Annotated in this window: 79 protein-coding genes, 3 tRNA genes and 1 pseudogene (1 of these 83 cut by a window edge); 35 read left to right on the top strand and 48 right to left on the bottom strand. The window is 32.3% G+C overall.

Features of this window, described 5'->3' with window-relative positions; translation table 11 throughout:
- Positions 1 to 426, top strand: the 3' portion of a protein-coding gene (locus BM024_RS01305; protein ID WP_177190137.1) for a lipase family protein. The gene continues 675 nt to the left of window position 1, outside the view; 426 of the gene's 1,101 nt are visible here — the last part of the coding sequence; its start codon lies beyond the left edge, outside the window; it ends in the stop codon at positions 424 to 426.
- Positions 427 to 495: 69 nt separating this feature from the next.
- Here BM024_RS01305 and BM024_RS01300 read toward each other — a convergent pair whose 3' ends face one another.
- The 5 genes from BM024_RS01300 to lpxD all read right to left on the bottom strand — a co-directional run bounded on the left by BM024_RS01300 (position 496) and on the right by lpxD (position 10,188).
- Positions 496 to 3,930 carry a methylmalonyl-CoA mutase family protein gene (locus tag BM024_RS01300; protein WP_090677644.1) on the bottom strand — a complete coding sequence of 1,145 codons (3,435 nt, stop codon included), beginning with the start codon at positions 3,928 to 3,930 and terminating at the stop codon, positions 496 to 498.
- A 221-nt stretch (positions 3,931 to 4,151) separates the two neighbouring features.
- Positions 4,152 to 4,781: a response regulator gene (locus BM024_RS01295; RefSeq protein WP_090677643.1), complete on the bottom strand. Its 630-nt coding sequence runs from the start codon at positions 4,779 to 4,781 to the stop codon at positions 4,152 to 4,154.
- 53 nt (positions 4,782 to 4,834) lie between these two features.
- Positions 4,835 to 6,778, bottom strand: coding sequence for a tetratricopeptide repeat-containing sensor histidine kinase (locus tag BM024_RS01290; protein WP_090677642.1), 1,944 nt, complete (start codon positions 6,776 to 6,778; stop codon positions 4,835 to 4,837).
- Positions 6,779 to 6,921: 143 nt separating this feature from the next.
- Positions 6,922 to 8,955, bottom strand: a complete 2,034-nt coding sequence (locus BM024_RS01285) for a S8 family serine peptidase (protein ID WP_090677641.1) — start codon at positions 8,953 to 8,955, stop codon at positions 6,922 to 6,924.
- A gap of 228 nt (positions 8,956 to 9,183) precedes the next feature.
- Positions 9,184 to 10,188, bottom strand: coding sequence for a UDP-3-O-(3-hydroxymyristoyl)glucosamine N-acyltransferase (lpxD, locus tag BM024_RS01280; protein ID WP_090677640.1), 1,005 nt, complete (start codon positions 10,186 to 10,188; stop codon positions 9,184 to 9,186).
- A gap of 326 nt (positions 10,189 to 10,514) precedes the next feature.
- Between lpxD and BM024_RS01275 the strand changes: the two genes are divergently transcribed.
- The 5 genes from BM024_RS01275 to BM024_RS01255 all read left to right on the top strand — a co-directional run bounded on the left by BM024_RS01275 (position 10,515) and on the right by BM024_RS01255 (position 14,775).
- A complete protein-coding gene (locus tag BM024_RS01275; protein ID WP_090677639.1) occupies positions 10,515 to 11,099 on the top strand; it encodes a hypothetical protein in 585 nt (194 codons plus the stop codon).
- 286 nt (positions 11,100 to 11,385) lie between these two features.
- A complete protein-coding gene (locus tag BM024_RS01270; protein ID WP_090677638.1) occupies positions 11,386 to 11,982 on the top strand; it encodes a glutathione peroxidase in 597 nt (198 codons plus the stop codon).
- A 70-nt stretch (positions 11,983 to 12,052) separates the two neighbouring features.
- Entirely contained in the window at positions 12,053 to 13,708 is a 1,656-nt protein-coding gene (gene menD, locus BM024_RS01265; protein WP_090677637.1) for a 2-succinyl-5-enolpyruvyl-6-hydroxy-3-cyclohexene-1-carboxylic-acid synthase, read from the top strand.
- Between the two features lie 66 nt (positions 13,709 to 13,774).
- Positions 13,775 to 14,119: a DUF2853 family protein gene (locus BM024_RS01260; protein ID WP_090677636.1), complete on the top strand. Its 345-nt coding sequence runs from the start codon at positions 13,775 to 13,777 to the stop codon at positions 14,117 to 14,119.
- A gap of 245 nt (positions 14,120 to 14,364) precedes the next feature.
- Positions 14,365 to 14,775, top strand: a complete 411-nt coding sequence (locus BM024_RS01255) for an NADPH-dependent FMN reductase (RefSeq protein WP_245753842.1) — start codon at positions 14,365 to 14,367, stop codon at positions 14,773 to 14,775.
- Between the two features lie 106 nt (positions 14,776 to 14,881).
- Here BM024_RS01255 and BM024_RS01250 read toward each other — a convergent pair whose 3' ends face one another.
- From BM024_RS01250 to bcp, 3 genes are all read right to left on the bottom strand, one after another.
- Positions 14,882 to 15,265: a hypothetical protein gene (locus tag BM024_RS01250; RefSeq protein ID WP_090677635.1), complete on the bottom strand. Its 384-nt coding sequence runs from the start codon at positions 15,263 to 15,265 to the stop codon at positions 14,882 to 14,884.
- Positions 15,266 to 15,848: 583 nt separating this feature from the next.
- Positions 15,849 to 16,397 (bottom strand): hypothetical protein, encoded by a 549-nt coding sequence (locus BM024_RS01245; protein WP_090677634.1) that lies wholly within the window; start codon positions 16,395 to 16,397, stop codon positions 15,849 to 15,851.
- A 199-nt stretch (positions 16,398 to 16,596) separates the two neighbouring features.
- Positions 16,597 to 17,049, bottom strand: a complete 453-nt coding sequence (gene bcp, locus BM024_RS01240; protein ID WP_090677633.1) for a thioredoxin-dependent thiol peroxidase — start codon at positions 17,047 to 17,049, stop codon at positions 16,597 to 16,599.
- Positions 17,050 to 17,197: 148 nt separating this feature from the next.
- Between bcp and BM024_RS01235 the strand changes: the two genes are divergently transcribed.
- Positions 17,198 to 17,857 (top strand): endonuclease III domain-containing protein, encoded by a 660-nt coding sequence (locus tag BM024_RS01235; RefSeq protein ID WP_090677632.1) that lies wholly within the window; start codon positions 17,198 to 17,200, stop codon positions 17,855 to 17,857.
- Between the two features lie 21 nt (positions 17,858 to 17,878).
- Here BM024_RS01235 and BM024_RS13835 read toward each other — a convergent pair whose 3' ends face one another.
- Both BM024_RS13835 and BM024_RS01230 read right to left on the bottom strand, forming a co-directional pair.
- Positions 17,879 to 18,004, bottom strand: coding sequence for a hypothetical protein (locus BM024_RS13835; RefSeq protein ID WP_262492997.1), 126 nt, complete (start codon positions 18,002 to 18,004; stop codon positions 17,879 to 17,881).
- A gap of 59 nt (positions 18,005 to 18,063) precedes the next feature.
- Positions 18,064 to 18,648, bottom strand: coding sequence for a sigma-70 family RNA polymerase sigma factor (locus BM024_RS01230; protein ID WP_090677631.1), 585 nt, complete (start codon positions 18,646 to 18,648; stop codon positions 18,064 to 18,066).
- 328 nt (positions 18,649 to 18,976) lie between these two features.
- Here BM024_RS01230 and uvrA (BM024_RS01225) point away from each other — a divergent pair, with 328 nt between their 5' ends.
- Positions 18,977 to 21,790: an excinuclease ABC subunit UvrA gene (uvrA, locus tag BM024_RS01225; protein ID WP_090677630.1), complete on the top strand. Its 2,814-nt coding sequence runs from the start codon at positions 18,977 to 18,979 to the stop codon at positions 21,788 to 21,790.
- Positions 21,791 to 21,816: 26 nt separating this feature from the next.
- Here uvrA (BM024_RS01225) and BM024_RS01220 read toward each other — a convergent pair whose 3' ends face one another.
- From BM024_RS01220 to BM024_RS01205, 4 genes are all read right to left on the bottom strand, one after another.
- Positions 21,817 to 23,124 (bottom strand): glycosyltransferase family 4 protein, encoded by a 1,308-nt coding sequence (locus BM024_RS01220; RefSeq protein ID WP_090677629.1) that lies wholly within the window; start codon positions 23,122 to 23,124, stop codon positions 21,817 to 21,819.
- An 11-nt stretch (positions 23,125 to 23,135) separates the two neighbouring features.
- On the bottom strand, positions 23,136 to 25,565 hold the full coding sequence (locus tag BM024_RS01215) for a YfhO family protein (RefSeq protein ID WP_090677628.1): 2,430 nt from the start codon (positions 25,563 to 25,565) through the stop codon (positions 23,136 to 23,138).
- A 127-nt stretch (positions 25,566 to 25,692) separates the two neighbouring features.
- On the bottom strand, positions 25,693 to 25,965 hold the full coding sequence (locus tag BM024_RS01210; RefSeq protein ID WP_090677627.1) for a DUF4834 domain-containing protein: 273 nt from the start codon (positions 25,963 to 25,965) through the stop codon (positions 25,693 to 25,695).
- 106 nt (positions 25,966 to 26,071) lie between these two features.
- Positions 26,072 to 26,446: a rhodanese-like domain-containing protein gene (locus BM024_RS01205; RefSeq protein WP_090677626.1), complete on the bottom strand. Its 375-nt coding sequence runs from the start codon at positions 26,444 to 26,446 to the stop codon at positions 26,072 to 26,074.
- 95 nt (positions 26,447 to 26,541) lie between these two features.
- On the opposite strand from BM024_RS01205, the gene hemN reads away from it, so the two are divergent.
- Together hemN and BM024_RS01195 are read left to right on the top strand one after the other, a co-directional pair.
- On the top strand, positions 26,542 to 27,903 hold the full coding sequence (gene hemN, locus BM024_RS01200) for an oxygen-independent coproporphyrinogen III oxidase (RefSeq protein WP_090677625.1): 1,362 nt from the start codon (positions 26,542 to 26,544) through the stop codon (positions 27,901 to 27,903).
- Between the two features lie 11 nt (positions 27,904 to 27,914).
- Positions 27,915 to 28,100, top strand: coding sequence for a hypothetical protein (locus BM024_RS01195; protein WP_090677624.1), 186 nt, complete (start codon positions 27,915 to 27,917; stop codon positions 28,098 to 28,100).
- A gap of 67 nt (positions 28,101 to 28,167) precedes the next feature.
- Here the strand turns inward: BM024_RS01195 and corA are convergent, their stop codons facing one another.
- Positions 28,168 to 29,247, bottom strand: a complete 1,080-nt coding sequence (gene corA, locus BM024_RS01190; protein WP_090677623.1) for a magnesium/cobalt transporter CorA — start codon at positions 29,245 to 29,247, stop codon at positions 28,168 to 28,170.
- A gap of 80 nt (positions 29,248 to 29,327) precedes the next feature.
- Here corA and hutI point away from each other — a divergent pair, with 80 nt between their 5' ends.
- The 6 genes from hutI to BM024_RS01160 all read left to right on the top strand — a co-directional run bounded on the left by hutI (position 29,328) and on the right by BM024_RS01160 (position 38,436).
- Entirely contained in the window at positions 29,328 to 30,563 is a 1,236-nt protein-coding gene (gene hutI / locus BM024_RS01185; protein WP_090677622.1) for an imidazolonepropionase, read from the top strand.
- Positions 30,564 to 30,692: 129 nt separating this feature from the next.
- Positions 30,693 to 31,733, top strand: a complete 1,041-nt coding sequence (locus tag BM024_RS01180) for a formimidoylglutamase (RefSeq protein WP_090677621.1) — start codon at positions 30,693 to 30,695, stop codon at positions 31,731 to 31,733.
- Between the two features lie 416 nt (positions 31,734 to 32,149).
- Positions 32,150 to 34,996, top strand: a complete 2,847-nt coding sequence (gene uvrA, locus BM024_RS01175; protein WP_090677620.1) for an excinuclease ABC subunit UvrA — start codon at positions 32,150 to 32,152, stop codon at positions 34,994 to 34,996.
- The gene (locus BM024_RS01170; protein WP_090677619.1) at positions 34,993 to 35,712 is read left to right on the top strand and encodes an LOG family protein; all 720 of its coding nucleotides are present in this window, start codon (positions 34,993 to 34,995) and stop codon (positions 35,710 to 35,712) included. Before uvrA (BM024_RS01175) ends, BM024_RS01170 begins: the two co-directional genes overlap by 4 nt.
- A gap of 326 nt (positions 35,713 to 36,038) precedes the next feature.
- Positions 36,039 to 37,976: a polysaccharide biosynthesis protein gene (locus BM024_RS01165; protein ID WP_245753841.1), complete on the top strand. Its 1,938-nt coding sequence runs from the start codon at positions 36,039 to 36,041 to the stop codon at positions 37,974 to 37,976.
- 10 nt (positions 37,977 to 37,986) lie between these two features.
- On the top strand, positions 37,987 to 38,436 hold the full coding sequence (locus BM024_RS01160) for a GyrI-like domain-containing protein (protein ID WP_090677618.1): 450 nt from the start codon (positions 37,987 to 37,989) through the stop codon (positions 38,434 to 38,436).
- A 29-nt stretch (positions 38,437 to 38,465) separates the two neighbouring features.
- Here BM024_RS01160 and BM024_RS01155 read toward each other — a convergent pair whose 3' ends face one another.
- Together BM024_RS01155 and metK are read right to left on the bottom strand one after the other, a co-directional pair.
- Positions 38,466 to 40,118: a MutS-related protein gene (locus tag BM024_RS01155; RefSeq protein ID WP_090677617.1), complete on the bottom strand. Its 1,653-nt coding sequence runs from the start codon at positions 40,116 to 40,118 to the stop codon at positions 38,466 to 38,468.
- A 125-nt stretch (positions 40,119 to 40,243) separates the two neighbouring features.
- Complete coding sequence (gene metK / locus BM024_RS01150) at positions 40,244 to 41,533, bottom strand: methionine adenosyltransferase (protein WP_090677616.1); 1,290 nt, start codon at positions 41,531 to 41,533, stop codon at positions 40,244 to 40,246.
- Positions 41,534 to 41,920: 387 nt separating this feature from the next.
- Between metK and BM024_RS01145 the strand changes: the two genes are divergently transcribed.
- Positions 41,921 to 42,565: a carbonic anhydrase family protein gene (locus tag BM024_RS01145; protein ID WP_090677615.1), complete on the top strand. Its 645-nt coding sequence runs from the start codon at positions 41,921 to 41,923 to the stop codon at positions 42,563 to 42,565.
- A gap of 5 nt (positions 42,566 to 42,570) precedes the next feature.
- A complete protein-coding gene (gene can / locus BM024_RS01140; protein WP_090677614.1) occupies positions 42,571 to 43,224 on the top strand; it encodes a carbonate dehydratase in 654 nt (217 codons plus the stop codon).
- 81 nt (positions 43,225 to 43,305) lie between these two features.
- Here can and rimK read toward each other — a convergent pair whose 3' ends face one another.
- Both rimK and BM024_RS01130 read right to left on the bottom strand, forming a co-directional pair.
- Entirely contained in the window at positions 43,306 to 44,673 is a 1,368-nt protein-coding gene (gene rimK / locus BM024_RS01135) for a 30S ribosomal protein S6--L-glutamate ligase (protein ID WP_090677613.1), read from the bottom strand.
- Between the two features lie 97 nt (positions 44,674 to 44,770).
- Positions 44,771 to 47,323 carry an ATP-dependent Clp protease ATP-binding subunit gene (locus tag BM024_RS01130; protein WP_090677773.1) on the bottom strand — a complete coding sequence of 851 codons (2,553 nt, stop codon included), beginning with the start codon at positions 47,321 to 47,323 and terminating at the stop codon, positions 44,771 to 44,773.
- Positions 47,324 to 47,580: 257 nt separating this feature from the next.
- Between BM024_RS01130 and gyrA the strand changes: the two genes are divergently transcribed.
- A complete protein-coding gene (gene gyrA / locus BM024_RS01125) occupies positions 47,581 to 50,136 on the top strand; it encodes a DNA gyrase subunit A (protein ID WP_090677612.1) in 2,556 nt (851 codons plus the stop codon).
- 29 nt (positions 50,137 to 50,165) lie between these two features.
- The gene (locus BM024_RS01120; protein WP_090677611.1) at positions 50,166 to 51,431 is read left to right on the top strand and encodes a tetratricopeptide repeat protein; all 1,266 of its coding nucleotides are present in this window, start codon (positions 50,166 to 50,168) and stop codon (positions 51,429 to 51,431) included.
- 187 nt (positions 51,432 to 51,618) lie between these two features.
- Here the strand turns inward: BM024_RS01120 and BM024_RS01115 are convergent, their stop codons facing one another.
- Positions 51,619 to 53,157, bottom strand: a complete 1,539-nt coding sequence (locus BM024_RS01115) for a YifB family Mg chelatase-like AAA ATPase (RefSeq protein WP_090677610.1) — start codon at positions 53,155 to 53,157, stop codon at positions 51,619 to 51,621.
- 302 nt (positions 53,158 to 53,459) lie between these two features.
- Here BM024_RS01115 and BM024_RS01110 point away from each other — a divergent pair, with 302 nt between their 5' ends.
- The 5 genes from BM024_RS01110 (at position 53,460) to BM024_RS01090 (ending at position 61,023) form a co-directional block, all read left to right on the top strand.
- On the top strand, positions 53,460 to 54,611 hold the full coding sequence (locus tag BM024_RS01110) for an efflux RND transporter periplasmic adaptor subunit (RefSeq protein ID WP_090677609.1): 1,152 nt from the start codon (positions 53,460 to 53,462) through the stop codon (positions 54,609 to 54,611).
- 22 nt (positions 54,612 to 54,633) lie between these two features.
- A complete protein-coding gene (locus BM024_RS01105; RefSeq protein WP_090677608.1) occupies positions 54,634 to 57,783 on the top strand; it encodes an efflux RND transporter permease subunit in 3,150 nt (1,049 codons plus the stop codon).
- Between the two features lie 9 nt (positions 57,784 to 57,792).
- Positions 57,793 to 59,259 carry an efflux transporter outer membrane subunit gene (locus BM024_RS01100; protein ID WP_090677607.1) on the top strand — a complete coding sequence of 489 codons (1,467 nt, stop codon included), beginning with the start codon at positions 57,793 to 57,795 and terminating at the stop codon, positions 59,257 to 59,259.
- A gap of 363 nt (positions 59,260 to 59,622) precedes the next feature.
- Positions 59,623 to 60,030 carry a hypothetical protein gene (locus BM024_RS01095; protein ID WP_090677606.1) on the top strand — a complete coding sequence of 136 codons (408 nt, stop codon included), beginning with the start codon at positions 59,623 to 59,625 and terminating at the stop codon, positions 60,028 to 60,030.
- A 285-nt stretch (positions 60,031 to 60,315) separates the two neighbouring features.
- On the top strand, positions 60,316 to 61,023 hold the full coding sequence (locus BM024_RS01090) for a transporter (protein WP_090677605.1): 708 nt from the start codon (positions 60,316 to 60,318) through the stop codon (positions 61,021 to 61,023).
- A 102-nt stretch (positions 61,024 to 61,125) separates the two neighbouring features.
- Here BM024_RS01090 and BM024_RS01085 read toward each other — a convergent pair whose 3' ends face one another.
- The 3 genes from BM024_RS01085 to BM024_RS01075 form a co-directional block, all read right to left on the bottom strand.
- Positions 61,126 to 62,583: an FAD-dependent oxidoreductase gene (locus BM024_RS01085; RefSeq protein WP_090677604.1), complete on the bottom strand. Its 1,458-nt coding sequence runs from the start codon at positions 62,581 to 62,583 to the stop codon at positions 61,126 to 61,128.
- Between the two features lie 719 nt (positions 62,584 to 63,302).
- Positions 63,303 to 69,419: a choice-of-anchor J domain-containing protein gene (locus BM024_RS01080; protein WP_090677603.1), complete on the bottom strand. Its 6,117-nt coding sequence runs from the start codon at positions 69,417 to 69,419 to the stop codon at positions 63,303 to 63,305.
- 277 nt (positions 69,420 to 69,696) lie between these two features.
- On the bottom strand, positions 69,697 to 71,589 hold the full coding sequence (locus BM024_RS01075) for a tetratricopeptide repeat protein (RefSeq protein WP_177190136.1): 1,893 nt from the start codon (positions 71,587 to 71,589) through the stop codon (positions 69,697 to 69,699).
- A gap of 550 nt (positions 71,590 to 72,139) precedes the next feature.
- On the opposite strand from BM024_RS01075, the gene BM024_RS01070 reads away from it, so the two are divergent.
- From BM024_RS01070 to BM024_RS01060, 3 genes are all read left to right on the top strand, one after another.
- Positions 72,140 to 72,212 (top strand) — tRNA-Met (locus BM024_RS01070).
- Positions 72,213 to 72,558: 346 nt separating this feature from the next.
- Positions 72,559 to 72,631: transfer RNA gene (locus tag BM024_RS01065), tRNA-Met, on the top strand.
- A 388-nt stretch (positions 72,632 to 73,019) separates the two neighbouring features.
- Positions 73,020 to 73,093: transfer RNA gene (locus tag BM024_RS01060), tRNA-Met, on the top strand.
- Between the two features lie 75 nt (positions 73,094 to 73,168).
- Here the strand turns inward: BM024_RS01060 and BM024_RS01055 are convergent.
- Positions 73,169 to 73,612: a VOC family protein gene (locus BM024_RS01055; RefSeq protein ID WP_090677601.1), complete on the bottom strand. Its 444-nt coding sequence runs from the start codon at positions 73,610 to 73,612 to the stop codon at positions 73,169 to 73,171.
- A gap of 576 nt (positions 73,613 to 74,188) precedes the next feature.
- Between BM024_RS01055 and BM024_RS01050 the strand changes: the two genes are divergently transcribed.
- Positions 74,189 to 74,758 (top strand): hypothetical protein, encoded by a 570-nt coding sequence (locus BM024_RS01050; RefSeq protein WP_143077696.1) that lies wholly within the window; start codon positions 74,189 to 74,191, stop codon positions 74,756 to 74,758.
- Between the two features lie 189 nt (positions 74,759 to 74,947).
- Positions 74,948 to 75,595 carry a T9SS type B sorting domain-containing protein gene (locus tag BM024_RS01045; protein ID WP_245753840.1) on the top strand — a complete coding sequence of 216 codons (648 nt, stop codon included), beginning with the start codon at positions 74,948 to 74,950 and terminating at the stop codon, positions 75,593 to 75,595.
- A gap of 137 nt (positions 75,596 to 75,732) precedes the next feature.
- Here BM024_RS01045 and BM024_RS01040 read toward each other — a convergent pair whose 3' ends face one another.
- From BM024_RS01040 to BM024_RS01025, 4 genes are all read right to left on the bottom strand, one after another.
- Positions 75,733 to 76,203, bottom strand: a complete 471-nt coding sequence (locus tag BM024_RS01040; protein WP_177190135.1) for an OsmC family protein — start codon at positions 76,201 to 76,203, stop codon at positions 75,733 to 75,735.
- A gap of 92 nt (positions 76,204 to 76,295) precedes the next feature.
- Positions 76,296 to 77,498 (bottom strand): PepSY-associated TM helix domain-containing protein, encoded by a 1,203-nt coding sequence (locus BM024_RS01035; RefSeq protein WP_090677598.1) that lies wholly within the window; start codon positions 77,496 to 77,498, stop codon positions 76,296 to 76,298.
- 40 nt (positions 77,499 to 77,538) lie between these two features.
- Complete coding sequence (locus BM024_RS01030; protein WP_090677597.1) at positions 77,539 to 79,752, bottom strand: TonB-dependent siderophore receptor; 2,214 nt, start codon at positions 79,750 to 79,752, stop codon at positions 77,539 to 77,541.
- Between the two features lie 390 nt (positions 79,753 to 80,142).
- The gene (locus tag BM024_RS01025; RefSeq protein ID WP_090677596.1) at positions 80,143 to 86,721 is read right to left on the bottom strand and encodes a choice-of-anchor J domain-containing protein; all 6,579 of its coding nucleotides are present in this window, start codon (positions 86,719 to 86,721) and stop codon (positions 80,143 to 80,145) included.
- 324 nt (positions 86,722 to 87,045) lie between these two features.
- Here BM024_RS01025 and BM024_RS01020 point away from each other — a divergent pair, with 324 nt between their 5' ends.
- A complete protein-coding gene (locus BM024_RS01020) occupies positions 87,046 to 87,552 on the top strand; it encodes a GNAT family N-acetyltransferase (protein ID WP_090677595.1) in 507 nt (168 codons plus the stop codon).
- Between the two features lie 133 nt (positions 87,553 to 87,685).
- Here BM024_RS01020 and BM024_RS01015 read toward each other — a convergent pair whose 3' ends face one another.
- The 7 genes from BM024_RS01015 to BM024_RS00985 form a co-directional block, all read right to left on the bottom strand.
- Positions 87,686 to 89,215, bottom strand: a complete 1,530-nt coding sequence (locus BM024_RS01015) for a SulP family inorganic anion transporter (protein WP_090677594.1) — start codon at positions 89,213 to 89,215, stop codon at positions 87,686 to 87,688.
- 283 nt (positions 89,216 to 89,498) lie between these two features.
- Positions 89,499 to 90,062, bottom strand: coding sequence for a hypothetical protein (locus BM024_RS01010; RefSeq protein WP_090677593.1), 564 nt, complete (start codon positions 90,060 to 90,062; stop codon positions 89,499 to 89,501).
- A gap of 4 nt (positions 90,063 to 90,066) precedes the next feature.
- Positions 90,067 to 90,612: a hypothetical protein gene (locus BM024_RS01005; protein WP_090677592.1), complete on the bottom strand. Its 546-nt coding sequence runs from the start codon at positions 90,610 to 90,612 to the stop codon at positions 90,067 to 90,069.
- Entirely contained in the window at positions 90,609 to 93,287 is a 2,679-nt protein-coding gene (locus BM024_RS01000; protein ID WP_090677591.1) for a TonB-dependent receptor, read from the bottom strand. Before BM024_RS01000 ends, BM024_RS01005 begins: the two co-directional genes overlap by 4 nt.
- Positions 93,280 to 94,077, bottom strand: coding sequence for a DUF3324 domain-containing protein (locus BM024_RS00995; RefSeq protein ID WP_090677590.1), 798 nt, complete (start codon positions 94,075 to 94,077; stop codon positions 93,280 to 93,282). Before BM024_RS00995 ends, BM024_RS01000 begins: the two co-directional genes overlap by 8 nt.
- A gap of 98 nt (positions 94,078 to 94,175) precedes the next feature.
- Positions 94,176 to 94,745, bottom strand: coding sequence for a hypothetical protein (locus BM024_RS00990; RefSeq protein ID WP_090677589.1), 570 nt, complete (start codon positions 94,743 to 94,745; stop codon positions 94,176 to 94,178).
- Positions 94,746 to 95,277: 532 nt separating this feature from the next.
- Positions 95,278 to 96,147: a hypothetical protein gene (locus tag BM024_RS00985; protein WP_090677588.1), complete on the bottom strand. Its 870-nt coding sequence runs from the start codon at positions 96,145 to 96,147 to the stop codon at positions 95,278 to 95,280.
- Positions 96,148 to 96,497: 350 nt separating this feature from the next.
- On the opposite strand from BM024_RS00985, the gene BM024_RS00980 reads away from it, so the two are divergent.
- On the top strand, positions 96,498 to 96,860 hold the full coding sequence (locus BM024_RS00980; RefSeq protein WP_090677587.1) for a hypothetical protein: 363 nt from the start codon (positions 96,498 to 96,500) through the stop codon (positions 96,858 to 96,860).
- A 44-nt stretch (positions 96,861 to 96,904) separates the two neighbouring features.
- Here the strand turns inward: BM024_RS00980 and galE are convergent, their stop codons facing one another.
- The 3 genes from galE to BM024_RS13685 all read right to left on the bottom strand — a co-directional run bounded on the left by galE (position 96,905) and on the right by BM024_RS13685 (position 98,922).
- Entirely contained in the window at positions 96,905 to 97,930 is a 1,026-nt protein-coding gene (gene galE, locus BM024_RS00975) for a UDP-glucose 4-epimerase GalE (protein ID WP_090677586.1), read from the bottom strand.
- A gap of 223 nt (positions 97,931 to 98,153) precedes the next feature.
- Positions 98,154 to 98,690 (bottom strand): DUF4142 domain-containing protein, encoded by a 537-nt coding sequence (locus BM024_RS00970; protein ID WP_090677585.1) that lies wholly within the window; start codon positions 98,688 to 98,690, stop codon positions 98,154 to 98,156.
- 67 nt (positions 98,691 to 98,757) lie between these two features.
- Positions 98,758 to 98,922 (bottom strand): hypothetical protein, encoded by a 165-nt coding sequence (locus BM024_RS13685; RefSeq protein WP_177190134.1) that lies wholly within the window; start codon positions 98,920 to 98,922, stop codon positions 98,758 to 98,760.
- A gap of 834 nt (positions 98,923 to 99,756) precedes the next feature.
- Here BM024_RS13685 and BM024_RS00965 point away from each other — a divergent pair.
- From BM024_RS00965 to BM024_RS00955, 3 genes are all read left to right on the top strand, one after another.
- A complete protein-coding gene (locus tag BM024_RS00965) occupies positions 99,757 to 100,338 on the top strand; it encodes a hypothetical protein (protein ID WP_090677584.1) in 582 nt (193 codons plus the stop codon).
- Positions 100,339 to 100,464: 126 nt separating this feature from the next.
- Positions 100,465 to 100,659 carry a DUF6496 domain-containing protein gene (locus BM024_RS00960; protein ID WP_090677583.1) on the top strand — a complete coding sequence of 65 codons (195 nt, stop codon included), beginning with the start codon at positions 100,465 to 100,467 and terminating at the stop codon, positions 100,657 to 100,659.
- A 20-nt stretch (positions 100,660 to 100,679) separates the two neighbouring features.
- On the top strand, positions 100,680 to 101,459 hold the full coding sequence (locus BM024_RS00955; RefSeq protein WP_090677582.1) for a DUF4382 domain-containing protein: 780 nt from the start codon (positions 100,680 to 100,682) through the stop codon (positions 101,457 to 101,459).
- A 642-nt stretch (positions 101,460 to 102,101) separates the two neighbouring features.
- Here the strand turns inward: BM024_RS00955 and BM024_RS00950 are convergent.
- From BM024_RS00950 to BM024_RS13680, 10 genes and pseudogenes are all read right to left on the bottom strand, one after another.
- Positions 102,102 to 102,695 (bottom strand): S24/S26 family peptidase, encoded by a 594-nt coding sequence (locus BM024_RS00950; RefSeq protein ID WP_090677581.1) that lies wholly within the window; start codon positions 102,693 to 102,695, stop codon positions 102,102 to 102,104.
- A 13-nt stretch (positions 102,696 to 102,708) separates the two neighbouring features.
- Positions 102,709 to 103,410 carry an OmpA family protein gene (locus BM024_RS00945; protein WP_177190133.1) on the bottom strand — a complete coding sequence of 234 codons (702 nt, stop codon included), beginning with the start codon at positions 103,408 to 103,410 and terminating at the stop codon, positions 102,709 to 102,711.
- A gap of 11 nt (positions 103,411 to 103,421) precedes the next feature.
- Positions 103,422 to 105,407, bottom strand: coding sequence for an OmpA family protein (locus BM024_RS00940; RefSeq protein ID WP_090677579.1), 1,986 nt, complete (start codon positions 105,405 to 105,407; stop codon positions 103,422 to 103,424).
- 11 nt (positions 105,408 to 105,418) lie between these two features.
- Entirely contained in the window at positions 105,419 to 106,351 is a 933-nt protein-coding gene (locus BM024_RS00935; RefSeq protein ID WP_090677578.1) for a PorP/SprF family type IX secretion system membrane protein, read from the bottom strand.
- A 112-nt stretch (positions 106,352 to 106,463) separates the two neighbouring features.
- Entirely contained in the window at positions 106,464 to 107,720 is a 1,257-nt protein-coding gene (locus BM024_RS00930) for a T9SS type B sorting domain-containing protein (protein WP_090677771.1), read from the bottom strand.
- 67 nt (positions 107,721 to 107,787) lie between these two features.
- The gene (locus tag BM024_RS00925) at positions 107,788 to 109,512 is read right to left on the bottom strand and encodes an RCC1 domain-containing protein (RefSeq protein ID WP_090677577.1); all 1,725 of its coding nucleotides are present in this window, start codon (positions 109,510 to 109,512) and stop codon (positions 107,788 to 107,790) included.
- Positions 109,512 to 110,198: a hypothetical protein gene (locus tag BM024_RS00920; RefSeq protein ID WP_090677576.1), complete on the bottom strand. Its 687-nt coding sequence runs from the start codon at positions 110,196 to 110,198 to the stop codon at positions 109,512 to 109,514. The genes BM024_RS00925 and BM024_RS00920 overlap by 1 nt, the downstream gene beginning before the upstream one ends.
- 91 nt (positions 110,199 to 110,289) lie before the next feature.
- A complete protein-coding gene (locus tag BM024_RS00915) occupies positions 110,290 to 112,119 on the bottom strand; it encodes an autotransporter outer membrane beta-barrel domain-containing protein (RefSeq protein WP_090677575.1) in 1,830 nt (609 codons plus the stop codon).
- A 16-nt stretch (positions 112,120 to 112,135) separates the two neighbouring features.
- Positions 112,136 to 114,100 (bottom strand): autotransporter outer membrane beta-barrel domain-containing protein, encoded by a 1,965-nt coding sequence (locus BM024_RS00910; RefSeq protein WP_090677574.1) that lies wholly within the window; start codon positions 114,098 to 114,100, stop codon positions 112,136 to 112,138.
- Positions 114,101 to 114,149: 49 nt separating this feature from the next.
- Positions 114,150 to 115,343 (bottom strand): annotated as a pseudogene (locus BM024_RS13680) (hypothetical protein); the annotation flags it as partial.

Genomic DNA, 115,343 nt, shown 5'->3' with positions numbered 1-115,343 from the left:
GATTGGGCATTTCATGCCATCAATACACAAGATTGGGTTCCAGAAGTTCCGTTGAGTGTTCAGACAATGGACAACTTTAATGAAATTAATATTTTTACTAGTTTAGATCAAATGCTTCAGAAGCAATCTTTCTTCAAACGAATCTTTGGAAGAATATTATATAATAAGATTAAGAATCCTCCAATGAAATCTCAAAAACGTTACGAAAAGTATTTAGGAAAAATCATGTTTAAACAAATTAGAAACTATCTGCCACAACTTGTTGAACCTATATATGCGTCAGATAACAATTATATGAGATGTGGCCATAGCATTATTTTACAAGGAGATAAGGAGTACAACAATAAATTCACAGATCCTAAAAATACCATGTCTCATCATAGACATCAAGCTTATATCTATCTAGCAGAAAAATTAATTGAATAAATCAAATTTCAGGCATAAAAAAAGAGACATCTAACGATGTCTCTTTTTATTATCAAAATAATCTAATCTTTACATATTTCTTCTGTACTGACCTCCTACTTCAAACAATGCAGAAGTAATTTGTCCTAAAGTACAAACTTTTGAAGCTTCCATCATTGCTTCAAAAATATTTCCATTTTGAACGGCTACATCTTGAAGTTTAGATAGGTGATTTTCAATCAAGTCTTTATTTGCTTTGTTTAAATTTTCTTTAGTAACAATTTGAAATTGTTTTTCTTCTTCCGTGGCACGAATAACCTCAGCTGGCACTACTGTTGGAGATCCTTTTGAACTTAAGAATGTATTCACTCCAATTATTGGAAATTCTCCTGTGTGTTTTAAAGTTTCATAGTACAGAGATTCTTCTTGAATTTTTGAACGTTGATACATAGTTTCCATAGCTCCTAATACACCTCCACGCTCTGTAATTCTATCAAACTCCAATAAAACAGCTTCTTCAACTAAATCAGTTAACTCCTCAATTATAAATGAACCTTGAATTGGATTCTCATTTTTAGCTAATCCTAACTCTTTGTTTATAATCAATTGAATTGCCATTGCTCTACGAACTGACTCTTCTGTAGGAGTTGTAATCGCTTCATCATACGCATTGGTATGAAGTGAATTACAGTTGTCATAAATAGCATATAAAGCTTGCAATGTAGTTCTAATATCATTAAAATCAATTTCCTGTGCATGTAATGATCTACCAGAAGTTTGAATATGATATTTCAGCATTTGAGCTCTAGGGTTTGCTCCATATTTATCTCTTAAAGCTTTAGCCCAAATCTTACGAGCTACACGTCCAATTACAGAATACTCTGGATCTATACCATTAGAGAAAAAGAAAGAAAGATTTGGTCCGAAAGCATTAATATCCATTCCTCTACTCAAATAGTATTCTACATAAGTAAATCCATTAGCTAGCGTGAATGCTAACTGCGTAACTGGATTCGCACCTGCCTCAGCAATGTGATATCCAGAAATAGAAACTGAATAGAAGTTACGTACGTTTTTTTCGATGAAATACTCTTGAACATCTCCCATTAATCTCAAAGCAAATTCAGTAGAGAAAATACAAGTATTTTGAGCTTGATCTTCTTTTAAAATATCTGCTTGAACAGTACCACGAACTTGTGCTAATGTTTCCTCTTTAATTTTTGCGTAAACATCCGCAGAAAGTACTTGATCCCCTGTTACACCTAACAGCATTAAGCCTAAACCATCATTTCCTTCTGGTAATTCTCCATTGTAAATAGGTCTATCAACTTCCTTGTTTTTATAAATAGCTTTGATCTTCTCTTCAACCTCAGCTTCCAATTCATTTTCTTTAATATATAATTCACATTGTTGGTCAATAGCTGCATTCATAAAGAATCCTAATAACATAGGAGCAGGACCATTAATAGTCATAGATACAGAAGTCAATGCATGTGCAAGATTAAATCCAGAATATAACTTCTTAGCATCGTCTAAACAACAAATTGACACACCAGCATTTCCGATTTTCCCGTAAATATCAGGGCGATGACCAGGGTCATTTCCATATAAAGTTACAGAGTCAAATGCAGTTGAAAGTCGTTTAGCAGGCATCCCTAATGAAACATAGTGAAAACGTCTATTTGTACGTTCTGGACCACCTTCCCCAGCAAACATACGGGTTGGATCTTCACCTTCTCTTTTGAAAGGGTATAATCCAGATGTAAAAGGAAATTCACCTGGAACGTTTTCTTGTAGCACCCAGCGTAATATATCTCCCCAAGCTTCGTACTTAGGCAATGCAATCTTAGGGATTTGCAAATGAGATAAGCTTTCAGAATGCGTATCAATTTTAATTTCTTTATCCCTTACTTTAAAAGAGTAAACAGGATTTTTATATTTGTTTACTTTTTCATCCCAAGTTAGAATTACTTCCCAATTATAAGGGTCGAAATTCATCTTTACTCGGTCGAATTCTTTAATCAATAAATCTAAAAAAGCAGCAGTGGTTTCATCAGCTTTCTCAAACTGTCCATCTTTAATACCTGCTTTGTCTAAAATAGGTTCTTGACCTGATACTGAAGAAATCGTTTTATAAATTCCAAAAAGCTTTTGTGCAACTTCTTTTTGTGTAATTACCTTAGCGTCATAAGATCTATTATTCTCAGCAATCTCCGATAAATAACGAGTCCTATTTGGCGGAATGACATAGATCTTCTCACTCATTTCTTTAGTAATTTCAAACGTCGACTTTAAGTTAGCCCCTGTTTTTTCAACTACTTTATCCATGATAGCTCTATACAAATCATTTGTTCCAGGATCATTAAATTGTGAAGCAATTGTTCCAAAAACAGGCATATCATTTGGATTAGCATCCCATAAATTATGGTTGCGTTGATATTGTTTTTTAACATCTCGCATCGCATCTAAAGCTCCACGTTTGTCAAACTTATTGATAGCAACAATATCAGCGAAATCAAGCATATCGATTTTCTCTAATTGCGTAGCAGCACCAAACTCTGGAGTCATTATATATAGAGAAGCATCTGAGTGGTCTAAAATTTCAGTGTCTGATTGACCAATACCCGATGTTTCTAAAATAATTAAATCATAATTAGCTGCTTGAAGAACCTGAACTGCTTCTTCTACATAGCGAGAAAGTGCAAGATTAGATTGACGTGTAGCTAAAGAACGCATAAACACTCTAGGATTATTAATAGAGTTCATACGAATACGATCTCCTAGTAACGCACCACCTGTCTTACGCTTAGAAGGGTCAACAGAAATTAATGCTATTGTTTTCTCTGGAAAATCAATTAAGAAACGACGTACTAATTCATCTACCATAGAAGATTTACCTGCACCACCTGTTCCAGTAATACCTAATACAGGTGTACCTTTGTGCTTCTCTGGATCAAACTGGAAAATCTTTAAGAAATCCTCTTCTCTATTTTCTGCTAATGAAATTAAACGAGCGATAGTTGTTATATCTTTATCTGCTAAAGATTGATATGCATCCTTCCCTTCTGGCAATTGTAAATCCATTGTTGGGAAATCAGCTCTTTTAATCATATCATTAATCATCCCCTGAAGACCCATTTCACGACCATCATCTGGTGCGTAAATACGAGTAATTCCATAATCCATCAAATCCTTAATCTCTGATGGAAGGATAACACCACCTCCTCCTCCTACAATGCGGATATGTCCTGCTCCCTTTTCTTGAAGCAAATCATACATATATTTAAAATATTCATTGTGTCCACCTTGATAAGAGGTCATTGCGATTGCATTAGCATCTTCTTGAATTGCTGTATTCACAACTTCTTCAACACTTTTATCATGACCTAAATGAATCACTTCACAGCCAGTTGCTTGAATAATTCTACGCATGATATTTATCGCTGCATCATGTCCGTCAAATAAAGCCGCTGCTGTTACAATGCGCACTTTATTTTGGGGTACATAGGGTATATTGTCTTGCATAATTTAAATTGATTCTTTCTTAATAGTTTGCTTGGCAATTTACGTAAAAAAAAAGATTAAAAAAATGAAAGCGAATACCTTGCAAAGTAGCAATTAAATGCTCAAATATTTTAATAATTATAAAAAAGCAAACACCATTTCCATCGATTAAGCAATATTTTATCTTATTAAAGAATAAAATCAGAATCTAAATAAAACGGTATAACTAAAGTTGCTAAAATCTACTTCTCAAAATACTTATTAATTGCTTCTACTTTATTGGTAACTTGTAATTTAGTATATATATTTCTAATATGCTTCTTAACTGTTTCAGGACTTATGTATAAATTAATTGCTATGTTTTTATATAAAAGTCCTTTTGAAAGAAATCCAAGAATCTCCTTTTCCCTAAGGGTAAGATCAAATTCTTCTCCAGAAATGCAAACAGGTTTAAAAGTGGCTAATATTTTACGAGCAATGCTTGGACTCATTGGAGCACCACCACTAATTAATTCAGAAATAGATTTTAAGATTGTTTCTATATTCTCTCCTTTTAATAGATAACCATCTGCACCCCCTCTAAGAGCCGTGAAGACCTTTTCATCACTGTCAAAAAAACTACAAACTAAACATAAAGCTTCCTCTCTTTCCTTTTTAATATATTTGATAACATCTATGCCAGATCCATCAGGTAAGTGTAAATCGACCCAAAAAATATCAGGATGTATGTCCTTAAAATTTGCATAGAAAGATGTCACATTATCAAATGTCGCAATACATTTCATGTCGTCTGTAGAATTGATTAGTTCTACTACAGAATCCCTGAAATTCTTTTCATCTTCTAAAACGGCTATAGTTATTAAATTACTCATTATTGCTTGTTTAATAATTCAAATTAATAACTTATTTAAAACTAACACAATACCTATTTTGGGTACTTTTTTGAAAAACACACTTTAGTTCCAGTTAGATTTGTTTCTAAATTGAAAACACCATTTATTAAGTCCATCCTCTTCTTCATATTCTTCAATCCAAAACCTTGCTCAGTTCTCAAAGATTTTTCCATTCCTTTTCCATTGTCTTGTATGCAGATTTTAAATTCATTTTCAATAAAGCTTATTGATAAAAACACATTATCTCCTTTAGAATGTTTCAGTATATTATTGATAGCTTCTTTTACACATAAAAAAAAACTTTTTCTACTTTCGTTATCAATATTAATTGGAGGCATATCTTCATCTACATAACTATCTAGATTAATACTAAAACTCTTTAACATGCTTTCTGCATAATTATGACAATACCATGCTAAACTTTCTATCGAATTGTTATCGTTGTTTAAAACCCAAATTATATCTCTTATCTTTTGCGAAGTTTCTAATTGCATACTCAATAATCTTTCATGTTCCTTTTTAAGTTCCTCATCTTTAGTCTTTTTATAGATAATTTCACTTAGTAATTTAATTCCTGAAATACTAGAACCTAAATCATCATGAACATCTCTAGAAATTCGCCTTCTCTCTTCATCTAATTGCAACAAAATTTGTTTCTCAACTTCTAGTTCTTTTTGGCGAATTTTATATTCATATTTTCTCTTTGTTCCTTTTCTTAATTTAATTAAATAACCAGTACCACCAATTGCAGAGCAACTCACAAACAATAGTAATGACAAATAAATTTGTCTCTGCTGTTTTTGTTTAAAAACAACTTCTTGAGTATGCTTTTCAATTTGCAAACGAGTATAAGCATTTTCAATTTCTGAATTATTTTTATTAAACTTCAGACTATCTCCAATTACACTAAACTCTTTATGGTATTTTAAAGCATCTAGATAGTTACCTTCCTTTTCATTTAATTCTGACAAAAGTTCATTCGCCATATACTCTCCCTTTAAAAATGGTGTTGACTTCGAATCTTTCAATACTTCTAATAAAAGTCTTTCTGCCTTATTTAATTCACCTATTTTGACATATAATTTAGCCAGTTCAACCTTAGTAAATATAATTTCAATTGGATATTGTAAACGATTTCTAATTTCAAGTCCTTGTAATAGATATTTCTCTGCACTGCTATAATTTCCCTTCATAACTTCTAATGTTCCCATACGAGTTACACAATAGGATTGTAAATACTCATCCTTCTGCATTAAAGCAATTTCATTTGCCATTTCGAAATATATTTTTGCAGAATCCATCTCTCTAACTAAATACTTGATCTCTCCTATATCATAGTAACTGCGACTTATATTAACAGAGTCTTTAATCTTCTTGTCATTAGACAAAGATTCTTTAAAGAAATTTAAAGCTTCTTGTCTTTTACCTTGGTCCGAAAGAACTACTCCAATACCAGATAAACTTGAGCCGATATTGGATATATCTCGATACTTCTTTGATAATTGCAAACCTTTCTCATACTCTTGAATCGATCTTACGTAATCACCAATATCATAATAAGATTTACCTAAATTCAAATATGTAATAACAACCTCTTTATCCTTAATGTTATTCCTAATTTCAACTGCCTTTTCATACATTGCTATTGCATTAAATAAATCTCCTTTTCTGTGATATACATAACCTTTAAGATGATACAACTTCGCCAATTGTTTTGAGGAGTTATCATTCAAAGATTCAAATATTGAATCACTTAAAACAATAGCCTTTTCATATTGCAAGTCGTCAGCATAGTTTCCAATTACTTCTGTAATACTATCAAACTTCTTATCTGGTATCTTCTTGAATGAAAAATCAATTGTTTTAGATATTAATAATTGTTGTGCTGTACTCGGGTAAAGTTCAATTGAGAACAAAAACCCTAAGAAGACAAATAAAAAACGCACTAAATCGTTAGTAGAGCAAATTATATTCATAAATATCAAATTCGGTGTTATCAATACAAATAAACTTAGTTAATATAATGATAATATTAACAATAAGAAACGAAAACAAAAAAACCTTTGACATAAGTCAAAGGTTTTTTTGTTTTTTAATTAAAAGTATATTTCGTCTCTAACTATTTCTTAATTATTTTCTCAATAACTGTTTTAAGTCCTTCTTTTTTAATTTCAATAATATATACACCTTTAGACAAATCACCTACGTAAACTTGAAATGAATTAGCGGAAGATTCTGTGCCCTTTATAATCATTTTTCCTGTTATATCATATATCCTATAATCTAAGTTGCTGTTCAAATAATTTGCTGGTATTTCTACATTTAAAACATCATTCATAGGATTAGGCCAAATTTTGATAGGTAAAGTGTCTTCAATCTTTGTTTCCTCAATGTCTAAATTATTTGATTTCTCACTACTTACTACCAATGTAAATTCTTGAGACATATTTACCAAACTTCCTTTATGAGAAACTGTAATTGTATATTCTCCACTATCTGCATTTTCTATTTCGACTTTCTCAATATTATCAACGTCATTAACTCCTTTTTCCGCACGTATATCATTAAAATCTGGATTTAATCTCCAAGGAAAAAATTCAGTTCCATCTCCTTTGGTAATCACAATATCTAAATCATTTATAAGCGTAGGAAACACTTGACTATCATCGAAAAAATTATTATTATATTTCGCTTCAACATCTGTCCATGCAATCGTAGCAATTAACTTATCACCTGATTCATTCAATATGAATTTTTTGGTATAAACTACACCATTACTGAGTGTATTCTCTTCAAGAAGGACCGAATTTTCTTTAGATGCTATCATTGTTTCAACTCCTTTCTTTGCATTAATTAAGCCCCATCCAAAACGATGATCGGGGCCAGGTGCATTTCCTACTTCATCAGCTGTATGTGACATAATTGCTCTTATTGTTGCTGACTTGAAAGGTAAACCATCTGTATTATTTTCAACACCCCACTGTTGCCATAAAGCTACGACACCTGAAACTGCTGGAGAAGCCATTGAAGTGCCACTAACACTGTTATAGGAGTTGTTTTTAGGCTCAGACGATATTGTATTAGGGAGCACAGGGTTACTATATGAAGTAGAATAAACGTTAACCCCTTTTGCAGATATATCCGGTTTAATTCTAAAATCATTGGTAGGCCCATAACTACTAAACGATGACATAGTAACACTTGAAGCATCTACATAATTATTTACTTCAGAAACTGCAGCTACCACTATACTATTTTTAGACAAACTACTACCTAACAATAAATCATTTCCTTTTTTTGAAGGATTAATTAAAGAGTAATAAGACCTATCATTTCCTGCCGCTATAACTGGCTGATAATATTTGTATTTATTGGTAATGCTATCAATACTAATTGCATCTCCAAAATAAGTACCAAAATAATAATCAGGTACTAATGGTTGACCTTGGTTATCTATTGCTGCAATACCATACGAATGATTAGAAACTAATAAACCTTCTTGAGCTGCAACGCTCATCTCAGAAATATCATTTCTCCAATCATAGGCCCAAATCTCAGCTTTTGGTGCTATTCCTTTTGCTTTTAATGTGGTACCTTGAGCCGCAATGGTTCCAGTAACATGTGTACCATGAAATCTACTTTCCTCAAATTCAGCTAACCAATTACTGTTTTTATTTTCTAAAGAAGGAATAGCATTTTTTAATATTACCCTAGAATTCCCCTGATTATCGATAAACTCAATGTGTGTATCTAATGCTGGTCTACCATCCCATACTCCAACAACCATGTTATCTCCGTCCAGTTTTAAACCTAAAATCCCTCCAGTTGAAATATCATTTACACGGGCTGTAGCTCTAGAACCACTATTACGAGTGGTATAATAAATTAAAGTTCCTCTGTTATCAATACCTTGTAACTCGAAATAATTTCCGCCTTCAGTTATTCCACTGGTAGGTATATTTTGTGATTCCGCAGTTCTAAATGCTTTTAATCTAGAAGTTTCCTCTCTTTTTTGAAATTCTATAATAGATTTTTTTGAATTTACGAGATTGTATGTTTTAGTTATTTTTTCTCGAATTACTACATTTTGAGCTATCATAGTTGAATAGGCACTAAAACATAGAGTAATTAAAATTTTTGTTTGAGTTTTCATTTTTATTTTTTTTCAAAAATCTAAATTAGTGCTTTAGACTTTAATACAACATTAATTATATAAAATTAACGATATAAAATTAGTTGTCTATCAAGTTATAAAAAACAACCAACACTAACAATACATTAAACCTAACGAATCAAACGAAAAAATATCAAATAAATAAGGCTGATTAATATTTTTAATCAGCCTTATAAAATTCTCTAAAAATTATTTATTTCATAAAAATTATTGTGGTTTTACACCATAATCTTTTACCAACCTCTTTAAAATAGCCCATTGTTTTAAAGCGTTTTTTGCTTCCACGGCTGGATACCCCAATACAGTCTTACCTGCTTCAATATTACCAGTAACTCCAGAACCAGCTCCTACTACAGCTCCACTTCCGATTGTCACATGATCCTTTATAGATGCACTACCACCAATAACTACAAAATCCCCCAAGGTTACAGAGCCTGCTAAACCACTACTACCAGCCATAATACAAAATTGTCCTAAAACACAATTATGACCTATTTGAACAAGATTATCTATTTTACAGCCATTACCAATAATTGTAGCGCTAAACTTACCTCTATCAACACATGAGTTTGCACCAATTTCAACTTGGTTTCCTATAACTACATTTCCTATTTGAGGAATTTTAACCAAACCTGTTTCAGAAGGTGTAAATCCAAATCCATCTGCTCCAATAACTGCATTTGGATGGATAATACATTCACTTCCTAACTGCGAACGTTCTCTTATAACAGCTCCTGACCATATAGTAGTCTTATCTCCAATAATTGAATCTTCTAAAATAGTAGCGTTTGGAAAAATCATTACTCCTTTACCTAACTTAACTCGCGCTCCAATATAAGCACCAGCACCAACACAAGTATCTTCACTTAATTCTGCTGTACTATCTATATAAGCAGTTGGATGAATTCTAGGTTCAAAAACCGGTAATTTAGGAGCAAAAAACTCTAATAACTGAGCTAATGCAATATCAACGTTTTTAACCTTAATAAAAGCCCTATTATCACCTGGTTCTATGGAAATATCTTGCCCAACTATTGCAACACTTGCTTTAGAATTATCCCAAAGATTTTCATAACGCTTATTTCCTATAAAAGAAATTTGTCCTGCAACAGCTTTATCGAGTTGTTCAGCAGATTTTATTTTCTCAATAGTATTACCTATTATAATTCCATTTAATAACTCATTAATTTCTTCGATAGAATACGATTTCATATTTATTTTTTAATTAAAAAACTTTGATATTGTTTATTCAGCAATTATACATAATTAAAACAAATCTAATATTAGAATTTAAACAATATCTTTATTTCACTCACAATATAGTTATAATACACTAATATTCAAACACATTGAAACAAAACAAAGTTTCAAAAAAACCAATTAAACCCTATTTTAAACTCCAAGTTTAGTTACTGTTTACTCAATAGTCTTGTCATCACACAATATTTAATCTATTTTTGCGTCTTATAGTAAATCGCAAATTGTATCACCTACAAACGAAAACTCATGTAAAAAGTAATACTATTAAAAAGAATTAAATGAAAAAAAGAATTGTTTTAGCTATTAGCCTAATAACTTTCACATCAGCAGTAAATGCACAAACTTCTAAGAAAAGTATTGATGACCAATTTACGTCACTTATAAATGAATCCAGCAATTGGCAAAGTTATAAAGTTGTTGAAAAAGGTAAATTAAATCAATTACAACGCAATGTTTTAGAAGCGACTAACCAACTACAAAATGAAATAGATAGTAGTAAAGCCGCTCATACAGAACAAAAGGCGTCGTTGAATGCAATTACATCAAAACTATCGACTACTGAAGAGGCACTCAACGAAGCCTTGAGTAGAGAAGACAACCTCGATATCATTGGCATTCCAACTTCAAAATCCACTTTCAAAATATTGGTTTGTATAGTAATTGCTATCTTACTATTAGCTTTAGCAGGGTTATTTGTACAGTTTAAAAAGAGTTATACTGACACAAAAGAAGCTAGAAAGAAGCTCATTGAAACAGAAGAAGAACTTGAAGAGTTGAAAAAACGTTCGCTAGAACGTGAACAGAAAATACGCCGTCAACTTCAGGACGAAATTAATAAAAACAGAAGAACAGAATCTAATTAACAAGAAATCAAACTGAAAATATAAAATATAGATAAAACAGTATATGAATTGGTTATTTAAATAATATTAAATACTAATTCCCTGTTTTATCTATATTCAATAAATTATAATCTACTTTTCGTTTTTCCAAATTTTTATTTTCAAAATTTTTAGGCATTATATATAAAAAACCTCCTAAAAGGATGTCATATATATCAAAAGTTAAAAATAAAGAACTCTAAAAGTTAAAAATCGAATAGTAAGTCTATTCTCGTAAATAAATCCGAACTTTATAATAAAATAAATCATGAAAAATTATATCATCTTAGCTGCATTTCTAAGTTGCCTCACATCTTCGATTGCTCAGGAAAACAATACAATAACCAACAATATTATTATGAAAAACACAAAAGAACAAAGTCAATCCATTTACCAATTCAAAGTAAAGGACATACATGGGAAAGACTTTGACTTCGCTACATTAGCAGGCAAGAAAGTAATAATTGTAAATACAGCGTCTGAATGTGGTTTAACACCTCAATACAAACAACTACAATCATTATATAAAGAGTTTCAAGACAAAAACCTTGTCATAATAGGTTTTCCTGCAAATAATTTTGGAAATCAAGAGCCAGGTTCAGATTCTGATATTTCTACTTTTTGTGAAGCAAACTATGGAGTAAGCTTTCCAATGATGAGTAAAATCTCAGTTAAGGGCAATGATATACATCCTATCTATCAGTTTCTAACTCAGAAAGATAAAAATGGAGTTACTGATAGTGAAGTCGAATGGAACTTTCAAAAATATTTAATTGATGAAAATGGTCATTTAGCTAAAGTTATAAGTCCTAGAACGCTACCAACAGACGATGAAATTAAAAATTGGATTAAAGGAATTGAATAACCCAATATTCTTAAAGGAGGTACAGTAGGTTTAAAGGTTTGTATGTATCTTTGATTCTTAAACCTACTTTATGATTTATCCTGAAATACCTTTAGCTCAAAGTATAATTGAAATTTGTAAAGGACATCATCTAAAACATATAGTCATTTCTCCTGGATCGAGAAATGCTCCTTTAACGATCGGATTTGTAAATAATCCTAATTTTAAATGTTACAGCATTGCAGATGAACGCAGTGCTGCTTTTTTTGCATTAGGCATCGCTCAACAACTCAAAGAACCTGTAGCATTACTTTGTACTTCTGGATCCGCACTTTTAAACTATTACCCTGCCGTCGCAGAAGCTTTTTACAGCCAAATACCTATAGTAATTATATCAGCCGATAGACCTTTATCGAAAGTTGATATTGGAGATGGGCAAACTATTCGTCAGCAAAACGTTTATCAAAATCACATTATATTCAATGCAAATTTGACTGAAATTGCCTCTTCTTTTAATGATATGCTTATAAACAAAGCACTTCAAGAAGCTGTATTAAAAAAAGGACCTGTACACATAAACGCTCCTTTTGAAGAACCTCTTTACAATATTGTAGAGCAAAAAAGTGTATCTCCCGTAATTATTTCTCCTCATATCCCTGCTGCAAAAGTGGAAATACATCCTTTTGTCAAGACTTGGAACAATGCAAACAAAAAACTTGTACTGATTGGTGTTTGTGAACCACATATGTTAAATCAAGCAATTATTGATTATTTAGCAAACGATACAACTGTAGTTGTAATGACAGAGGTTACCTCTAATATTCATCATCCGAATTTTATTCAACATATAGATCGATTTATAACCCCTTTCGATGAAGTAGATTTCAATGATTTTCAACCAGAACTCCTCATTACTTTTGGAGGTATGGTAGTATCTAAAAGAATTAAAGCATTTTTAAGAAAATACAAACCATTAAAACAATGGCATATAGACATACATCGCCATTACGATACTTATGATAGTCTAACGGATAAAATCATTACAACACCTAATGATTTCTTTTCTGAACTCTTTAAATATACGGACAATTCAAAAATTGGTAACTATCGGCATTGGGCTTTAAATCTAGCAAAAAAACGTCAGATTGCTCATCAAAAATACGTTTCGAAAATTCCATTTTCTGATATGGAAGTTTTTCAATTCATATTCAATAATATCCCAAATCACATTCAATTACAAATCAGTAATAGTGCTTCAATAAGATATGCTCAATTGTTTGATTTAGATCCAACTATTGAAGTATTTTGCAATCGAGGAACCAGTGGTATCGACGGAAGTACTTCTACAGCAATAGGAGCAGCTGTAGCTTCTAAAAAACAAAATATTTTAATTACGGGTGATATTAGTTTTTTCTATGATAACAACGCTTTATGGAACATGTACATTCCTCCTAACTTTAAAATAATTCTTTTAAATAATCAAGGTGGTGGTATATTTAGAATATTACCTGGCCATCAAGAATCTCCTACTTTCAACACTTATTTCGAAACAGAGCATAATTTAAATGCAGAGCATTTGGCCAAAATGCACCAGTTTGATTATTATAATGTTAAAGATATAAATTCTCTAAAGACTACTTTTAGTTCTTTTATTTCAAGAAATGAAAAACCTGCAATATTTGAGATAAATACTCCTACGAAAATAAATGACACTATTTTAAAAGAATATTTCAAAAACCTGGTTTAACAGATTTATTTACATTGTTTCGTAATAATTAATTAATTATATTCGTATACAACTAATTTATAAATTATGAGCAAAAGAACTGAATTAATAGAAAAGTATGCCGCGGATTTAAAAGAAAAATGCGGAGTCACTCCTAACATGGAGTTATTAGAGAAAGTTACAATCGGATGTGGTCCTTCTATTTACAATAAGGATTCTTCTACTGTAGCCTCTTCTTCTGAAACTGAATTAGCAACTGTAAAAAACAATTTCCTTATAAAAAAACTAGGGTTATCAGACAGTCCAAAACTTGATGAAGGTATTTCTAAAGTAATGGAGCAATATGGTGCTTCTAATAGAAATAAATATAGGGCAGTTGTATACTACTTATTGACAGTACACTTCAAAAAGGAAAGTGTTTATAATAAGTAATCTTCTCAAGGAGCATCATAAATGATGCTCCTCTTTTTATTACCTTCTTAGGTTTTCGACTTTAAAAACACATTTCCAAAGATGTAAAACACGATGCAAAATCCGATCTTGTTATATATTAAGTGTAATAAAAAATACTAAAACCTGCCTTTGTTATTATAAAACTAAAACAATAACAAATCAAAACTTTCTCTACTTCAAATAGTAATACTTCCATAAATCTTGAATTAACAACTGTCCTGTTTTTGGGGAAGCCTACAATACTATCAAAACTTCCTGGTTATGACATTCAAATCTTTGATATTTATGATTTTGAAATACCTTCCGAAGAAAAAAACAGAAAAGGTATTCCACAAAAAACTTTATACTTTAACACGCATTTGATTAATTCTGATGCTATAATAATTGGGTTAGCAGAATACAATGGAACTTTTACTATAACCATTAAGAACATATTCGATTGTGGCTCCAGAGCAAACAAGAACCTATTTGCAGAAAAGCCAATGCTACTGTTATCGTTTTCACCAAGAACAAGAGCTGGAATTGGAATTAGAATCATAGAAAATATAAAGATAAAGAGAATATTTCCTTATTTTGATGCTAGGATTATATTTCACTTCCCAATTTCTCAGAGAATCATAGAAATGAAGAAATAATTAACACTGACTACCAAAAAGAAATAGAAAAAGCTTTTGAACTTTTTAAAGCTAATTCGGTATAATACATCTTGTAAGTACAGTTCTGGCAAGCATACCACCATTTTCAATTTACAAATCTCTTATTAGATAATAATCTAGAGATAAGTTGATAATTGGTTTTGTTGAAATGATTAAACTTTTTTATTTTTTTTAAATCATTATAAATCAACATCTTATATCTCGTATCTAAATTTGATAAATCTACCTCAATTTGTTCACTAACATACCGACTATCTATATCATTATTATTTCTCAATATTGCTAGCAAAACATTCCATTTTTCATTCTTAAACCGTAAGTAATCTAACAACATACGTCGATTCTTTACACTCCTATAACGCTTAATAATACAATTAAAACCCAAATAAATTAACCAAAACGATACTAAGATTAAAGTAAACTTTTCGAAATTAGTTAGAGGTTCAGTCATTCCAATAAACTTTTCCATATAGATATTTGATTAAAACATGAAGACTCAACTAACGAATAAACAAACCAAGACCTTATAAACAACAGATAACAACAAAGTATGATGTCAAAAAATACATATTTAATAAAAAAAATATTAAATATATATAAATATAATCATTCTAATTTTATATAACAAAAATCATGAGTTGTTTTTACTCTGAACGTTATAAATAATAGTTATAAAACAAAAGTACTTTTATTACAATCTTAAATAAAGAAGAGGTCGATATTACATATCGACCTCTTCATAAAAAAAATAAACAACTTATAGTTTAAATCAATAGTTTAATCGAAATTTTTTACAACAATAGAAGTAAACTTCTACTTTATGATTAAAAAATTGTTAAAACAAATATAGTTGTCATGCTCTAAAATATCGAAAAAAACGTATTAAGTATATCTTATAAAGGTGTTAGTATATTGTAAAATTCTATACATTTTATCTATATTGACTGTGTAATATGTTTTAATTGTGAATAATAAAGTTACCAATCATCTACTTAAGAAGTATAAAGAAGAAAAATAATCTCTATTTGTATAATTATAAATTATTCATTTCATTATAGTTTTATTACACTATGAATCCAACATAACTTAGCATTGTTCTTTCTCCAAGAGACATTTACCAACTCACCTATTGAAACATTAATAGAACTGCTATAAGACATTAATAGATAAACCTCATTGTTATATACTAAAGACACTAAAGCCCTTTTTAAAATAGTTTCATCAGATACTTTGTTAATACTATCCAATGCAATCACACAGCCAACTCCTACTTGCTCACTTGACCTAACGCACATCTTGTATAAATGATGATATGCAATCGCACTTAGCATAATAAAGGGGCCTAGCATCAATATTAATGAAATACTATACAGATGAACATTATTACTAGTTAAATTACTAGTCAAGAAGTAGTAAAAAATCACTATAAAAACACTAACTCCACATCCAATAAAAGAAATCAATAATATAAAGTAATAATAATTTTTGATTGCGCTATTCAGAAGATTAGAGGCATCCATTCTTAAATTAAAAGGGACAGGAATCCCTTTAACAATTTTAAAAGCCGAGTAATTAGATGATTGTTTCCCTAGATTTATCATGTTTTCTGCCGTTTCTTATTTTAAAGTTACAAAAGACAACTACACCTTGATAAGTGGTATTTCAATATTGACAATTAAATAACAGCTATTTTACACTAGAAAAACTTACCCATTTTTAAAAATAAAAAAAGCATCACTAAAGAAAGTAATGCCTTTTTATCTTCATTTTGATACAATACAAATCAATCTGGAATTGATCTTAATCTAATATTTGCTCAGCATGCGCTTTAGTTTTAACCTTTGTAATTATATCGCTAATTACTCCAGTTTCATCAATCACAAAAGTAGTTCTATGTATTCCATCATACGTTCTTCCCATAAATTTCTTAGGTCCCCAGACTCCAAATGCATTTATGACAGATTTATCTTCATCAGCTAATAACGGAAAAGGCAAATTATTCTTTTCCTTAAATTTACTTTGTCTTAGAGCTGAATCGGCACTGACACCCAATAAGGTATAATTTTGATTTTGAAAACGCTCGTAATTATCTCTTAAATCACATGCTTCCCAAGTACATCCCGGTGTACTTGCTTTGGGATAGAAAAACATAACTAGTTTTCTTCCTTTATAATCCATTAATTCATGGATATTGCCATCTTGATCAACTCCGCTAAAATTTGGAGCTAAATCGCCTATTTTTAATGTTAACATGATCAATCTCATTTTATTTCCAAATTTAAATAATTAGAACCTCAATCGCGAACTTATGTGTTATAAACATTTACTTCAAAAATCTGATCCAATCAGTTCCCTTTTAGATATCCTGAGAACTTAGTATCTTAGCACAAAACATTCCAACATGAACAAAGCAGAAAAAGTACAATTTGTGATAGACACATTAGAAGCACTTTATCCTGAAATTCCAACACCATTAGACCATAAAGATCCCTATACTTTATTGATAGCTGTTTTACTTTCAGCTCAATGTACTGATGTTCGTGTAAACTTAACGACTCCATATTTATTTGCAAAAGCTGATAACCCCTATGATATGGTTAAGCTATCTATTCAAGAAATACAAGATATTATTAGACCTTGTGGTCTTTCACCTATGAAGTCTAAAGGTATTCACGGTCTTTCTAAAATATTGATTGAAAAGCACAATGGCGAGGTACCGCAAAACTTTGATGATCTTGAAGAATTACCTGCTGTAGGTCATAAAACAGCGAGTGTCGTATTGGCACAAGCGTTTGATATACCAACTTTTCCAGTTGATACTCATATTCATAGATTAATGTATCGATGGAATTTATCTAATGGCAAAAATGTACAGCAAACCGAAAAAGACGCCAAAAGACTCTTTCCTATCGAAACATGGAATCGATTACATTTACAAATGATTTGGTATGGTAGAGAGTATTCTCCAGCTAGAGGCTGGAATTTGGATTTGGATATAATAACTCGTGTAATAGGACGAAAAAGTGTTCTAAATGAATATAATAAAAAAGTCCTTAAGTAAAACATAAGGACTCTTGAGTTATTAATGTATTAAATCAGTTTTCTTATTTCTATTAGTATACTCCTTAGAGTATTTTAATATAAAATCTATAGTCTTTTTATCAGGATTCAAAGACTCTTTTTTTTCTTTAGAGTAAAGTTTTATCATGCGCTTAATTTTAAATTACTATAGTTTAAGAACGCTTAATAAAACATTTTAGTATTGCATTAATCGAATAAAATTACATTCCTCTGTTCAATAATTTTTCTTAAATTAATCAAGGCATATCTCATTCGGCCCAAAGCAGTATTGATACTAACATCTGTTTGTTCTGCAATCTCTTTAAAACTTAAATCTTGATAGATACGCATACACAATACTTCCTTTTGATCTTCAGGTAATCCATCAATTAGAAACTGCATGCTTTCATCAATTTGACTTTTAATTAGCGCTTTTTCAATAATTGGAGAATCATCCATTAAAAAATCAAAAACCGAGAAATCATTTGTATCTCGTTGCATTCTCATTCTTTTCTCACGTCTAAAATGATCAATTACGAGATTATGTGAAATTCGAATTACCCAGGGTAAAAACTTACCTTCCTCATTATAACGATTTGCTCTAAAGGTATGTATAACTTTAATAAAGGTGTCTTGAAAGATATCGTTAGCTAAATCACGGTCACCAACTTTAGAATAGATGAATCCGAAAATCTTAGACTGGTGTTTTTGAATAAGCACTTCTAATGCTTGTTCTTTCCCTGCTATGTAAAGTTGGATCAACGAAGAATCCGACATAGTTGCATGTACCATAATATACTTAATTAGCGTGAATATGTAATTTCTAAAAAAGTATTTTTATGCTATAAGCTTCTATGTTTTTGAGTTTATGAATCACAAATATAATAAAATATTCTATTTAAGATACTCTTAACAGATAAAAATAGATTTTAATTTAGTGACATGATAAAACGTTACCAATGATCTTTATTTACTACTAAGTAAAAAAACAGATTTAAAAGAAGTAGTCAAAAATAAATATATTTTGTAAACTAAGAAATGTAATTAGCTATATCTCAAATCAATTCATTTCTGTAGAAAAAATAAAACCGCTACCTTTGTAAATTACCTATAAATGAATATGAAGAAAATAGATTACTCCAAGATAGACCCTAAAAAAAACATCATTATAAAAGGAGCACAAATCCATAATTTAAAAAATATAGATGTTGTAATACCTAGAAACAATTTCGTGGTTGTTACTGGCTTATCAGGTTCAGGAAAGTCAAGTTTAGCTTTTGATACGTTATATGCTGAAGGCCAACGTAGATATGTTGAAAGTTTATCTTCATACGCCCGTCAATTTTTAGGAAGGATTGACAAACCGAAGGTAGAATATATCAAAGGTATTGCCCCAGCTATTGCTATCGAACAAAAAGTAAATACAACAAATGCACGTTCTACAGTTGGAACCTCTACGGAGATTTATGATTATATTAAACTGTTATTTGCTCGTATCGGTAAAACATATTCTCCCATATCGGGTAAGGAAGTAAAAAAAGATACTGTAAGTGATGTAATAGATACTGTTAAAGGATTTGAAATAAAATCCAAATGGCTTCTATTATCACCTATTCATTTAGAAAATGATCGCACTTTAAGTGAGAAACTACAAATACTTTCACAACAGGGTTTTGCTAGAATACTTGTTTCAAACGAAGTAGTTCGTTTAGATGATTATTTGGAAAGTGCAACTGACTTAGATAAACAAAATGCAGCTAACTACTTTTTAATAGTAGACCGCATAGTCATTTCAGATTCAGAAGAATTCTTTAACCGTTTGGCAGACTCCATTCAAACAGCTTTTTTTGAAGGTAAAGGATATTGTTGTATTCAAAGTATGAATTCACAAGAACGATTTGAATTCAGTGCAAATTTTGAATTAGATGGATTGACTTTTTTAGAACCTAATGTACATCTATTCAGTTTTAATAACCCCTATGGTGCTTGTCCTTCTTGTGACGGGTATGGAAATATTATTGGTATAGATGAAGATTTGGTTTTCCCAAATACAGCACTTTCAGTATATGAAAATGCTGTTTTTCCTTGGAGAGGAGAAAGTATGGGGTGGTACAGAGATCAACTAGTAAATAATGCCTATAAATTTGATTTTCCGATTCACAAGCCGATCTATCAACTAAGTGAGGAAGAAAAAACTTTATTATGGGAAGGTAACACCTATTTTGAAGGACTAAATACTTTCTTCGACCAGTTAGAAGAAAAAAGTTACAAAATTCAAAACAGAGTAATGCTTTCTCGATACAGAGGAAAAACAAAATGCCCTACTTGTAAAGGAAAAAGACTTAGAAAAGAAGCTAATTATGTTACCATATACGGAAAGACAATTTCTGATTTAGTTGATTTACCAATCGTAAAATTGACAAACTTTTTTGACAACCTAGTCTTAAATGATTTTGAAGCTAAGGTTGCAAAAAGATTATTGATTGAAATCGAAAATCGTTTAGGTTTTTTATCTGAAGTTGGTTTAGATTATTTAACTCTTAACAGAAATTCCGCAACCCTTTCTGGAGGGGAATCGCAGCGTATAAACTTAGCAACATCATTAGGAAGTAGTCTAGTTGGTTCAATGTATATATTAGATGAACCAAGTATTGGATTGCACCCAAAAGATACTGAAAAACTAATAAAAGTTTTAGAAGATTTAAAAGCATTAGGCAATACCGTAATCGTTGTAGAACACGATGAAGACATTATGAAGGCCGCAGATCAAATTATTGATATAGGCCCTGAGGCAGGTACATTCGGTGGAGAATTAGTAGCTCAAGGCGATTATGAGACTATCTTGAAGTCAGACTCACTAACTGCTCAGTATTTAAACGGTAAGATGCAAATCGAAATCCCTAGAAAAAGAAGAACATATAAAAATTTTATAGAGATAATTGGTGCTAGAGAAAACAATCTTAAAAATATAGATGTACTATTTCCTTTGGAATGTTTGACCGTGATTACAGGAGTTTCAGGAAGTGGAAAAAGCACTTTAGTGAAAAAAATATTATTTCCTGCTGTTCAAAAAAAACTAACTGGTTTAAGCGATAAACCAGGACAATTTACAGAGCTAAAAGGTGAGTTTTCTGTTTTAAAGCATATCGAATACGTAGATCAAAACCCAATAGGAAGAAGTTCTCGTTCCAATCCAGTAACTTATATCAAGGCATACGACGACATTCGCGACTTATACTCTAAACAACAACTTTCAAAATTACGTGGATATCAGCCGAAGCACTTTTCTTTCAATGTAGATGGTGGTCGTTGTGAAACATGTAAGGGAGAGGGAACAGTGACTGTAGAAATGCAATTTATGGCAGACGTTCATTTGGAATGTGAAACTTGTCGAGGAAAACGTTTCAAAAAAGAAGTATTAGAAGTTAACTTCGAAGGTAAGAATATCCATGACATATTAACCTTGACTATTGATGATGCTATCGCATTTTTCGACAAACATCAACAAAGTAAAATAATTCAAAAATTAAAACCCTTACAAGACGTTGGTTTAGGGTATGTTCAACTTGGACAGTCCTCTTCAACATTATCTGGAGGAGAAGCACAACGTATAAAGTTAGCATCTTTCTTAGTTTCTGGAGTAACTAAAGAGAAGGCATTATTCGTATTTGATGAACCAACAACGGGGTTGCATTTTCACGATATAAAGAAGCTACTAACCTCTTTTGAAGCTTTAATAGAAAGAGGACATTCTATTATCGTAATCGAACATAATCTCGATCTAATAAAATGTGCAGATTATATAATTGATATTGGTCCTGAAGGAGGTGAACACGGAGGTGAACTGATTGCATTTGGAACTCCCGAACAAGTTGCTGAAAACAAAAAATCAAGTACAGGATACTATTTAAAGGAGAAGTTAGCAACTAAATAACAATACTATTGAAAGCTTGGAAGATTTTAAACATTTTTTGTTTCTAAAAGTTTCGCCAAGCTTTCGGTTAGTTTTTTTCTACTATAATATTGTAGTCCCATTCCATAAACCTTAAGTGTTCCTTCTTGATAACTTTTAAAAAAGTTCAATAGAATTTCCTTAATCTCTTCTTTTTGATCATAAAGTGCAACCTTGCCAGTATTAGTTTCTTTAATAATTTCAAAAAAATCAGCTTGCTCAGGTCCAATTGCTAATATTGGTCTTTCTGCCGCCATATATTCAAACAATTTACCTGGAATTATAGCTCTAGTTTCTTCTGAGTCAATTTCAATCAAAAGTAATACTTGAGCCTTTCGTTGCTCTATTAATGCCTGTTTATGATCAACATAACCAACATTTATTGTACAAGAATCTAGATCAAATTCACGGATAGCATCTAAAATCTCATTACTAACTCTCCCAACGAGCTTTAATTGAAAAGCTGCTTTAAATGCTTTGTTCTCTTTACGTAATTCAGCCAATGCTTTCCAAAATACACGAGGGTTTCTATTTGACAGAAATGATCCGATATGAGATATTGTAAAAGCATCATCTAATTCAACCTTTCCAACATATTCTACATCATAACCATTTGTTATAACCTTAATTGGCTTTTGAGTTATTTTTTGAAAATCAGATTTCGTAGTCTTACTAGTGACAATAATTTGATCCGCTTTGTTCAGAACTGTTCTTTCTAATTCGAGATGCTTTTTAATTGCAAAAGCTGTCAATTTCAACTCTTTATGATACCCAATGGTTGTCCAAGGATCTCTAAAGTCAGCAATCCAATGTAAATTACACAACTCTTGAAGCTTCATTCCAATCAAATGCATACTGTGAGGTGGACCAGTTGTAATAACAGTATCTATATTGTGCTTTTGAACATAATTGACTAAAAAGTTAACAGATGGTTTTACCCAACCAACACGAGCATCGGGAATAAAGAAATTTCCTCTTATCCATAACATCAACTTCTCTGCAAAGTTTTGTTTTCGTGAAAGTTTTATAATTCCAGAACTCATTGTTTTTGCTTTTTTTGCACCCAACAAATTTGCCAGCCTATAAGGTTCCCTAATAGGTGTTTTAACAATAATACAGTGTTCAGAAACCTCATCAATCAATTGCTTATCCAGTATTGGATAATTAGCATTCTCCGGTGTATAAATCACTGGCTGGTAACCAAAAGAGGGTAAGTATTTCGCAAACTTTAACCATCGCTGTACACCTGGACCTCCTGCAGGTGGCCAGTAATAAGTAATTATTAATACTTTCTTCAAATCCTTAATGGCTTGCATACAATATCTGTTTACTGAGTTTTTGACTTTTTTAATTGATAACCAGTAACTCCAATAACCATCAAAATCATCAGGATAAAACTAATTAAAGCAATGGTGCTTCCTTTCTTTACAACTTCTGGTTCAAATTTAAATTCAACAACATGTTTTCCGACAGGGACCTCCAAACCTCTTAAAACGTAATCAACTCTAAAATGAGGTACTTCTACTCCATCTATGTAAGCAAACCATCCATGTGGGTAATAAACTTCTGAAAACACTGCTAAACCACTTTCTTTATTTTCAGCTTCATACTTTAAATAATTTGGTTTATACTCAACTAATTTTATCTTAGCTAAGCTATCTACTATATAATTTTCTTTCAGAGAAATAGTTCCAAAATCAGAACTATTAAAAATTACTTGTTTCTTAGAATCAAATCCACCCAACATCTTCATTTCATCATCTGTAGTGTTTACATTTATAACCTTAGATATAAACCATGCATTTCCATTTGCTTCTTCATTTATTAATGAGATATCTCGTTGTTGTTCGTCTTTTTGGATAATGTATTTAACATTCATCATATTAAATATTTCCATGTTGTTTTTTGACAACTGATAGTCGAAAAGCTCTTGTATCCGCTTTGGTTTTGCTGCATGATAACCGCCTAATGAATTGTGAAAAAACGAAGACCTAGCACTATTTAATGAACCTTGTACTTCAAAAACCCTGAAATGTGTTGGATCATTCAATATCTGTTTATCAGCTTCCGTTGGTTGGAAAGGATTTTTTACTTGAGCTGCATTTACAAATTGATCTTTATTCACGTAGTTTAAGTCAATCAAAACCAAATCTCCAATCATTAATACTCCTACTATCACAACAGATACAGTAGCTTGTAATTTTCCCTTTAAATACATCCACAATACCCCAATTACCAATGCAACTAAAGCAAATGAACGAATAATATCAGAAGTATACATTGATTTACGGTCTTCAATTAAAGCCTCGATAAATTTAGGTCCGATTTCCCCATACATATTTTGATAATATCCGTCATTTAATCCAGAAAAACTCAACATTGACTTTCCTAAAAACAATAAAACCAAAGTTCCTAAAGTAGTATAAGCAGCGTATTTTAAAGCTTGTAATTTCTTTTCATTTTCAATATTTACAAAGGAATGAAGACCAAGTATTCCTAAAGCTGGTATACATAATTCCAGTATAACTTGAATTGAAGAAACTGCTCTAAATTTGTTATACATTGGAAAGTATTCGATGAAAAAATCTGTCAATACCGGAAAGTTTTTTCCCCATGAAAGCAATAGTGAAAGTATTGCTCCACTTAAAAATATGTATTTTATTTTTCTCTTTTCTACAAAGCATGCTAATACAAATAAAAATAAAATGACTGCACCAATATATGCTGGTGCTGCTACTATTGGTTGATCTCCCCAATAAGTAGGGGCATTTGAAGTAAATCTCAGTGCCTCTTCAGGAGAAGCTCCTAAAGCCGTTACAAATTTATATAAATTAGAATTTTTACCAACAGATTCATTATTTGCTCCTCCAGTAAGACGAGGTACAAATAAATTTAAACTCTCAAAAATACCATAACTATATTCTGTAATGTAATCATAACTCATAGCATTAGAAGTAACCTTTGACTCACCATTTGGTTCAAAAGTCAATTGACTAGTACTTCTTGTGCTAAATTCAGTATATTCAGAAGTAGCCATCAGGTTAGTTGCATTTACACCTAAAGCTAAAACTGCACACCCAATTAGAATTAAAGAAGCAATCCCTAATCCTTTAAAATCTTTCTGTTTAATATATGAAACCACATAATATATTCCAACAATAATTAAGAGCAGCAACAAATAGAATGTCATTTGAAAGTGGTTGGCATTTATTTCTAATGCAGCAGCGAATAGAGTTAACAGTCCCCCCACTGCGTATTTTTTTCTAAAAACTAAAAGTACCCCTGCTAATACCATAGGCATGTAAGCAATTGCATGCGCTTTGGCATTATGTCCTACTCCTAAAATTATTATTAAATAGGTGGAAAAACCAAAAGCTAATGCTCCAAAAAATGCATATAAAGCACGTATCCTAAAAGAAATCATAAGAATATAAAAACCTATAAAATAAATAAATAAATAATCCGCTGGACGCGGAAGAAAGCGGATTGCTTGATCTATTTTTTTTATATAACTATGCGGATATTGTGCTCCAAGTTGATAGGTAGGCATTCCTCCAAAAGCACTATTAGTCCAATAAGATTCTTCTTTAAAATTCTCCCTAAAATCTATTTGCTCTTTCGCCATTCCTGTATATTGAACAATATCTGATTGCAACATAGCCTTCCCTGATAAAACTGGAGAAAAATAAGCTAATGCTATACAAATAAAGCCTACTATTACTAGCACATGCGGAAGAATTTTTTTAAAGTCTTTCATAATATCAATTGCTGATTCTAAATTTCAAACAAGATGCTAAAATAAGAATATAAACTAGGAAACAGCAAAGCTTTAACTAGAAAATGGAGTATAAAAAAAAGCCTTATGCAATGCATAAGGCTTTTTTTTAATCCAATTCCTCAAACTCGATATACTCACCTACTTTTTTCTTCTCTCTCATCCCTCCACTTTCAAAATGGTTAGAGGATTTTGTTTCTTGAGCAGTATTTTGTTGTTCTCGATAATTCTGTTGTTTCTGTTGAAAATTTTGTTCGGCTTTTTTAGCAACTTTATAAATAAACAATGGAAATAAATAACGCATTGCAAACTTAAAAGCATAATAACACAATACAATTATTAGTAGTGTCCTTAAAAAACCTCCGAAAGATGCTGTGTCCATACTATATTTTTTTTCAAAAATAACAATTAATTCAAATATCTATAAATGTGAATTCATAAATATTATATAAAATCCCCTTACATTTAAAGCTGATTAGGCAAACTAATTAATTTGCTTGAACCTCTTTCCATGCATTAAATCCTCCTTCTAACTCATATACATTTTCAAACCCTTCCTCCTTCAATAATTCATATGCTTTTGCACTACGTCCACCCGATTTGCAAAAAATATACAAAGGTTTATTTTTATCAAGTTTTGAAATCTCCTTTACAAAATTTGATTCCATGAAATCAATGTTTTTTGCTCCACTTATAGTTCCTTGATTAAATTCTCCAATTGTTCTTACATCAATCAATTGCCCATGAATAGTATCTAATTGTTTTCCAAAAGATATTGCATTCAACAAATGGTCTTTCTTATCTTGACAATAAGATGTCAAGGTTAATAAACTTATAACCCCACTTAGAACATATTTTATCATTTCTCTTATTTTTTCGAAATATACAAATTATCACATGATATTTATCATCTCACAAGTCATAATCAATTTATAATTTTGTAAAAAACCATTCAATAATGAGTATTTCAAAGATTCAAAAATACAATGTTCCTGGGCCTCGTTATACTAGCTATCCAACAGTTCCATATTGGGATATTGGTAGCTTCAACAAAGATCTTTGGTTAAAAAATTGCAAGAAAACATTTTTAGAGTCCAACGAAAGTGAAGGTATTAGTTTATATATACATTTACCATTTTGCGAAAATTTATGTACTTTTTGTGGTTGTCATAAACGAATTACAAAAAGGCATTCTGTTGAATCGCCTTACGTAGATGCAGTTTTAAAAGAATGGAGTTTATATTGTGAATTATTTCAAAAGAAACCAAAAATAAAAGAGCTTCACCTTGGAGGAGGAACACCCACCTTTTTTTCTACTGAAAGCTTGGAAAGATTAATTAATGGTATACTCAGTACTTCTGAAAAAGTTGAACCTTGTGAATTTAGTTTTGAAGGGCATCCAAACAATACGACTAAAGCCCACTTAAAATGTTTATTTGATTTAGGTTTTAGACGCGTTAGTTTTGGAGTTCAAGACTATAGTCCAAAAATTCAAATTGCGATTAATCGTATTCAAAGTTTTCACAATGTTGCTAAAGTAACTCTTTGGGCCAAAGAAATTGGTTATACATCTATATCACATGATCTTATTTTCGGTCTTCCTTTTCAAAAATCACAACATATAATTGATACTATTGAGAAAACAAAATCCTTATCACCTGACCGATTAGCATTTTATAGTTATGCACATGTTCCTTGGATTAAAGGTGTTGGTCAAAGAGGATTCAAAGATTCGGACTTACCTAAAGATGAGGAAAAAAGATCTCTTTATGAATTAGGTAAAAATTTGCTCGAAAAATATGGCTACCTAGAAATTGGTATGGACCATTTTTCCTTAAAGACTGATATGTTGTATAAGTCTCTGTTACAAAAAAAACTTCACAGAAACTTTATGGGATATACAGCTTCAAAGACACAATTATTGGTTGGTTTAGGAGTTTCCTCTATTAGTGATAGTTGGACCTCATTTGCACAAAACGAAAAAAAAATAGAGACCTATTATGAACTTTTAAACAAAAACCAAATACCAATAATAAAAGGACATATTTTAACAAATGAAGACCTTTTAATCAGAAAACATATTTTAAATTTGATGTGTACAGGAATCACTAAGATTGATTTCTCTTCTGAAATTTTAGATATAAAGAATATTCTTGAGAATCTTAAAGAATTTGAGAAAGATGAACTTATTTACATTGATAAAGATACAATTCATATTCGTACTAAAGGTCATCCTTTTTTAAGAAATATATGCATGGCTTTTGACTTAAGATTACAAAGAGAAAAACCTGATAGACAATTATTTTCAATGACAATTTAATCTAATGAAAAATGAAAGAAAAAATTATTACCTACATAGTTTTATTAGGTCTAGTTTATGGTATTTTTAATTTCAATACCGATTATATCTGGTCTTTGAGTATCAATGGTTTCTCTTATATTACATTTGTAATTTTTATTGCTTACTTAATTTATTCTCTTAGAAAAGCTGCTAAAGAACAACAAAGCAATAAGTGATCATTCAAACATTATTATCTATCATCAAAATGAATGAAACAGATTCAATTTTTAAATCTTTATAAAATTAAAACCACTTCTTCCATTTGAAATAAACAACCATCAATAAAACCAAGAAAAACATTGCACTTAAAGTGATGAAATATCCGTTTTCCGAACGCAGTTCTGGCATATTTTCAAAATTCATTCCATAAACACCTACAATAAATGTTAGAGGCATAAAGATTACGGAAACTATTGTAAGAACTTTCATAATCTGATTCATTCGATGATTTTGCGCTGAAAAGTAATAATTTGTAGCACTATCGAGTTTAGTAAGATTATACTCAACTTGGTCTAATACTTCCAAAGCGCGATAATGAAGTCTAGAGTAATAAAGAATATTATTTTTGCCAATTAGAGAAATAGTTCTTACATCTTCTTGATTTTTTAAATTATGTAAAACATCTCTCAAAGGGAGTATAGCTCGTTTTATTGCATTGAGTTGTTCGGAGTCTCGCTCAATAATCACTAATGTATTTGGCCTATACGTTATTCTTGACTCTATAAGTACCATTTCAATTTCATCTTCGAGACTATCCATATTAATAAAAAAGTTTTCCATTACTGATTCAAGCAACGCAAATAGTAAGTAACCACTATTTTTCCTTCTAAGATTCCCAACTTTAGTCCTAATACGCTCACGAACAATCGTAAATAAATTTCCTTTTTTCTCTTGAAAAGATAGCAAAACATTATCTTTTAGAATGAAACTTAATTGCTCAATATCTATACTAGAGTTCTCATCAATAGTATGAATAGACTTCACACTAAAGAAAAGTACCTCGTCAAGCTCCTCCATTCTACTTCGTCTAGAAAAGTTAAGAATTTCCGCCATTAAGTAGTTTTCAATTTGGAAGAACTGTCCAATTTCAATAAGTAAAGCAACATCATGTAATCCATGAAGATTAAACCATTTAACAGTATTAGGTTTTGACTCATTAAAAACCTTTTCCATCTCAAAAAGAGTTAAGTCGGTATACTCTTGCACAGAATCTTCATCATAAACAAAGAGCTGCATGGAAATAGGTACATGTGAATATTCTCCAGAATATTCTAAATAGTTCGGTTGTAGTGTCCTCTTTTTATTATATTTAACTCGTCTCACTATTTTTAAACTTAAATTTGTACTAAAGATAGGAGTTTTTAAAATTCCATTCTATTTTTACAAAAAATAAAGCCTTTAATATGAAAATTTTAATAATCAATATAAAAGAATTATTACAAGTACGTGAAAACCAAATAGATTTGGTGGCAGGTGTTGAAATGAAAGAATTACCAAAAATAGACAAAGCTTATTTATTAATAGAAAATGATATAATTGCAGATTTCGGCACTATGGATAATTGTCCACATATCAGTGCAGATCAAGTAATCGATGCAACAGGTAAAACTGTCTTACCAACATGGGTGGATAGTCACACTCACATTGTTTATGCAGGGAATAGAGAATTAGAATTTGTAGACCGTATTAACGGCCTTTCTTACGAAGAGATATTCAATCGCGGTGGAGGAATTCTAAATTCTGCAAAAAAACTTCAAGAATGTACAGAAGAAGAGCTGTATACTCAATCAAAAGTACGATTAGAGGAAGTCATGATTCAAGGTACTGGAGCAGTTGAAATAAAATCAGGTTATGGTCTAACTTTAGAAGCCGAATTAAAAATGTTGCGCGTTATCAAAAAGCTTGCTTCAAAATACCCTATTGAAATTAAGTCGACTTTCTTAGGAGCACACGCTTTTCCATTAGAATACAAGGATAATCATGAAGGGTATATAGACTTATTAGTAAATGAAATGATACCCACAATAGCAAAAGAAGGTTTAGCTGAATATGTTGATGCGTTTTTAGAAACAGGTTACTTCTCTGTTGAAGAAACATCTAGAATAATGAAAGCAGGAAAGGACCACGGATTAGTGGCTAAAATACATGTAAATCAATTTACTGCCATTGGTGGAATTAAAGCATGTGTGGACCATGGAGCTTTGTCAGTAGATCATTTAGAAATTGTTACTGATGAGGATATTGAAGTATTAAAAGATAGTAAAACCATGCCAGTTGCACTTCCAACATGCTCCTACTTTATTTCAATTCCATACACACCAGCAAGAAAGATGATAGACGCAGGTTTACCTTTAGCAGTCGCTTCGGACTTCAATCCCGGAACGACTCCTTCTGGAAACATGAATTTTGTAGTTGCAACTTCATGTATAAAAATGCGAATGACACCAGAAGAGGCTATAAATGCAGCAACCATTAATGGTGCTTATGCAATGGGGTTAGAAAAAGAATACGGAAGTATTACTATTGGAAAAAAAGCAAGTATTATTATCACAAAACCCCTAAACTCTTTCTATGAAATTCCTTACGCTTTTGGAAGTAATTTAATAGACCAGGTAATTTTAAAAGGAAAACTCATATAATATCTTTTAAATAACGAACTTCATAAAATGAAAGTTGGCAAAGCCTTGAAAAATCAAAGCTTTGCCCTAATTCAATTAAAAAATTCAAACCTAACTACCTAATTAACGAACATTTAAGTACTTTAGTATATGGCACATCTAAAATTATTTTCAGCTTTAGATATATCTAGAAACACAAGCTTTCGAAGTGGAGAAATCAAATTTGGAGAACGTCTTCAGATTTTAGAACAAACAGAGGAATGGGCAAAAGAACTAACTAAACAAGATTCTAAATATGCTATACTTGGAATCCCTGAAGATATTGGAGTAAGAGCAAACATGGGTAGAGCTGGAGCTGCTGGAGCTTGGAGTAGTTTTATAAAAAGCTTTTTAAATATTCAACATAACCGTTTTTGTAAAGCTCACCGTATTACACTAATCGGCCATTTAGATTTCGAAAAAGAACTAGAAGAAGTTGCTAATTTAAATATAGACAACAAGGAAGACAAGAAAAAAATGTTCGAACTTGTTGACCGCATTGACAAAGAAGTAGCACATACTATCAGCATTATTGTAAAAGCAAAAAAAATACCAATCATAATTGGAGGAGGTCATAATAATTCCTACGGTAATATCAAAGGAACAGCTTTAGGTAAAGGTAAGTGTATAAATGCAATCAATTTTGATGCACATACAGATTTCAGAGCTCTAGAAGGAAGACATAGTGGGAATGGATTTTCTTACGCATTGGAAGAAGGTTTTTTAAAAAACTACTTTATCTTCGGATTACATGAGAACTACACGTCTAAAAGTGTCTTTAGCAGCATGAAAGAAAAGCAAGATCAGGTAAAATTCAACACCTATGAACAAATGCAAGTTAGGAAAGAGAAATCTTTTGAAACAGAGCTAATAACCGCTCAAAAACATGTAGACAACAATGCTTTTGGTATTGAAATCGATTTAGATGCTATTCCATTAATTGCAAGTAGCGCAATAACACCTACTGGATTTTCAGCAGAACAATTACGTCAATTCATTTATTTCTTCGCAAAATCTAGAAACGCAGCGTACCTGCATATTTGTGAAGGAGCACCGAGCTTAGACTCTGATAAAAACCCTAATTTAATTGGAAAATTCATCTCATATTTGGTTACAGATTTCATCAAAGCTAACTCTGAGAAAATCATATAGTATTGAAAAAAACTCCTTACTTCTCAAGCAATTCAATTATTGAGCTTCTATTTTAGAAGGAAGAACTCTCACTCTATAAATAACTTCTACTTTAATATATTCCTAGTAAGTCTATAGTCTATTATAAACTTACTAGGAACGTTTTATTATACACTTTTTGAAATATTCTTTTTAAAGCACAATGTAAATCAGATTTTCCTCCACTCAATCATATTCGTATCCCTCTGCTATTCAAATTGAAATTATAAATACTAATTAAATGTTATAATATTAACTCTAATATACGCAAAACACACAATACTCTTAAGTCCTTTTAAATAGCAAGATAGAGTTTAAAATTATCTATTTCTTAAGAGCTTAGGCTTCAAAAAACTATAGAAAAACAGTATCTTTGGTGATTCTCAAAACAAATTAGGTTGAAGACAGAAGATACAATTGAGGTTTTAGGTGCTAGAGTACACAATTTAAAAAATATTGATGTGGTAATCCCACGTGAAAAACTTGTTGTAATAACAGGCTTGTCAGGTTCAGGTAAATCATCTTTAGCTTTTGATACTATTTACGCAGAAGGTCAAAGAAGATACATTGAAACTTTTTCCGCTTATGCTAGACAGTTTTTAGGGGGCTTGGAACGTCCAGATGTTGATAAAATTGATGGATTATCTCCTGTAATTGCTATTGAACAGAAAACTACAAATAAAAGTCCTCGTTCTACCGTCGGTACCATAACAGAAATATATGATTTCTTGCGTTTGTTATACGCACGTGCAGCTGATGCTTACAGTTATGAAACTGGAGAAAAAATGGTCAGCTATTCTGATGAACAAATTTTACAACTTATTACTGAAGACTTTCAAGGTAAACGAATTTCCATATTAGCTCCAGTGATTAGATCTCGTAAAGGACATTATCGAGAACTGTTTGAACAAATTGCAAAACAGGGTTTTGTTAAAGTTCGTGTTGATGGAGAGATGTTGGATTTAGAACGTGGAATGAAAGTAGACCGATACAAAACACATGATATAGAAATTGTAATAGACCGTTTGGCAATTGACCAAGAGGAAAGCACAAAACAACGTTTAACAGAAAGTATTAAAACAGCCATGTATCATGGTGATGACATAATCATGGTTTTAGAACATGAAAATCAGACTGCACGTTTCTTTAGTCGTCATTTGATGTGTCCTTCTACCGGTATCTCTTATGCAAAACCAGAACCAAATAATTTCTCATTCAACTCTCCTAAAGGAGCTTGTGATGTATGTAATGGATTAGGAATAATCAATGAGATTAACCTGCAAAAAATTATACCAAATCCCTCTTTATCTATAAAGAATGGAGGTTTTGCTCCAATTGGTACAGAAAAAAAATCTTGGATTTTCAGTCAGTTGGAAATCATTGCACAAAAGTATGATTTCACACTCTCTACTCCTATTAAAGACATTCCTAAAGAGGCTATGGATATTATACTCTATGGCGGAAAGGAAAGCTTTTCTGTTGTTTCAAAAGTAGCTGGAATTACCAAAAATTACAAAATAGATTTTGAAGGAATTTCAAACTTCATTAAAGATCAATATGACGAGAGTCCTACTGCAAGTATTAAACGATGGGCGAAAGAATTTATGGATGAAATTAATTGTCCAAACTGCGAAGGAACTCGTTTAAAAAAAGAAGCATTACATTTTAAAATTGGTGAAAAGAATATTGGAGAGTTAATCCAAATGGACATAGAAACCTTGAGTGAATGGTTTAAGGAATTACCTAAGCATTTATCCGAGAAACAGGTTGCTATAGCTTCTGAAGTATTAAAAGAAATTAGCACACGTCTATCATTTTTACTAAATGTTGGATTAAATTATTTATCTCTTAATCGTAGCTCAAGAACCCTTTCTGGTGGAGAAGCACAGCGAATTCGTTTAGCAACTCAAATTGGTTCTCAGTTAGTTGGTGTACTATATATTCTAGATGAACCTAGTATTGGATTACATCAACGTGACAATGAAAAATTAATTCACTCGTTAGAACAACTCCGAGATATAGGTAACTCAATATTAGTAGTTGAGCATGATAAGGATATGATACTTAGAGCAGATTATGTAATAGATATCGGTCCTTTTGCTGGTAAAAATGGAGGACAAATTATCAGTGCTGGTACTCCTGAACAATTATTAAAAGAAAATACCTTAACTGCTCAATACTTAAACGGTAAATTAGAAATTGAAATACCAATAGAGCGTAGAAAAGGTAATGGCAAAACCTTACGTCTTGAAGGAGCTACTGGTAACAACTTAAAGAACGTTAGTATAGATATACCACTAGGTACTCTCACTTGTGTAACTGGTGTATCTGGATCCGGAAAATCTACATTAATTAACGGTACCCTATACCCTATTTTGAACGAACATTTTTTTAATGCGGTTCAAAAACCACATCCTTATAAAAAAATTAAAGGTTTAGAACATATAGACAAAGTAATAGCCATTGATCAAAGTCCGATTGGTAGAACCCCACGTTCTAATCCAGCCACCTATACAGAAGTTTTTTCTGATATTAGAAACTTATTTGCCATGACAACTGAAGCTTCTATTAGAGGATATAAACCAGGACGTTTTAGTTTTAATGTAAAAGGAGGACGATGTGAGACTTGTGAAGGTTCAGGAGTAAGAACCATAGAAATGGGTTTCTTACCCGATGTATATGTTGAATGCGAAACTTGTCAAGGAAAACGTTTTAACAGAGAAACGTTAGAAATTAGATACAAAGGGAAATCTATCTCTGACATATTAGCTATGACTGTACAAGAGGGAGTTGATTTTTTTGAAAGTATTCCCAAAATTTATAGAAAGCTAAAAACTATTGACGAGGTTGGTTTAGGATACATAACACTTGGACAACAAAGCACCACTTTGTCAGGTGGTGAGGCACAAAGAATTAAGCTAGCAACAGAACTATCTAAAAAAGATACTGGAAATACTTTTTATATTTTAGATGAACCTACTACAGGTTTACATTTTGAAGATATACGCGTCTTGATGGAAGTGATACAGACTTTAGTTGAAAAAGGAAATACTGTTTTGATAATAGAACACAATTTAGATGTTATTAAGCTAGCAGACTATATTATTGATATTGGTTACGAAGGAGGTTCTAAAGGAGGTCAATTGGTTGCCAAAGGAACCCCTGAAGAAATTGCTAAGAATAAAAAAAGTTATACTGCTCCCTTTCTAAAGGCGGAGCTAGACCAAAAAAATAAAGAGATATGAAAAACCTAGAAAATGAAGAAGCTTTCATCCATGATGGCTTCAAACAAAAATCATGGAACGACATTAAATCAAATGATTCTTGGGCTATTTTTAAGATTATGTCTGAGTTCGTTAATGGTTATGAAAAAATGGGGCGCATTGGCCCTTGTGTATCAATATTTGGTTCAGCAAGAACACTTAAAGAAGACCCGTATTACAAACTAGCTGAGGAAATTGCTTTTAAAGTAAGTGAAGCTGGATATGGTGTTATTACCGGAGGTGGACCTGGAATTATGGAAGCTGGTAATAAAGGCGCCCATTTAGGAAAAGGAACATCAGTAGGTTTAAATATTGATCTACCATTTGAACAGCACTTTAATCCTTATATAGATAATGATAAAAATCTACAATTTGACTACTTCTTCGTTAGAAAAGTAATGTTTGTTAAGTATTCTCAAGGTTTTATTATTATGCCTGGAGGTTTTGGAACACTTGACGAAGTGTTTGAAGCAATCACATTAATACAAACCAAAAAAATTGGAAAATTCCCAATCATTTTAGTTGGCACAGATTTCTGGGCTGGGCTAATTGACTGGATTGAAAAAGTTGTATTGGAAAAATATTCTAATATAAGTCTAAATGATATGAAACTTATTAAACTAGTAGATACAGCAGACGAAGTTGTAGATATTGTTGATGAGTTTTACAAAAAATATAATCTTACACCTAACTTCTAGTTATTGAGTACTCAAAATAAAAGGCTTAAACATTTCATTTTTTTAAGCCTTTTTATATTAACAAAAAAAAAAAACACTTATTGAGAATAAGTCTCTTAAAATAACTAACACTTTTCGTTACACTATCTCTATTTAGTTTTTGTTGTTCAATTAATTCATCAAAGGTCTAACTAAACCTAACTACACTTGTGAAGTAAAGGATTCTATACAACATTTGAAAAAATTATTTCTTCCATAATCTCAATATCATCACTAAAAATATTAGATTTGTGAGTTATTAAACTACAGCTTGTATTCTAGCCACATACAATCGTAGTCTTAATTATATGAAAAAGGAATCTATGATTATGAATATCATTAAAGAAAGGTTAAAAAAAGACACACCTAGGGGGCTAGTTTTACTTATAGACATTGTTATTGTTTTTGGAACATACATTGTCTCCAACTTTATACTGAATAGTTTTTATGGGCGATTTGACATAGAAAACATGTTAATGAAATTACCTTTAGCACTTATTGCTTATATTGTTAGTTTCATGATATTTAAACCTCACCGTGGTGTCATTAGACAAACTGGGCTCAAAGATGCCCAAAACGTATTATATTCATGTTTATTTGCTTCATTAGTTATATTAGTTGTAAGCATATTACAACGCACTAATATTTTCTACTCTGAACATAGACCTTATCTACGCTTCTCTTATTCTATTATTATTTTACATCTGTTGTTAACAACTGTTGTGATGGTATCTGCTCGAGTATTTTATAGTAAATTCTATAGAACTTATGTATTGGGAGGAAGAAATCACAGACGCGTTATGATCTACGGAGCTGGTGATTCAGGGGTTATTACAATTGGTGCTTTACAAGCTGATACCAAATTCAATGTAGATGTCATTGGTTTTATTGACGACAACTTACGAAAGGAAGGGAAGAAAATCAATGGATACAGAGTATACTCACCTAAATCTATAAATGAAACATTTATATTAAAAAACCGTGTAGATGACATTGTTATCTCTATTCAAAATATTCCAAGAGAGCGTTTAAATGAAATTTCTAAATTTTTAGAAAAGCTCCCTGTAAAAATTAAAATTATTCCAGCTGCAAGCGACTGGTTAAACGGAAAGTATTCTGGTAAACAAATTAAAACTCTAAAAATCGATGATTTACTCGGTCGTAAATCTATTAAGCTTGATAATCCAATCATCGCTAAAGAAATCGAAGGAAAAGTAGTTCTAATTACTGGAGCTGCTGGTTCAATTGGTAGTGAGATATCGCGCCAAATAGCTACTAGAAACTTCAAAAAATTAATTCTTGTTGATCAAGCTGAATCAGCATTATATGACGTACAGCAAACTATGAATTCTAAGCGTCCTGAGGATATTCAATATATAGTAGCTAATATAAGAGATAAACAACGTATAGAGCGAATATTTGAGACCGAAAGGCCCGATATTATATATCATGCGGCAGCTTATAAACATGTTCCTCTTATGGAAGACAATCCTTATGAAGCCGTTACGACTAATATTTACGGAACCAAAGTAATTGCAGATTTATCTGTCGCTTATGGTGTTCAAAAATTCGTAATGATTTCTACGGATAAGGCTGTTAACCCTACTAATGTTATGGGAGCTAGTAAACGCGTAGCTGAAGTTTACGTAAGCAGTTTAAATGAATTGGCTAAAACTAACTTCATTGTAACACGTTTTGGTAATGTTTTAGGATCAAATGGTTCGGTAATTCCTTTGTTTAAAAGACAGATTCAAAAAGGAGGTCCATTAACAGTTACTCATAAAGATATCACTCGTTATTTTATGACTATTCCTGAAGCTTGTCAATTGGTTTTAGAAGCATCAGTAATGGGAAAAGGTGGAGAAATCTTTGTGTTCGACATGGGTGAGTCTATGAAAATAATTGATTTAGCGAAACGTATGATTCGTCTAAGTGGTTATAATTACCCAGACGAAATAGGAATTAAAATTACTGGATTAAGACCTGGTGAAAAAATATATGAAGAGTTACTCGCTAATGATGAGAACACAGTTCAAACACATCATGAGAAAATTATGATTGCCCAAGTGTGTAAAGAGAACTTAGAAGTACTTCAGGGGTATATTAATGAAATGTGCGTATACGTTTATTCAACCGTAGATAATTCAAATAATTTTGAATTAGTACGCCAAATCAAACAAATAGTTCCTGAGTATAAATCTCAGAATTCAAGCTACGAAACACTAGACCAATTAGAGTCTAAGTAATTTATTTTTTATGACAACTGGATTTAAAATTATAGGTATTCAAATTCGTACAACTAATCAAAATAGCCAAGCACAACAAGATTTAACACATCTCTGGTCACGTTTTATTTCTGATAATTTAATTGAAACAATACCCAATAAATGTTCTAATGATATCTTTGCTATATACACAGATTATGAAAGTGATTTTACTGGAAGATACACAGCAATTATAGGTGTTACCGTTTCTTCTCTGGATAAAATACCTTCTGATCTAATTGGTCGCGAATTCCCTAATGCGAAATTTCAAAAATTAACAGCTAAAGGTCTTATACCGGCTGCTGTTGCAGATACTTGGAATAAAATATGGAATAATGAAATTTCACTAGAACGCTCATATACATATGACTACGAAGTTTATGGATCCGATTCTCAAAAGGGAAACAATTCTGAAGTAGACATCTACATATCCATCGAATAATTTTTTTTTGTTTATTAAATACTAAAAGATTACTTGATTTTAAAAACATTATATTTTAATAAATAAGCTGTATCAGTTATTTTTTTTGGATAATTATACAGTTCTAAAATTTCAATTGCATTTTGCTTAGTCATTTTCCCTTTTTTAATTTTAAAATCAAAATTTAATTCCTTTGACATTATTTGTTCCTGAAAATGATATACAGCATAATTCCTACATTCAAGCAAGTTAACTAATTCCAAATCATGAGTTGCTACCAAAACGATATGCTTACTTTGATTCAAATAATCTAATATCGCATAACCAGCTGATACTCTCTCTTGTGAATTAGTTCCTTTAAAAATCTCATCTAAAATAAATAGACAAGGTACGGACTCATTAACAGATTCCACAAACTCCTTTAAAACCAAAACCTCCTTTAAGTAATAACTAGTATCCTCCAATAAGTCATCAGCAATTCGAATTGAAGAATGTATTCTTAAAAAGGGAGCTATGTAAGAAGAAGCATAACATATCCCAAGTGTCTGAGCTAAAATACTATTAACCCCTATAGTACGTATAAATGTAGTTTTCCCAGACATATTAGTTCCAGTTAAGAGCAAACTTTCATTCAAGAGATTAATTGAATTCGACACACATTTCTTTAACAAAGGATGATACATATTCTCTACGACTAAAGTTTTTTCATCATAAAACTTAGGAATGCAATTTTCCCTACCTTCAGATCTAAGAGATGCAATAGTTAAAGAGACTTCTATTTCACCTATAAAAACATAAAGTTTTTGTACATCATTTCTACAATTAAAAAAAGACCGAATTAAACTATAGAAAGCTATATATTCTAGATTAAAGCTGATTTTCAAATATTCTATAGGTATCCAAATTAACAATAACCATTCATTCTCGAATCTTTTATTAATTTTAAAAAAACTTGCCTTTCTCTCTATTTTAGCTAAATGCTTCATAAATTCTGGTTCACCATATAGTTCTCTTATTTTATTATTTTTTAATATTTTCTTAGCCACATTGTAAGTTTTACTGAACTCTACAATCGCTTTAAAGTGCTCATAAATAAAAACCTTGTTTCTGTAATGAAAAAATAAATTTGTGAGTAGAATAGGAATCAATAACACTAGAGCTATTGGATATATAAATATTACTATAGTAATGACTAAAGAAAGAATTGAAAGAGCATAAACCCATTTGATCGAATTAGGTTTTTGAATATTTTTATCATTGAAAAGTGTTTCAAAATAATACCCCTCCACATTACTTAACCTATTTAAAAGCAACTGTATTTGCTCTCTAAAAACATTATCACTTTGAAAATGTTTTGCAAGGTTTTCTTGAGAAATAGCCTTCTCTTTTTTAATGGTTCTTAACCTGTAATAAAGATATTGTTGCCCAATTTTAGAATGAGTTCTATCTATATATTTAAACAACTCTTCAAAATCCAAATCTTTACAAATTTGATCTGATAGTATCTGAAAAACATTCTCTTCAGGTAATATATTTTTGTGATATCTACCTATCTTTCCAAAATCAAATCTTTCAAACTCTTTGACTTTTCCCCAACTCATGCGTATCACCTTTTTATATTCTAAAAGTTTCTTCAAATACTTTCTTCTTTCTAGAAGATAGAAAATACAAAATCCCAATACTACAAATAGCACCCAATTCATTACCTAATTTTAAACTTCAATATACAAAACAATTGATATTTAACAAAAAATTATGTTTTTAAATAAAAAACAAAAAAAGGTATGCCTTTCTTGAGCATACCTTTTTTAAAAATATTATGGTGTTTTTATAATGAAAATGCTTTTCTTACATCTTCTACTCTATCTAATTTCTCCCAAGTAAACAATTCAACTTCCATTGTTTTTTCTTCTCCATTAGGACTTGTAAATACTTTAGTTACTGTTTGAGGGATTCTTCCCATATGTCCATATGCAGCAGTTTCACTATAAATCGGGTTTCTTAATTTCAAATTACGCTCAATAAAATAAGGACGTAAATCAAACAATTCACTTACCTTCTGTGCAATTACTCCATCGGACAAGTTAACCTTAGAAGTCCCATAGGTATTCACATATACTCCAGTAGGTTTAGCGACACCAATAGCATAAGAAACTTGCACAAGAACTTCATCAGCAACACCTGCTGCCACCAAATTTTTAGCAATGTGCCTTGTAGCATAAGCTGCACTTCGATCTACCTTACTTGGGTCTTTACCTGAGAAAGCGCCTCCTCCATGTGCTCCTTTTCCTCCATAGGTATCTACAATAATCTTTCTTCCTGTTAAACCTGTATCTCCATGTGGACCTCCTATAACAAATACCCCTGTTGGATTGATCAAATATTCAATCTCTCCCTTTTCAAATAAGTGTGTGTATTGAGGGTATTTTTTAAGTAAACGTGGAATTAATATCGATTTAATATCATCTTCTATAATTGACTGCATCTCTTTATTTGCGAGATTTTGCGATTCGAAACCTTTTTCTGATGGTTTGATAAAATCATCGTGCTGAGTAGATAACACTATAGTTACAATTCGAGTTGGCACATTTTCATCACTATACTCTAAAGTAACTTGACTCTTCGCATCTGGTCTTAAATAAGCAATTTCACTACCATCTTTACGGATTTCAGCTAACTCAATCAATAATTTATGAGCCAAATCTAAAGCCAATGGCATATAGTCTTCGGTTTCACGAGTTGCATAACCAAACATCATTCCTTGGTCTCCTGCACCTTGATTTTCTTTATCTGCGCGATCTACTCCTTGATTAATATCTGGAGATTGTTCATGAATAGCTGAAAGTATCCCACATGAATTAGCATCAAACATATACTCACTTTTAGTATAACCAATTTTTTTGATTACTTCACGAGCAATTTGTTGTACATCTAAATAAGTTTTAGATTTTACTTCTCCTGCTAAAATAACCTGTCCTGTGGTTACTAATGTTTCACAAGCTACTTTAGATTCACTATCAAAAGCAAGAAAATTATCTATTAATGCATCTGAAATTTGATCCGCTATTTTGTCAGGATGTCCTTCACTAACAGATTCTGATGTAAAGTAATAAGCCATAATATTGTATTTTTTTTATAAAAAAGGAAAAATGGCTAAAGGAGGGAATTCTGCTTTAGCATTTTTTTACCGAGGTTGTGCAATCAGTACAAATTTTTCCTCCTTATGTTGATATTGAATGCAAATGTAAAAACTTATTTCAATCAAGACAAGTTTTAAGCTACTTTATAGCAATCTTAACGATTCTAAATTTTATAGAAAACTTTCTAAAGTTTGTCACCTATATCTTTTCCATTTCAAAGCATATAATCAATAAATCCTCATACAACAGCAAATTAATTGAGTAATTGATAAAAAAATTGTATAAAAACAAAGAAACTGTATTTTATACTAGTTTTTATTTAAATTTGCCATGTATTATATGATACAAAATAAAACATTAACAGTATGCGATTACACAGTATAGAAGATCAAGCCTCCCTAACTCCAGAATTGGCACTATCGTTTTTAAAAGAAGGTAATAAACGTTTTGTAGAAAACCTAAAAGCGCATAGCAATCTATTAGAACAAGTTAACAATACTAAAGAAAATCAATTTCCATTTGCTATTATTTTAAGTTGCATAGACAGTAGAACATCCGCAGAATTAATATTCGACCAAGGTTTAGGTGATGTTTTCAGCACTCGAATCGCAGGAAATGTTTTGAATGATGATATTATTGGATCTATGGAATTTGCTTGTAAATTAGCGGGTTCTAAACTAATAGTAGTATTAGGACATTCTAATTGCGGGGCTATTACAGGCGCATGTAAAGGAACTGAACTTGGACATTTGACACATTTATTATCTAAAGTTGATTCGGCAGTACAACAAGTTAAAAAAAATAACATAGATATCGACATTACCTCAAAAGAGGCTGTTGATAAAGTTTCTCTTCAAAATGTTATGTACACACTAAACAACGTACTTGACAGGAGTGAAGTTTTACAAAATATGTTTAAAAATGGAGAAATAGGGTTAGTTGGAGCCTACTATAAAGTAGAAACTGGTGAAGTCGATTTCGTAAAAGAGCTATTTACATCTAAAGAGTAATCATTTTGAGTAAGAACGATTTTTATAAACAAATATTAGAAAACAACAAGGCTTGGGTTGAGCAAAAACTTACCATCAATCCTAACTACTTCAAAAGACTCTGTGAAAAACAGACCCCTCCCTTATTATGGATTGGTTGTTCAGATAGTAGAGTACCGGCAAACGAGGTAATTGGTGCTGAGCCTGGTGACGTATTTGTTCATAGAAATATTGCCAATATGGTAATCCATACAGACATGAGTATGTTAAGTGTTTTGGATTATGCCGTGAATGTTCTTAAAATTAAAAACATAATAGTCTGTGGTCATTATGGATGTGGAGGAGTACAAGCTGCTATGCGAAATGACTCTGTAGGCTTAATTGACAACTGGATTCGACATATAAAAACAGTATATCGTTTACATCAAGATGAATTAAATGAAATTGAAGATGAAGGACAACGGTTCAATCGTTTTGTGGAAATAAATGTCAAAGAACAAGTGTATGATTTAGCCAAAACATCTATTGTTCAACAAGCATGGGAACGCAATCAAGAATTAAGTATTCATGGATGGGTTTACGGCTTAAATTCTGGCTATGTTACCGATCTTGAAGTGAACGTAACTAGTAACCAAGAACTAGACGAAGTTTACCAATTACGCTTTAAAAAGCATTTCTGATAAACAACATCCCACATGAAATAAAAAATGCCCCTTTTAAACTTCAGTCGAAAGGGGCATTTTTATTCTTTTTTTAAAACTCTAACTCCATTTGAATTGCTTCTCAATTGCTTTAATCATTTCACTTGCAATATCTTTATTTGTAGCTCCTTCAATCCCCTCTAAACCAGGTGAAGAATTCACCTCCAACAACAAAGGTCCTTTATCCGAACGAATAATATCAACACCTGCTACTTTTAAATTCATCGCTTTAGCTGCCTTGATAGCTATACGTTTTTCTTCTGCGGTAACTTTTATTACAGAAGCAGTACCTCCTAAATGAATATTAGCTCGGAATTCTCCAGGCAAAGCTTCTCTCTGTATAGCAGCAACAACCTTTCCATCAATTACAAAGCAACGAATATCCTTACCATTAGCTTCTTTTATAAATTCTTGCACTAAAATATTAGCGTTCAAACTCTTAAAAGCATTAATTACACTTTCAGCAGCTTTTTTAGTTTCTGCTAACACTACCCCCTTCCCTTGGGTCCCCTCCAATAATTTAATTATCAAAGGGCTTCCTCCAACCATTTTAATTAAATCATTTGTATCAAGTGGAGAATTTGCAAATCCAGTTGTAGGAATATCAACTCCGTTATTTAGTAATAATTGCAGAGAAAATAACTTATCCCTTGACTGAGTGATGGCAGCAGCAGTATTTAAACTAAAAACCTTTAAAGACTCAAAATGACGAGTTAATGCACAACCATAATAAGTCATACTTGGTCTAATTCGTGGAATAACAGCATCAAAATCATTCAATACACGTCCACCTCTATAATGTATTTCAGGTTGATTTGCATCCAACTTCATGTAGCAATACTTCAAATTCAGGAAATGCATCTCATGTCCTCTCAGCTCCCCTGCTTCAATAATTCTTTTATTACTATATAATTCAGGATTACTTGCTAAAACTCCAATTCGTAAACCCTTTTTTTCGACAGAAGAAGAATTGTAATATTCTTTAAGTTTTTCTGTAGTAGGTTGACCTAGTAAAAAATGTTGCTCTGGATCTACCAACACCCTACCACTCATTGCTTCTCTTCCTAACAACATACGGTATCCCATAGAGTCCCTATTAGTAAGAGTAACCTCTACTTCCCATTGATTACCTCCTAAATCAAGAACGGTTTGAATAACATAACGTGATTCACGCGATCCACTTGAGCTTTTAACGATGCGCTTATCAACCATTTTAGCCTCACAGTGCTTAATCGTCTTTCCATTATTTTGCAATGGATTCACATCAAATTTCAACCACTTTTCCCCATCTTTCTCAAAAGGAACTATATTAACTGCATGTAAAGCAGAAGTTTTCGCACCCGAATCAACACGAGCCTTCATGGTAGGAATACCTAGTGAAGGGAAAGAGCACCACTCTTCACTTCCAACAATAACCTTTTCTAACATTTCAATTGTTTTACGAAACTAAAATAGTACTTAAAACAATATGAAAAATAAAAATTATAATTAATTTACAAATTCTTAAAACACATAAAAAAACCTACTAATTAGTAGGTTTTTTTGCAGTTGTAACTCTTATTATTAAAGATTCCTTATCATCACTCAAAGACATTTCAATCTCGTCTCCTGCTTGAATCTTAGCATTTACAATCTCCTCTGCTAAAGGGTCTTCTATATACTTTTGAATAGCCCTTTTTAAAGGTCTTGCTCCATATTGCTTGTCAAATCCTTTATCTGCTATAAAGTCTTTTGCCTCATCTTTCAAGATAAGATGATATTCTAGTTCTTCTAAACGTTTATAAAGTTTTTCTAACTCAATATCAATAATCTTATGGATATCATCTTTTTCCAAAGCATTAAACACAACAATATCATCAATTCTATTTAAGAATTCTGGTGCAAATGCCTTCTTAAGCGCGTTTTCAATTACTGACTTAGAATACTCATTTGATTGATCTTTCTTCGTCTGTGTTCCAAATCCAACACCTTGCCCAAAATCTTTTAATTGTCTCGAACCAATGTTTGAAGTCATAATAATAATAGTATTCCTAAAATCAACTTTTCGACCTAAACTATCTGTTAAATGACCATCGTCTAACACCTGTAACATCATATTAAAGACATCTGGATGAGCCTTTTCTATCTCATCTAAAAGAATAACACTATAAGGTTTCCTACGGATTTTCTCTGTCAATTGCCCTCCTTCTTCATAACCTACATACCCTGGAGGAGCCCCTACTAATCTAGATACCGCAAATTTCTCCATAAACTCACTCATATCAATACGCACCAACGCATCCTCTGAGTCAAACATCTCCTTAGCTATTACTTTTGCTAATTGTGTTTTCCCAACTCCTGTTTGTCCAAGAAAAATAAACGAACCTATCGGTTTATTTGGATCCTTCAAACCAGTACGATTACGCTGAATAGCTTTAGCAATTTTGTTTACAGCATCACTTTGCCCTATCACTTTACCTTTAATTTGTTCAGGTAGTTTCGACAATTTAGTGATTTCTTTTTGTGCAATTTTATTCAACGGTATACCAGTCATCATAGAAACAACATCAGCAACATCTTCCTCCGTAACAACTATTCTATTATTCTTAGAATCTTCTTCCCATTTCTCTTGAGCTATCGCTAAATCGTTTTCAACCTTTTTCTCAGTATCCCTTAAATGTGCTGCCTCCTCATACTTTTGCTTCTTGACCATCTCATTCTTATCTTCACGCACTTGCTCCAGTTTTGCTTCAAGTTCTAAAACTTCTTTAGGAACGTTTATATTAGTAATATGCACACGAGAACCCACTTCATCTAAAGCATCAATAGCCTTATCTGGTAAGAATCGATCACTCATATATCTATTAGTTAACTTAACACATGCCTCAATAGCTTCATCTGTATAGGTAACACTATGATGGTCTTCATATTTATTTTTAATATTATTTAGAATAATAATTGTTTCGTCAACTGATGTTGGTTCTACAATTACTTTCTGAAAACGTCTTTCTAATGCACCGTCTTTTTCAATATGTTGTCTAAACTCATCAAGTGTAGTTGCTCCAATACATTGAATCTCTCCTCTTGCTAATGCAGGTTTAAACATATTAGAAGCATCTAATGAACCGGTAGCTCCTCCTGCCCCAACAATGGTATGGATCTCATCAATGAACAAAATGATATCATCATTTTTCTCCAATTCATTCATAACGGCTTTCATCCTTTCTTCAAATTGTCCTCTATATTTTGTTCCTGCAACTAAACTAGCTAAATCTAGAGTTACAACTCGCTTATTGAACAAAATCCTAGAAACTTTCTTCTGAATGATTCGTAGAGCCAAACCTTCGGCAATAGCAGATTTACCAACACCTGGCTCACCTATTAAAAGTGGATTATTTTTCTTTCTTCTACTTAGGATTTGTGAAACACGTTCAATTTCCTTTTCTCTTCCTACCACAGGATCTAACTTACCGTTTTCGGCCATTTCTGTTAAATCTCTTCCAAAATTATCTAAAACCGGAGTCTTAGATTTTTTAGTTGTTTTAGAAGCAGAACCACCGTCTAAACTGTCACGATTACTGTCATTTTGTCGTGACTCTTCAAAAGTTTCAGCTTTAGGAGTCTCAAAAAACTCATCTAATTCTTCTTGTGAATCATCACCAATTAGACTCATAAATTCTTCTTTTACGACATCGTAGTCAACTTTCAATTTATTTAAAACCTGAGCAGTTGGATCATCGTCATTTTTTAATATACACAACAATAAGTGCCCTGTGTTTATAGCAGTGTTTTTAAAAACTTTCGCTTCTAAAAAGGTCATTCTCAACGCTCTTTCAGCTTGCTTTGTTAAGTGTAATGTACTTTTATTGTTAAGTAAATCCTTTCCATGTTGAGAAGGATTAAGATTTTCAATTTTACTTCTAAGAAAATCAATATCGATATCTAAATTATTTAAGATGGTGAATGCTTCACCTTGATCTACTCGTATTAAGCCTAATAAAAGGTGTTCCGTTCCTATAAAGTCATGACCCAAGCGCAAGGCTTCATCTTTACTGAAATTGATCACGTCTTTTACATTTTGTGAAAAGTTATCGTCCATTTCTAAATCTTTTAATAGGTGAATATTATTATATGTGGTGTAAATTGCAAAAAGCATACCTAACTTCAAAAAAGTAGTATATAGCTAATTGACAAAAAATAAATGAGAAACAAAAATATTCCCAATACTTTTTCAAGACTGTTTTAATTTAAATTGTTAATAAAAACGGGAAATATAAACGAATTAATAGTTCAAAAAAGTAGTATAATACGTATATTAGCACGTTTTATATTTTGACAATTTAAATTTATATACTTATGTCTGAAGGAGAAAAGTTAATTCCCATTAACATAGAGGAGCAGATGAAATCGGCTTATATCGACTACTCCATGTCGGTAATTGTTTCTAGAGCGCTTCCCGATGTTAGAGATGGCTTAAAACCTGTTCATCGAAGAGTATTATTTGGTATGCACGAGTTAGGACTACTGTCCAATAGAGCTCATAAAAAATCAGCGAGAATTGTTGGAGAAGTACTTGGTAAATATCACCCTCACGGTGACACCTCAGTATATGACGCAATGGTTCGTATGGCTCAAGATTGGAGCTTACGTTATTTACTTGTTGATGGACAAGGTAACTTTGGTTCTGTAGATGGTGATAGTCCAGCTGCTATGCGTTATACTGAAGCAAGAATGAAAAAGATTTCTGAAGAAATTCTTGCTGACCTTGAAAAAGAAACCGTAGATTTTCAATTGAACTTTGATGACTCTTTAGAGGAACCGAAAGTTATGCCTACAAAAATACCGAATCTATTAATTAATGGAGCTTCAGGTATTGCAGTTGGTATGGCTACTAACATGGCACCTCACAACCTAACCGAAGTTATTGACGGTACACTTGCATATATCGACAACAATGACATTGAAATCGATGAATTAATTAATTATATTAAAGCACCCGACTTCCCTACAGGAGGAATCATTTATGGCTATGAAGGAGTGCGCGAGGCATTCAAAACTGGTAGAGGTCGTGTAGTAATGAGAGCTAAAACAGCTTTCGAAGAAGTTGATGGTCGTGAATGCATTATTGTTACTGAGATTCCATATCAAGTAAACAAAGCAGAAATGATTAAAAAAACTGCTGAAGCTGTTAACGATAAAAAAATAGAAGGTATTGCAACTATTCGTGACGAGTCGGATAGAAAAGGAATGAGAATTGTTTATATTCTTAAACGTGACGCAGTACCTAACGTAGTTTTAAACACCCTTTTCAAATACACGCAACTTCAAACTTCTTTCAGCGTTAACAATATCGCTTTAGTAAACGGAAGACCTGAAATGCTTAATTTAAAAGATTTGATCCTTCACTTTGTAAACCACCGACATGAAGTGGTTACTAGACGTGCTGAATTCGAATTAAGAAAAGCAGAAGAACGCGCACATATCTTAGAAGGTTTAATTATTGCATCTGATAATATAGATGAAGTAATTGCATTAATCAGAGGTTCTAAAAATGCGGATGAAGCTAGAGCCAAATTAATAGAACGATTTGGTTTATCTGAGATTCAAGCTAGAGCAATTGTTGAGATGCGTTTGCGTCAATTAACAGGACTAGAGCAAGACAAACTTCGTAATGAGTATGAAGAAATAATGAAATTAATTACTCACTTAAAAGAGTTGTTAGCAAGCAAGGAATTGCGTATGAACTTAATTAAGGAAGAGTTAGTTGAAATTAGAGATAAATACGGAGATGAACGTCGTTCAGTTATTGAATACGCTGGTGGAGATGTAAGTATTGAGGATTTAATTGCAGATGAACAAGTTGTAATTACAATTTCTCATGCAGGTTACATTAAAAGAACTCCACTTTCAGAATACAAAACACAAAACCGTGGTGGTGTAGGGCAAAAGTCTGCAGGAACAAGAGACCTAGACTTCCTAGAGCACATGTATGTTGCTACTAATCATCAATATATGTTATTCTTCACTCAAAAAGGTAAGTGTTATTGGATGCGCGTTTACGAGATTCCAGAAGGATCAAAAACAAGTAAAGGTAGAGCTATTCAAAACTTAATCAACATTGAAAATGATGATAAAGTTAAAGCCTTTATATGTACCCAAGACTTAAAAGATGAAGAATACATCAATAGTCAATACGTTATTATGGCTACCAAAAAGGGACAAGTTAAGAAAACTCCTCTAGAGCAATATTCACGTCCAAGATTAAACGGTATTAACGCCATTACTATTAGAGAAGAAGATGAGTTACTAGAAGCGAAATTAACAGATGGTAATTCTAAAGTTTTAATTGCTCTTAAATCTGGTAAACTAGTTCGTTTCGATGAAGGTAAAACACGTCCTATGGGTAGAACTGCATCAGGTGTAAGAGGTATTACACTTGCTGACGAACAAGATGAAGTAATAGGCATGGTTTCTGTTAATGATATGAGTAGTGAAATCTTAGTTGTATCTGAAAAAGGTTACGGAAAAAGATCTTCACTTGATGAGTATAGAGAGACTAACCGTGGTGGAAAAGGTGTAAAAACCATGAACATTACTGAGAAAACAGGTCTTTTAGTATCAATCAATGCAGTAACAGATGCTGACGATTTAATGATTATCAATAAATCTGGCTTAACAATTCGTATGAAAATATCAGACCTACGTGTAATGGGCCGTGCTACACAAGGTGTGAAATTAATCAATATTAAGGGGAATGATTCTATTGCTGCAGTAGCAAAAGTAATGAAAGATGATGAAGAAGAAGTAGAATATGAAGAAGTAGATATCAATAATCTTGATGAAGATTTAGAAACAACTGACAACGATATTGAAGATACTGAAACAACTGAAGATACTGAAACACAAGAATAGAACTATAATAACTAATTAAATTTTGAAAAATGAATAAGAGATATGTCTTATTGCTTTCAGCTTTATTTACTACAAGCTTTTCGATTGCTCAAAAAGCAGAACTAAAAGATGCTGAAAAAGCAATTAAAAAAGGAAGTATTTCAGAAGCTAAAGCAGCTCTTAACAAAGTAGAAGCTTTACTTCCTAATGCTAGCAACGAACAGAAAATTCAATACTATTTTCTGAACGGTAATTTAGCAGTAGAAGAAATTAGAAAAAACCAAAACTTTGATGCCAACGTTGAAAACGTTATGAAATCATACAATAAACTATTTGAGCTTGATAAAAATGCAAATAGTAAGTATGTTAAACAAGCAACTGAGGAATTAAAAGAAGTTTCGCAACAAGTAATCAATAAAGGGGTTGAAGATAACAATGCTTCAAACTATAAAGGAGCAACCAAACGCTTTACACAAGCTTTTGAATTGAATCCACAAGACACCCTTTATTTATATTATGCAGCATCTACCGCTATCAATTCTAAAGAGTATGATACTGCTATTAAACACTATAAAACACTCCTAGATTTAAACTTTAAAGGAAACGATTCGTATTATACCGCTACGGAAAAGGCTTCTGGACAAGTACAAAGTTTTGGTAAAGATTCAAAAATGCGTGACCTAATGGTTAAACAAGGTACACATACTGATCCTAAACTTGTAAAAGAAGAATCTAAACGTCCTGAAATCATTAAAAATTTAGCTTTAATATATTACCAAGAAGGTAAAATGGATCAAGCAGAATCTTTAATTGGTGATGCTCGTAAAGCAAATCCAGACGATATGAACTTGCTATTAACTCAGATGGATATCTATTTGAAATCAAATAACATGGGAAAATATGAAGAGTTAGCAAAAGAGGCTTTAACAAAAAATCCTAATGATGATGTGTTATTGTATAATTTAGGTGTTACTAGTTACCAAGCAGGTAAATACGATGCAGCTAAAGAATATTACACCAAAGCAATTGCAATTAACCCTAAGTCAGAAAATGCTTATTTAAATCTTGCTATTTTAAAATTACAACCAGACGAAGCAATCACAAACAAAATGAACAGTTTAGGTATGTCTTCTGCGGATAACAAGAAATATGATGAGCTTAAAAAGCAAAAGAATGTTATCTATAGAGATGCAATGACAGATCTTGAAAAAGTTCTTTCAATTAATCCTAATAATCAAGAAGCAAAAAGCACTTTATTAGGCATTTATAGAGCACTTGAAATGACTGCTAAAGCGAATGAATTAGAATCTAAATAATTGAATAATTATTGATAAACCTTTTAATAAAGGCTAATCAATAAATAAGATTGAAATGGTAAAATTGTAAGTGTATACACTTTCGATTTTGCCATTTTTTGTTTTCCTAAAATTCATGATATTCCATATGCTTTTTAAATACTTGAAATATTTTGCAGCCATCATAATAGATAATTCTAGTAATATGTCAGTATAACCACCCTTCCCTATCCAAACTCCTATATTGAATAGCTTCACCGATGTGATGAGACTGTATCGTCTCTGAAGCCTCTAAATCCGCAATAGTCCTAGCGACCTTTAGTATCCTATCATATGCTCTTCCAGATAAATTTAATTTAGTCATAGCCATCTTCAATAACTCCAAAGACTCTGAATCTAATACACAATACTTTCTTAATAGAGATGTATTTAATTGCGCATTATAATGTATACCCTTATAGTTTTCAAAACGAAGAGATTGAATTAACCTAGCAGCAACTACTCTTTTCTTTATAGAATCACTGTTCTCAGCCAAAGCGGCCTTTGACAATGATTCAAAAGGTAATGGACTTACTTCCACATGCATATCAATTCGATCTAATAAAGGTCCAGATATTTTCCCTAAATATCGGTCCATATCTGCTTTACTGGTTGTTCTAGATGAATCTGCATCATTAAAGTATCCATTAGGACTTGGATTCATACTAGCTACAAGCATAAAAGAAGAAGGATAAGTAATTGTAAAACGAGCTCGAGCAATGGTAACTTCTCTATCTTCTAAAGGTTGTCTCATCACTTCTAAAACCTCCCTTTTAAATTCAGGTAATTCATCGAGAAATAAAACACCATTATGCGCTAAAGATATCTCACCTGGTTGAGGATAACTCCCCCCTCCTACTAATGAAACACTTGAAGCTGTATGATGTGGACTTCTAAATGGGCGATTCTTCATTAAAGACAAATCCTTCACTTTACCTACAACACTATGTATTTTCGTTGTTTCTAATGCCTCTTCTACACTCATTGGAGGTAAAATACTAGGTAGTCGCTTTGCGATCATTGTTTTACCTGAACCAGGTGGGCCAATTAATAAAATATTATGCCCACCAGCCGCTGCAACCTCCATACATCTCTTCACAATATTTTGCCCTTTTACATCCTTATAATCAAGTTCCATAGAATCTTTAGCAAGCACTCCAAGACTTAAAGCTACGTCAATAGTAGTTGGTTCAATTTCAATAATTCCTTCAAAAAACTCTATAACTTCTTTAATATTTCTAACTCCATATACATTTATTCCTTCAACCAAAGCAGCTTCCATTGAGTTTTGAATTGGAAGAATAACTCCTTTAAATCCATCTTCCTTAGCTTTCATTGTAATAGGTAAAGCACCTTTTATAGGCTGTAGACTACCATCTAGAGATAATTCCCCCATAATCACATAAGAACCAATAGTGGGAGCCTTTATCTGTTCAGAAGCCTGTAAAACACCCATAGCAATGGTTAAATCGTATGCAGAACCCTCTTTTCTCAAATCAGCTGGTGCCATATTCACAGTAATTTTTCTATTAGGAAAACGATATCCCACATTTTTAAGCGCAGCTGCAATTCTATAACTACTTTCCTTAACAGCATTATCGGGTAATCCTACCAAATAGAAGTTTACACCTTGATCTATATATACTTCAACCGTAATTGTAACAGCTTCTATTCCCAAAACTGCACTACCATAAATCTTTGATAACATATACTATTAATTTATATTAAAAATAACGAATATTGTTCAATAAATCATTTTTTTGATTCTTTAAATCAATGAACTTAAGTTAAACGTTTGAGTATAGACGTATTTTAACAATATATTATGTGGAACACATCCCCGATTCGGGAAACTTTATTAGTTAATAACTACAGCAACCACAAAAACATAATTAATTAATAATCAGCGCATTAATGTCGTTGTCGTTGTTTTTTATACGATTGGCATTATGATTGGAATAATCTATCATAGAAGATAATTCTCCTTTACTAATTACAAAAACAAGAATAATGATAACAAGAAAGAAAAACCTGCTGGTTGCATTTGCCTCCTTACTGATGATTGGAACACTTGTATTGGCAAACAGCTGTAACATCAGTACTAAAAAACCTGTAGACCCAAAAGAAAATGCACTTGCTTTACCTGTTATAAAAATCGATACTGCTACTGCAATAACCGTAAAAGATTATATTGGAACCATCGAAGGTAAAGTCAACGTAGAGATTAGACCACAAGTGGAGGGAATATTAGATGAAATTTATGTAGATGAGGGTGCTTTTGTAAAAGAAGGACAACCTCTATTTAAAATAAACCCACAACCTTACCAAGAAAAATTAAACAACGAGATAGCTACAGAAAACGTTGAAAAGGCTAAATTAAAAAATGCTCAGCTAGAAATAGATAGACTTAAACCCCTAATTGACAATGAGGTGATAGCCGAAGTACAATTAGAAACTGCTAAATCTAATTATGAAATTGCCAAAGCTTCCCTAGCTAAGGCTTCTGCTTCAGTAGCAAGTGCGAAAATTAGCTTAGAATACACCATAATCAAAGCGCCTGTTAGCGGTTATATTGGTAGAATTCCCAAACGTATTGGAAACCTCGTAGCTAAGAACGATAGTCAGCCAATGACTGTTTTATCTGATGTTAGTGATGTGTATGTTTATTTTGGTATGAGTGAGTCTGATTTTCTATACTTCACAAAATCAAATCAAAAATTAGACACTTCTAAAACTAATGATTCAAATCAAAATTTACCAAAAGTCACCCTTATACTTGCAGATGGACACGAATACACCGAAAGAGGTGTAGTAGATGCAATTAATGGCCAAGTAAACAGAAATACAGGAGCAATTTCTTTACGTGCAACTTTTCCTAACTCACAAGATGTCATGCGCTCAGGAAATTCAGGAACTGTAAAATTACAAGAAACAAAACACAACGTGATATTAGTTCCACAAGTTGCAACAACATCTATTCAAGACAAAACCTTCGTATACTTATTAGACAATGAAAGCAAAGTAAAACTACAGTCTATTTCTATTGAGGGTGTTTCTGGCACTAACTATATAGTTACAGAAGGATTAAAACGAGGTGATATAATAATTAAAACAGGTTTTGACAAATTAACTGAAGGAATGTATGTTAAGCCAATGAACTAAGTTCAATCCTATACATTAAACTATGATAAAATCAATTATACAGCGTCCCATATTAGCAACGGTAATCTCTATTATGTTTTTGCTTTTAGGATTAGTGGGTTTAACCCTATTACCGATTACACGTTTTCCCGAGATAGCCCCACCAAGTGTAACAGTTTCTACCTCCTATCCTGGAGCTAGTGCTGAAACAGTAGCACAAAGCGTTTTACTACCAATTGAAGAAGCAATTAATGGGGTCGACAATATGACCTATATAACCTCAAAAGCGAGTAATAGTGGTTCAGGAACAATAAGCATTTTCTTTGAAGCAGGAACCGATCCTGACCAAGCTGCTGTAAACGTACAAAACAGAGTAACAAAAGCTGCAAGTCAAATACCTTCTGAAGTCAATGAATCAGGTATTTCTGTAAGTCCTAGACAGAGTGGTAATATTATGACCATTAATTTTTACAGCGATCATCCTGAAGAAATTTACGACGAAACGTTTTTACAAGCATATACTCAGATTAATATCAACCGTGAATTACTCCGTGTTCCAGGAGTAGCGGCAGTAAGCCGAGTTGGAGCTCGTGATTACTCAATGCGTACGTGGTTAAACCCGGAGAAACTAGCTTTGTATGACCTAGTCCCTCAAGACGTGATTAGTGCAATTAAAGACCAAAACTTTGAAATTGCACCTGGAAAATTTGGGGAAACATCAGATGAAGTATTCGAAACTGCATTAAAACATAGAGGTAGATTTAATCTACCTGAAGAATTCGAAAGCATAGTAATTAAAACCAATAAAGATGGTTCAGTACTATATCTTAAAGACATAGCAAGGGTTGAGTTTGGAGCATCTAATTTAGGAAGTGACAACAGCGTAAACGGCTTTCCTGGTTTGACAATGAACATAACTCAAACGAGTGGTTCAAATGCTAGAGATATTGATATTGCAATAAGAGAAGTCTTAGAACGTGTATCTAAATCCTTTCCTGACGGAATTAAATATGATATTAGCTACTCAGTAAAAGATCAAATAGACGAATCAATTAATCAAGTTAGAAGTACTTTGTTTGAGGCCTTTTTCTTGGTTTTCATCATCGTTTACATCTTTTTACAAGATTTCAGATCAACAATTATTCCGGTTGTAGCAATTCCTGTATCGTTATTGGGTACCTTATTCTTTATTTACCTTTTAGGTTTTTCAATTAATGTATTAACCATGTTTGCCTTGGTACTAGCCATTGGAATTGTTGTTGATGATGCTATAGTCGTCGTCGAAGCAATACATGAGAAGATGCATCAAACTGGAATGAAAGCTAAAGAAGCTACAGTTTCTGCTATGAGTGAAATCACAAGGGCTATTTTATCAATAACTCTTGTTATGGCAGCTGTATTTTTACCAGTAGGTTTTATGCAAGGGCCAGCAGGTTTATTTTATAAACAATTTGCTTATACATTAGCAATTGCCATTCTAATTTCAGCTATTAATGCATTGACTCTAAGTCCTGCTTTGTGTGCTCTATTTTTAAAGCATGAACATCATGAAGAAGATTTTGTTAAGGCTCCGATGGGAAAATTAGAAAGTTTAAAAGCTCGCTTTTTCTTTTCCTTCAACACAGCCTTTGATAGCTTTACAACAAGATATGTAACCTCTATAACAAAACTCATCAAAAACAGTAAATATTCCTTATTAGGATTAATTGCTATTATAGGATTAGGAGTGTTGTTAATTTACAAAACACCTTCTAGTTTTATTCCTACAGAAGATGATAGCTTTATTACTTATTCTTTGGCCATGCCTCCAGGCGCTTCTTTAGCTAGAACTAAAGTTGTATTAGCACAAGCTGACAGTATCCTGAAGTTAAGAACTGATATTGAAGGCATGACCGCAATATCTGGATATAATGCAATTGACGCCAATGCAAGTCCTTCTTTTGCTGTTGGATATATCAATTTAAAACCATACAAAGAAAGAGGAGAAGAAAAAAATATTAACAAAATCATCACTGAAATTCACAAAGACCTTTCTGTATTAAACGATGCATCCTTTAATGTGTTTCCAAGACCAACAGTTCAAGGTTTTGGAGATTTTAGTGGACTAGAATTTGTTTTGCAAGACAGAATGGGAAGTGGTTTTGAAGAATTTAGTGCAACCGCAGATACGCTTATCAGAAAATTGAATCAGCGTGAAGAGATTGAACATGCTTTTACATCTTTCAAAGCAAATTTTCCACAGTATTTGTTAGAGATCGATTATATCAAAGCGAAATCTTTAGGTGTAAGTGTAAAAGATCTAATGACCACTATTAAAAATTATTACGGTAGAGTTCAAGCTGGTGATTTCACTCGATTTGGAAGAACCTATAGAGTATATATGCAAGCAGATGTAGATTATAGAAACGACCCACAATCCTTCAACTCAATTTTTGTTAAGAATAAAAATGGTGAAATGTTACCTGCAAACACTTTAGTGAAATTAAGGAAAGTATTAGGTCCAGAAACGGTTACTCGATACAATTTATACAATGCTATTTCGATAAAGGCAACACCCGCAGAAGGATATAGTACAGGAGATGCTCTAAAGGTAGTTGAAGAAGTAGCTTCTACCCTACCAGGTAACTATTCTTATGAGTTTACGGGAATGTCATTAGAAGAAAAAACATCAGGAAATCAAGCAATATTAATTTTCGGACTTAGTATACTTTTTGTTTACTTCTTGTTATCTGCTCAATACGAAAGTTATTTATTACCATTAGCTATTCTACTTTCGGTACCTACTGGGTTATTAGGAGTTTTTGTTTTTATTAATATTGTCGGTTTACAAAACAACATTTATGTTCAAGTTGGACTAATTATGTTAATTGGACTTTTAGCCAAAAATGCTATATTAATTGTAGAATTTGGTCTACAACAAAGAAAATTGGGACGCTCTATATTTGACGCTGCCATAGAAGGAGCTAAGATGAGATTAAGACCAATTCTTATGACTTCTTTTGCATTTGTTGCAGGATTGATCCCCTTGATGTGGACCGTTGGTCCTTCTGCTCAAGGAAACCATTCCATTAGTTTTAGCGCAGCGGGAGGTATGTTATTTGGTGTAACTATAGGTATATTTATTATCCCTGTACTATTTTTTGTATTCCAATCCATTGACGAAAAATTGAAAGCAAAGTTTACTAACGATTAAACATTGATTATGAATAAATTAAAAACAATCTCTATATCATCAATTAGTGCTACCACACTAACATTATTGTTACTTAACTCTTGTGCTCCACAATCTAATTACAAAGCAGTGGAATTTGAAATCCCCACTTCTTATAGATTTCAAACTGAAGCTAGTTTACAAGATTCTGTAGGTATTTCTGACATAAGTTGGAAAGCTTTTTTTTCCGATGAAGGTTTAACAGCACTCATTCAAAAAGGACTCGACCATAATTTTGATATGCAAAATGCAATAAAAAATATTGAAATTGCTAATCAAAAACTAAAACAAGCAAAAGTAGCCTGGCTACCGTCAATTTCTTTAGATGCTGCTAATGTAGCTTATCAATGGCGTTCAGATAATTATTACGGTACACCCTCTTCAAACTATTATAAGGATAAAGGCAGCGATGCACCAAGTAGTATGTATGTTAACTCAGCACAGTATATATCAGGTCTAGACTTAAGTTGGGAAGTCGATATTTGGGGAAAAATTAAAAGTCAAAGTGCTCAAACCTTAGCTATTTACCTCCAAACACATGAAGCTAAAAAAGCTATACAAACCGAATTAATAGCCAAAATAGCAGAAGGATACTATAACTTATTGCTTTTAGATGCTCAAATGGAAGTAGCAAGAACGAATTACGAACTAACAGAAAATACTTTAAAAATAGTTCAGTTACAACGAGATGCAGGACAAATTACTTCTTTAGCGATACAACAAACACGTTCTCAAATGCTCGTAGCTAAAGCATTAATCCCCTCTTTAAAACAACAAATAGCAGTTCAAGAAAATGCACTATCATTATTAACAGGTCAATTACCCACGCAAATAGAAAGAGATACTAAACTAGCAGATGTAAAATATGAAGAATCACTTAGCACAGGTGTACCTTTATATATGGTGGGATCACGCCCTGATGTTCGTGAAGCTGAGTTAGAGTTAAAAATAAAAAATGCAAACGTTGGAGTAACTCAAGTCAGTAGATATCCTTCCCTCACAATAGATTTATCAGGAGGAGTTAACAGTATGTTATCAGGAAACTGGTTTTCAATTCCAGGTTCATTATTCGGAAGCTTAGTAGGAGGATTAACTCAACCTATATTTAAAAACAGAAAACTTAAAACAGCCTATGAAATCGCCAAGTTAGAACGAACACAGGCAGAAATTGATTTTCAAAAAACGGTCTATACTGCTATAAATGATGTAACAGATGCTTTGATAGTATTGGAATCATTGAATGAACAACTTGATATAGCGGAAGAACAAGTAAGTACATCAAGATTAGGAATAAAACAATCTAACTTACTTTTCAATAGTGGCTATGCTACCTATTTGGAAATTATAAACACACAAAGAGTGGCTTTAGAAAGTGAACTAAACCTAAACAAATTGAAACAAAACAAATTACTTGCCAGAATTAAGCTATACAAGTCTCTTGGAGGTGGTTGGCAATAGATATAACTAAACAAATAATTTATTTTACGCAATTACTAACACTAACTTATTGTTTAAATAAGAATTCTATATATTATAAATCATAATGTTTTTTTTGTTCCTAATAATAATCGAGAATACAACACTAAAACACAAGTATTAAATAAATCATTATTTAGAAATAAATCTACACTATGAAAAACAATAAAATCGAAATAATAAGAATCTATTATACTTTTAGTAACAGCTCTAGAGAGCTAAGAAATAGATTTCTCAGACTTTAAAGGAAAAAAACATAGTTTATTGAATTTAGTAAAAATATTATTCAAAAAGAAGTAACATATTATCGACTTAGTGTAAGTTTGCAGTTCAAATTAAATTGAGATGCTATATCAGAACGTTTTTATTGAATTTTATGAGCAAGTAATATCGAGTATTAACGATGGTACTTTTGCAAAACTTACATTAGCCAAAACAATTGGGGATACTGAACTTAAAAACATTTATGTTCGTCTTCATATTTTAGAAAATGGAGGATACAACTTTGCTCTTACTTCTCGATACAAAACAGAAGAAGTCGAAAACTTCTATTCTAGTGATGAGCTTTTTAATGTTTTGAGTTCTTATATTAAGAATCCATTTTTAACTTTTTTATTATTCACGACCGAGAGGGATTTGACCTTTAAAGTAAATAAGAAAAATGCAGGAAGTATAATCCAACAGGAACCAACATTTAAAAATGCCTCCCCAGTAATGTTAGAAATGATTCAAAAGGGAATTATAAAACTATAAGTTGTTTTTTTTAAAGTCTTCTAATACAATATTTTAAGGGCACAACTTAAATAAGATTAAACTATCTAAATATTGAAAAAATATTTCTGTGAGACTTCTCAAAAACCATAGACTAGACGAAGAGAACAATTGCCATTTATAAAATTGATTGATAAATATTTAGTTGACGAGATGTGAGACTTATTGTTTTAGACTTCCGAATATTTTGTACATTTGGGTTATGAATCAAGTAAGATTGGTTGACAATATAGTACATGAATTAGTTTAATTTAACACTCAGAGACATTGAGTAAAGTAAAGACATTATTTTTCGTTGTTAATTTCTGTTTTCTGTCATTAAGTTGCTTTGCACAATCGGAAAGTATTAATACAGACCGTCCTGACCAAAGTGATGGAGTTAACACAATATCTAAGAATAAGTTTCAGATTGAAAACGGAATAACCATATCAAAAGAAACGATATTAAATAACTTTATGTTGCGATTTGGAGTAAGCAATTCAACTGAATTACGCTTATTAGCTGATTTTGGAAAAGAAAACAACATAAGAGGTCTTAAGCCACTAACTCTAAGCATTAAACAAAAACTAATTGAGCAAAATAGAATAATTCCTGCCATTTCGCTAGTTGGGTATGCCTCAGTTAATAGATTAGCTAGTAAAAGCTTTCAAGAAGATGGTATGTCCACATTGCTAAAAATAGCTTTTGAAAACGAACTGTCTGAAAAATTCTCACTTGGATACAATATTGGTTTCTTGGATGACTTTGACGATTTAAGTTTATCATCAGGATTGTCCTATGCTCCAAACGAAACTATTTCAACGTTTATCGAATATTTTTCAACCTTAGACGAATTTGAACAAGAACATAACATTGATGCAGGTATTTTAATTATACTAATCCCTACACTACAAATAGATTTTGCTTTGGGACATGCTCTATTTACAGAAGAAGATCGCTTTTTTACTACTTTAGGAATATCCTATATGTTATAACTCCGTAGTAATAAAATTGCATATAAAGAATTAGTACTTTCAAAAACCACAAAACTCGTGATGTTTTTTGTTTAGAATAAATTCGCCGTCTTTACAACATTTCTAGATATCATCTTTAAATTTACTGAAACTCCCTCTTGGTTTATCACCTTTAAAAAGGATAATTTTAGAATGTAAAAACTTTGCAGCACTAGCAGAATCTTTAACTTTAATAGCACTCCGAGAAAGCATTTCTTCTTCATAATTAGATAATACACTTTTTCGAATTCCAACATCTCTCCAATTGGAGGAATTACATCCTTTTGAAATACCCCGAGCCAATGATAAAGCGTCTAATAGTGCTTGGTTGGCACCTTGACCTTTAAATGGGCTCATAGGATGAGCAGCATCACCGAGAAGGGTAACTTGTTTACTACACTTTAATAGTGCTGGATTTAATAGTGTTCTATCATAAACAGGATATCCAGAAATCTGATTTTCGGTAGTAGCTTCTAGTATTTGAGGGATAGGACTATGCCATTGAGTTCTACGACAAGCTTCTTCTTTTAGAACTTTAGGCCCTTGTAAACTCAAATTCTTAGCCTTTTCTTCTGATATTGGAAAACTAAGTTGCCACATCACAGAGTCAACTGAATAAGGCATTATATAAATTCGTTCTTGTCCATTGGTAGTTTGAAACACAGTAGCAGAATCAAGCAAAGAACTTTTTATATCTTCTAAAGCACTCAACGAACATATTCCCAATATAACCATGCAGTCTAAATACCGTAATGAATCAACACTATCTCCAAACAACAACCTTCTTACTGAGCTACGGATTCCATCCGCACCAACTAAAAGATTCGTTTTATTATACTTGATTTCTCCGTTAACTATAAACTTTAAAATAATATTATCATTCTCCGCTTCTTCAAAATCTACTAATTGATGCCCCCATTTAACAGATTCATTTCCTTCAAGTTGCTGTAAAAGAACAGAGCGCAATGATTGTCTTGCAATATGTACATTAGATCTTTTTGAAGTCAAATTTGAATCTGATGATACCCATCTTCTCATACCCCACTCTCCAATGACTTCGCCTTCTGAATTATGAACAATATGTTTTGTTGAGACAACTCCATCTTTCAGTGAAAAAATTCCAAAGCCTTCAATGGCTCTACTAGCTTGTTGCAAAGTGAGTCCATAGCCCTGAGACCTAGCATTGAAGTTTTTATCGCGTTCATAAAGAGTGAAAGGAATACCGCGATGAAAACAAGCAACAGCAAGAGCCACTCCACCTATACCTCCACCAATAATTGAAACATGAGGGAATTTTTCTTTTTCAACTTTGGGAGGAGTGTCGGATTTAATTAAACCGGACCCATTACATATATTACATGAATACACCTCACCTACTGGTCGATTAGGGATTTCACTTTCGCCTTTTGTTTTTTCAAATTCACAATATGCTAATTGATAACTTAGACGGACTTTCTTACTTATTCTTCGTCTTTTTATTCCTTGTCCTTGACATTCCTTACAAATACACCAGTACTTTTTCTCATGACTTCCTTCTTTCACTCCTTTTCCTTATTTAACTTCGAAATACTATGTGCAAAATTAATCATTCTCTTGTTATATTAAATAAATAACCTCATTGTATTCTAAATGGTTATATAGTATAGCAATGACAACCTGCATTTTATTATTTTATAATAAATAATACTGTTTCAAATTATCTTCAAAACTAACAAAATTCACTCAAAGTGATAATTCTTATCTTTTAACCAATTCGGAGCCATACTTACTTTCTTCAATCATTTTTTAATCCCTATGTAAAGAAACATTTGTTTTATATAATAACATAGAACTCATACTGGCAGAACTACTATTAACTTTCTTTCGTTTATCATTGTGAATAGTATTAAACTCTTTCCTCCTACTATACCATACTAACATTCCAACATATCACCGATGTGTTTCCCATTGTTATCCTAGTAAAAATCGCTCACACACCGCTAGCATTACGGCCACAACTGGCTAACATTACCCTTACACCTAGAGGGAGACTAGGGGTTGACTAGAGGGAGCTATGAACTAAGACGACCTAATTGGTATAGAATAGCTTAAAAAGCAGTAATCTTTTTTGAAAACTTATTAAAAAGCTATTTAAAGTACTTAAAGATATTCATCAAAAAAACTTATAAAAAAAGGTTGTTAATTTCTTAACAACCCTCTTCGCTATAAAAACTGACTAACCTAATATATAGCACCTTTACAAAATTCAATTTTCAAATTATCTACCTATTAATTTGTACCCAACCAGTACGAGTAGAATTACGCGAAATAATCATATAATAATAAGTTCCATCTGGAAGTTTACTTCCATTTTTATCTTGACCATGCCATTCATTCGTATAACCATTTCCAAAGCTAAATACCTCGGCTCCCCAACGATTGAAAATCTTGATACTTTCTACTCCATGAACACTCAAATCAAATACATCATTAACACCATCACCGTTCGGAGATAATCCTTTCTGAATTGGACATTCTGTATAAGTTATAGTAAAACTACTTTCATCTACACATATTGAATCCTCTGAGCTCGCATAAACATAAATTGTTTGACCTTTAATCAATTCCATTCCAGGATATAATTCAACTCCTCCTCCATTGGGTTGTGTGAAATATTTATTAAAAGGCGGCAATACATCTAAAACATATAATTCACAATCATATTCCGCATCTTCAAAAACAGCAGCTACAACCGGAGCAACAATAGACACCGTATATGAAACTTCTTCAAAACACCCAGCTTCATTATTTAGTTGTAATACATAAATCGTGTAATCTCCCGGAACATCTAATGTCTCACCCGATTCATATTCGAGGCCTTTCCCTTCTGATGCAGAATAATATGACTGATTGTCTTTTAAATCTGGAAACACATAAGTTGCACAAACCTTTATATCTGCTACTTTTTCTGGTAACTCTCCTGCTTCAACCACAATAGATAAATCAAAAATTTCGAAACATCCCGTTTCCACACTCTCAACTCTAACAAATAAGTTTTGATTCATAGGTTCTTTACCTAAGTCAAAAGCATCTGGTGTTAACAAGGCTTCTTCATTTAAACGAGCATTCTCTTCCTTACCGAAATAAGATACATTAAACAATTCTCTGTCTAATCCTTTGAATATGTCCTCTTCAATTTGAGTTAATGCAATTTTCAACGACTTTAGAGATTTATGACAAACCACAATATCTCCAGGTTCACCCAAAATATCCTTTAGAGATGGAAAAAACTCAACTTTTATAGATCCTGAAGACTCGCAATTCATATCAGAAAACATAACCTTAACCATATATTCCCCCGCCTCTTTTACCTCTAGATCAGGTGTGTTTTCACCAGGTATTATTTTTCCGTCTTTATACCACTCTATAACCATTTTAAGTTCATCTGATTCAACAATTCCAGATTTTATAATCGTTGACCCTCCATGACATACAGCATTATTATCTTCAACCAATAAATCACTTCCCAAATCAATTGCACCTAAATCAAAACTACCTGCTTTGAAAAATACAGCTGAATTTGATTGTGTAAAAATTGAGAACTCAACTAAAGCCATTTTTATATTGTATTTACGACCTGGCTTCACATATGTTTTTTGAGATTTCATTGGAACTGTAAATCCAACAAAATCAATAGGTGCTTCAGTAGCATCATCTAGTGCCTTTCTGAGAATAAAATCATAATGCTTCCAATAATATTCCGGATTAACACTTTCACAAGGAACCTTAGACTTTTCAGAATCTCTAATAGTATTTATCCCAATTGGTACATTGGTATCAGGTATCATCGCAATATTTTGTTGTTCACCCGTAACTTGATCTGTCAACAATACAACAAACATCGATCCCGCTTCACAAGCTAATGAACTACCTGGATAATAATTATTTGAAGCAAACAAATATTCAAATTCAATAGAATCTTTTACTGGTGTAAAATCAAACTGTAATTGAGTAACCAATTTATCTTGAAATGGTCCACCACCTATATTATCAATCGCATCATTAATTTCTTTATCTCCTTGCCATCTTTTTGAAGTGTTTCCTCTATAAACAAAATATCCGTTATAAGGTCCTGGAATATATTCAACTTCAGAAGAAGAAAGAACAATTCCTTCTTCAAAAGGAAAAATAGACTTTGCTTTGTTAAAATAGCCAATTGTATTCACTGCTTGACTTAATGGTTTTCCATCGCCATTTTTATAATTAATATTGGAAACTAAATCACAATTAGACTTTACAAACACATCTTTCACCAATTCCTCCAAAGTATATTTTTCACCAATAGGACTCACTTCAATCGGTGCAGGAACAGTTATACACAATTTATAATAAAAATCTTCTTGCAAATTAGGATCATCCCATATACCGAGACGAATATAATATTTTTTCCCTGGGATAAGATTTTCAAAAACTATAAAATTCTTTATAGCTCCTGCGTTATAATATGTCGGTTCAAAACATTCCAAGGCTGTAGACGTAAGAGAACTACAATCTCCATCGTATAAAGCACCATATATTTGTCCATTATAATTTCGATCCAAAAACTTCAACATATGCTTAGCTGATGCTGTAGCTGTAAATTCAAACCACACATCTTTGGCTAAATACCCTCCTTGATTACAATTTGGTTCGGGAACAGTTGACACCGTGGCACCCGTTAAAGTAAATGGTACAGTTTCTATACACTCGATACCATCATTTATAGGAATCTTAATAGCACTACTACAATCATCATTCGAAACTTTTGTACCTCCATTAGATGGAGTTGAGTAATCACTCCATTCCAGATTATCTTCACACTTAGCTCTCACGTAAACACTATACATATGTCCCGATTTAAGGCCAGTAACGATTGTATTTGGGCTTCCTTTGACCGATATTGTTTTTACGGGTGCTGCAGTTTCATCTTCTCCAAAATAAACAACCAACACCTCCCATTCATCACTTCCGCCTATTTCTTGCTGCCATGAGACATCCAATGTAGTTAATGTTGGATTACTAATATCAACATTATAGGGTTCAGGACAGGTTTCTATTTTCTTTAAAATAACATTATCTAATCCAACTCCAAATTCTTTTGCGTGCCAAGCTATATTAATTTCATCGTTAATTCCATTTAAAAACAACACCTCTTCCTTATATCCATCATTTGTATACTTTTTCATAGGTGATAAACTAGTAGTAAAATCAGATACAGCTCCCCCTTTGCTCGATAATAACACCTCAAATTCTCCTCCTGAATTGGAAGTTCTATAATGATATTTTAAAATATATTTACTACCATCAAGTTTAAAAGTTGGAGAAATCAACCATGTATTTGTCGTACCACTAAGCATACTTTGATCCCCTTCAAATATAGCTCCATAGCTTAAATCTTTTATATCCCAAAGTCTTCCATCCTCACCTGTCCAGCAATTGATAGTCTCTGAATTAGTATTAAAACCCTCCCAAAAAGGCGGTGTATAAATATCACATGAAGTTCTAAATAAATGTGGACCATCCCAAATACTATATTCCCCGTTTTTACAAACTGTTCGAACGTAAACCTCATATTCAAAATTGGGTAGTAAAACCGACCCGTTATTATCTTTGGTCACCGTATTGATTTTTGAACTTGTTAAAAATCCAGCAGTTAGAGGTTTAGTCCCAGAAACTTTCTGAATATAATATTCCCATTTTGTTGCTCCAAAATCATCTGTCCAAGAAATTGTTGCTTCATTGGATTCGATATCATCAATAAGAATATTCAAGGGATCTGGACATCCTGTTACCTCTTCCACAAAAACATTATCTATAAAAACGCCAATACTTCCTTGACCTTTCAAGTGCCATGCTAAATTTACATTTCCAGACAAATTTTCAATAAACACTTTCTTCTCTTTATATGAGACCGAAGCTAAAGATTCATCTTTAACTATCTTATGTGTAAAATCACTTGATTTTACACCACTGTTAGACCCCAAAACTTCTAAGGTATTTTCAGGATTGTTTAATGCACCCCTATAATGATATTTTAATCTATAAATTTTGTTATTTTCAAAAAGTATTTCAGGGCTAATTAACCAGTCATCATTTACTTTAACTGGATCATAAGATGTAAATGTCATTGCCTCATCACCTTCATACTGATTCTTTTGTAATGAAAATGTTTTTCCCCAAGCTTGATTTCCTGGATAGGATGTTCCATCTCCATTAGAATCTACAATATTCCAACATCTCATCGTTTTGGAATTTGAATTAAATCCTTCCCAAAAAGGTGTTTTAAAAGTTCCACAAGCTGTCCAAAAGCGGAACTGAACCCAATCACTTTCATCTCCATTAGAGCAATTGCTTTTAATATAAAAAACATATTCTGTGTTGGATTCTAATGAGTCTCCATTCTTGTCTTGTTTTAAAACAACTTCTTTTTGATTTGTAGTAGTTCCTGATTTTGGAACACCATATGTTCCAGCTTTTTGCACTGCATATTCCCATTTTGTACCTATATTATCAGTCCAATAAACAGTAGCACTAGTACCCTCTTCATCCTTTACTCCTAAATTAAAAGGTTCTGGACAACTAACTTCTTCAAAAAACACATTATCAAGTATTAGATTATTTCCACCTTTATCTGACTCTATCTTCCACGCCAAATTCACTTCTCCACCTACTCCTGAAATAATAGTTGCTTCTTCAACCCATACGTCGGAATTTAAAGTACGAGTATGAAGAGTCGTTTTAAAATCTGATTTAGATATTCCTTCATTAGATAACATTACCTTGTACTTTATACCCGTACCTTCAAACATAAAGACCTTAGTGTGATATTTTAATCTATAATATTTAGTGGCATCTAGGTTAAAAGTTGGTGAGATTAGCCAATCATCATGTTCTCCTTCTTCAGGCGCAAAACAAATAGCTTGATCTCCTTCATATTCAATTGGATTAATAGGAAATAATACTGGAGGTGGTGTTTGTATCAATTTCCAAATATTGGTAAAAAATACACCTCTGTAAACATTCGGTCTTTGATCGAAGTCTCGTATTGTCCAACATTCGAAAGTCGTTGAATCCGTATTGAATCCCTCCCAAAAGGGTAATCCTATTGGATTACACTGTGTTCTGAAAATAACTGGACCTATCCAAGGACTATACTTATTCGTACCGCAGTTACCCCTAACATAAAATTCATATTCTGTATTAGGTTGCAAATTAACTCCACCTGTACCAGAAGTTTTAGAAAATGTCACATTCTTACTGTTAGAAAGAGTTCCCGAACCAGTTGGCACTCCTCCTCCCGAATTATTTACGTAATACTCCCAACTTGTATTTCCATTATCCTCCCAGCTAAAATCGGCACTAGATGTTGTTACATCTACTAAAAAAGCATCACTTGGAGGGATACAATTAATTTCTTCTATACTAACCTTATCTATATAAAGTTGAGTTAACATATTTGATTTTATATGCCATCCTATATTCACATTACCTCCAATATTTTTTATAAATACCATCTTTTTTATATAAGATGTATTTGTATATTTTTCCATTGGAAGTAAAATATTAGTGAATTTTTCTACATCAACTCCTTCCGTAGATAAAGCTATCTCAAATTGATTTTCATGATAGGAAGCGAAAGAAGGATCCAAAAGTTGAGTTTTAAAATAAAAGGTCAAGGCATATATTTTGGTATTACCAAAGGTTACTGTAGGAGAAATTAACCAATCATCGTGTCCTAGGTTAAAACCACAATCAAAAAACATAACCCTATCTCCTTCATAAGTACTCTTATCATGGTTCTTCCATATCATTTCGCCATTCAATGATGTAGCATCATTTGCAACATCGATTATTGTCCAACAATTAATAGTAGGTGAGTTACTATTAAATCCTTCGGTAAACGGTAAACTTTTAGGTAAACAAGTTGTTTTAAAACTTACAGGTCCGCTCCACGAACTAAACTTTTTGCTAGAACAAACTGTTCTTACATAAAATTCATATTCAGTGTCAGGTAATAATATATTCCCATTACTATCTTTCGTAATGATTACTTCATTAGTATTACTAACTGTACCAGATCCAGTAGGTGTAACACTTGCATAATTAACAACATAGTACTCCCAAGATGAATCTGTATTTGCATCCCAATAAATGGTAGCTTGAGTAGTTTGAATACTCTTTGTATTCAAATTTATAGGTGTAGAGCAATCATCTAAAAATGTATTTGTCCGGACAGAGTATTCTTCCAATATATTTTGGAAATGAAAATCTTTGATTGATTCATTTAAATTAAATACTCTTGTTGAACCATAAATTCCTACACATAACAAGGCTAATAGGTACACAATTTTTTTTCTCATCACATTTGTCTGTTAATTAATATCGTAGCTTTAAAGTGATTTTCACTGTAATTGCTAAAAACAAAACTAATGATGAAATGTTAATTTATGTAATTATTAACAATAGACAAATCATAGTCACTCAATAGTCTAAACACTTCTAATATTCAAAACAACAGACTAATAATCAATCTTATATAACAAAAACAAGAATCACATAAATATTATTGAAATAATGATAATTCAGAATAAAAAGCAGATTTCAACTATTACGTTTAATTTATGATTTATAAAAACATCAAATACGACGAATAAATTCATCGAGATCTTCTTCTCTTTTTAACTGAATTTTCTTTCTTATACGATATCTACTAGTTATAACACTTTGATGACTTACATTTAACAAATCAGCGATTTGGTCAATCCCCATTTTGATTCTAATATATGCACAAACTCTAATTTCAGTTTTGGTAAGATTAGGATACTCTTCAATAAGAATTTCAAAAAAATCAGGGTGTATCTTCTCAAAAACCTTTTTAAACTGTTCCCAATCTTCGTCTTGATTTCTATTCATACGAATAGTATTTTTTAATTCGTTAAAAGAACTCTCCATATTGTCAGACTTTTTCTTAACGATTTCTTCTATTTCATCAACCATTTTATTTTTGGAGAGCAATTGCAGATTAATACCAACTAGTTCTCTGTTCTTCGCATCCATTTCCATTTCAAACTGTTTTGACTTTAGAATCTCTAATTCTCTTTTTGATTGTAACTCAAATTCGAATTGTTGAGACTCGAGCTTTTGTAACTGTGCTTTAGCTTCAATTTCCTTTTTATATTGATTGTTTTGAAGTTTTAATAACTCTTTCTCTGTCTTGACTTTTTCTTCAAGTCTATTGTTCTTCATTCTAGAAATACGTAACGATTTCACTTTATTTCTATACAGTAGCCACATAGAAAGAATTAAAAAAAGAGAAAACAGAATAACAATACTGTAGACCAAAACAATATTTTGATAACGTTGTTTTTCAAAGTCTTGCTCTGCCTTTTGTTCTTTTATTTTTGTATCATGTTGCAACGCACTTATTTTATTGCGAATCCCCTCCCCACTAATACTATCTTTTAGTGTATAATATCTATTCATATAAGGATAAGCTTGAGTAAACTGACCATTCTTTGCATAAATATCTGCAATGTTTTTTAAGACATATAAATCAATTTGTTCAACATATTTACTTTTTGCAAGTTCCAACCCCCTTAAGTAATTATTTAAGGCTTTTTTTAAATTCCTTTCCTCCCTATCTATATTTCCAATATGCAGTAATATATGGCCTTGTGAAACAGAATCTTCAGTTAATAAAGCTAATTCGAAAGCTTTTTCTATATATTTTCTAGATTCTTCATATTTCTTGAGCCCTAAACTTGTGTTTGATAAATCTACCAAACAATTTGTCCAACCAATTGTATCCAACTTCTTTTCAAAGAGTAAACTTGCTAGTTCTAAAGATTCAATAGCTTTATCAAAATCACCTGAAGATTGGTAAGCTTTACTTATGTTAGCATAATGAGCCGCCAAAGCCAAAGAATCGTTACTTCCTTTGAAAAGTTTAAAAGCCTTATGATGATATGCAATACCACTATCAAGTTCTCCTGTAAGGGTATAAAAGCTTCCTAACATATTAAAGACATTTCCAAGCATAGTATCATCAGTTCTAGAATTTTTATAAAATTCTTCTGCCTCTAAAAAATTATTTAAGCTCATTGGATAATTGTGCTTATCTAAATAAAATACCCCCAACTTATATTTGGTCTTTGCTATTAATTTTGGATTCCTAAAATTGTTTGTAAACCTAAATACATTATTAAAATAGATTTCAGTACTATCTTCTTGTTTTCCCCATTGCTTTTGTGAAACAGCTTTATAAAAATACAAATTAGCAATTTGTAGGCTATCCTTAGAACGAATTGCTGCTTTTAAATACATGTTAATTCTATCAAAGGCTTGATTGTCTTTAAATTTAAGCAGTGAATCTAGCTCCTTTTTATATATAAAAGTATCACTCCCGATATCCATTTTTTCTTTTGTAAAACGCTTTAAGTAGCCTTTCTCATAAGCAAAAACAAATAAAAAACATAAAATCAGTAAACTCAGAATAATAGTAGAAACCTTATAGATAGAAGTTGTCTTCATACATTTTATAGAAAGTAAATAGTTAATAAGCAATAGTCTCTTAAAATCATAGAGTTGAACTAAAAACATATTCAGAAACTCTAACCTTCTTTTTATATAGCTTATGCTAATATAAAAAGAATTATGTTTTTATTAACAATTATAAAAATATGAATTAAATGCTATTAAGCTTATCACCATTAAACTAGTTATAAAAATAGTAAAATTGTAATTTTCAAAATCAATGCTTTAAACACAACTCATAAACCTGAAGGAAAAAATGAAATACTTTCTAATTTAAAAACCGCATGTGGAAATATTACTATACTATATACATTAATTTCAAAAGTATTAAGATGAAAGAAATTAATTGTTTGATTTTACTACTTAAAGAGTTTTTCTATTAAACATTAAGTGTAATAAGATGTTAAACAACACTATATAAATTAAAAACATATATAAAAAACGAACATAAAGCAAACATTATCAGTATTTTATATATTAAAACAAAAAATATTATGAAATAAGTTGTTTTATAGTTCAATTAAGTTCTATATTTGCACCACGATAGCGCGGGATAGAGCAGTAGGCAGCTCGTCGGGCTCATAACCCGAAGGTCACAGGTTCGAGTCCTGTTCCCGCTACAAAGTAGGAGATTCTTAAAAAAGAATCTCCTTTTTTTTTTACTTTGTTCTGAGAATAAATCATCTTCTTTTTCGAAAGTACTACTTCAACAATCGAAACCTATTCTAATTTCTTAATCATTATCTTTTATTCTATTGGAAACTATCTGTCACTCTGCAAGAATCATATTACCTAAATACGCGTAAATTTGGATATTTGATCTATTAATTCAACTCTAATTTAAAATACCCAACCTCTCTTCACAATATAGTTCACTACTAAACAGATACTTATACATTAAAATTAAAATACCTTAGAATAAGTTGTTTTATGGTACAATTAAGTTCTATATTTGCACCACGATAGCGCGGGATAGAGCAGTAGGCAGCTCGTCGGGCTCATAACCCGAAGGTCACAGGTTCGAGTCCTGTTCCCGCTACAAAGTAGGAGATTCTTAAAAAAGAATCTCCTTTTTTTTTACCTTTTCCTTAATTACAGACAATACATTTATATCTAAAAAAAGAGTTTCCTTCTCAATTAAGAAAACAAAATCTATCATCCTACTTTAAATCCTATATCACAGATTGTTTAACTTGGTAAAAAAATAAAATAATCAAGATTATAGATTTTTATCGCAATTATCCAACTACTATAATAAATGGCAATTACCTATAAATCAAAGGAAAAGATAATTGAATAACTAAACACCTCATAAACTCTTAATGTAAAAATTTAAAAAGACTATATAATTTGACACGATGCCTTGTTTTATAATCTTTTTGTTTTATATTTGCACCCGCATTGGACAAGCAATGTAGACTATAAATGGCGAGGTAGCTCAGTTGGTTAGAGCGCAGGATTCATAACCCTGAGGTCACGGGTTCAACTCCCGTCTTCGCTACAAAAAAAAGGACATAATTTTATATTATGTCCTTTTTTGTTTTACTACACTTCGATATCCTGATAATATATTTGATTACATTTTTTTTGATCCTTCAAAATGAATCATCCAATAAATACCAAACTTATCTTGTAAAGAAGCAAACCTTTCAGCAAAGAAAGTTTCTCCTAATTTCATTTCTAAAACTCTGGCTTCTTTAGACAAAGCATCGTAATAAGTATTAGCTTCTTCAATAGAATTGACATCCAACATAATGTAGGTACTATTACCTTGGATTAGCTTCCCCCCATACCCTTCAACTACATCAGACCCCATCAACATAGTATTATCCTTCAATCCTATAGAAGTATGAAGAATCTTTTTTTTATTCTCTTCAGAAAGTGAAGGCATATTAGGTTCTATTGGCATATCCCCATATCGATATGTTCCATTAACGGAGGTTTTAAATACATCCGCATAAAATAAAAAAGCTTCTTCACAGTTTCCGTTAAAATTTAAGTACAAATTAATTTTAGCCATAATTATATTATTTTATTGATTAGTTACTCTCAATTCCAATCTTAGCTTCAATTTCGAAAATCTCAACACTAGATTAGGTGGAAACAATAATTCATTCACTAACATTTACATCCATCACACTAATAATCAATACAATGTATACATTTTTCCCAACCTTTACTATTAAAAACTATGGAGAAAAATCATTCATATCTCAAAAGATTAATACATATACACAATAACAAAATAAACTCTTATTTAATATCTAAATTTAATAATCCATTTATCATTAATATTCCTCAAACCAATACTACTAAAAATCAAAATCTCTTACAATTGAAGTTTATTATAATTACTCATCATTAAAAATAACATTATTTAACACTCAAAAAAATATACATCCACTATTAACCTCTTATAACTAAGCATATCGTGTTTTTTAACTAAAATGAAACAAAAATAATACACAGAATATAAAAAAAATCAGATAAACGAACCAAAAAACAACAAACATACGTTTCTTTAACAAAAAATGACAATTAAAAGCAAATTTAAACACTAACTTAGAGCCAAGCTAACAAATTATATTACTAAATTATGAGGAACTTTACATTATTTCTCACTAAACAAGTCATAGTAGTTGCTCTATTTATCACTAATAGTAGTCACGCTATAACAAATTTAGTTGAGCACATTCACAATTACCCCATGTGGCAGCGGCAAACGTATGCACCTGATTTAACACTTCAACCCTATTATACCTTTACTACGGTTGTAAGTACGTCAACTTCTACAGAAAATTTTCAGGTCGCAGGAACTTGTCTTAGAGACATAGCAACAACCAATTATGGACCAATGAACAGCACTGCTAACGCTAATGCAACTAGTCGAACTGCTGTAATTTATCCAGCAACTCAATTAGTTGGTCTGACTGGTCAAGAATTGAAATCTATTAATTTTAAAAGGTTAGGTTCCCTACCCGACCCTAGTGCCGGATCCCCTAACTTCAAACTATACCTTAAAGAAGTTACCGATACAGATTTTGGAACAGGTGCATTAAGTTGGGCTACTGCAATTACAGGAGCTACTTTATTATATGACTCTGATCCGACAAGTTCGATTTCGGGTGGTCTAGGTATGAAAAAAATACTTTTTAATGCTGGCTAAATCAAAAAGCAATAAATTTCAACAGTTATAGAATTTGAATCTAAGGAGAACACTACCTTTTATATACGTGTAGAAGATAAGCGTACAGGATGTCACGAAGTATTTTATTTCGATATAGAAATACAAAATGGTGAATTTCCAACAGCTCGTGAAGATATTTCTATTTGCGCTACTTATACTTTCCCCCCATTGGAAGGGAATCAATTTTATTATTCTGAAGAGGGAGCAAAAGGAAAACAATATAAAGCAGGAGATATCCTGAACGAATCAGGTAACCACACTATTTATGTTTTACAACGCAATGGTGAAGAGGGATGTTACGAAGAAATAAAGTATATAGTTTCTATAACAGAATCAGTAAAAGCGGATGTCTTTGAAGATGAAGTCAGAGATTGTCATTTATACATTCTTGCGCCATTATCACCGAACAATAGATATTTCACTAAATCTGGAGGTCCATCTGGTGGAGGTTTTGAACTACAAGTAGGAACAATACTTCGATTTGAACAAACTGTTTATGTTTATGCGAACTCAGAAGACGAACTGTGTATAGATGAAAGTAGTTTTACTGTTAAGTATGAAGAATGTCCTATTCAAAAAGGAATTTCTCCAAACGGAGATGGAGTTAATGACAAATTTGATCTAAGTAATCATGGTGTTTTAGACCTGAAAATTTATAATCGTTATGGTTCTGAAGTCTATTCATATGGTGTAGGATATACCAACGAATGGATGGGTCAAGATAAAAACGGTAAAGGACTACCTGATGGAACGTACTACTATGTAGTCATTTCTCGAGGAGCAACTAGAACCGGTTGGGTACAAATTAATAGATAAATATAGTTAGGAAGTTATGGGGTGATAGAATGACAAAGTCTTCTAGATCCCAATAACGATAACATAAAAAGTCCTATTCAATGAATAGGACTTTGTGTTTTATGGAACCTGTAAAAATGACAACCAATTCTTAGATACTAGATTACAAGACAACTGGGAAAATGCACAACTGGGAAATTACATGAATTTGCAATAAAGCAGAGTTCGTTTGCTTTTTTATGTAAAGAGAGAGCTAATTCAATCATATTTGAATCTGAAACCGTAACAATTGGATTTAATATAACTTTCACTATTCGACCACTCCCATCATCATTAACCTCTAAAAAAGCTTCCGCATCATCCTTATAATTAGCTATTGATATCCCATTTTGAGAACAACAATACAAATAAGACATCATGTGACAAGAGGCTAAACTACTTAATATTAGATCTTCAGGATTATATAAAGACGCATCCCCCTTAAAAGCCTTAGCCGCAGAAATATTTATATCTGGTTTCCCATCTATAGAAATAGAATGATTTTTAACGAAACGCTTGTTAGATATACCTTCAATTTCCCTTTCGGAAGACCATCTCAAAGCAACTTTAAAAAGATGTTTTAAAATCATTTTTATTCAAAAATAAGCATTATTATGTTTGTACAGAGTAGCTAATAAAATTAAAAAACAAACACCTTTATTTCCAAACCTTAAAAATCAAATTATTTTTTCTCCTTTTTTCTCCTTCCCCACCAAACTAAAAAACCAGTAACTGGTAAAGAAGCACAAATAATACTAATAATAAAAGCTAATATTTTAGTCCATATTCCAAAAATAGCTCCAACATGAATATCATAGTTCGCGCTAACCATTTTTTCTCCTAAATCTTTATCTTCATGATCATGTTTATGCAATAACTCCCCTGAATTCTCATCAAAAATTAAGCTACTGCTTTTGTGATAAGAGTAAGAAAGATGCTTTACATAAATTTCAAAATTTGGATGTTCGTGGTCATCTAAATGTTCATATCCTAAATCTAAACTATAAGTATACGCATTTGGATAAAGTTCTTCAATAGTTTTTGATACTTTATCTAAAGTGCCCATATCTCTTAGCTCTACAGGTGCTTCGGTTTTATAATTTGAAAAATCGGGATATGTCGTTTCCCCACCTGAAAACACAAAATAAACTATCATTTGGATGAATGTGAAAGCATAAAACAATCCAGTTATAGCAATAACAATTACAATAAATGACGCATAAAAACCGAGGATACTATGTAAGTCATAATTTTTTCGTCTCCATTTAGTACTATTCTTCCAACGGAACCAAAAGCGTTGCTTTCTCGCAGATTTATTCTTAGGCCACCAAAGGACAATTCCTGTAATAAGCATCACGAAAAATATCAAAGTCGGTATTCCAACAACATAAGTTCCCCAATCTGCCTTCAATAAAAAACTCCAGTGAATGAATTTAACGATATTAAAAAAGCTGTTTTTCTCATCATAAACAGCTAGAACTTCTCCAGTAAAAGGATTTACATATGCTGTTTTATAAATTACTAGTTCTTGAAAATAATTCCAAACTTCTGGACTGGGATCACTCTCGTAATAATTAAAGCGGTAAGACATTTTTTTATCCAGTGGAACATCAACCCAATGTATTGGATATTTCTCTTGTACTTGATTTTGCACAAGTTTCTCCATTTCACGAATAGGTAAAACAGACTTATTTCCTATATTTTCTTCCTTATGATAGATAACTTCTCTGCGAATAAGTCTCTCAACTTCATCCTTAAAAACATAAATAGCTCCGGTTATAGAAATTACAAAAACCAATAATCCAACAGATAAACCCAACCACAAATGCAGTTTGGCTGACCATTTTTTAAACAAACTCTGTTTTTTTCTTTTTTTATCCGTCATGTCAATAGTAAAATATACATATTAAAAGCATACACTTTTATTAAAATTTATAAGTCAGTGACAGTCTCCAGTTTCTAGGTGCTTCTGCTTGATAATAATATCCTCCTTTATAAGATCCGTCAGGTTGTAAGAAACTATACCCGCTCCCACTATATAAATATTTATCAAACACATTAAACACATTCAGATTCACTCTAATATTTGAATTTTCCCAAGACAATCCTGCATCAAATTTTACATAATCATCCATTTCTAATGGAGATCCAGCACTCCCCCAATCCCACGTACTTCTATCTCCCAAATAAGACCCACCAAAACTCAAACCTAATCCTGCTAAATCTCCATCAGTAACCATATAATTCAACCAGCCATTAATAGTATGCTTCGCATAACCGGGAATGCGATCCCCAACAACATACTCAGGTGTATTTGACTTTGTTACTTTATTTTCAGTAAAGGCATAATTAAGTATAGCGTTAAACCCATTTGCTATTTCACCTTTCAGCTCAAATTCAACACCTTGAACTCTAGTAGCCCCCAGAACCACAGAAAACTGTTCATTGATTGTGTTAGTTGGATCTGCTGTAATCCCATTTTTCTTTTCAATATTATAAAGAGATAAAGTGGTATTCCATTTCCCTCCATACCAATCTCGTTTCAATCCAACTTCCATATTGTTCCCCGTCAGTGGTTTAACTTCTCCTCCGTTTCTAAAAAAACCAGCCTGTGGAACAAAAGCTTGATCAAACAAAGCATATATAGACGTATTGTTATCAATCGAATAACTTAAACCAATTCGAGGTGTAATTTTCTCAGCTTTCTCTTCTGTACCTCCATAAGCAGATTGACGCACGTTTGTATATCGAGCAGCTAAAGTCAATCTCAATGCATCTTCAAAAAAACCTAATTCGTCTTGTATATACAAACCAGTATAAACCTGTTCAATAGTACCATATGGTGTCGCTCTTTCTTTTAAAGGAGTACTACCATCAAACACTGGATAACCGTTATTTGGTTTTCCATATATCTCATTGTTATTAAGATCATACCAATAACTATAATCTGGAATTACATTATCCGTCGGATTAAAATTACCCTGAGCATTAAATTTATCAATTGCTCCACTTTGACTCCAATCTGCTAAATAAGTTTTAGAACCTAAATCAAGTCCAGTAAGTATAGTATGAGAAACTCCTTCCGTACGAAAAACTCCATTCAAAAATATCTGCCCAAACTTCATCACATTACTAGCTTCCCAAAAATTCAAATTCCTAATCATCTTTCCATCTGGTGTAAACATACTCGGCCATAAATCACTTCCCAAAGTATACTCATTCAAATAAGTAAGTTGACTCGTTAACTTCCAATCATCATTAAACTGATGTTGGAGATTTATGTTTATAGTGTGATTGTCTATTTGAGTCGGTGCAATTCCAGGATCGGTAAGTGTATAATCAATCGGTTTTGTTGCATAACCACCAAAACTAAAAACATAAGCAGAACCTACTTCTGACATTCTTGCTTTCTGATATATATATTCAGTTGTTAAGGTTGTTTTCTCTGTCAGTAAAAATCTTAAAGACGGATTAATAATATACCTATCGTTGAACTCATATTTTCTAAAACTATTTTTATTTTGAGCCATAAGATTTAGACGAAAAGCTACTTTATCTGTAATTTTAGAATCTAAATCAATCTCTCCACGAAACATATCAAAACTTCCCAAAGTAAGACGAGCATGTCCATTTGTGGAATTTCCCGTAGGTTTTTTTGTAACTATATTATAAATACCACTTGGTTCACCATTAGACATGAGAAAGCCAGAAGGTCCTTTAATAAATTCAATATGATCAACATAACTCATATCTTCACTCAAAGGCCCCCAATTAGAAGTAACATTTACTCCATTAAAAAAAGCGGCAGCTCTAGAACCTCTCATATTTACCCTTGTGTACATATCTCCCCAGTGTTCAAGTCTTTGAGCTCCCGCAACATTTCTTAACACACCATCACTCAGAGTAGTTACTTGTTGATCTTCTAATGCTCGACTCGTAATAACCGAAATATTTTGAGGGATTTTAATTAGTTCTTCATTAAGCCTCAAAGAAGAAGATCCTTCCCTTTCAACATACTTTTTATAGTATTTAGCGTTAATAATAAATTCATCAAATTTATATGCTTGTATGGAATCTTTTTCCTGTGCATTAGCAACACAAGCACACAATATTGAAATCAAAGTAATTGTTATTTTCATGTGATAAAATTTTCACAAATGTATTATTTTTAATTATTCTAAATTAAAACAAGTGAGTAAATTTTAAAAAATAAATAAAATACAAGATGTATTATAATCACAAAATCACCCACTTTGATAATAATAAGACATCATAAAACGTCAAAATAAAAATTAATACAACAAAACAGAAAAATTAATTATACTGAAAAACTAAAACATTGTTATTTTAACTTTATACTTAAACTACAAAAACAAAACTTATCAATAAAAATTAAGCTTTTTAACAACTACCTTTAATCGATAATTTCATAAAAATAATTTCAAGATTAAAAAAACCACCTCAAATTTAGAGATGGTTTTTAGATGTTTAAAAAATATATTCTATTTAAAAAATCAAGACATAATCATTTATCTATTGATTTGAACCCATCCACTTCTCGTATTCTCTCCACCATTGTCTCCCGTAATAACAACATAGAAATAAGTTCCATCTGGTAATTTATTTCCTTGTTTATCCTGTCCTACCCATTCATTTGTATATCCAGATACATATGAGTAAACCTCAGTTCCAAAACGATTGAATATTTTCAAGCTTCTCACTCTGTGTGCAGTAAGATCTAAAGCATCATTAATACCGTCTCCATTAGGAGAAATACCTTTAGGAATCGGACATTCTTGGTAAGAAATTGTAAAGCTACTTTCATCAATACAAACACCGTCCTCTGAAACAGCATAGACATAAATCTTTTGCGTTTCCAATACAAAACTTCCCTCTATTAACGGTTCCCCCTCTCCATTAGGTTTTAAATAATATCTACTATTTTTAGGTAAAGGTTGCAATTGATACAACTCACAGCTGAGCTCTCTATCTTTAAATCTACGTGCATCTACTGCTTCAGTAATTGTTACATAGTAAGAAATTTCCTCATAACATCCTTTTTCATCATTTCTTTGTAAGATGTAAATCTGATGCTCACCTTGCCCCTCTAAGATACTGCCTTGTCTATATTGTACCCCTTCGCCCTTTGAACTAGAATAATATGATTGATTGTCCTCTAAATCAGGAAATGTATAACTTTCACAAACTACCACATCCTCACGTTGAATTGGAACCTCACCATTAACTATAACAATAGGCAATTCAAATACCTCCATACAACCAGTTATTTTATCTTCAACACGTACATATATAACAGTATCTCCTTTAGACTGATCGAAATAATATAGCGTATTTATAGGATTGCTTTCTAAATCAGCTAATTCTTTCTCGTTATAATAACTAACATCATAATTATTTCCATCAACATCAGAAAACATATTAGACTCACTTTCAGTAAGTTCGATAATTATCTCACTTAATGATTTTTCACATACTTCGATTTTTAAAGGTTTATGGACAACCGTAGAAATCTTAGGAAAAATCTCTACTTTAATCTCGCCAATAACATCACAATTAATAGCATCATAATGGGCTATAACTTTATAATTCCCAGTTTCACTCACTTCTAAATCTGGTTGATTTTCTCCAACGATCTCTATCTCATCTTGATACCATTTAATTGTAACATCATCATCTCCAAGCCCAGTTTTTATAATTCTAGCTTCCCCACCACATAAAGCAGTTCCATTCTCTACTAACAAATCTGCCCCCAAATCCAAATTCCCTAAATCAAAACTACCTGCATTAAAGAAAACTGCAGATGAATGATTAACATTCGGACAAAAATCTATTACAGCAAGTTTGATATGATATTTTCTCCCTGGAACTACTTTAACCAACTCTGAACTCATTGGTTTAGTTAAACCTGCAAAATCTACTCCTGCATCAATAGCGGTTTCATTATCGTAATACTTATCAAACCATTTTGAATGTATACTCTCACAAAATATCGCTCCAGATTTTTGAACATCCCTTATAGTATTAATTGCAATTGGAATATTTGTCTCAGGAACTTTAGCAAGATTTTCTCCCTGACCGGTTGTAGTATCCACAAGCCATGCAGCAAACAATGCTCCTGTACTACAAACTTCTCCACATTCCTCATGATAGCTATTCGAGGCAAACAAATAGTCGAATTTTATCTCTTCTTTAATAGGTATGAAATCGAATTCTATCTGAGTAACTCTTTTGTCAGAATATGGACCACCTCCAGAATCATCAATAGCATTATTAATATCTATATCACCTGCCCATCTCTGATCATTATTTCCTCTCCATGCACCTGGACCTTTATAGGGTCCTTCTATATATTGAGCTTCATTAGTTGATAAAACAATCCCCTCTTCAAAAGGAAAATCAGAATTTTTCTTATTAAAGTACCCCAACGTATTATAACTCATAGCTTTAACTCCTCCGTCACCATTTTGATATCTTATGTTAGAAACTAAATCACAATTTGATTTTATCAATACCTCACTCACTAATTCTTCTACCGTATAAGTACCTCCACTTGGGGTAACCTCTGTTGGAGAATATTCAGAAGTAGTAATACAAATATTGAATACATAATCAAGATTAGGTTCAGCGACACCAAAACGCAGATAATACTTTTTACCAGGAGTAAGATCACTTAAAACGGTTCTAACTGATCCTTTAGAGAATTCATAACAAGCTAATGCACTAGATGTTATAGAACTACAAGGAACATCGTACAAAGCAGCAGACATAAAAATCGGAGTAATACCTGAAACACTTGCAAAATCTTTTAAACTCAACAAATGTGCTTCGGATAATGCTGTAAACTCAAACCAGACATCATTTTCAAAACTAGAGGGTTTACATGATGGTACAATAGTCGTGGATTTTGTAGAGCCAAAAATAGAACCTATAACCGTTTTCTCACATTCCACTCCCGTATTAACGGGAATGGTAATAGCACCATTACAATCATCATTAGGTCCTATTTCAATTGCAACGTCAACAGATGTAGACCAATCACTGTTTGACTTTCCATCTGTACATTTTGCTCTAACAAAAATAGTATAAGCGCCACCTTGTGAAAGTCCATTAACAGTAGTTTTTGGAGACCCTGTAACGGTAAATGATTGCAAAGGAATAGCTGTTGAATCCTCTCCATATTTCACGACAATGACTTCCCAACTTGTTATGCCTCCATCTTGTTCCCATTCTAAATCAATACTACTAGTTGTTTGATTACTTTTAACGATATGATATGGTTCTGGACAGTTCTCTACCTTTTTCAATGTAATTTTATCAATATTAATTTCTGATATACCTATAAAATTCATATGCCATGCAAGATTAATAATACCAGCAGTCCCTTTAAAAAACACTACTTCTTCTTTCCATGTATCATTTGTATAGTATTTTTCTTTTACGATTTCTTTGATGAATTTATCTATTGAAGTCCCATCTTTAGATAATAACACTTCAAAACCACCACCATCCCATGCATTTGTTTTATAATGATATTTCAAAACGTAATCACTATTATCCATTACAATACTAGGAGATATTAACCAATCGTCATTTTCTACTACCCCACCATAAATATCAATTCCCACAATAACCATAGATTGATCCCCTTCATAATAAAAGCCTTTATTAAGTGCCCATTTATTTATCCCCCAATCTGCATAAAAGTCATTATTATTGTCAATAATAGACCAACAATCTAAAGTTTTAGAATCTGTATTGAAATTCTCCATGAAAGGAATAGAATATATATCGCATTCAGTATGGAAATAGAAAGGTCCTGTCCAGATACTATAAGTACCATTACCACAATCAGTACGGACATAGAATTCGTATTCCGAATTAGGTTCAAGAGTTTTTCCTAATTGATCCTTTGTTATAATATTATCTTTAGTTTTAGTTTTTGTCCCATTACTAGGTGGAAGTGGAGAACCTTTTGTTTGCACATAATATTCCCACTCATCAGCATTAAAATCATCTGTCCAATTAACTGTAACTTCTTTTGCTTTAACTTCTTTAACATCTATATTTAAAGGTTCTGGACATCCTGTAACTTCCTGAATAAAAACATTATCCAAATAAATATTCTTAGCCCCTTCTCCTTTTACGTGCCAAGCTAAATTAACTTCACCATCTAGGTTTTTAATGAAAATTATATTCTCCTGAAATATATCTATTTGATAAGTTTGATTTTTAATGATTTCTATATTAAAATTTTCTGGTTTTATTCCAGTATTTGAAGCCAACAATTCAAAATCACTATTAGCATTTTTAGTAGTTGTTTTAAAGTGATACTTAAGCCTGTATAGTTTGTTTTTTTCAAGTTCAATGGTTGGACTAATTAACCAATCATCAGACTCTGTTTTTGTAGAGACATATTGCATCCCAAAATTCCCTTCATATTTATCGGTATTTGATCTTTTCCAAATATCTTCTCCAATAGGATCAGAGGCATCCATATTGTTATCCAATATCGTCCAACATTTAAATGATTTAGAACTAGTATTAAATCCTTCCCAAAAAGCAGTAGAATAAACACTACATGGGATCCTAAATTTGTAGGGACCAACCCATACACTAAATTCTCCATTATCGCACTTAGTTCTTACGTAGAATTCATATTCCACATTAGATTCCAACGGTTTTCCAAGATAATCATTACTAATAATATTTTTCTTAACTACAGTAGGAACTCCCTTAGTTGTTGGAGTTACTCCACCTGATTTTTGCACATAATACTCCCAATCTTTACCGAATTCATCAGACCAAAAGATAGTTGTATTATTTAGATATTCTACCCCTAAATTTACAGGCTCAGGACAGCCAACAATCTCTTCCAAGAAAACATTATCTATAAATAATTTAGTAACATAATTGTTAGTAAAATTATGCCATGCAATCTTTGCATTTCCATTGAACCCTTTGATAACTATAACTTCCTCTTGCCAATCATTAGAAACACCTTTTTCTTTTTTAATCAAAACCTTTTTGAAATTACTTAAATCAGTTCCATTATCAGATAAAAGCACTTCAAAATCACTATAATTTAATTCTGACTTATAATGGTATTTCAATCTATAAAATTTATTAGCTTCTAAAGTAAAACTCGGAGATATCAACCAGTCGTCATGTTTTGTACTTGAATTACTTCCAACAAAACTCATACACCTAGTACCTTCAAAGTTTTTAAAATTAACTAAACCAAATAGATTAGAACTAAGTCCCTCAAATGAATCTTTATTATTGTCTACTATAGTCCAACAATTTACAGAAGTAGAATCAAAATTAAACCCTTCCCAAAAAGGGATATTAAAAGAAACACAATCCGTCTTGAAAGAAATAGGTCCAATCCATAAACTAGATTCACCACCTCCACAATTACCTCTAATAAAAAAATCATACCATGAATCAGGTAAAAGGATAGGTGAACCTGTTTCAGACGTTTTTGTTACAGTAACCTCTTTATTGCTTGTAACTGTTCCACTTTTAGACGGTGGTAAACTAGACCCAGAGGGTCTAACAAAATACTCCCATTTTTCACTATTTGCATCAGTCCATTTTAAAGTTGCCCTATCTATTCCTATTTGACTAATTTCTATTTCATCTTCAGGTGATGCACATGGAACCTTTTCTAAGGTTACAAGGTCTATATAAATATCAGATTTCCCTTCACCATTAGCATGCCAAGCTATGTTTACATAAGAGTTTATTCCTTGAATGAAAAGAACTTTCTTTTTATAGAGATTGCCATTTTTTTTAGACTTAGGCTCTAATACAGTTGTAAAATCAACGGGGTCGTTGCCATTTTGAGAAAGAAGTACCTCAAACTCATTATCATTATATATGGACGTTTTATAGTAATAAGTTAGTGCATAAACACCTCCATCCAAACTAAACGTTGGAGAAATTAACCAATCATCATTGGTCTTATTAGGAAATGGACTTTTAAAAGAACTAACCCCATCACCTTCGTGAAAATTAGTATTTGAAAAACTCCAAATATTATTTTTTATTTCAAACTCATCTCTATTATTATCAATTAATCTCCAACAATTTAAAGATGTAGAATCGCTATTAAACCCCTCTTTAAAAGGAATAGATTGAGCATTACAAGAAATACTAAATAAAAATGGACCTATCCACTCCCCATTAACAGTAGATGAACACTTCGCTCTCACAAAAAATTCATACGCTTCACCAGACTTTAAATTATTACCATTAACATCTTGCGTTACTTTGACTTGATTTTTTGTGGTAACAATGCCAGTTGTTGAAAAGGAACTAGATCCAACAGGTTGAACTTGATATTCCCAAGAAGAATTCATAGAATCTTCCCAAAATAAGGTAGCACTATTAGTTGAAATATCTTTGGTATTCAAATTTACAGGTTCCATACAAGGAATTTCATTAATAAATACCTCATCCAAATAAATTTCAGTTTCTCCTTTTGTTGAGTTGTGCCAAGCTAGGTTAACATTACCACCATAATTAGAAATGTAAACTATTTCTTGTTGCCAGTTATCATGGTTAACAATTTTTCGAGGGACTAAAACTTTATTAAATTCAACAATATCGATACCTGAATTAGATGCTGACAACTCCATTTCATTCTTGTTAAAACTATCTGTCTTATAAGAATATCCTAATTTATATACTTTTTTAGCATCCAAATTCAATGTCGGAGAAATTAGCCAATCATCATTATTCGATATTCCTGAGAACTGCATTGTTTGATCACCTTCTTTAGGTGCAAGAGTAGTTACATACCATTTTCTCAAATCTTTATTCTCATTTTTAATTGTCCAGCAATCCAATGTTGAAGAACCAATATTAAATCCTTCGAAAAAGGGTGTTACTTGTATTGGACAATCAGATGCAAAAGAAGTATTAAGTTGAGAAAGGAAAAATAATCGAGGGTCGTAGGATTTCTGAATCCGAGTTTTGTGATTTGCTGTATTGGCTTGTTCAAACTTGTTAGCTAAAATATGATTAGTCATCAAAAAAAGCAGCACAATTAGTGTAATCTCAGAAAACAGATGTTTATTTTTCATTATTATCTATATTTATTACTTAATACTAACAAATATATTTATTTAAATTTTGTTATAAATATTTTATACTAATATTTATATAAAAATAATTTAATTAAGAAATTAAAGTACACATATTGTTAATATTTTAATTTAAAAACTTATAATTTTAAACAAAATATAAAAATCACACATATATTTTAACAAATATTCAAACTCAAAAAAAATTAACTCAAGCAATAAATACGAGTTAAAAGTGTTAAATAATATATTTTAAACTCTTTTATAACATCATTTTACAACTTGCCTATCTATCTGTTAATTTATTTTTCTTTAAATTTCGCCATGGAAAAACAAAGAATAACATTGCTTAAATATATACAAGAAGACTATAATACTTTTAAAAATCTAGTCCAAGATGATGAACTAATGTTCTATATTTCGGGGAAGGGATTGACTGAAGAAGAAACAGTAAATAAATTTAATACAATCATTGAAACCAACGAGAAAGAATCGGAATTAGGGTTCTTTAGAGTCTTAAATCAAGAAGGTAGATACCTTGGCCACTGCAAACTGGAACCTCACATAAATGACAATTCAGTACTTGAAATTGGTTATATTCTTAAAAAAGAGAATTGGAGAAAAGGTTTAGGAACCAATATATGCACTAAACTACTTTCGCTTGCAGCTAACTCCTTTCCAAATTTAGATATTATTGCTATTATAGACCCAGAAAATTTAGCATCTAGAAAGCTATTAGAAAAATTCGGATTCAAAAGCTATTTCATAGGTGTTGAGGACAATTTACCTACAGAAAAACTGATATTAAAAAGCATCGATAAAAATACCTAGTTACCAAGAACTGCTTAACGCAGTTCTTTTCTTAGTCACTTCACATATTAACTCTCTTTCCAATGAACTACACAGGTATTTAGTTGAACTGTTTATATATAATTTTCATTCAAATCATTCTAGTACATGACAATTAATCCCTTGGCATTACTATATAAGTAGGATCTTCCTCAATATTTACTTCTATAACACCACTTGCATTGTTCAAAAGAGTTCTACAATCATCACTAAGATGGCGTAAATGTATTTTTTTACCAAGTTTAGCATATCTTCCCGTAATCTTGTGTAAAGCATCAATCGCAGACATATCAACGATTCTACTTTCCTTAAAATCAACAACAATTCGATCTGGATCTTCATTGAGATCAAACTTTTCTAAAAACGCGGTAGTCGAACCAAAAAATAATGGACCACATATCTCGTAATACTTAACCCCTTCAGAATCAATGTACTTTCTAGCTCGTATCCGTTTCGCGTTGTCCCAAGCAAATACCAAAGCAGATAAAACTACTCCAACAAGAACCGCAACGGCTAGATTATGAAGAATAACCGTAATAAGAGCAACTAGGATACCTACAAAAATATCTGACTTAGGAAACTTATTTACAATCCTGAAACTAAACCACTGAAATGTCTTAATCGCAACTATCATCATGACTCCTACAAGAGCCGCCATAGGTATTTTCTCTATAAAAGGGCCCGCAAATAATATAATTACAAGAATAGCAATAGCACCAACAAATGCAGATAATCTAGACCTAGCTCCAGCATTGATGTTCACTAAAGTTTGAGCAACCATGGCACAGCCACCCATTCCACCAAAAAACCCGTTAACTATATTAGCTGTCCCCTGAGCTATAGACTCCCTATTAGAATTTCCTTTAGTAGCAGTTATTTCATCAACCATATTCAAAGTCAATAGAGATTCTATCAACCCTACAGTAGCCATGATTAAAGCATACGGAAAAATTATTTTTAGACTATCCAAAGTAAAAGGAATTTCTGGAATATTAAAACTAGGTAAACCCCCACTAATAGAAGCTATATCTATCACTTTTTTAGTTTCAATTCCAAAAAATGCCACTATTCCAAACACAACAAAAATAGCAACCAAAGAAGACGGAACAACCTTTGTAAGTCTAGGCAACCCAATGACAATTAAAATCGTTAGCATTGTGAGTCCTGCCATTAAATATAGTGACGAACCACTCATCCACATAGAACCATTCTCAGGGTCTTTAAATTGTTCCAACTGAGCCATAAAAATTACAATAGCTAAACCATTTAAAAAACCATACATAACCGGTTGAGGAATTAGCCGCACGAATTTACCAAGTTTGAGAGCTCCGACTAAAAACTGTATTAAACCAGCTAGAATTACAGCGGCAAATAGATATTGAACACCATGAGAACTAGCCAAAGCAATCAAAGTAATTACAGTAGCGCCTGCACCACCAGAAACCATTCCAGGTCTTCCTCCAAGAATTGAGGTAACCAATCCCATTAAAAATGCTGCATAAAGTCCTGTTAACGGAGATAAACCAGCTAGAATTGCAAAAGAAATTGATTCTGGAATCATGGTCATAGCAACCGTTAAACCAGCGAGAATTTCATTCTTATAATTAAGATTAGGTATACTGATAAAAGACAGCGCTTTTTCCATTAAGAAGTTAAATTGAGATAGTATAAAGTTAATATCCGACTACAAAATAAACATTGTATTTACAAAATGAGTCTTAATTGTAAAATACGGATTCAATCTAGGATATATAATAAATCAAGACAAATTGATCTTCAATTCTACACATATCACATGCGTTGCAAAAGTAAACTTAAAATTCAAATACAAGTATTAAAAAGACTCTGTAATTTTGTGTTTAGAAACCGACATTTAGCTTTAACTATAAAATTTAAGTATTATAAAAAACACTCAAAATAGGATATCCTTACAACGCTCCAATTGTGAAAACAATCGTAGCATTATAACTATCTACGGGTAAGGCAACAGAAACACCGCTTAGTTTCAATTGAACATTAACATTAGAATAAGTTACACTAGTAAGAAGTCCTAATACTCCATTAAATTTAATAGTAAATAAAGTATTATCTATTCCTTGTGGGATTTCAACATAATTAAGTCCATCATTTATCGTAGCACTACAACCAACACATATTCCACCAACACTTGCAGTTCCACCTATTCTTTTTGCATAAAGATGCAACCCATTATTCCAAGAATTCGGAACATAGTGTACACTAACTTTGGCAGAACGCCCACCTAACAAATTAAGAAAAGAATTAGGTAGACTACCTGAAATCGTAATTAAATTATTACTACTCTCATAAGTTCCAGCATAATCCGTCCCTGCTTGGGTAATTGAAGGAATAGTTAGATTCCAATTACTCCCAGCTAAGTTAATAGTTTGTGCATGCAAGGGAGATTTCACAAATAAGAAAAAACCTAAGAGAAGTGTTTTTACCACAAAAGCTATTGTTTTATTATTTCTCATAATCTTAATTACTTATGGTATACGTTATGGTAATTATTTTATCCGTCGTTTGAACTAATTTTTTATAATCATTAACCTCTAACGAAAAACTCAAAAGATGACCATTATTTATGCCAATCCCAGTATAAGCTCCGCCAATTCCAATAATAATTACGGCAGGTGATGTAGTCAATACAACATTACCCGCAGAAGTACCCAATAATCCACCACCGCTACCACTGGCAGTCCCAGTTTGTAGTTTCAATGTTACACCCTCTATTAACTGATCTACTTGAGCAGAGACAGACCTTTTTGGAGCTCCTGTTCGAATAGCAGAGGTGTAATTCAACCACTTTGTGACATTTACCTCAGGCATTGAAACAGCTTTCCCTGCCTCTGTAGGAATATTCATCGCAAGGTTAATATAACTTGCTGCGGGTTCAACATCTAACAAAGCGACTTCTGAAAGATTAAAACTCACACTACGACTACCTGTTTGTGCTATAAGAAAATAAGTGCCACACAAAAACAGCAATAAACTCAAACGAAACTGAAACGGGCGCAAAATCATTGTTTTACTATTGATTTATTAAAACCTACTTTAATAGGTTGTTGTAAATATTTTATATCTTTTTTTTTCTCACTAATCTTTATACTAACAACCTTTTCTTCATCAGGGCTTAGGCTAAAATTCAACTCATTTGTTTCAATTTTATATTTAGCATCTAATCCATTATTATAAACCTTTAGTTTCCAATCCCCTGGTTTTAAATAAGTAAAATCAAATGGTTTTGTCACATCGCATATCTTTCTAATAACCTCCGTATCAGAAGATAATTCAACAATAACACTTTGTTTATTTTCACCGACGAATGGTTTCTCAAATACAATAGTACCTATTACATTTGAAGCCTTCGTCAATCCAAAATTAATATAATTTTCACCTTCTAATATTGTTATCTTAATTGGAACAGCAATATCCGGAATATCTTTTATACCAAGAGTTTCCTGATCAATTTCAAGAAAATAAGTATCTGGTTTAACATTTTTAAAAACAAAATCACCTTTACTATCCACCAAAGCGGCATGACTACCCAAATAGATTTTCAACCCTTCTAGCCTCACATTATGTAAGTTAGTAATATTTCCGCGAAGAGTTCCATAATCCTTTATCTTTTTAATAGGTGCATTTATATCAATAGTATATCTTAGAGAGAATGAAAAATCCTTCTTTTCAATTTGGCGTTGTGGCAAAGTGTATCTCGATATCAAATCTATCTGCTGTCTTGGAGTTAATCTATAATTTAAAGACAGTTCGAAAAGATTACGGTCTGTATAGTAATCTTCCAAATAGTAAGTGTTTTGATAGAAAACACGAGCATTTAACTTCTTAAAAAGAACCGTATTAATACTACCTCCAAATAAAAACTGTTCATCATCCATCATTTCATATCGATTTGCCTTAGAATAACTTCCGTAAAGATTAAAAGAGCTCTCTTTATAATTATAACTGACATTCGCAGTATATAAAGAAGACTTACCCATTGAATTTGTCAGAAAATTAGTCGTTTCGGCAAAAAATGCTTGGAGATTCAAAGTGAAGTTTGAAAAATCTTGTAATAACTCTAAGCGATTAAATACCTCTTTATAAAAAAATTGTTTTTGCTCCATTCGATCTTCATATTCTTGAACACCGTGAAAAGCAGAAATAGCACCTCTTTTTAAATAATTATATCGCACCCCTAGTTGGAGACGTTCTCTATAAGGTGCAGCACTATAAAGAGTATCCTTCTCAAAATTTCTAGCATCCTTTTGATAATTAGCAGTCAAGCTCAATTTTGGTAGAATGCGATAATTGACATTAGAAGTAAAGAAATCAGTATTTGTATAATAACCCGAAAAAGCAGGAGACGCATAAATATAACCTGCATTTATATTGAAGTTTTTAAAATAAGCTTGGCCTTGAAGCTGCCATGCTTGCCCTTGCGTATTCCCATGTTCGCTAATAGCATACTCCCCTTGCAAATCAATTTTATTAAAAAGATTCCCTTCCCCATAAACATAATGTAGATGATTATCTACAATGTCATCCTCCATGCGTTTAAGCAAATAGCCATAACGTATATTGTTTTTAGAATTAAAGTCAAACTTAGCATAAAGATTAAACTCATCCTTAATATCATTATAGAAACGAGGCTTATTATAAAAGCCACCGAGTTCTACTTTATTTATTTTCTTTCTCAACTCTACTCCCCTTCCATATCTGGCAAACTCCGTTAATGTAGAAGAAGAAAATGTCTTATCTCCCAGATGTACAAAGAAATATGGAGACTTATAATTAACAAAGTACTCCTCATATTGAGAGAAGCTAGTAAGATTAAATCTATCAGGGCCAATAGCTCTAAATTCAAGCTCTTTTGTATTCTCTTCATTCAGACTACCCTTTCCATAGATTTCGCCTTGGAAACCCGTTTTAAAATCATCGTAATAATGTCCACCCATATAAGAAGCAGACACTTTAATAGGAAAACGAAGCCAAATATCATCATTCACTTGAAACATCGGAATAACATCTGTTTGCTGAGAAGCAAAAACCGTTTGTATTGAATCTGTTTTCAAAGAAGCTGTCAATTTCAAAAGATTTTGGGAAGGTCGTACTTGTTTTGAGTCCGTAATTTGAAAAGCTTCGATCGTAATTGACTTTCCTGGCAACAATAAAATTGGATTATCCCCTTTAATAAATGTACCCGCAGATGGAGAAATAAAAACAGTTTCTTCCAAATTCCCTTCATTTTTAAGAATAAAAGAACTGTGAATAGTATCTCCTGCTTTAACATATTTTGTTTTTGAAATAACCTCTAATCCAATCTTCTGCACTTTCTTAACCGAAAGCGCAAACCTTTTCACCTGCACACGGTCATTCATCACATCGTTTAAAATAAAACCAATATTGTATTCTACTTCTGAAGCATAGATTGGCACATCAACGGAAACTATATAAATCTTAGATTCTTGAGCTTCTAGGGTAAGCTCATAAGGGATGGCAGCCAAAGTCCAACCCTTTGGCAATGTAATTTCTGGAGTAAAGTTTACTGTATTGGAATATGGGTTGGTAATTTTAAAAACCAACGATTGAACTTTTCCAGGCGTTAGTAATGTTTTTTCATTTACTAAATCAATAGAGAACTCTTGTGCCTGAAAAATGTAAGGAATAAAGCATAATAGTATAATTACTATTTTATTCATTAGATAAATTTAATTCAATATTCAATCCAAAAACATTATCCTCAGTGGTGTTAGCAAGAATAGAAGCTGTGTAAGAACCCGGAGGCATTGAACTTAAGTCTATAACGAACAATTTAGAATTAGTAGGTAAAAGACTCATTTTATCACTTTTAAAAACACCCATGTTTTTCCCATTTTCACTGTCGAATAATTCAATAGAAACTTCCACATAGTGAAACAGACTCCCCTGATTTGAAACTGCTACATCCAAAAGCGACTTTCCGTCGCGATTGTTTAAATTAACAGCATCAAATTTTAATAAAGATTCCCCTGCCTCCTCGTTTGTAGTTATAATCTGAATACTATAACGAATCACAGATTTTAATTGAACTCCTCGTTTGTCATTTGTAGGAACAATATCATCAACAGGTTCTACCATAATAACGCTCCAAGTACTTCCTATAATTATATTATCAGGAACTGTAATCTCATAGGATACATTGGTTTTACTCTTAGCATCAATTTTAACCAAATTACTGTTTAAGCGAATCCACTTTAAATTACTTCGTTCATTTTTTCCATAATCTTCATAAAAAGAAGCTCCAGAAGTATTATACTTATAATCCTGCTGGTATAGTTTCACATTTTGCGAAACATCAGCTGTATTTTGAATAGAAATAACGCCCTTTTGTACCGTCCCTCCTTTCACCTTATAACTATGTGTTAAACCGTTGGTAACAATAATACTTGCGAACAAATTAACAGATATAAAGAAAAGTCCAATGAAAAAAAGTAGTTTTTTAAAAGTCATTTTTAAGAAATATAAAGATTACACCATCAAATAGTAAAAACAAAAAAGTGTCTCTTAAAATTGTATAAGCGACACTTTTTAAATATTCAATTAATTAACTATTGTTCGCTAATCGTATAGGTAACTGTTACTTCTGGATTATCGATTGCAATCAATGTAGCATAAGAACCTGAAATAGTATTAAGCGAATAAGTTAAGTTGTGTCCGCTATTAGCTCCATCACCGGTATACGAAGCACCAATATCAGTAACAATATTTTGTCCGGTAGCGGAAAGTGTAATTATTCCAGATGCATTAGAACCAAGTTTACCACCACTACTAGAACCTGAAGCTGCTGCTGCTTGTACCTTTATTTCAAACTTAGGATTGACAGCATCAATTGCAACAGACACACTCGCTGTTTTTCCAATATCAGATGGAATGAAAGAATAATTTAACCATAAAGCAGTATTCTCATCTGGTGATTCAAGAGCTAAACCTGCCTCTGTAGGAGCTTTAAAATCCATTACAATGTTTTTAAATCCTACAGGTTCAATATCAACAAGAGCCACTGTTGGAATCGTAATACCTATAGTGTGAGAATCCGTTTCGGAATCGCCAGTCTGAGCTTGAGCTTGAGCTAAAGCTACCATTGAAAATACAGCAACTAAAAATGCGTTTTTTTTCATAATTAAATCAATAAAGTGTTTATACAAATGTAAAAACAAACTACGAATATCTTAATAATTGAACTCATAATTATTAAAATTTAATAGTTAAAAAACATTAATAAAATCACAAAAACAGTATCCATTCAAAATACATGAGAATTACTCATTAAAACTCGATTTTTAAAAAACATAAAATAACAGCTTTTAGGAGAGTAAAAATATAATTTCCATAATAAGTAAATTCGGATATTCAGGAATTTATTGATTTGAAAACGCAGAAATACAGAAATACAAAAAAGCCTTAGACTACTATATATTGTATAAAAAGATTAAGGAACAAGACCAATCGTTAAGTTTTTATCCAATAGACTAAAATAACAATTGACCCCAACAGATTTGATCGATCACAAACAAGAAGATAAATTTGTTGATGAAATGATTCTGATGCGTGAACACGTCAATGCGGATATTCGGGAATTTGTTAATTTTAAGGTGCAGAAATACAGAAATAAAAAAGCCTAAGACTATGTTTTGTCTTAGGCTCTATTATCTATAATTTAGAATAAATAGCTTTTTTGTCCTTATAAAAAGAATCGATGAGGTTCTTCAATTTTCTTTGTGTACTTGAATTTCTAACTGAGATAGGATAATCTTTAAGGGGTAACTGATCAATAGCTTCTAAAGATTGTTCTAGTGTTAAGTTTTGCATATAGCATTTTTTAATAAAAGTAGTAATTACTTCATTCCATTGAGGTTTGTTACCCCAATAATGCCCTACCCATTCATCTGCAGCTTTTAATGCTACATAATGATTGGTAGCAACGCCAAAAGAAAACTGTTCTATTAAACGTCTAGTAACACCAGCTGCACACATTTCATCAGTTAATTGTAGTGCAAGATTTATAGCCCCTAAATGCTCTTTTGAAATAGCAATTAATCCGGCATTCCACATACAAGTTTCCTCGTTTATCACAATGCCAGCAAAAGTCTTATGCTTCATTTGGCGCCACATAGTGCGCTCCGTTTTTGTTTTTAATTCACACAGCTTTCCTTCATTCAAATGCATGAAATTTTGTCCTTGATTCAAAGCCTGCTTTATACTTTCTAAATTTTTAAAGATAAACGTGTCACCATCTAAGTACATAATATGCTTATCAGGATATTTAGTAGCAATCAATTCAAGTGCTTTTACTTTAACCCTCCAAAAGAAATGATATTGCCCCGCCCATTCTTGAACTATTTGCTGATTTATATCAATTATTTCTATCTCATCCTTCAAATAATTAAAATAGCTACTATTTTCGGCAATAACAATTACCTTATCATCTGCAGCTTTATTTTTCAGAGCGGTGTAAATGGAAAAATATATTTGTTGATAATGTTCAATATTATTTCCAAATACAAAATATAAGATATTCATTTTAGGTGATTTAGTTTTTTACTAGAAAATTAGAAGGTAAAATTACTTTTTTTTATCAAACAACCTAGTACAAAGCATAATTGAACAGCAAAACAATCAAACATTTTCACAAAAGATATATATAGTAATATTAACAAACCACTAAGGAACCAATCGATTAATTTTAAAATAATATCTCTTAATACCTAACTACTTTAAATATTGGAGCAAAGAATATTTTTGTCCTTAGAAGAAAAAAAGCCTATAACTGTATGCATAAATTGTTTTTAATTCGTATTTTAGTGATAGATAACATTTTATAGATTATAAATGTGTTATTTTTAACTAGCCTAACACTTTAAATATCAATTATGACAACTACATCCTTCGAAGAAGAGTTTCAGGAATTTTTTAAAAAATTAGATACACCTTTAAAAAAATTTATTTACGAAAACTATAAAAAAAGTAGTAAAAAAAAGTACTCTACTTTTTTAGGAATTTTTCTATTGGATTTTGGAATATATGCTTTCGATTCATTTCCTTGTAATTTCAGCTCAAAATACACTCCATTTATAAATTGTCAGGAGAAAAATATTTTTAATATGAAAGCAGGTATTACAGACTTGACAAATAAACCGCTTACAATACGTGAATCAGAAAAAAAAGTTGCTGAATTTTTAATTGAACAATTCAATAAAATTCCATTAAGTAACTTTCAAAACTGGCACAAATAATAAAATTACACACGTGATGTGTTAGCTATTATGCACATCACGTTTTAAATCTTAGCTTTTTCAGAAACCAATTGTTGCCATCTCCAAGCGCTTGAAAGAGCCTCATCCAATGTTTTAGTAGCTTTCCATCCCAGAACGTCATTTGCTTTTTTAGTGTCAGCATACGCTACTGCAATATCACCCCTGCGTCTATTCACTATTTTATAAGGAAGTTTAATACTATTTACTCGTTCAAAAGATTCTATAATTTCAAGAACTGAAGTACCAGTTCCCATACCTATATTAAAATCTTCTATTTTGGATAAGTTTTCCTTGTTAATTAAGCGCTTTAATGCTGCAACGTGTGCTTTCGCTAGATCTACCACGTGAATATAATCACGGACACATGTTCCATCAACAGTATCATAGTCATCACCAAAAACAGCAAGTTCATCACGCAAACCAATAGCAGTCTGAGTAATAAAAGGAATAAGATTTTGAGGAACTCCTAGCGGAAGCTCACCAATCAAACAGGACTCATGGGCTCCAATAGGATTAAAATAGCGTAATAGCACAGCACTAATATTAGTAACCTGAGCTGTATCTGCAATAATCTCCTCACCAATTTGCTTTGTATTGCCATAAGGAGATAAAGCACTCTGAATAGGCGCTACTTCTGTAATAGGAATTTCTTTAGCTTGTCCATACACTGTACAAGAAGAACTAAAAATAAGTTGAGGATTCTTCTTATTTTCAAGCCCCTGTAAAATATGAATTAAGGTAGTTAAGTTATTCTCGTAGTAAAGTAACGGTCTTTCAAAACTTTCTCCAATTGCTTTAGAAGCAGCAAAGTGAATCACTCTTTCAATATCTTGGTATTTTTCAAACAACCCTTGAACCGACTTTTTACAACGTAAATCCATGTTTTCAAAAGTTGGTTTTATGGAAGTAATAGCAGTAATACCATCTAAAACATCCAAAGAAGAATTAGACAAGTCGTCTACAATAATTACCTCAAACCCCTCAGACTGCAATTCAACAACCGTATGAGAACCTATAAAACCTAAACCTCCTGTTACAAGTACTTTCATTTATTTGTATTTCCTATTTCTACTTTTCTGAGCTCAAATATAATTAATATAATTTTCAATTTAACACGACTTATATAAGTATAAAAAACCACCCTATAGTCTATATAGGATGGTTAATAAAAAATGATTCTGATTTAAAACATTAGAATCCATTGTTAATTTACAATAAGGGTTGATAGACCTTTAGTTTTAAGAGCAAGTTTTCTCAACTATCCAAAATTTTTTATTCTTGTATTATCTGTAGTTTTATTTTTTTAATTTGTTTTAAATGATTTTCTATGTTGGGTAAAGCTTCTTTAGCAAAACTTTTTAATTCCATGTCTTTTCCATCATGCGCCTGATGTGTGAATAAGTCAAAAATTCGCTCGTGGTCTTTTATCATTACAGTGACGAATTCCCTATCAAACCCAACTCCATTTAAGTTTTTAAGTTTGTCATATACAAAATTCGATTCTCCAGAAAGTTGTTCACTAAATTCTAGGTCTCTTTGCCTAGCAATATTTCTGAGCTTCTCATTTAAAACCAAATGGTCTTCTTCTATCATTTTACCAAAATCTATAATCTCAGGATTGGTACTGTTACTTCTAGCAGCGGCACCCATCTTAATTTCGGCTTTGCCTGATTCGATTGCTTTTCTGATGAAAACATGATCGCTTCCTTGGGATGGTGTTATTTTTTCCATTTTTGATATAATTACTTGTTGTGAATATGAAGTAGAAAATGTTAGTAAGGTGGTAATTATAAAAAGTGCATATTTCATAGTTTAACTTTTAAAATTAAAATATCTATCGCATTTGAGAGTTTCAAAGAAACAAATACCGTATGTATTAATCTCTTGGTCTCTTATCTGATACTACACGTAGAATAACCATAACTAATACAAGTAGTACAAGTATGTGTATTGCACCTCCAAACATCACACCATACACAAAATATCCAACTACCCAAGCTAGCAATAATGCTATAATAATTACCCAAAATAAATTTTTCATAAAAAAGGATTTTAATATTATTACTTAGACTTTCAAGAATGATTAAAGTATTAAAATAGCCAAACATGAATATATTATTAAACCTTTTTGACCAGTTTCTTCTTCTATTTATAGTATACTTTGTTCTTTATCTTCTATTGAAGATATGTAAGGTATCGAAGCAACTCTCCCTTCTATTAGAAATGCAACTGCTATTTATAATGCTATTAATGAGGTGAGATAAGACACTCAAATATAAGGATTTTATTTGACAAGCACTAATCAAAAATCATTATACAACCTTCATAGTGAAGAACATATGTTCTCTTAAACCTTTAAAACCAATCGTTAATTTTTTTAATTTCAGCATAATTATTGATACCTTTATAATTGCTGAATAGCTCAAAAAACTAAAACTAGTTGTCTTCTTTTTTAATAACTTATTAATTCAAGAACCATGAACAACCAATATTATAGAACTTATTAAAAGTGATTTAAAAAACATCAATAAATTATAAATCACTCAAATTCCTTACAAAGAAACCGCAATCCTCTAAACCACTTGTAAATTAACTTTAGCGGTCATTGCGCTGCAATTAAAATTTCGCTTCCACACTATTAACTTCTATCAAAACTTTAAATGTAATGGTAGCGACCATATATAGTGTTTTTTACACATTTTAAATATTATGATAGACACTAAAAACCTTGATTATAGAAATCTATAACGTGGAATACATTGCTATGAGAATAGATAGTTGGTTTTAATAGAAACTGAAAAGTTTGATTGCACTATTCTTATAGACTTTTATAGAATCAGAGAAACAACAGACATATAACTTAAATATTACTATTATGGACAACAAGAAAGATCTTATAAAATATGGCTTGAGTAGTATAGCAACAATTGCAGCAGTGTATATTGCAATGAAAGTAAAAAAGAAAATGACCGAGTCTAGTGATTATAGACGTCATTTTGATCTAGACAACGGCAAAAATAGTTTCGAAGACTACTCCAGTAAGTTCATTGCCGAAAATACAAAATTACAAGAATGTTATACATTTCTAATAACACTTGCAAAGTTGGGAGGAAATAAGGTTACAAAGTTAGAATTGAAAAACTATTCTAATGGTTTATCACAATCCATTAACGAAGCAATTGGTGAATTAAAAGAATTTTGTAATCTACACAGTATTGATTTTACCGAATTGTTTTCAAAAGAATTTGAAGCAAAAATTAAAGATTATGACACCCTAAAAGACAAAGACTTAAACGATTTTATTCTCAGTGATTATATAGCAATCAACAAAAGAATAAGAGATACACTTTGGAAATTAAATGATGAGTCTAGGTCTGATATTTTGAGAAAATTTTATCAAAAGCTAATTCGAAAAAATGACAATCAAATGGAGCATATAGTTGAACATATTACTTAAAAGAATCACTTTTAATATGTTGTAGTGTTATAAAAATTAATACTACATTTTATAAACAGTTAAAAGCAAACTTTCCTAAACTAAGTTTATCTCCGAATTATTATTAATAACATTAAATTTCAATATATGTCGAAATCCTCAAAACTAGCCAGTAAAAAGGTGGAAAAAGCGATGCATGAAATGAAAGAAGGTAAATTGCGCACAGGTACAGGAAAACTTGTCACTACTAGAGAACAAGCCATTGCAATTGGCCTTTCAGAAGCTCGTGAAGCAGGAGCCAAAATACCTAAAAAGAAAGTGGAACCAAAAAAAGATTCCTAAACAGACAAAAAAACTCTACTATGAAAAGCATTTTTAAACTTGGAATATTAGGTCTATTTACTTTGGGCTTAATAATTGGTTGTAATTCTGATGAAAAACCGTCAGGAGACACCACACGATTAACGATCAAAATAACAGATGCACCTGCGAACTTCGACGCTATCTTCCTCAATATCGATGAAATTGAAATAAAGACCAGCGGCGGTAAAGTAGAAATTGATATTGATGACAATCCATTCGATATTTTGCAATATCGTTTTGGGAAAGATACTATACTAGCAAATCACGACGTAGCGTCAGGAATGCTTCAAGAGATACGTCTCAAACTAGAAGATAATGGTAATACTGTAATTATTAATGGGCAATCACACCCTTTAACTACCCCCAGTGGTCAATCATCTGGTGTAAAAATAAAAATTCAAGAAGAACTTATCCCCAATGTTGCATATACCATATTGTTAGATTTTGATGCTTCTAAATCTATAGTACAAGCAGGAAATGGAAAGTATTTATTGAAACCAGTGATACGAGCAGTACCAGTAGCCACTTCAGGTGCTATTTTTGGAAAAGCTCTACCTTTAGATGCTTATCCAAGAATTTATGCTATAAATGGTATAGATACTATAGGTACTATCCCGAATGATTTAGGTGATTTCTATTTAGCTGGCGTCCCTGAAGGTACTTACAAAATATTATTTGAACCTAGTATAGCACCATACGTCCCTACTACCTTAGAAAACATTGTTGTTAAAAAGGGTTTTGAAAAAGATTTAGGTACAATAACTTTAAATACTCACTAAACAATTTACTTTTGATTAATATAATTATGAAGCTAGTAAATAAACAATATTAAAATCTATAAATTAAAAATGCCCCAAAGTCAAGTACTTTCTTGGGGCATTTATATGTTTTCATCCTTTCAAATGAATAGACATCTTCAATATCGATATAAGTTTATTTATTAAAATCACTTAGAAGTCTTTGAACCAGAAATTCTGAAAAATTCTGAGCGTACTTTAAAAAGGATTTACACCCCATGACTCCTCAGAACTCAATATCCCCAAGAAATTTACCTAAATCAATCTAATATCAAATTACATTAACCCTATGAGATCAATCCAATTATCTTTAAAAATTTTGGCTATATAATCTATCAATCAAAAGAATAAAAAAGGCCTTTACAAACCAAATTGGTTAGCAAAAGCCCTTTTACATAACAAACACATTACCTTATTAAAGTAAAATTCAATTCTTTAAAAAGCTAAAAGAACTTGAGTTTTAAATTATTATCTCCACTTTTTCATTAAAATCAGCACTATTAATCAAAAGGTCCCATTCTAAATATCTCTTGATAAAAAACAGTCAATACAGAACCGATTCTGTAGACAACTTCAATTGATTAATTAAACTCTTTACAAAATATCGATAATCAATATCTAGTCTTATAAATTACTCAAAATTTTATCCATCACAAAAACACCAACTATATTCTCTTTAGAAAAAGAAAATTTTTCAAAACTTTCATTATCATTTACGAAAATGAAGACATCTTTAATCCTCTCATAAAATCTGCTAATGAAAATCCCTTTTTTATCCACATGGATAACATAAACAGCACCAAATTTCAATTTATCTAAAGTTGTTTCTTTACCAAACACAATAGAACTCACAGTGATTGTAGGTTCCATATTCTGACTTATAACCTGGAAACCTATGTCATTTATTTTCGTCATAGGAGCATTTTTTTTTGATAACTGCGCAACCTTTTCCTTAGGATTCATGCAGTATTCAAACAAGTCTTCTGACATTAAAATAGTTGTAGAAGACTCCTTTCCTCCCTTGCCTAACAGAACTTTATTAAAGTCAAGGTTATTTTTAATTCCGTACCTAACCACTTCCTCAAGTAACTTTCCTTTACTTCTTTTCCAAGATGAAAAAACAAAAGGTGTGACATTAAACCTCTCTGCTATATCAAGATCTTTTGTAACCCCAAATTCTCTTTTAAGACGATCAACTAAAATCTTATTGAATGACATTTCTTTGATTTTATTATCTTGTTACTATTTCAAAATCGCATCTTCTGTTTTCTTGATGCTGTTCTTTAGAACATAAAATTCCATCCTTACAACTATTACTCAATTGAGTTTTTCCAAAATACAGTTCTTCAATTCGCTCTTTTTCAATCCCACCATTCTCAATCAACCATTTTTTTACACGTGCGGCCCTACGAGATGACAACCAATCGTTATAATCACTTGACCCTCTTGTATCAGTATGCGCATTCACTCGTACTTTAACTGTTGGATTGGTATTCATAAACGAAACTACTTGCTTCAATTCCTCTTTTGCTTTCTCGGTTAAAAAGGAACTATCAAAATCAAAATAGATTGTAGGTAAATGTGATTTCTCAATAGGTAATACTTGTCGATATAAGCCAAAATCTACTACCAAACCTTGCTTGCTTTTGTCAATCAAAACTTCTGCTTGATTGTAATCCTTTGCTTTTGCTTCTACCTTAAATCGTTTTTCCTCAGACTCTAATTCTAATTGATACTCTCCAATTGAATTTGTAATAACAGTTGTAAGCACACTTCCTTTATTGTCATACAACCGAATCTCTGCTTGTTCGATTCCTTCTTGACTTTCTTTGTCATACACTTTTCCTTTTAAGGTTACAGATGGTCCCTGTGCAGAGACCATTGTTGTAACCAAAACAAAAAGAGTAGCTATAACTTGTTGTAGTTGTTTCATTTTTGTTAGTATTATAAATCCAATACAATAAACTCGCTTCGACGGTTCTCTTGATGTTCGATTTCTGAACATTTTATTCCGTTGACACATCTATTTACCAGCTGTGTTTCTCCATATCCTTTTCCATCTACTCTATCCTTAGCAATACCTTGTGCTACAATCCAAGCAATAGTTGACTTCGCTCTGCGATCAGATAAGCTTAAATTATAAGCATCGTTTCCTCTACTATCAGTATGTGAACGCACATCAATTTTCATCTCCGGGTAATCGCGTAATACTTCTACTACTTTAGCTAACTCAGCAGCTGCATCGGGTCTAATGTTCGATTTGTCAAAATCAAAATAAATTGGGTTTAATTTCAAAACTTTGAATAAATCATCCCCTTTCTTAACCTCTACACGTATTTTCTCTAACCCGAAATCCACTTGTGTACTTCCTTTTTGCATTGGCAGGTCTACAGTAACTTCTGCCGTATTGTAATCCAATACACCTGTATTGATACGATAACGGCTTCCACATTTCAGATCTTTAAATTCGTATCTCCCATCTGCACTCGTTTGAACGTTTGCTATTTGTTTAAAATTTCCGTCATACAAAGTAAGATTAGCCAAAGCCAATGGTTCTTGCGTTTGTTTATCATACACTTTTCCAAAGATGCTTTGTAGACATTCTAAACTCAATCGTTTTGTTTCTAAAAAGCTGTAGATATCATCATTCCCAATACCCTCAGCACGGTTTGAACTCAAAAAACCTCTTCTGCTTTTCATGTCAATATAATATGCAAAATCATCTAATGAGCTATTAGCCGGTGCACCAATATTTTGAACATCAGTAAAACTTCCATCCACATTAATTTTGGTAGCATAGATATCCAAACCTCCTAAACCTGGACGACCGTCTGTTGAGAAATACAACTCGTTATCTTTCGTAATAAAAGGAAAACTCTCTCTTCCTTCAGTGTTGATAGCATCACCTAGGTTTATTGGTTGTCCAAAGCTACCGTCTGGGTTAACTGCAACTTTATAAAGATCTGATTGTCCTTTTCCGTTTTCGCGATCAGAAGCAAAGTACATCCACTTTCCATCCATTGTTAAAGCTGGATGCGCCGTACTGTAATCCTCAGAATTAAAAGGCAGTTCTTCTACATTTTTCCACTTTTGATTTTCTAACGTAGCCCTGTAAATTTTTAACAATGTAGTCTTATGAGCATCCTTACCTCTTTTTCCTTTATTAAAGTTATTTCTAGTAAAATACATTGTTTGTCCATCAGTAGAAAACACAGGAGTACTCTCATTGAACTTCGTTTTGATTTCTCTAGCAAAGCGCTTTGGTTTTCCAGGCGTCCCCTCTTCGTCTAGACTGGCAGCATACAAACTCGTAAAAGAATCCCCAGTCCAAGTATGTGTTTTCTTTGCTAGATTTCCAGTATCACGAGCAGAGGTAAAAATAAGTTGGTTGTTATACATCGTACTTCCATAATCGGAATACGCGCTATTGATATCCAATCCATTAATATTATAACGTCCAGAGTTTGCTTTAATCTCGGCTAAATAATCTTTCTCAGCTTGAACTAATCTCCCTCTTGAATCACCAAGTTCTTTCTCTTCAAAGGTTTTGAGTACAGCATCAGACTTTTGATAATTCCCAATCGCTTTAAGCGTTTGACCATATCGATAATAATACTCCGAAGGTAGATTCGCTTTTTCCACATCTGCTGTGATATAGTCTGGGTTATCAAAAAGTCCAAACATCTTTTCATACCATTGATTGGCCTCTACTAATTTTCCATTAAAGTAATAGGAGTCTCCAAGGTTTTTATACATCTCCACTGACTCATATCCTTTCTTAGCAACTCGTTCATAGATTTTAATAGCATCTATATAGGCATAGCGCTCCACTTTCGTCGCACCTTTTTTCTCTTGAAGTTCCTGTGCGTGTATTCCAAAACTGGAAAACAACAAGCTCAATAACCCTATTTTAAGTATATTTTTCTTCATAGCTACTGTTGTTAAAAGAATCGCGGTGTCGTGATTCGGTTATAGCGATTGAATAATTCAAAACGCAAAAACACTTCGTGAGATCCTGAGTTATAACGAGCCAGTTTTGTTGTCTCTGCATCGTACGCATATCCCACATATAAACCATCTTGCACTTGGAAACCAGCCATAACACTAAAAGCAGCATCAAAACGATACGCTCCTCCTAATACGAACTTATCGTTCAACATGAAGTTTGCACTTACGTCTGCTTGCAATGGTGAACCTTCAACCCCTTTCAACATAAATGCAGGCTTAAACTTCAAACTCGGGCTCAGATCAAATACATGTCCTCCTATCAAATAAAAGTGCATACTTTTCTTCATTGTTGAAACCGCATTGTCATCATAACGATCCGTCTCTAAAAAGTGAGGTACAGAGAAACCAAAGTATGTTTTCTCAGAGTGTAAATACACCCCTGCTCCAATATTTGGTGTAAACTGATTCTCAATATTCTCTTCTAGCAAACCATCATTTGGATTGTAGACATTTAGTCTGTCATATTCCACGCTTAACAAGTTTGCAGAAGCTTTCACTCCAAAAGATAGTTTCCAATTTTCGCTGGTTGGTACACTGTATGAAACATCAACTGCTAAGTTGTTTTCATCCATAACTCCCAAACGGTCATTATTAAACGAAACACCCAAACCTAAACGAGAGTTGTTTATCGGAGTGTGCATAGAAATATTTGCTGTTTTAGGTGCGCCATCTAATCCTACCCATTGGGTACGATACATACCAAAAATGCTCATTGCACCACGAGAACCTGCATAAGCAGGATTCACCTGAATGGTGTTATACATATACTGAGTATACTGAGGATCTTGTTGGGCAATCGCCTCTGGCATAGTACCTATTAGTACCATACCACAAGCTAATCCCTTGATTATATTTTTTAATTTCATAGTTTTTTTGTCCTTTGCTCGCTTTTCGATAATTGATAGTCGAGATTTTAATACGCTATATCGTCCTTATAGACCTGATACACAATCTCTTTTATTGGTCGAAAATCGAGTATTATTCAGTTTCTAAATGTAAAAAGCCAGCTTTTTTAATCATACGTGATCCACTAGCATCTTTGTATTCATACTCCACGATATAATAGTAAGTACCACTTGATAATTGTTCTCCTTTGTTGATTGTTATACGTCCGTCCGAATAACCTTTAAAGTTATTATCCGTATTGTTGTAACCAGTGGTTGAGTAAACCTTCACCCCCCATCGATTAAATACTTCAACTTTATTATTAGGAAAACGTTCAATATTATCAATAACAAAGTGGTCGTTGAAACCATCTCCATTTGGAGTAACCGCGTTATAGATAACAACATCTCCTTCTAAGATTAGTTGTTCTTTAACCGTTCCCAGCGTAAAGATTCCATACCCATCAACCGTAGTTGGAGAAGTGACTGTTTTAGCGTTCATATCTACAATACCTCCCTCGTCTACCCAAAGGTTTTGAGAACGATCCCAACGAATAATTCGCAACTCCTTCTCCGCATTTTTCAACAACTCATTTGGAGTTGTTCTAGGATCCCAACTCAAAGTTAAAATGATATCACTTTTAGTAGCATCATCTCTTTCAATGGTCCAATATTCTTTATTGTCGATAAGTTCAATAACACCAGCTCTACTAGCATGTGGTTGATCTCTGTCCGAATTTTTAAAGTAGTATTTACCAAAAAAAGAATCTTTCAGCGTTTTAGGAGCTGAAATCTTAGCAAATCGATACATTCCCTCATCACCAATTGGATAAGAAAAAGCTTCGTTCCCGACTTTTTCTACTTCTCCATCAGCATGACTTTTATCAGACATATTAATGCTTGTAGCTCCTTTTTGGAATACCATTGCTCCCTTTACAGAATCGATTTGAACGATACCCTTATTGAAATTAGCAGTACCACCAACACTCATATCATTTTTAAGTTCAAAAGCTCTAGTTACAGTTGAGTTATTAAACAACACATCATAGAACTCACTAGGAGCTGAACCCGTAATTTCTTGAGTACCTCCTATTCCTTCATATGGTTCAAAAATCGCATACGAATTCTTCTTTTTATCATCAAAAGTGTAAATCCCTTCGTTATTAAAGTGAGAATAGAAATAGAAACTTCCGTCATTTTTAACAGCTGCATCCTTTTCATTAGAAAAAGAAGATACTGTAGAAACATCTGTATTAGGAAGTACAGTTAAAATCCCTTCGTTAACTGTTTGCGCTACTCCCGCCATGGGAAGCAGTGTGGCAAACAATCCTTTATATATAGTTTTTTTCATAGGTTCCATATTTTAGTTTCAGGTACAACTCCTTGCTTTTCAGTTTTGGTGTTGCACCTCAAACTTATTACTTCATACGTTGATAAATCATCGGATTAGTGATTAATAGTCCATTAGTACACTTTTGAAATCCATCCTCACCTTTTACGAAATACGATACAACAACCTTTGTAGTAGGTTTATTCGGACAAGTATTATTTTTGTAAGCAGCATAATAAGTACCTGGACCAACAGCAGAGGGATCATCTACAGGGATTGTTCCAGCAACATTTGTAAACCACTCCAAATCATCGTCAAGAGCTACATCATCAAAAATTGCTTCTTTTAAGTCAATTGTAAATCCTTCACACATTTTTAATGTACCTTGTACAACAGGTGCCGTTGGAGCACCACATAAGTTAATTTCGGCGGTGGTGTCAAAGTTAAATTTGCTTTCAAACACAGAAGCATCTGTAGCATCTCCCATACTTCCGTTAACCCTGTGTCCAATATAACCATATCTCATACTGCATTCACGAACAATCATCGTAGTATGACCTCCTGTCTCAACAGCAATCAAGTTGTCGTTATTGCCAAGACCTCTACCCATAAAAATAGGATCTTTAGCACCCGTATTGCTACCTCCACCAATCATCTGACCGTCATTTGAACCCCAAGACCACAACTTTCCTGATTTAGTCAAAGCACTCACAGCAGCATGTCCTCCGTAATCGTGTTCATTAGGGCTAAACCAAATGATATCTGACATATAAGAATTTGAGTTATTTGATTTCACTCTAATCCAAGAATTTCTCGAATCAGCCGAATAATCACCTAATTGTTTCAACTTATTATTTCCAAGTGCATACAAATTTCCATTAGTACCTAAGACATAATAACTATTACCTTGTGTTGACACCGGTGTCCAACCTTCCCAAGAATCACCAGTAGTTCTATTATAGGTCATTCCTATCATTTTAGCAGTAACACCAGTTGGTAGAACCATTTTGGTAGCGTATCTATTATTAGAAGCAACTGTGTTATTACCTAAATAGGTTGCTGTACCCCAAGTATATAGTTCTCCTGTACTCGTCAAGGCCATCATAGCATTGTACGTTCCACGCATGGCTACAACATTCGTTAAATTAGTATTAGTAGATGTCTTAACACGTGTCCAAGTAGAGGCGCTATCATTATTATCACCTTTTCCATCTTTCCCTCCCATACCGGACAACATCCAAGCTTGTCCATCACAGGTAACTAACCCTAAAGTCTTATAACTTCCGAATAGCATTTTTACATCCGTAGGTTTAACTCCTGCTGGAAGTCCATTCGCATTACCCCCAACACTTACCTTTCCAAAAGCAGTAGTATTTTTCACAGTCGCACTCACCAACACACCTGTTCCACCCCACATATAAAGCCCATCCGTAGTTAAGATTGCAAACTGTTGACCGCTATTACTTGTTGAGGCTATACTCGCCAACGTAACTTTAAGAATTTCCCCTTTATAGTCGAATCCATTTGCAGGAGATACAACAAGAGGTACATTTATCTTTGTGTTATTAGCTTTTGCACCTTGTCCCCAAACCTTCACTGATCCATCCGCTTCTTTTAATATCGTAGAGTGAAAACCAGACACCATATTGTCATACTCCAAAGTATTTGGGTCATCAGACCAAATAAATGTATTCCCGTTACATCCACTAATACAATAGGAACCCTCTTGTGCGTGAAGCACCGAACCTACTCCTGTGATAGAAAGTAACCATACCGTTGTTAAAAGAATGCGTTCTATATAGTTTTTCATCATTATTCTATTTTTTGAGTTAAACCATACGACTGAACCTCTCCATTGACATCAACAAAATCAAACATAATATAATTACCCGCTGTGGCTTGTCCTTCCAACTCAAACTCAAGTGTGTTCATTCCTTGTTGAAGTGTTACTTGTCCGTTTTTCAGTTTTCCAACAACCGTTGTGTCCACTCCTGCTGTAACAAAGCCGTACGTATAAATCGCGGTATTATTTTCAAGCGAAGAATAATCAACATTAACACGAACCGTAATCCCATCAGTAGCTTGTCCACCAACAATCATTTTTGAAAAAGTAACACTCTCAAAATCAAATACCATTTTCATGGCGCTTGCTTTTATATTTATTTTCTTTGGAGATTGATTGGAATCACATAAATTGGGATTGAACACAGTTTGTATGTGTAGCACATAATCACCAGGAATACTGAACACATTATTCTCCAAACTACCCTTTCCCGAATGAATCTGCTGACCCTCAGCATTTTTAAGTTCCCAAGTTGCATTGCTTTCTAACTTAAAGTTAAAAGGCACGTTATAGGGTACTAAAATATCATACGTCGCTGCTTTTTCCGATTGTATAGTACTTTGAGAATAAACCACACTACTATTTATGAATACAACCGTAAACATTAAAATCCCTAAGGTTTTTTTAAACTCTATTTTATCTAAATATTTTCTCATTTTGTTCTTGTATTTAATGTCTTAATTTTTAGCTGTTAGTTTTTTAAACTCTAGCAACATTTTAAATATTGCTAGAGATTTCTAACTGTTATTATTTAATCACAAATACAATATTCATGTATGAGCTTGGTGTTGCACCTGCTTTAACGGTGTATTTTAATTTTCCATCAATATCAATTGAAAGATTTTCAAATACCGCTTCATCGAAGTAAGTTACATAGTAGTATAAATCTCCTTTAGCAAATACTGTAATATCAGATGGAGCTCCTGTACTTCCTACGATTCCTCCTGCATATTGAAGTGGCGTAGTACCAGCTGGTCCATGAGAGATATTATAAGGTGCATTTGTTGACCCTACTGCCCCACCTGTAAACTGATTTACATATTCTTGGTATAAATCACGTGTCGTTGTTCCTTGAACAGATGTATCAAAAATCACAGCTGGCATGTAGAAGAACTTTGGCGACACTTTACTTTGGTCTTTCCATACTGGTTTGTTATCAGATCCTGTTACCAATACTTGATTAGTTCCTGCTTCTGCAATATCTACTACACCAATTGTTCCGTTTTGGATATGTGCTGTTGTAATAGATTCCTCTTTCACACGCAAACTTGTCTCTACTAATAATGATTTAGTACCTCCTGATACAACTTCAATAGTAGCATCAAGTCCATCAGCACCTAGTAAGTCTTTAGCATTTAACACATCTCCTGCGTCTACATTCGGTGTACCAACAATCCACTTTCTACTAGTTGAGTCATAAACCAAAGTCTGTCCGTCTGTTGTTGGTGAAACACCACTCACAGGCGTACCTTGAATTCCCTCCACTTTTGTTGCTCCCGCATTCCCAGTTACATCACCAGCTAAAGCAATTGTACTTGGATCAGCACTTACGGTATATGTTATAGTATTGGCTGTATTATCAGGCACAGGCCCTACTACTTTAATTCCCGTACCTTCAGCTACCACCGTTCTTAACTGTTCAGCTTGAATAACTTCTGTTAAATCCAGTCCGTCACCTTTTACACCATTTACTGTAGTTACCAACTTACCATCTGTGTCAATTGAGTTACCAACCGAATTGATTATAGTAGTTGTATCTTTTTTACCATTAACCGTTGATGCTAACGCATTTTCTGAAGACTCTAATACATTTGTTGTTTCAGGTACTATAGCTGTTTGATCTACCCAATTTGTTGTAGTTCCGTCTGTACTTGTAACCAAAACTTGATTAGCAGTACCTTGTGTAATCTGACTAGTAAGTACTTTTCCTCCAATGTTTGATAAAGTTAGATTTCCTTCATTTACATCAATAGAAAAAGCTTTTAAAGCCGCTCCCACAGGAGTCCCTCCTAAAGCAACCTTATTACTTGCAGCTGAAACATCTTGTCCATTTCCAATCTGCGTTGTAGATATAGTTGTTGGTTCCCAAGCAGTACCGTTCCATGCAAGCACTTGATTAGAAGTAGGAGCTGTATTACTTACATCTCTACCTTGTATTTTTACTACAGAGTTGTTTCCAATTGAACCGGTAACATCTCCAACCAATGTTAATGCAGAAGTATCGTTATCTGCAACTAAACGATTCCATCGTTGATTTGCAGTTGTCCAATAATAATAACCAGGTATAACTTTATTTACATCTGCTATTCCTGCCTCACTTGTTCCAATATTGTAAACCAATAAAGAATTAGTTTCTGCAGAGACTCCAGTTATTGAACCACCAGTAATAGGACCAAATTCAATAGCACTAGTTAATGTAACTCGTGGTATTAGTAATCCTTTCGATTCTGATTTCATTTCAATCACCGAAGCTTTACTCGGTTGATTCGTTCCAAAACCCTGCTGAGCAGTGGCGTTTTGAGCACAAAACGCCAACACTGCAACAAGAGTACTTATATTTAAAATCCTTTTATTCATTGTTGAAATTATTGTATTAGTTACGACCAACGATTACCCACTCAACTCCATTTGATTTTACAATCCATCCTTGGAAAGGCATAGAACCATAAGTATCCAATACAGTTAAATAACCCGAGTGACTTTCGTTTTTATTAGCGATCTTAATGTTAATTACTTGTCCTTCTGCTGAAGCCGCTGATGGAAATACTATACTTTCATCAGTATTACCTAATGTAACGTTGATTACCACTTCTGGTGTGTGAAAACTATAACCAGCATTAGTTGAAACATCAACATTAGTTCCTGTAATCACTTTATCAACCGTACGCAATATCCCAGTTGTTGATTCAACAACAATTGCTTTATTCTTATTAGCTTCCGTTGGAAGTACATTCACTAAGCCTTTAATACCTAAAGTATGCTCCACATCTGTAACCCCTGTGTTAATAGTTGTTGCTTTGATTAAGTCCCCACCTAATTGAATAGCGTCAGCCGTTCCCTTTTCTAAACCATTATTTGCCAATACTAAACTGTTTGGTGTTCCCCAAGAAGTCGTTAAATCAGTACCTGTACCAGTTGTAGTTAGAACTTGTCCTGCAATAGTTCCTGGAGTAATTTCAAGTGCCAATGCTCCTAATAATGCTTTGTTTGTAGCATCCGAAACAGTAAGTGAAGTTGAAGTTAACGCTGCACCTTCAATATTCACATTAAAATCTTTACCTCCAGTTGAGTTATCAACACCAGCGTCTTTTGTCAAAGGAGCTGTAAAATTGTAATTATCTTTATTTGCTAAATCTGATTGTTCAATCCAAGAAACTGTACCGTCTGCCTTAGTTACCAATACTGTTGTGTTACCACCAGCTTTCATATCCTCTGTTTGAATAGTTCCATTTTGGATATCCTCAGAAGTAATACTTTCTTTTTTGATACTTAATTCAGTAGCAGTTAATACCGCATTAGCTAATGAGTTAATAATTGATGTATTATTTCCAATAACAATTTTACCATCAGTAGATAAAGTTGCTGCACTTGTTCCTGGAATCGTCGTCCATTCAACAGTACCGTCAGTTTTAACAACAGGAACTTTTCCTTCATCTGTTGTTTCTGCCTTAAATTTACTAGGAGCAATAGAGCCATCAGCAACACCTAATACAACATCCACTAATAAAGATTTTTCTGCAGTTTCTAAACCGTTTAGGGTAATAATCCCATCTGAACTAGTCATATTTTTAGCGTCGATAAGACTATCTTTAGATATTTGTTTTAAAATACCATCTTCTCCCATAACCAAAACAAATCCAGGTGCAGTTGTAACTTTTTCCAATCCTGTAATAGCTAAGTTATGTGTACCTGTTGCAATCGTGGTATTTTCAGATAGTGTACCATTAAATTTCACTTCAATATCTCCATTGGTATCTTTTGATATTCCAATAGCATTTCCTCCTACTAAAACATCCAAAATAAAATCATTTGGATTAACCCATTCAGTTGTTGTAACACCAGCATCAACTTTAGTAACTAATACCTGTCCAGCAGTAGCACCACCTTTTACACTAACTTCATAAGTTTTAACCCCATTGATATAGTCAGTAGCAGTTACATCAATATTTCCATTTGTTGCTCCCTCTACAACAACATCTCTTTCACTATTGTCAGAAACAAAACGCACCCATTTACCTTCCCATGCTGTATCTAAAGCTGTGTTAGTACGTTCCCAATAGTAGAAACCTGGTGTAACAGCAGTTGATCCTGAACCAGCAGTTGCAGTATTATATATAAATAATGAATTTGCAGGCGCAGTAATTTCTCCATTATTAAGAACATTCGTATTAGTAGCTGTTAATTCTATTCTTGGAATTAAAAGACCTCTTTTAGAAGATACGATTTCTACTGCTGCAGATTTATCTGGTTGATTTGTTCCAAAACCTTGTTGTGCAAAAGTATTTGATGTTGCTAATAATGTGAATGCAAATGTTGCTGATAGTATTAATTTTTTCATTTTGTCTGTTTTATGTTTTCGTTTTTTATAAACGTGTTATGTTTTACAATTAAAATTTGTTGATGATTTTCCATGTTGTACCGTCAGAAACCAGGTCCCAACCAGAATGAGGTAAAGCTGTATAAAGCTCAGTATGGCCATTGATACTTCCTGAAACATTTACATAGAAATCTTCATTTGCATCCTGCTTCTTAACAGTGAATTTCTTTCCTTTATTCCCTTGTGCTGTTGGCAATGTAATAGTGATGTTTGAAGAGCTTGCATCACCTAAAAGAATTGCATCAGTTATAAGAGCTGTGTAATCAGCACTCACTTCTTTAATAGCATTAAGATTACTTAAATCAACAGATAATTCACCAGTTTGACTTACTGCCACTGTTGGATTTAATGCAGCTTCTTTAACAAGTCCTAAAGAAGCAACGTCTTTATCTGTAGCCCCTTTTGCTGTTTCTACGTTTACTTTCCAGTTAGTTTGATTGGTATTAGTTAAATCTGAAGCAGATTCTACTGTTGTGTTTATACCATTTTGAAGAATAACTGTTTTCTGATTAGCTTGAACAGTAGTTTCAAGATTCTGATACGTAATATCTCCAGCAGCATTAGCAACACCAATTCGACCTTCAGTCCCAGATCCAGCAGTAAGTTTTTCAGCTGTTACATTGCTATTCGCTATTTTTTCAGAAGTAATTCCACTATCAGCAATACCGATTTTCACATCTGCTAATAATTTATCAGATCCAGTACTACCATCTAAAAACTCTAGAACATCCGCTTCTAATAATAAATCTCCCTTACTTCCTTCAACTTCAACTATCTTAGTCAATAATTTCTCAATCGCCTCTTGAACATTTGTAACACCTAAATTGGTTATGTTGTCATTATATACAATATCTCCAGCGTTATATTCTAATTCAGCAATGATATCTCCCTTGCTGTTTTTAAACACATATTTATTTTCAACCTTAGTAACATTTACTAAAGAAGGATCAATAATAGTTCCTACAGCACCAGGTTTTAATGAACCATCCGCAGCATAAGCCTCTTCGTTATAATATGTAAACGTACCATTTGCATTAGCAACTAGATTCGTTATCGTTTCGTTAGCTTTAACAAGTTCCTTAAAAGTAATTTCTTTAGTTTCACCTGTTTCTGTTACATACGTGAATTTAGCTCCATCATAATACACGTTTCCACCAACATAACTATTGTGAATAGTCTTAAACAACTCGTTTTTAACGTCCGT

The organism is Myroides guanonis, from assembly GCF_900114085.1.
GTDB classification, from domain to species: domain Bacteria; phylum Bacteroidota; class Bacteroidia; order Flavobacteriales; family Flavobacteriaceae; genus Flavobacterium; species Flavobacterium guanonis.
This window is presented reverse-complemented; position numbering and strand designations above follow the sequence as displayed.

What these genes read in the sequence shown, in the direction of transcription:
- menD (WP_090677637.1), top strand. Translation starts at nt 12,053, where the DNA reads ATGATTTATCCTGAAATACCTTTAGCTCAAAGTATAATTGAAATTTGT.
- BM024_RS01290 (WP_090677642.1), bottom strand. Translation starts at nt 6,778, where the DNA reads ATGAATATAATTTGCTCTACTAACGATTTAGTGCGTTTTTTATTTGTC.
- BM024_RS01230 (WP_090677631.1), bottom strand. Translation starts at nt 18,648, where the DNA reads ATGGTACATGCAACTATGTCGGATTCTTCGTTGATCCAACTTTACATA.
- BM024_RS01015 (WP_090677594.1), bottom strand. Translation starts at nt 89,215, where the DNA reads ATGGAAAAAGCGCTGTCTTTTATCAGTATACCTAATCTTAATTATAAG.
- BM024_RS01095 (WP_090677606.1), top strand. Translation starts at nt 59,623, where the DNA reads ATGCTATATCAGAACGTTTTTATTGAATTTTATGAGCAAGTAATATCG.
- BM024_RS00970 (WP_090677585.1), bottom strand. Translation starts at nt 98,690, where the DNA reads ATGAAATATGCACTTTTTATAATTACCACCTTACTAACATTTTCTACT.
- BM024_RS01055 (WP_090677601.1), bottom strand. Translation starts at nt 73,612, where the DNA reads ATGGCTAAAATTAATTTGTACTTAAATTTTAACGGAAACTGTGAAGAA.
- BM024_RS01050 (WP_143077696.1), top strand. Translation starts at nt 74,189, where the DNA reads ATGAGGAACTTTACATTATTTCTCACTAAACAAGTCATAGTAGTTGCT.
- BM024_RS01030 (WP_090677597.1), bottom strand. Translation starts at nt 79,752, where the DNA reads ATGAAAATAACAATTACTTTGATTTCAATATTGTGTGCTTGTGTTGCT.
- BM024_RS00910 (WP_090677574.1), bottom strand. Translation starts at nt 114,100, where the DNA reads ATGAAAAAATTAATACTATCAGCAACATTTGCATTCACATTATTAGCA.
- BM024_RS00915 (WP_090677575.1), bottom strand. Translation starts at nt 112,119, where the DNA reads ATGAATAAAAGGATTTTAAATATAAGTACTCTTGTTGCAGTGTTGGCG.
- BM024_RS00960 (WP_090677583.1), top strand. Translation starts at nt 100,465, where the DNA reads ATGTCGAAATCCTCAAAACTAGCCAGTAAAAAGGTGGAAAAAGCGATG.
- BM024_RS01000 (WP_090677591.1), bottom strand. Translation starts at nt 93,287, where the DNA reads ATGAATAAAATAGTAATTATACTATTATGCTTTATTCCTTACATTTTT.
- BM024_RS01260 (WP_090677636.1), top strand. Translation starts at nt 13,775, where the DNA reads ATGAGCAAAAGAACTGAATTAATAGAAAAGTATGCCGCGGATTTAAAA.
- BM024_RS00940 (WP_090677579.1), bottom strand. Translation starts at nt 105,407, where the DNA reads ATGAAGAAAAATATACTTAAAATAGGGTTATTGAGCTTGTTGTTTTCC.
- BM024_RS00950 (WP_090677581.1), bottom strand. Translation starts at nt 102,695, where the DNA reads ATGTCATTCAATAAGATTTTAGTTGATCGTCTTAAAAGAGAATTTGGG.
- BM024_RS00965 (WP_090677584.1), top strand. Translation starts at nt 99,757, where the DNA reads ATGGACAACAAGAAAGATCTTATAAAATATGGCTTGAGTAGTATAGCA.
- BM024_RS01110 (WP_090677609.1), top strand. Translation starts at nt 53,460, where the DNA reads ATGATAACAAGAAAGAAAAACCTGCTGGTTGCATTTGCCTCCTTACTG.
- BM024_RS01270 (WP_090677638.1), top strand. Translation starts at nt 11,386, where the DNA reads ATGAAAAATTATATCATCTTAGCTGCATTTCTAAGTTGCCTCACATCT.
- uvrA (WP_090677630.1), top strand. Translation starts at nt 18,977, where the DNA reads ATGAAGAAAATAGATTACTCCAAGATAGACCCTAAAAAAAACATCATT.
- lpxD (WP_090677640.1), bottom strand. Translation starts at nt 10,188, where the DNA reads ATGAAATCGTATTCTATCGAAGAAATTAATGAGTTATTAAATGGAATT.
- BM024_RS01005 (WP_090677592.1), bottom strand. Translation starts at nt 90,612, where the DNA reads ATGATTTTGCGCCCGTTTCAGTTTCGTTTGAGTTTATTGCTGTTTTTG.
- BM024_RS01025 (WP_090677596.1), bottom strand. Translation starts at nt 86,721, where the DNA reads ATGAAAAATAAACATCTGTTTTCTGAGATTACACTAATTGTGCTGCTT.
- BM024_RS01170 (WP_090677619.1), top strand. Translation starts at nt 34,993, where the DNA reads ATGAAAAACCTAGAAAATGAAGAAGCTTTCATCCATGATGGCTTCAAA.
- BM024_RS01195 (WP_090677624.1), top strand. Translation starts at nt 27,915, where the DNA reads ATGAAAGAAAAAATTATTACCTACATAGTTTTATTAGGTCTAGTTTAT.
- BM024_RS00980 (WP_090677587.1), top strand. Translation starts at nt 96,498, where the DNA reads ATGACAACTACATCCTTCGAAGAAGAGTTTCAGGAATTTTTTAAAAAA.
- BM024_RS00955 (WP_090677582.1), top strand. Translation starts at nt 100,680, where the DNA reads ATGAAAAGCATTTTTAAACTTGGAATATTAGGTCTATTTACTTTGGGC.
- BM024_RS01285 (WP_090677641.1), bottom strand. Translation starts at nt 8,955, where the DNA reads ATGAAAACTCAAACAAAAATTTTAATTACTCTATGTTTTAGTGCCTAT.
- BM024_RS01210 (WP_090677627.1), bottom strand. Translation starts at nt 25,965, where the DNA reads ATGGACACAGCATCTTTCGGAGGTTTTTTAAGGACACTACTAATAATT.
- BM024_RS01180 (WP_090677621.1), top strand. Translation starts at nt 30,693, where the DNA reads ATGGCACATCTAAAATTATTTTCAGCTTTAGATATATCTAGAAACACA.
- BM024_RS01235 (WP_090677632.1), top strand. Translation starts at nt 17,198, where the DNA reads ATGAACAAAGCAGAAAAAGTACAATTTGTGATAGACACATTAGAAGCA.
- BM024_RS13835 (WP_262492997.1), bottom strand. Translation starts at nt 18,004, where the DNA reads ATGATAAAACTTTACTCTAAAGAAAAAAAAGAGTCTTTGAATCCTGAT.
- BM024_RS00935 (WP_090677578.1), bottom strand. Translation starts at nt 106,351, where the DNA reads ATGAAATTAAAAAATATAATCAAGGGATTAGCTTGTGGTATGGTACTA.
- BM024_RS00925 (WP_090677577.1), bottom strand. Translation starts at nt 109,512, where the DNA reads ATGATGAAAAACTATATAGAACGCATTCTTTTAACAACGGTATGGTTA.
- BM024_RS01075 (WP_177190136.1), bottom strand. Translation starts at nt 71,589, where the DNA reads ATGAAGACAACTTCTATCTATAAGGTTTCTACTATTATTCTGAGTTTA.
- BM024_RS00920 (WP_090677576.1), bottom strand. Translation starts at nt 110,198, where the DNA reads ATGAGAAAATATTTAGATAAAATAGAGTTTAAAAAAACCTTAGGGATT.
- BM024_RS01100 (WP_090677607.1), top strand. Translation starts at nt 57,793, where the DNA reads ATGAATAAATTAAAAACAATCTCTATATCATCAATTAGTGCTACCACA.
- BM024_RS01250 (WP_090677635.1), bottom strand. Translation starts at nt 15,265, where the DNA reads ATGGAAAAGTTTATTGGAATGACTGAACCTCTAACTAATTTCGAAAAG.
- metK (WP_090677616.1), bottom strand. Translation starts at nt 41,533, where the DNA reads ATGGCTTATTACTTTACATCAGAATCTGTTAGTGAAGGACATCCTGAC.
- BM024_RS00990 (WP_090677589.1), bottom strand. Translation starts at nt 94,745, where the DNA reads ATGAAAAAAAACGCATTTTTAGTTGCTGTATTTTCAATGGTAGCTTTA.
- BM024_RS01020 (WP_090677595.1), top strand. Translation starts at nt 87,046, where the DNA reads ATGGAAAAACAAAGAATAACATTGCTTAAATATATACAAGAAGACTAT.
- BM024_RS01205 (WP_090677626.1), bottom strand. Translation starts at nt 26,446, where the DNA reads ATGATAAAATATGTTCTAAGTGGGGTTATAAGTTTATTAACCTTGACA.
- bcp (WP_090677633.1), bottom strand. Translation starts at nt 17,049, where the DNA reads ATGTTAACATTAAAAATAGGCGATTTAGCTCCAAATTTTAGCGGAGTT.
- BM024_RS01105 (WP_090677608.1), top strand. Translation starts at nt 54,634, where the DNA reads ATGATAAAATCAATTATACAGCGTCCCATATTAGCAACGGTAATCTCT.
- rimK (WP_090677613.1), bottom strand. Translation starts at nt 44,673, where the DNA reads ATGTTAGAAAAGGTTATTGTTGGAAGTGAAGAGTGGTGCTCTTTCCCT.
- BM024_RS01275 (WP_090677639.1), top strand. Translation starts at nt 10,515, where the DNA reads ATGAAAAAAAGAATTGTTTTAGCTATTAGCCTAATAACTTTCACATCA.
- galE (WP_090677586.1), bottom strand. Translation starts at nt 97,930, where the DNA reads ATGAAAGTACTTGTAACAGGAGGTTTAGGTTTTATAGGTTCTCATACG.
- BM024_RS01160 (WP_090677618.1), top strand. Translation starts at nt 37,987, where the DNA reads ATGACAACTGGATTTAAAATTATAGGTATTCAAATTCGTACAACTAAT.
- gyrA (WP_090677612.1), top strand. Translation starts at nt 47,581, where the DNA reads ATGTCTGAAGGAGAAAAGTTAATTCCCATTAACATAGAGGAGCAGATG.
- BM024_RS00985 (WP_090677588.1), bottom strand. Translation starts at nt 96,147, where the DNA reads ATGAATATCTTATATTTTGTATTTGGAAATAATATTGAACATTATCAA.
- BM024_RS01145 (WP_090677615.1), top strand. Translation starts at nt 41,921, where the DNA reads ATGCGATTACACAGTATAGAAGATCAAGCCTCCCTAACTCCAGAATTG.
- BM024_RS01215 (WP_090677628.1), bottom strand. Translation starts at nt 25,565, where the DNA reads ATGAAAGACTTTAAAAAAATTCTTCCGCATGTGCTAGTAATAGTAGGC.
- BM024_RS01120 (WP_090677611.1), top strand. Translation starts at nt 50,166, where the DNA reads ATGAATAAGAGATATGTCTTATTGCTTTCAGCTTTATTTACTACAAGC.
- BM024_RS01220 (WP_090677629.1), bottom strand. Translation starts at nt 23,124, where the DNA reads ATGCAAGCCATTAAGGATTTGAAGAAAGTATTAATAATTACTTATTAC.
- BM024_RS01115 (WP_090677610.1), bottom strand. Translation starts at nt 53,157, where the DNA reads ATGTTATCAAAGATTTATGGTAGTGCAGTTTTGGGAATAGAAGCTGTT.
- BM024_RS01155 (WP_090677617.1), bottom strand. Translation starts at nt 40,118, where the DNA reads ATGAATTGGGTGCTATTTGTAGTATTGGGATTTTGTATTTTCTATCTT.
- BM024_RS01300 (WP_090677644.1), bottom strand. Translation starts at nt 3,930, where the DNA reads ATGCAAGACAATATACCCTATGTACCCCAAAATAAAGTGCGCATTGTA.
- BM024_RS01165 (WP_245753841.1), top strand. Translation starts at nt 36,039, where the DNA reads ATGAAAAAGGAATCTATGATTATGAATATCATTAAAGAAAGGTTAAAA.
- BM024_RS01040 (WP_177190135.1), bottom strand. Translation starts at nt 76,203, where the DNA reads ATGATTTTAAAACATCTTTTTAAAGTTGCTTTGAGATGGTCTTCCGAA.
- BM024_RS00995 (WP_090677590.1), bottom strand. Translation starts at nt 94,077, where the DNA reads ATGACTTTTAAAAAACTACTTTTTTTCATTGGACTTTTCTTTATATCT.
- BM024_RS00930 (WP_090677771.1), bottom strand. Translation starts at nt 107,720, where the DNA reads ATGAAAAAAACTATATATAAAGGATTGTTTGCCACACTGCTTCCCATG.
- BM024_RS01010 (WP_090677593.1), bottom strand. Translation starts at nt 90,062, where the DNA reads ATGAGAAATAATAAAACAATAGCTTTTGTGGTAAAAACACTTCTCTTA.
- BM024_RS00945 (WP_177190133.1), bottom strand. Translation starts at nt 103,410, where the DNA reads ATGAAACAACTACAACAAGTTATAGCTACTCTTTTTGTTTTGGTTACA.
- BM024_RS01245 (WP_090677634.1), bottom strand. Translation starts at nt 16,397, where the DNA reads ATGATAAATCTAGGGAAACAATCATCTAATTACTCGGCTTTTAAAATT.
- BM024_RS01130 (WP_090677773.1), bottom strand. Translation starts at nt 47,323, where the DNA reads ATGGACGATAACTTTTCACAAAATGTAAAAGACGTGATCAATTTCAGT.
- BM024_RS13685 (WP_177190134.1), bottom strand. Translation starts at nt 98,922, where the DNA reads ATGAAAAATTTATTTTGGGTAATTATTATAGCATTATTGCTAGCTTGG.
- hutI (WP_090677622.1), top strand. Translation starts at nt 29,328, where the DNA reads ATGAAAATTTTAATAATCAATATAAAAGAATTATTACAAGTACGTGAA.
- hemN (WP_090677625.1), top strand. Translation starts at nt 26,542, where the DNA reads ATGAGTATTTCAAAGATTCAAAAATACAATGTTCCTGGGCCTCGTTAT.
- BM024_RS01080 (WP_090677603.1), bottom strand. Translation starts at nt 69,419, where the DNA reads ATGAGAAAAAAAATTGTGTACCTATTAGCCTTGTTATGTGTAGGAATT.
- BM024_RS01035 (WP_090677598.1), bottom strand. Translation starts at nt 77,498, where the DNA reads ATGACGGATAAAAAAAGAAAAAAACAGAGTTTGTTTAAAAAATGGTCA.
- BM024_RS01295 (WP_090677643.1), bottom strand. Translation starts at nt 4,781, where the DNA reads ATGAGTAATTTAATAACTATAGCCGTTTTAGAAGATGAAAAGAATTTC.